This window comes from Halorientalis brevis (assembly GCF_042678165.1).
Taxonomy (GTDB): Archaea; Halobacteriota; Halobacteria; order Halobacteriales; family Haloarculaceae; genus Halorientalis; species Halorientalis brevis.
This window is the reverse complement of record NZ_JBHUDJ010000001.1, coordinates 293,749-376,225: the sequence shown is the minus strand read 5'-3', so window position 1 is coordinate 376,225 and position 82,477 is coordinate 293,749. Positions and strand designations below refer to the sequence as shown.

At 65.7% G+C, this 82,477-nt stretch carries 80 protein-coding genes (1 of these 80 cut by a window edge); 40 read left to right on the top strand and 40 right to left on the bottom strand.

The genetic code is table 11. The features are described 5' to 3' along the window. Positions 1-218: 218 nt before the first annotated feature. From ACFR9U_RS01990 to ACFR9U_RS01980, 3 genes are all read right to left on the bottom strand, one after another. Positions 219-656 carry a hypothetical protein gene (locus ACFR9U_RS01990; protein ID WP_247377211.1) on the bottom strand — a complete coding sequence of 146 codons (438 nt, stop codon included), beginning with the start codon at positions 654-656 and terminating at the stop codon, positions 219-221. A 247-nt stretch (positions 657-903) separates the two neighbouring features. After that, positions 904-1,332 (bottom strand): universal stress protein, encoded by a 429-nt coding sequence (locus ACFR9U_RS01985; protein ID WP_247377213.1) that lies wholly within the window; start codon positions 1,330-1,332, stop codon positions 904-906. A gap of 60 nt (positions 1,333-1,392) precedes the next feature. Beyond that, positions 1,393-3,252 (bottom strand): ATP-binding protein, encoded by a 1,860-nt coding sequence (locus tag ACFR9U_RS01980; protein WP_247377215.1) that lies wholly within the window; start codon positions 3,250-3,252, stop codon positions 1,393-1,395. A 359-nt stretch (positions 3,253-3,611) separates the two neighbouring features. On the opposite strand from ACFR9U_RS01980, the gene ACFR9U_RS01975 reads away from it, so the two are divergent. Both ACFR9U_RS01975 and ACFR9U_RS01970 read left to right on the top strand, forming a co-directional pair. Further along, complete coding sequence (locus ACFR9U_RS01975; RefSeq protein WP_247377217.1) at positions 3,612-3,953, top strand: YfdX family protein; 342 nt, start codon at positions 3,612-3,614, stop codon at positions 3,951-3,953. Between the two features lie 58 nt (positions 3,954-4,011). Then, positions 4,012-4,335 carry a hypothetical protein gene (locus ACFR9U_RS01970; RefSeq protein ID WP_247377219.1) on the top strand — a complete coding sequence of 108 codons (324 nt, stop codon included), beginning with the start codon at positions 4,012-4,014 and terminating at the stop codon, positions 4,333-4,335. Positions 4,336-4,337: 2 nt separating this feature from the next. Here ACFR9U_RS01970 and ACFR9U_RS01965 read toward each other — a convergent pair whose 3' ends face one another. Beyond that, positions 4,338-4,931 carry an alpha/beta hydrolase gene (locus tag ACFR9U_RS01965; protein ID WP_247377221.1) on the bottom strand — a complete coding sequence of 198 codons (594 nt, stop codon included), beginning with the start codon at positions 4,929-4,931 and terminating at the stop codon, positions 4,338-4,340. A 62-nt stretch (positions 4,932-4,993) separates the two neighbouring features. Here ACFR9U_RS01965 and ACFR9U_RS01960 point away from each other — a divergent pair, with 62 nt between their 5' ends. Together ACFR9U_RS01960 and ACFR9U_RS01955 are read left to right on the top strand one after the other, a co-directional pair. Next, a complete protein-coding gene (locus ACFR9U_RS01960; RefSeq protein WP_247377223.1) occupies positions 4,994-5,821 on the top strand; it encodes a PspA/IM30 family protein in 828 nt (275 codons plus the stop codon). A gap of 73 nt (positions 5,822-5,894) precedes the next feature. Beyond that, positions 5,895-6,926, top strand: a complete 1,032-nt coding sequence (locus tag ACFR9U_RS01955; RefSeq protein WP_247377225.1) for a DUF7972 family membrane protein — start codon at positions 5,895-5,897, stop codon at positions 6,924-6,926. Here the strand turns inward: ACFR9U_RS01955 and thrS are convergent. The 3 genes from thrS to ACFR9U_RS01940 all read right to left on the bottom strand — a co-directional run bounded on the left by thrS (position 6,923) and on the right by ACFR9U_RS01940 (position 10,536). Then, complete coding sequence (thrS, locus tag ACFR9U_RS01950; protein WP_247377227.1) at positions 6,923-8,845, bottom strand: threonine--tRNA ligase; 1,923 nt, start codon at positions 8,843-8,845, stop codon at positions 6,923-6,925. The two genes, ACFR9U_RS01955 and thrS, sit on opposite strands and share 4 nt — an antisense overlap. A gap of 146 nt (positions 8,846-8,991) precedes the next feature. Next, complete coding sequence (locus tag ACFR9U_RS01945) at positions 8,992-9,696, bottom strand: MinD/ParA family ATP-binding protein (RefSeq protein WP_247377229.1); 705 nt, start codon at positions 9,694-9,696, stop codon at positions 8,992-8,994. Positions 9,697-9,816: 120 nt separating this feature from the next. Beyond that, positions 9,817-10,536, bottom strand: a complete 720-nt coding sequence (locus ACFR9U_RS01940) for a MinD/ParA family ATP-binding protein (protein ID WP_247377231.1) — start codon at positions 10,534-10,536, stop codon at positions 9,817-9,819. A gap of 115 nt (positions 10,537-10,651) precedes the next feature. On the opposite strand from ACFR9U_RS01940, the gene ACFR9U_RS01935 reads away from it, so the two are divergent. Next, a complete protein-coding gene (locus tag ACFR9U_RS01935) occupies positions 10,652-12,172 on the top strand; it encodes a glutamate-cysteine ligase family protein (RefSeq protein WP_247377233.1) in 1,521 nt (506 codons plus the stop codon). Positions 12,173-12,186: 14 nt separating this feature from the next. Here ACFR9U_RS01935 and ACFR9U_RS01930 read toward each other — a convergent pair whose 3' ends face one another. From ACFR9U_RS01930 to ACFR9U_RS01915, 4 genes are read right to left on the bottom strand one after another with little or no spacing between them, the layout of a single operon-like run. After that, positions 12,187-12,678, bottom strand: a complete 492-nt coding sequence (locus ACFR9U_RS01930) for a metal-dependent hydrolase (RefSeq protein WP_247377235.1) — start codon at positions 12,676-12,678, stop codon at positions 12,187-12,189. Beyond that, positions 12,679-13,146, bottom strand: a complete 468-nt coding sequence (locus ACFR9U_RS01925; RefSeq protein ID WP_247377237.1) for a hypothetical protein — start codon at positions 13,144-13,146, stop codon at positions 12,679-12,681. Further along, the gene (locus ACFR9U_RS01920) at positions 13,143-14,192 is read right to left on the bottom strand and encodes a dipeptide epimerase (protein ID WP_247377239.1); all 1,050 of its coding nucleotides are present in this window, start codon (positions 14,190-14,192) and stop codon (positions 13,143-13,145) included. Before ACFR9U_RS01920 ends, ACFR9U_RS01925 begins: the two co-directional genes overlap by 4 nt. Continuing rightward, a complete protein-coding gene (locus tag ACFR9U_RS01915) occupies positions 14,189-15,208 on the bottom strand; it encodes a DUF1611 domain-containing protein (RefSeq protein ID WP_247377571.1) in 1,020 nt (339 codons plus the stop codon). Before ACFR9U_RS01915 ends, ACFR9U_RS01920 begins: the two co-directional genes overlap by 4 nt. 77 nt (positions 15,209-15,285) lie before the next feature. Between ACFR9U_RS01915 and ACFR9U_RS01910 the strand changes: the two genes are divergently transcribed. Further along, on the top strand, positions 15,286-16,527 hold the full coding sequence (locus ACFR9U_RS01910; protein ID WP_247377241.1) for a SecDF P1 head subdomain-containing protein: 1,242 nt from the start codon (positions 15,286-15,288) through the stop codon (positions 16,525-16,527). Positions 16,528-16,530: 3 nt separating this feature from the next. On the opposite strand, the gene ACFR9U_RS01905 is transcribed toward ACFR9U_RS01910, so the two are convergent. Both ACFR9U_RS01905 and ACFR9U_RS01900 read right to left on the bottom strand, forming a co-directional pair. Further along, positions 16,531-17,421, bottom strand: a complete 891-nt coding sequence (locus ACFR9U_RS01905) for a Vms1/Ankzf1 family peptidyl-tRNA hydrolase (RefSeq protein WP_247377243.1) — start codon at positions 17,419-17,421, stop codon at positions 16,531-16,533. Positions 17,422-17,446: 25 nt separating this feature from the next. Then, the gene (locus tag ACFR9U_RS01900; protein ID WP_247377246.1) at positions 17,447-17,848 is read right to left on the bottom strand and encodes a DUF5802 family protein; all 402 of its coding nucleotides are present in this window, start codon (positions 17,846-17,848) and stop codon (positions 17,447-17,449) included. A 129-nt stretch (positions 17,849-17,977) separates the two neighbouring features. Here ACFR9U_RS01900 and ACFR9U_RS01895 point away from each other — a divergent pair, with 129 nt between their 5' ends. The 3 genes from ACFR9U_RS01895 (at position 17,978) to ACFR9U_RS01885 (ending at position 20,689) form a co-directional block, all read left to right on the top strand. Continuing rightward, positions 17,978-18,622, top strand: coding sequence for a DUF1405 domain-containing protein (locus ACFR9U_RS01895; RefSeq protein WP_247377247.1), 645 nt, complete (start codon positions 17,978-17,980; stop codon positions 18,620-18,622). Between the two features lie 96 nt (positions 18,623-18,718). Then, positions 18,719-19,981, top strand: a complete 1,263-nt coding sequence (locus ACFR9U_RS01890; RefSeq protein WP_247377249.1) for a hypothetical protein — start codon at positions 18,719-18,721, stop codon at positions 19,979-19,981. 54 nt (positions 19,982-20,035) lie between these two features. Further along, positions 20,036-20,689 carry a metalloregulator ArsR/SmtB family transcription factor gene (locus tag ACFR9U_RS01885; RefSeq protein ID WP_247377251.1) on the top strand — a complete coding sequence of 218 codons (654 nt, stop codon included), beginning with the start codon at positions 20,036-20,038 and terminating at the stop codon, positions 20,687-20,689. On the opposite strand, the gene ACFR9U_RS01880 is transcribed toward ACFR9U_RS01885, so the two are convergent. Then, positions 20,686-21,234, bottom strand: coding sequence for a hypothetical protein (locus ACFR9U_RS01880; RefSeq protein ID WP_247377253.1), 549 nt, complete (start codon positions 21,232-21,234; stop codon positions 20,686-20,688). The genes ACFR9U_RS01885 and ACFR9U_RS01880 overlap by 4 nt on opposite strands. Positions 21,235-21,329: 95 nt before the next feature. On the opposite strand from ACFR9U_RS01880, the gene gatD reads away from it, so the two are divergent. Both gatD and ACFR9U_RS01870 read left to right on the top strand, forming a co-directional pair. Further along, positions 21,330-22,577 carry a Glu-tRNA(Gln) amidotransferase subunit GatD gene (gene gatD / locus ACFR9U_RS01875; protein WP_247377255.1) on the top strand — a complete coding sequence of 416 codons (1,248 nt, stop codon included), beginning with the start codon at positions 21,330-21,332 and terminating at the stop codon, positions 22,575-22,577. Between the two features lie 4 nt (positions 22,578-22,581). Further along, the gene (locus tag ACFR9U_RS01870; RefSeq protein WP_247377257.1) at positions 22,582-23,499 is read left to right on the top strand and encodes a GNAT family N-acetyltransferase; all 918 of its coding nucleotides are present in this window, start codon (positions 22,582-22,584) and stop codon (positions 23,497-23,499) included. Here ACFR9U_RS01870 and ACFR9U_RS01865 read toward each other — a convergent pair. From ACFR9U_RS01865 to ACFR9U_RS01855, 3 genes are read right to left on the bottom strand one after another with little or no spacing between them, the layout of a single operon-like run. Next, positions 23,496-23,774, bottom strand: a complete 279-nt coding sequence (locus ACFR9U_RS01865; RefSeq protein ID WP_247377259.1) for a ubiquitin-like small modifier protein 1 — start codon at positions 23,772-23,774, stop codon at positions 23,496-23,498. The genes ACFR9U_RS01870 and ACFR9U_RS01865 overlap by 4 nt on opposite strands. A gap of 44 nt (positions 23,775-23,818) precedes the next feature. After that, on the bottom strand, positions 23,819-25,033 hold the full coding sequence (locus tag ACFR9U_RS01860) for a TrkA C-terminal domain-containing protein (protein ID WP_247377261.1): 1,215 nt from the start codon (positions 25,031-25,033) through the stop codon (positions 23,819-23,821). A 2-nt stretch (positions 25,034-25,035) separates the two neighbouring features. Then, positions 25,036-26,277, bottom strand: coding sequence for a potassium channel family protein (locus ACFR9U_RS01855; RefSeq protein ID WP_247377264.1), 1,242 nt, complete (start codon positions 26,275-26,277; stop codon positions 25,036-25,038). 131 nt (positions 26,278-26,408) lie between these two features. Here ACFR9U_RS01855 and ACFR9U_RS01850 point away from each other — a divergent pair, with 131 nt between their 5' ends. After that, positions 26,409-27,557: an NAD-binding protein gene (locus ACFR9U_RS01850; RefSeq protein ID WP_247377266.1), complete on the top strand. Its 1,149-nt coding sequence runs from the start codon at positions 26,409-26,411 to the stop codon at positions 27,555-27,557. Between the two features lie 3 nt (positions 27,558-27,560). Here ACFR9U_RS01850 and ACFR9U_RS01845 read toward each other — a convergent pair whose 3' ends face one another. The 6 genes from ACFR9U_RS01845 to ACFR9U_RS01820 form a co-directional block, all read right to left on the bottom strand. Further along, complete coding sequence (locus tag ACFR9U_RS01845) at positions 27,561-29,159, bottom strand: HPP family protein (RefSeq protein ID WP_247377269.1); 1,599 nt, start codon at positions 29,157-29,159, stop codon at positions 27,561-27,563. Between the two features lie 41 nt (positions 29,160-29,200). Beyond that, the gene (locus ACFR9U_RS01840; RefSeq protein WP_247377271.1) at positions 29,201-31,366 is read right to left on the bottom strand and encodes a hybrid sensor histidine kinase/response regulator; all 2,166 of its coding nucleotides are present in this window, start codon (positions 31,364-31,366) and stop codon (positions 29,201-29,203) included. Positions 31,367-31,454: 88 nt separating this feature from the next. Next, on the bottom strand, positions 31,455-32,180 hold the full coding sequence (locus tag ACFR9U_RS01835; protein ID WP_247377273.1) for a nucleoside phosphorylase: 726 nt from the start codon (positions 32,178-32,180) through the stop codon (positions 31,455-31,457). A 41-nt stretch (positions 32,181-32,221) separates the two neighbouring features. After that, a complete protein-coding gene (locus ACFR9U_RS01830; RefSeq protein ID WP_247377275.1) occupies positions 32,222-32,725 on the bottom strand; it encodes a hypothetical protein in 504 nt (167 codons plus the stop codon). Continuing rightward, positions 32,722-33,375: a hypothetical protein gene (locus ACFR9U_RS01825; protein WP_247377276.1), complete on the bottom strand. Its 654-nt coding sequence runs from the start codon at positions 33,373-33,375 to the stop codon at positions 32,722-32,724. The genes ACFR9U_RS01830 and ACFR9U_RS01825 overlap by 4 nt, the downstream gene beginning before the upstream one ends. A gap of 509 nt (positions 33,376-33,884) precedes the next feature. Further along, positions 33,885-34,733: a DUF63 family protein gene (locus tag ACFR9U_RS01820; protein WP_247377278.1), complete on the bottom strand. Its 849-nt coding sequence runs from the start codon at positions 34,731-34,733 to the stop codon at positions 33,885-33,887. 80 nt (positions 34,734-34,813) lie between these two features. Here ACFR9U_RS01820 and deoC point away from each other — a divergent pair, with 80 nt between their 5' ends. After that, positions 34,814-35,458: a deoxyribose-phosphate aldolase gene (gene deoC / locus ACFR9U_RS01815; RefSeq protein WP_247377280.1), complete on the top strand. Its 645-nt coding sequence runs from the start codon at positions 34,814-34,816 to the stop codon at positions 35,456-35,458. Positions 35,459-35,479: 21 nt separating this feature from the next. Here the strand turns inward: deoC and ACFR9U_RS01810 are convergent, their stop codons facing one another. After that, positions 35,480-37,150: a spermidine synthase gene (locus tag ACFR9U_RS01810; RefSeq protein ID WP_247377281.1), complete on the bottom strand. Its 1,671-nt coding sequence runs from the start codon at positions 37,148-37,150 to the stop codon at positions 35,480-35,482. Between ACFR9U_RS01810 and ACFR9U_RS01805 the strand changes: the two genes are divergently transcribed. Continuing rightward, positions 37,149-38,408, top strand: coding sequence for a tRNA (N(6)-L-threonylcarbamoyladenosine(37)-C(2))-methylthiotransferase (locus ACFR9U_RS01805; protein WP_247377283.1), 1,260 nt, complete (start codon positions 37,149-37,151; stop codon positions 38,406-38,408). The two genes, ACFR9U_RS01810 and ACFR9U_RS01805, sit on opposite strands and share 2 nt — an antisense overlap. 30 nt (positions 38,409-38,438) lie before the next feature. On the opposite strand, the gene ACFR9U_RS01800 is transcribed toward ACFR9U_RS01805, so the two are convergent. The 3 genes from ACFR9U_RS01800 to ACFR9U_RS01790 form a co-directional block, all read right to left on the bottom strand. Next, entirely contained in the window at positions 38,439-39,029 is a 591-nt protein-coding gene (locus tag ACFR9U_RS01800; RefSeq protein ID WP_247377285.1) for a methyltransferase family protein, read from the bottom strand. A 63-nt stretch (positions 39,030-39,092) separates the two neighbouring features. Beyond that, positions 39,093-40,028: a cation diffusion facilitator family transporter gene (locus ACFR9U_RS01795; RefSeq protein WP_247377287.1), complete on the bottom strand. Its 936-nt coding sequence runs from the start codon at positions 40,026-40,028 to the stop codon at positions 39,093-39,095. A 64-nt stretch (positions 40,029-40,092) separates the two neighbouring features. Then, complete coding sequence (locus ACFR9U_RS01790; RefSeq protein ID WP_247377288.1) at positions 40,093-40,635, bottom strand: HIT family protein; 543 nt, start codon at positions 40,633-40,635, stop codon at positions 40,093-40,095. 338 nt (positions 40,636-40,973) lie between these two features. Here ACFR9U_RS01790 and ACFR9U_RS01785 point away from each other — a divergent pair, with 338 nt between their 5' ends. From ACFR9U_RS01785 to ACFR9U_RS01775, 3 genes are all read left to right on the top strand, one after another. Continuing rightward, entirely contained in the window at positions 40,974-41,174 is a 201-nt protein-coding gene (locus tag ACFR9U_RS01785; protein WP_247377290.1) for a DUF7835 family putative zinc beta-ribbon protein, read from the top strand. A 608-nt stretch (positions 41,175-41,782) separates the two neighbouring features. Further along, a complete protein-coding gene (locus tag ACFR9U_RS01780) occupies positions 41,783-42,892 on the top strand; it encodes a DUF2334 domain-containing protein (protein WP_247377292.1) in 1,110 nt (369 codons plus the stop codon). A 74-nt stretch (positions 42,893-42,966) separates the two neighbouring features. After that, positions 42,967-44,430: a glycosyltransferase family 2 protein gene (locus tag ACFR9U_RS01775; protein ID WP_247377294.1), complete on the top strand. Its 1,464-nt coding sequence runs from the start codon at positions 42,967-42,969 to the stop codon at positions 44,428-44,430. Between the two features lie 119 nt (positions 44,431-44,549). Here ACFR9U_RS01775 and map read toward each other — a convergent pair whose 3' ends face one another. After that, complete coding sequence (gene map, locus ACFR9U_RS01770) at positions 44,550-45,443, bottom strand: type II methionyl aminopeptidase (protein WP_247377296.1); 894 nt, start codon at positions 45,441-45,443, stop codon at positions 44,550-44,552. Between the two features lie 197 nt (positions 45,444-45,640). Here map and icd point away from each other — a divergent pair, with 197 nt between their 5' ends. Beyond that, positions 45,641-46,903 (top strand): isocitrate dehydrogenase (NADP(+)), encoded by a 1,263-nt coding sequence (icd, locus tag ACFR9U_RS01765; protein WP_247377298.1) that lies wholly within the window; start codon positions 45,641-45,643, stop codon positions 46,901-46,903. A 53-nt stretch (positions 46,904-46,956) separates the two neighbouring features. Here the strand turns inward: icd and ACFR9U_RS01760 are convergent, their stop codons facing one another. Next, complete coding sequence (locus tag ACFR9U_RS01760; RefSeq protein ID WP_247377300.1) at positions 46,957-47,295, bottom strand: cupin domain-containing protein; 339 nt, start codon at positions 47,293-47,295, stop codon at positions 46,957-46,959. 103 nt (positions 47,296-47,398) lie between these two features. On the opposite strand from ACFR9U_RS01760, the gene ACFR9U_RS01755 reads away from it, so the two are divergent. Next, entirely contained in the window at positions 47,399-47,923 is a 525-nt protein-coding gene (locus ACFR9U_RS01755) for a DUF5817 domain-containing protein (RefSeq protein WP_247377301.1), read from the top strand. A 150-nt stretch (positions 47,924-48,073) separates the two neighbouring features. Continuing rightward, positions 48,074-48,490, top strand: coding sequence for a hypothetical protein (locus ACFR9U_RS01750; RefSeq protein ID WP_247377303.1), 417 nt, complete (start codon positions 48,074-48,076; stop codon positions 48,488-48,490). Positions 48,491-48,501: 11 nt separating this feature from the next. Here ACFR9U_RS01750 and hmgA read toward each other — a convergent pair whose 3' ends face one another. After that, positions 48,502-49,713, bottom strand: coding sequence for a hydroxymethylglutaryl-CoA reductase (NADPH) (hmgA, locus tag ACFR9U_RS01745; RefSeq protein WP_247377305.1), 1,212 nt, complete (start codon positions 49,711-49,713; stop codon positions 48,502-48,504). Positions 49,714-49,962: 249 nt separating this feature from the next. Beyond that, positions 49,963-51,672 (bottom strand): alkaline phosphatase D family protein, encoded by a 1,710-nt coding sequence (locus ACFR9U_RS01740; RefSeq protein ID WP_247377307.1) that lies wholly within the window; start codon positions 51,670-51,672, stop codon positions 49,963-49,965. Positions 51,673-51,923: 251 nt separating this feature from the next. Between ACFR9U_RS01740 and ACFR9U_RS01735 the strand changes: the two genes are divergently transcribed. From ACFR9U_RS01735 to ACFR9U_RS01710, 6 genes are all read left to right on the top strand, one after another. Continuing rightward, complete coding sequence (locus ACFR9U_RS01735) at positions 51,924-53,474, top strand: amidohydrolase (RefSeq protein WP_247377308.1); 1,551 nt, start codon at positions 51,924-51,926, stop codon at positions 53,472-53,474. A gap of 170 nt (positions 53,475-53,644) precedes the next feature. Continuing rightward, on the top strand, positions 53,645-54,766 hold the full coding sequence (nadA, locus tag ACFR9U_RS01730) for a quinolinate synthase NadA (protein WP_247377310.1): 1,122 nt from the start codon (positions 53,645-53,647) through the stop codon (positions 54,764-54,766). Between the two features lie 3 nt (positions 54,767-54,769). Continuing rightward, positions 54,770-56,326, top strand: a complete 1,557-nt coding sequence (locus tag ACFR9U_RS01725) for an L-aspartate oxidase (protein ID WP_247377312.1) — start codon at positions 54,770-54,772, stop codon at positions 56,324-56,326. Continuing rightward, complete coding sequence (gene nadC / locus ACFR9U_RS01720; RefSeq protein WP_247377314.1) at positions 56,326-57,141, top strand: carboxylating nicotinate-nucleotide diphosphorylase; 816 nt, start codon at positions 56,326-56,328, stop codon at positions 57,139-57,141. Before ACFR9U_RS01725 ends, nadC begins: the two co-directional genes overlap by 1 nt. A gap of 107 nt (positions 57,142-57,248) precedes the next feature. Next, positions 57,249-57,461 carry a hypothetical protein gene (locus tag ACFR9U_RS01715; protein ID WP_247377316.1) on the top strand — a complete coding sequence of 71 codons (213 nt, stop codon included), beginning with the start codon at positions 57,249-57,251 and terminating at the stop codon, positions 57,459-57,461. Positions 57,462-57,609: 148 nt separating this feature from the next. Then, the gene (locus tag ACFR9U_RS01710; RefSeq protein ID WP_247377317.1) at positions 57,610-57,999 is read left to right on the top strand and encodes a DUF7475 family protein; all 390 of its coding nucleotides are present in this window, start codon (positions 57,610-57,612) and stop codon (positions 57,997-57,999) included. 33 nt (positions 58,000-58,032) lie between these two features. On the opposite strand, the gene ACFR9U_RS01705 is transcribed toward ACFR9U_RS01710, so the two are convergent. Together ACFR9U_RS01705 and gpmI are read right to left on the bottom strand one after the other, a co-directional pair. Further along, positions 58,033-59,454 carry an FAD-binding oxidoreductase gene (locus ACFR9U_RS01705; protein WP_247377320.1) on the bottom strand — a complete coding sequence of 474 codons (1,422 nt, stop codon included), beginning with the start codon at positions 59,452-59,454 and terminating at the stop codon, positions 58,033-58,035. A gap of 193 nt (positions 59,455-59,647) precedes the next feature. Next, the gene (gene gpmI, locus ACFR9U_RS01700; RefSeq protein ID WP_247377321.1) at positions 59,648-61,165 is read right to left on the bottom strand and encodes a 2,3-bisphosphoglycerate-independent phosphoglycerate mutase; all 1,518 of its coding nucleotides are present in this window, start codon (positions 61,163-61,165) and stop codon (positions 59,648-59,650) included. A 119-nt stretch (positions 61,166-61,284) separates the two neighbouring features. Here gpmI and ACFR9U_RS01695 point away from each other — a divergent pair, with 119 nt between their 5' ends. The 3 genes from ACFR9U_RS01695 to ACFR9U_RS01685 all read left to right on the top strand — a co-directional run bounded on the left by ACFR9U_RS01695 (position 61,285) and on the right by ACFR9U_RS01685 (position 64,261). Beyond that, on the top strand, positions 61,285-61,680 hold the full coding sequence (locus ACFR9U_RS01695) for a DUF7522 family protein (protein ID WP_247377323.1): 396 nt from the start codon (positions 61,285-61,287) through the stop codon (positions 61,678-61,680). A 94-nt stretch (positions 61,681-61,774) separates the two neighbouring features. Next, complete coding sequence (locus ACFR9U_RS01690; protein ID WP_247377325.1) at positions 61,775-63,022, top strand: DNA double-strand break repair nuclease NurA; 1,248 nt, start codon at positions 61,775-61,777, stop codon at positions 63,020-63,022. 21 nt (positions 63,023-63,043) lie between these two features. Then, a complete protein-coding gene (locus tag ACFR9U_RS01685; RefSeq protein WP_247377327.1) occupies positions 63,044-64,261 on the top strand; it encodes a hypothetical protein in 1,218 nt (405 codons plus the stop codon). Positions 64,262-64,282: 21 nt separating this feature from the next. Here ACFR9U_RS01685 and ACFR9U_RS01680 read toward each other — a convergent pair whose 3' ends face one another. Continuing rightward, on the bottom strand, positions 64,283-65,164 hold the full coding sequence (locus ACFR9U_RS01680; protein ID WP_247377329.1) for a PKD domain-containing protein: 882 nt from the start codon (positions 65,162-65,164) through the stop codon (positions 64,283-64,285). 198 nt (positions 65,165-65,362) lie between these two features. Here ACFR9U_RS01680 and ACFR9U_RS01675 point away from each other — a divergent pair, with 198 nt between their 5' ends. The 3 genes from ACFR9U_RS01675 (at position 65,363) to ACFR9U_RS01665 (ending at position 68,363) form a co-directional block, all read left to right on the top strand. Beyond that, positions 65,363-67,021, top strand: coding sequence for a CTP synthase (locus ACFR9U_RS01675; protein WP_247377331.1), 1,659 nt, complete (start codon positions 65,363-65,365; stop codon positions 67,019-67,021). Beyond that, positions 67,021-67,938, top strand: coding sequence for a glutamine-hydrolyzing GMP synthase (gene guaA / locus ACFR9U_RS01670; RefSeq protein ID WP_247377334.1), 918 nt, complete (start codon positions 67,021-67,023; stop codon positions 67,936-67,938). Before ACFR9U_RS01675 ends, guaA begins: the two co-directional genes overlap by 1 nt. Before the next feature lie 101 nt (positions 67,939-68,039). Further along, on the top strand, positions 68,040-68,363 hold the full coding sequence (locus tag ACFR9U_RS01665) for a DUF7126 family protein (protein ID WP_247377335.1): 324 nt from the start codon (positions 68,040-68,042) through the stop codon (positions 68,361-68,363). Positions 68,364-68,368: 5 nt separating this feature from the next. Here the strand turns inward: ACFR9U_RS01665 and ACFR9U_RS01660 are convergent, their stop codons facing one another. After that, on the bottom strand, positions 68,369-69,043 hold the full coding sequence (locus ACFR9U_RS01660; RefSeq protein WP_247377337.1) for an MBL fold metallo-hydrolase: 675 nt from the start codon (positions 69,041-69,043) through the stop codon (positions 68,369-68,371). 100 nt (positions 69,044-69,143) lie between these two features. On the opposite strand from ACFR9U_RS01660, the gene ACFR9U_RS01655 reads away from it, so the two are divergent. From ACFR9U_RS01655 to ACFR9U_RS01645, 3 genes are all read left to right on the top strand, one after another. Then, positions 69,144-69,461 (top strand): cupin domain-containing protein, encoded by a 318-nt coding sequence (locus ACFR9U_RS01655; protein ID WP_247377339.1) that lies wholly within the window; start codon positions 69,144-69,146, stop codon positions 69,459-69,461. Between the two features lie 392 nt (positions 69,462-69,853). Further along, positions 69,854-72,463: a PKD domain-containing protein gene (locus ACFR9U_RS01650; protein ID WP_247377341.1), complete on the top strand. Its 2,610-nt coding sequence runs from the start codon at positions 69,854-69,856 to the stop codon at positions 72,461-72,463. Between the two features lie 163 nt (positions 72,464-72,626). Further along, positions 72,627-73,763 (top strand): PKD domain-containing protein, encoded by a 1,137-nt coding sequence (locus ACFR9U_RS01645; protein ID WP_247377343.1) that lies wholly within the window; start codon positions 72,627-72,629, stop codon positions 73,761-73,763. Between the two features lie 27 nt (positions 73,764-73,790). Here the strand turns inward: ACFR9U_RS01645 and ACFR9U_RS01640 are convergent, their stop codons facing one another. Next, positions 73,791-74,426, bottom strand: a complete 636-nt coding sequence (locus ACFR9U_RS01640; RefSeq protein ID WP_247377345.1) for a MogA/MoaB family molybdenum cofactor biosynthesis protein — start codon at positions 74,424-74,426, stop codon at positions 73,791-73,793. A 166-nt stretch (positions 74,427-74,592) separates the two neighbouring features. Here ACFR9U_RS01640 and ACFR9U_RS01635 point away from each other — a divergent pair, with 166 nt between their 5' ends. From ACFR9U_RS01635 to ACFR9U_RS01620, 4 genes are all read left to right on the top strand, one after another. Next, positions 74,593-75,633 carry a zinc-binding dehydrogenase gene (locus ACFR9U_RS01635; protein WP_247377347.1) on the top strand — a complete coding sequence of 347 codons (1,041 nt, stop codon included), beginning with the start codon at positions 74,593-74,595 and terminating at the stop codon, positions 75,631-75,633. Between the two features lie 5 nt (positions 75,634-75,638). Then, complete coding sequence (locus ACFR9U_RS01630) at positions 75,639-75,986, top strand: hypothetical protein (RefSeq protein WP_247377349.1); 348 nt, start codon at positions 75,639-75,641, stop codon at positions 75,984-75,986. Positions 75,987-76,093: 107 nt separating this feature from the next. Beyond that, on the top strand, positions 76,094-77,878 hold the full coding sequence (locus ACFR9U_RS01625) for a histidine kinase N-terminal 7TM domain-containing protein (RefSeq protein ID WP_247377351.1): 1,785 nt from the start codon (positions 76,094-76,096) through the stop codon (positions 77,876-77,878). A gap of 87 nt (positions 77,879-77,965) precedes the next feature. After that, complete coding sequence (locus ACFR9U_RS01620) at positions 77,966-79,318, top strand: MmgE/PrpD family protein (protein WP_247377354.1); 1,353 nt, start codon at positions 77,966-77,968, stop codon at positions 79,316-79,318. Positions 79,319-79,473: 155 nt separating this feature from the next. On the opposite strand, the gene ACFR9U_RS01615 is transcribed toward ACFR9U_RS01620, so the two are convergent. Beyond that, on the bottom strand, positions 79,474-79,731 hold the full coding sequence (locus tag ACFR9U_RS01615) for a DUF5789 family protein (RefSeq protein ID WP_247377356.1): 258 nt from the start codon (positions 79,729-79,731) through the stop codon (positions 79,474-79,476). 291 nt (positions 79,732-80,022) lie between these two features. Beyond that, positions 80,023-80,799: a methionyl-tRNA formyltransferase gene (locus tag ACFR9U_RS01610; RefSeq protein WP_247377358.1), complete on the bottom strand. Its 777-nt coding sequence runs from the start codon at positions 80,797-80,799 to the stop codon at positions 80,023-80,025. A gap of 84 nt (positions 80,800-80,883) precedes the next feature. On the opposite strand from ACFR9U_RS01610, the gene ACFR9U_RS01605 reads away from it, so the two are divergent. Then, positions 80,884-81,504: a hypothetical protein gene (locus ACFR9U_RS01605; RefSeq protein WP_247377360.1), complete on the top strand. Its 621-nt coding sequence runs from the start codon at positions 80,884-80,886 to the stop codon at positions 81,502-81,504. Here ACFR9U_RS01605 and ACFR9U_RS01600 read toward each other — a convergent pair. After that, a complete protein-coding gene (locus ACFR9U_RS01600) occupies positions 81,494-81,721 on the bottom strand; it encodes a hypothetical protein (RefSeq protein WP_247377362.1) in 228 nt (75 codons plus the stop codon). The genes ACFR9U_RS01605 and ACFR9U_RS01600 overlap by 11 nt on opposite strands. A gap of 86 nt (positions 81,722-81,807) precedes the next feature. Beyond that, positions 81,808-82,477, bottom strand: the 3' portion of a protein-coding gene (locus tag ACFR9U_RS01595; protein ID WP_247377364.1) for an SDR family NAD(P)-dependent oxidoreductase. It continues 29 nt past the right edge of the window; only the last 670 of its 699 coding nucleotides appear in the window; its start codon lies off the right edge, out of view — the gene reads right to left on this strand; it ends in the stop codon at positions 81,808-81,810.

The window sequence follows — 82,477 nt, the reverse complement described above, 5'->3', positions numbered from 1 at the left end:
GCTCCGCGCCGTCTGCCAGCGGGACCTCCGGTTCCTCCCTGCTCGCGGATGCTGGTGGGCAGTACAGGGCGCATAGTCAGCACGGTGCCACAGTAGTTAGAGGGCAGAATTATTGGCCTAAAATATCGTTGAGGAGTCGGTAGGTCGATAGTCAAGGACGTACGCTGAAAGTCTACAGACGGACTTATCGCACATTCCTGTGGGAACGGTGTATTGACTTACGCATTGAGGTCTTCGGTCACAGGACGGTATTCACCAGCACCGACAAAATAGCCGATACTACCAGTAATCGTACTGAGCGTGCAGATCACTCCCGCGGTGTGAAGACTTACCGAGCCAACTGTACTTTGAGGAAATGTGTTAGCTGTCGGTAAGTACCACAAGTAGAATCCACTAACGAAAATTGCAGTGCCAATGAACCCCGTTCCCAAACCGTATCTTCCCCAGCCAGCGATGACACCGACAACAATGCTGATCAGGATGACTGCCTCTGGATGAAACTGGAACCATGCGGCTGGCAGCACGATGCGTCCGAATATCATGACGACCACTGTGAGACAGACCGCCCCCACGAGGAACGCAGTACGTGAACGGGTTGGCTTTCCAACAAAGAGGTGCCATAGATACCGTCCAGCTAGTATCCACTGATTGGGCATACCTAATCAACAGAGTGTCATGGAGTATGAACGGATTGGTGACATCACGACTCCTAACCAGGATGTAGTCTCAATCCAATCAATAAGATCATCTATTGAGCAGACAAGCATCCGCGAGCAGGGAGGGACCGAAGGTCCCGCTGGCAGCCGGACGTAGTCCGGCGACGAAGCGAGCCGGCAGCAGTTTTTAGTCCAGGTTTTTGCGATGGGGGTCGCTGGGAGCGACCCCCCGACGTAAAAAAGTGGTTTACCGTGCAACGGTCACGGGAATCGTCGAACTGCGGACGACGTTCTCGGCGACGCTGCCCAACAGGATGCGCGTGACGCCCGAGCGGCCGTGGCTCCCCATGACGATCTGGTCGACGTCGTGTTCCTCGGCGTACTGCACGATCGCACGCGAGGGCTTGCCGACGACGGTGTCCTCGGTCACGACGACGTCGCGGCCGTTCGCCCGGTCTCGTGCGCGCTCGAACAGATGCTCGGCCTCGGACTGGGCGTGCTCGTACCACTCCTCCGAGAAACTCGGGATGGACGCCTGCGCGCTGTAGCCCGCCTCGGCGGGATTGATGACGTTGAGCAAGACGAGTTCGTCGTCCGGAAATTCGTCGATGGCGAACTCGAAGGCTTCCCAGGCCTGCGACGACCCGTCCAGCGGAACCAAGATTCGCTTGCTCATGGTATTCCATAACATCTACCACGATTAAATAGTTCGTGCTCGACGGGGACCGTCGGGTGCTCAGTCGCGGCCGTGTTTGGTGACACACACCGGGAGGCCGATGAGTTCCACCGGTTCGGAGTTGTCCGGCGAGTAGACGACCATCTGGCCTTTCTCCATGTAGGGGACCTTGGCTTCGAGGTTCGACGGGATGTTCACCGCGGAGATCGCGTCGTCGTCGCCGAGATTGAGGACGACGGTCGTGTTGATCTGCTTGAACACCGGCTCGGCGATGTCCTGGGGGTCCTGGGTGATGAGGAAGAGGCCGAGCCGTTCCTTGCGGCCCTGTTTCGCCGCCTCGGTGAACTTCCCGATGACCTTCCGGGCCTGGACGCTGTCGGCGTCGGTCAGGAAGTTGTGGGCCTCGTCCATCCCGACGACGAGGGGCGTCTCTTTGATCCGGTCGAAGTGCGGATCGTTCGAGAGCTTCTCGTCTACCAGGAGACTCGACAGCGCCAGGACGATCGTTTCGGTGGTCCGGCTCTCGTTGATGTGGTAGGTCGGCACGACCGTGAGACCACCGGGACGGACGAACTCGTGGATCAGCTCGGTGATCGGCCGGGCGTCCTGGTCGAACACGTCGCCGAAGCCCCGCGCACGCCGGCGCACGGCGTCGAACGTCGCCTCGTGGACGCGCCCGCTCTCGTCGAGTTCCTCCTTGAGCGCGGGGTCGTCGAGAAACGAGATGAACTGCTCGTAGCTCCCGTTCGAGCCGTAGTTGTCGAAAAAGCGCTTCAGGAGGTAGCGCAACGCGGAGTACTGGTTGTCGTTGAGGCCGCCGCCGGAGACGAGCCAGGGGTTGCCCCGGACCATCGAGAACGGGATGGTGAACTCGACCTGCTCGGCGCGGTGGTGGTCGGCGGCGTAGGAACTGCCGCCGACTTTCGGGACGAACGCGACGGTGTCGTCGTGGCCGCCGTAGGCGACGCCTTCCCGTTCGAGTCGTCGCCGGTCCTCGTCGGTCATGTCGGGGTTGTCGTCGTGCATCTGGGCGTACTCGTCCTGGGGGTCGAACTGCACGACGGCGGTCTGCACTTCCCGGTCGCTCCCCGAGGCGACCGGATAGCTGCGGTCCTCGTCGAGGTATTGCCGGAGGATGTTCTTCGAGCCGTGGGTTTTCCCGGAGCCAGTCCCCCCGGCGACGAGGGTGTGGCGGAACACGAGCGGGTCGCCCGCGTCGTAGTCGTCTTTGAGCCGGTAGTCGATGGTCGGCGGTTCGGCGGCGGTCTGGACGCGCTCGCCGCCCACTGCGAGGTGCCCGAGGAAGACGCCGTCCTCGGGGATCTTCAGGCCGGTCTTGATCTCGCTCTTGTCTGTCGCGGCCCGGACCACTGTTTCGGGCTTGGGAACCCGGTCGGTCATCCGGCGCTTGAGTTCCCCGTCTTCTTCGAAGAGTACCGCCACTGGCTCCAGCGTGGCGATGAACTTGAAGTCCTGTTCGTCGATGCCCCGGGAGCGCATCGCGCGCCGCGCGTGAATCTCGGTCGCGTCGTCGGTCCGGAACTCCTGGGCGTACTCCAGCGCCGTGATCCGACAGAACAACCGCTCGTCGTCGGGATACGGGACGAGCAGGTACTTGCCGATGCGGACCTGCGAGCGGTTCTGGACCGTCACGTACGCGCGCAGGGCCGTGTCGTCCGGGTCCTCGCTGATCGTCAGTCCTTCGGAGGCCGAGAGGACGCCGATGCCACGGTCGCTGCCCGCCGGCGAGACGTCGACCGTCTCGAACTCCGGCGTCTCCGCGTCGGCGTCCGTCGCGTCGGTGGTCGTCGGCTCAGTCGGCGACGCGTCGTCTGCAACCGTCTCCTCGCTCGGCGCGTCGTCGTCCTCGTCACCCCCGTCGTCTGCGTCGAAATCCGTAAAGTCACCCAGATCTGACATACTGGCTCCATCGGACCCCCGGGTCAAACGCGTTTCCCCTGTCGCCGCTCGGCGATACGTTCGCTCGACTGAGACGGGCACCGCGAAACCGATCGTCCGTCTCCACGCAGGAGCCCGCCACGACGGTCAAACGGGTCGCCGTGGTACCCTTACCTGCCATGTCCGACGACAGGCAACACGCGAGCGGGGGCGTCGACCAGTCCGACGCGAAATGCTATGACGTCGACCGACAGGCCGATCTGGTCCTGCCCTGCGTCGCCAAGCCGAACGCTGATCTCCGTCTCCGGGCCTGCCAGGAAGAAGGGTGCTCGACCACCCCCACAGGTGACTTTTTCCCTGCTCGTCACGTACGTGTGGGTATGTTACTCATTAGCGGCCACGCCGGCGGCACTGACCTGACCGGCACGCTGTACGAGCGCGGCGAGCGCTCCCCGTCGTTCAAGGGCGCGCCCGACGAGGACGCCCCTTACATCTGGGTCTGTGACTCCTTCTACGAGGTCGAAAGCGGCGGACAACAGACCGAGATCGACGGTCGGCAACTGAACGTCGCGTTCGAGTCGCCGATGCCCCACGGGTTCGAGACCCGCGAGCAGGCCATCGACGCCGCCGAGGAGCACATCCGCACCCAGTTCGCCCGCGTCGGCCTCGACCCTGCCGAGGTCGACATCGACGTCGTCCAGGCCGAATCCGAAGCGAACTGACGCCCCGGCTCTCGTCGAAATAGGTACATTCTTAATCACGTCAGTCTAGTCCTGTGGTATGGCGACTCATGCCCCGAGGGACGCTGACACGGACACAGTCGATCTGCCGCCTGCTGTGCCGTCTGCCCTCTCGGCTCTGACTCGCTTGAGTTGGGAACTGGGTGCTCGAATCGTCGAGGACGGGGAATCGACGCTCCACAGCGAGTGGACGCACACGGAAACGCCGCGGCGACTCTCGTTCTACGCGGCGACGAGCAACACCGTCATCGTCCGCGTCCGGACGCCCGTCGGTCGGAAACGGTTCTACGGTGCGACGCAGACCGACCTCGAAGCGGCGCTCCCGGAACTCGACGCCGACCCGCAGTGGCGCCGTCGCTCCTGAGCTTACAGCGCCTCGGCGAAAAAGTCGGCCACGCGCGCGGCGATCTGCTCCGTCTGTCCGACGAAGAAGTGATCGGCGGGGTAGGAATCGACGGCACAGCCACGCTCGCGAGCCCGCTCGACCACCGGCTCCCAGTCGACGGTCTCGTCGCGCTCACCGTACAGTACCTGGACTGGACAGTCGATGCCGTCGAGGGCAGCGACGGTCTCGAACTCGTGGCCGGCGGCCGCTGGCGGTGACAACACGCCGAGGGCCGCCGGCTGGGGGTCGCTGTCGGCCGCGGCGAGCAGCGCGACGGCCGCGCCGAAGCTGTAGCCGAAGAGCCCGACCGGCTCGTAGCGGTCCCGGGCGTACGCGAGGGCGTTCCGCGCGTCCAGTCGTTCTCCCTTCCCCTCGTCCCACGGCCCGTAGTCCAGGCGGAGGCAGGCGATGCCGTGGTCGGCGAGCGCGTCACCGACGCCCCGGAGTCGCGGATCGGTCCGGGAGCCGCCCATCTGCGGGTGCGGCGGGCAGGCGACGACTGCAGCGTCGGCGTCGGGCGTATCGACCGTCGCGCGGACGTCTCGGGCGCCCGCGATGCGGATCTCGTCGCTCATATTTGTTTCTCGACCTCGATGCGTGTAAGTGTTTTAAGGTCGACGGTGCCCAACGGGCCGACATGGGTATCCTCTCGCGCGCCTCCTACGTCATCCGGTCGAAGATCAATTCCGTCTTGAACCGGGCGGAGGACCCAGCCGAGACGCTGGACTACTCCTACGAGCAGCTCCGCGACGAACTCCAGGAGGTAAAGCAGGGCATCGCCGACCTCACGACCCAGAAAAAGCGCCTGGAGATTCAGCAGCGCCGCCTCGAAGAGAACGTCGACAAACACAACGAGCAGGCCCGGGAAGCAGTGCGACAGGATCGCGAAGACCTCGCTCGCCGCGCACTGGAGAAGAAAAAGCAGAAGATGAACCAGATCGAGGATCTGGAGTCCCAGATTCAGCAGCTCCAGCGCCAACAGGATCAGCTCATCGAGAAGAAAGATCAGCTCCAGAGCCGCATCGAGCAGTTCCGCACCAAGAAAGAGACGATGAAAGCCCGGTACAAGGCCGCCGAGGCCTCCAACCGCGTCTCCGAAGCCATGACTGGGGCCGGCGAGGAGATGGAAGACGTCGGGCGGGCGATCGAACGCGCCGAGGAACGCACCGACGAGATGGAAGCCCGCGCGGCCGCGATGGACGAACTCCAGGAGAGCGGCGCCTTCGAGGACGCCCTCTCGGACAAGGACCAACTGGACCGGGAACTCGAAGAGATGCGCACCGAAGGCGAGGTCGACGCCGAACTCGACACGCTCAAAGAGGAGATGGGCAAAGGCGACGGGGAGGTAGCGGACGACGTCGAGACCGACGTGGAGACGACGGACACCGAGACCGGCGACAGCGAGGTCAGCGACGAGGAACTCGACGCGGAACTCGAAGAACTCAGAGAAGAAGAGAAGAGCTGACGACACTGGACCGGTGGCCCGGCCGGCGATTGCCCGGGCGTACTGATTTCCGGCTGTGGGGCGACCTTTTCGCATGGCCTCGAACGCGGATCAGGACAACGGCGCCGACACGATGCGGAGTCGCGTCCCGGGCAGTCGGCTGAAACTGTGGCTCCTGCTGGAGGCCAATCGATGGGTACTCGCCGGCGTGGTGCTCGCCGGGCTGTTTCTCACGTTCGTCGTGCTCGGGCATTTCGATCCCGTTTCGCTCGGCTCGGCGCTCACGTCCACGGACCCGATCGATACGCTCTTCCAGGCGCTCACCACGGCGATCATCACCGGCGTCACGCTCGTCGTCACGATCAACCAGCTCGTGCTCTCGCAGGAACTCGGCCCGCTGGGCGACCAGCGCGACCGCATGGAGGGGGCGCTCTCGTTCCGCCAGGACCTGGCGTCGACGCTGTCGGTGGGCGTCGTGCCTGCCGAACCCAGTGCATTCCTGGGGGCACTCGTCGACGCGGCGGCGGCCAGGAGCGAGACGCTCGCGGCGGCCGCGACCGAGAGCAGCGACCCGCAGGCACGCGAGGAGATTCAGTCGCTCACGGCGGAGATCCGTCAAAACGCCGATGGAGTCAGTCAGCAACTCGACGGCGCGCAGTTCGGGACGTTCGCGGTGGTGTCTGCCGCACTGAACTTCAACTACTCGGTGAAGATCTACGAGGCCCGTCGCATCCGTGCCGAGCACGGCGACGCACTCCCGGACGACGTGACGAACGCTCTCGACGAACTACTGGAACTCCTCGAGCTGTTCGGTCCCGCACGCGAGCACGTCAAGACGCTGTACTTCCAGTGGGAACTCATCGACCTCTCGCGCGTGCTCCTGTACACGGCGCTCCCCGCCCTTGCCGTCTCCGTCGCGATGATCGTCTACGTCGACGACGGCGCGTCGGTCGCCTGGACCGTCCTGGGCGTCGACGGCATCGTCTGGCTGACGAGCGCGGCGACGGTCGTCGCACTGACGCCGTTCGTCCTGCTGGTCGCGTACATCCTGCGCATCGCGACCGTCGCGAAGCGGACGCTCGCCATCGGGCCGTTCGTGCTGCGAGAAATGGATTCGAACGCCTAGTCCAGGAAGTCCGGGTCCGGCCGCTGCTCGCCGACTTCGCTCTCTAGGTGCTCGCGGAACGCGTCGATCTCGACGTCTTTCGTCTCGCGCTCTTTGCGGTCGCGAACGGAGAGCGTCTTCGCTTCCTCTTCGTCGTCACCGAGGATCAGCATGTAGGGGACCCGATCCTCGTGGGCCTGGCGGATCTTCTTTTTGACCGTCCAGGAGCGGTCCTCGATGGTCACGCGGTAGTCGCCCAGGCGGTGCTTGACTTCCTTGGCGTAGGGGATGTTGTCGTCGCTGATCGGTAATATCCGTACTTGCTCGGGGGCCAGCCAGGTCGGGAACTTCCCGTTGTAGTGCTCGGTGAGCACCATGAAGAACCGCTCGTAACTGCCGTACAGCGCGCGGTGGATCATCACCGGCCGGTGTTCCTCGTTGTCCTCGCCCGTGTAGGTCAGATCGAACCGCTCGGGCATGTTGAAGTCCAGCTGGACCGTCGGGCCGTCCCAGTGGCGACCGAGGGCGTCCTCGAACGCGAAGTCGATCTTCGGGCCGTAGAACGCGCCGTCGCCCTCCTCGACGACGTAGTCCATGTCCGCGTCCTCCAGGACGGATTCGAGCTGGGCTTCGGCTCTCTCCCAGATCTCGTCGCTGCCCACGGATTTCTCCGGGCGGGTCGCGAACTGCACCGTGTAGGTGAGGTTGAACGTGTCGAGGATGTCGAGGATGATGTCCATGATCGCCTCGACCTCGCTTTCGATCTGGTCCGGGCGGACGAACAGGTGGCCGTCGTCGATGGTGAACGCCCAGACGCGCGAGAGCCCCGAGAGTTCACCCCGCTGCTCTTTCCGGTAGACCTTCCCGTCCTCGAAGTACCGGACGGGGAGGTCGCGGTAGCTCCACTGGCCCTGGTCGAAGATGGTGGCGTGGCCTGGGCAGTTCATCGGCTTCAGGCCGTACTCCTCGTCGTTGACGTCCAGCAGGAACATGTCGTCCCGGTAGTTCTCGTAGTGGCCGGACTTCTTCCAGAGTTCCGTCCGGAACACGTGGGGCGTCTCAACCTCGCGGTAGTCCGCGTCGCGGTTGAGCCCGGCGACGTAGTCCGACAGCTCGTTCAGGATCGTCTTCCCGTTGGGGTGATAGAGTGGGAGCCCCGGCCCGGTCGTCTCGTCGATGGAGAACAGGTCCATCTCCTGGCCGATCTTCCGGTGGTCGCGCTCCTCGGCCTTGCGGCGCTGTTCGAGGAACTCCTGGAGCCCCTCTTCGGTGGGGAAGGCGGTCCCGTACACGCGGGTGAGCGTGTCGTTCTCCTCCTCGCCGCGCCAGTAGGCCGCCGAAATCTCCAGCAGCTCGAACCCGCCGATCTCGCCGGTCGAGTCGACGTGCGGTCCCTGACAGAGGTCGTAGAAATCGTCCTGCTGGTAGAAGGAGACGGGGTCCTCGCCGGCGGCTTCCGTCTCGAGGACGTCCTGTTTGTAGGGGTTGTCCTCGTAGCGCTCGAACGCTTCCTCGCGGTCGACGAGCTCGCGCTCGATGTCGTAGTCGGCCTCGATGATCCGTTCGGCTTCCGCCTGGATGTCTTCGAGATCGTCCTCGTCGATGTCGACGCCGGTGACGTCGTAGTAGAACCCGTCGTCCGTCCAGGGGCCGATCGTGAGTTTCGCGTCGGGGAACTCCCGCTGGAGCGCTTGGGCGAAGACGTGGGCCGCGGAGTGACGTAGCACGTCGAGGTACTCGTCGGCGGACTCCGTGACGATCTCGATCTCGACGTCCTCGGTGAGTGGCGCGTGCTTGTCGACGAGTTCGCCGTCGACGACGCCCGCGATAGTGTCACTCCCCAATCCCGGTCCGATCTCGTAGGCGACGTCCTCGACGGTGGACCCCTCCGCGACGGAGAGGGTCGAACCGTCTGGTAGCGTGACCGTGACCTCGCTCATACCCGTGGCAAGCCGACCGTATGGGATAAGTGTATTGAGAGCCGGGCGACACGGCGGCTCGGCTCAGACGGTTTGCCGTCACTGGGTACCGCGGCGATCACCCGATGGTGGGTGGTCCATGCGTCACTGCCTTCCAGCAGACCGTCTCAGTCCGACGCGCGGGCCGTAACGAAGTTCCCGACCTTCTGGGCGAGCGTCCGGTAGGCCTGCGTCGCGAGGTGGTCCGGATAGTTGACGACGACCGGTTCGTCGCTGGCTGCGTCGCGGTCTTTCGGGACCGCCGCCAGGACCGTCACGCCGAGTTCGTCGGCGATCTCCGGGATCGTCGTGTCCGGCTCGGCCTGCACGACGACGGCCCCGAGCAGTCCCGTGTCGACCGAATCGGCCAGGTCGGCCATCTTCCGCGTGTCCTCCATGGCGACCTCTTCTGGCGTGGTCACGAGCAGCGCCGAATCGGCCACTCGCATCGGGACGACGGTCTCCTGGCAGAGCCCGGAGCCGGTGTCGACGATGACGGCGTCGAACGACGAGCGCAGTTCGTCGATCAGCGGTCGCAGGTTCTCCGGACTGGCGTCGACGAACGCCTCCAGTCGGTCGGCCCCCGGCAGCACGGTCACGCCGGCCGGTCCCTCGACGAGCGCCTCACTGAGCGGTGCGCGACCGGACAGCACGTCGTGGATCGTCGGCGTGTGCTCGATGCCGAGCATCCCTCCCAGGTTCGTCATGCCGAGGTCGGCGTCGACGATGACGACGTCGTGTCCCTCCTGTTCGAGCGCGATACCGGTGTTGATGGTGGCCGTCGTCTTCCCGACACCACCTTTTCCCCCGGCGATGGCGTACACTTCCCCCATTGCGTACCCGATATATCTACTCACAGGGAAAAATACCTTGCGTGTAATTATTTAGGACGTTTCTGATCGCTTTCAGGAGCGGGTGAAGAGGCCGGCGCCGCTGTGCGACCGGCGTGCGTCCTATGACTCCGCGGTCTGTTTGACGGGCGTCCCGACGTAGTCCGTGAGCTTCATCGCGAGCCGGCGGTACGCCTGTGCGGCGTAGCTTTCGCTGGCGGTCACGACGAGCGGTTCCTCGGCCGCGGCCACGTCGTCCTGGGGCACCACCGACAGGATCTCCTCGTCGAGTTCGTCGGCGACGGCCGACACTGCCGTGTCCTTGTCGGCTTTGGTGACGACGGCCCCGACGACGTCCGTTTCGACGCGCTCGGCGAGTTCGGACATCTTCCGGGCGTCCACGATCGACACCGATTTCGGCGTCGTGACCAGGAGCACGCCGTCCGAGGCGTCCATCGGAATCATCGTCTCCTGTGAGACGCCCGCGCCGGTGTCGACGAGGACGACGTCGTAGTTCCTGGCCAGCGAGTGCAACACCGGCCGGAGGTTCGACGGATCGCCGTGGGCGAACGCTTCGAGGCTCTCGTGGCCGGCCAGAATCGACAGTCCCTCCGGCCCGTCGGTGATCGCCTCGCTCATCTCGGCTTCCCCTGCCAGCACGTGATGCAGTCGCGGCTGGTGATCCAAGTCGAGAATCTTCCCCAGGTTCGTCATGCCGAGATCGGCGTCGACGACGACGGTTTCGTGGCCCGCTTCCTGGAGCGCGACGCCCGCGTTGATCGCCGTCGTCGTTTTCCCGATACCGCCTTTCCCCCCGGCGACCGTGACTATGTCCCCCACCATTCGTACCACTGAATTCTCGCCACTCCATCAAAAAAATATCGTGACGATGTTCCGGGAATTTAAACGGTGAGAACAATCGACAGGCTAAACCGACCGCTCTCGTAGGTTGTGAGCAATGACCGATCGCGTGGAACTGGTGGAGCGGTCGCTGTCGGCCGACACCTACCCGACGTTCGGGGCTCGCGTCGAGGAGCAGGCGGCGTTCCTGCGGGAGGAACTCGCCCGTGGCGCCCTCGACACCGACGGGTTCGCCGTCGGGCTGGAACTGGAAGTGTACGCCGTCGACGACGGCGCGCTGACCCGGATTCCCGACGACGTCTTCGACGCCTGCAACAAGGAACTCGGCCTGCACAACGCGGAACTGAACACCGACCCGGACCCGTTCACGACTGCCGGGATCGAAGCCCAGGCCGACGCGCTCCGGACGCAGTGGGCGGCGGCACAGAACGCGGCTCGCGACGCGGGGTGCGACCTCGTTCTCGACGCCATGTGGACGCTCCCACCGGACGAGGGGAGCTACCAGTACCTCGCCGCCACCGAGCAACGCGACGGGGTGACCGTCCCCTCGAACATGCGTGCGATCTCGCGCTACTGGGGCATCGACCGCGACTGCGTCCGGAAGGCCGGCGGCGAGATCGAGTTCGACGTCCCGGGCGCGTCGATCAGTTTCCCGACGATCCTGTTCGAATCGCTCGCGACCTCTATCCAACCGCACGTCCAGATCCCCTCGACGGACGCGTTCCCCCGATACTACAACGCGGCCATCCGGACGCTCGGTCCGGTGCTGGCGCTGGCGACGAACTCGCCGTTCCTGCCCGGTGACCTGTACGACGAGGACGTCGACCCCGAGCGCCTCCTGACCGAGACCCACCACGAACTCCGGATCGCCGCCTTCGAGCAGTCGGTCAACCAGACGGGAGAACGGAAAGTCCGGGTGCCCGACGACGTCGAGACGGCGACCGACGTGGTGGACTACCTGGTCGCGGACCCGGTCGTCTCCCCGTTCCTCTCGGAGTGGCTCGCGGGCGAGGGGGAGGGCGACGTGTACGCGGACAACTTCTGGGAACTCGATCACAAGCGCGGGACGTACTGGCGGTGGCTCCGGACTGTCATCGGCGGCGACCCCGTCGACGGACTGAGCGACGAGCGCTCGCTCCGCATCGAGTACCGTCCCCTCCCGACGCAACCGTCGATCCGCGACATCGTCGGGTTCCAGTGTCTCGTCGGCGGGCTCGTCAACGGCCTCGTCGTCGACGACCACCCACTTACGGACCTGGACTGGGACGCCGCCGAGGCCTGTTTCTACTCGGTCGTCGAGAACGGGCTGGACGCCGAGTTCGCGTGGATCACCGCGGACGGCGAGCGGACCGACGATCCCGAGACCGTCTTCGCCGAGGTGTTCGAGTACGCCCGTCGCGGCCTCGACGACCTCGGCGTGGCCGAGTCGACGGTCGAGACGTACCTCGGCCCCCTCGAAACCCGCTGGGAGGCGCGGACGACGCCGAGTCAGTGGAAGATCGAGCGCGTGCGCGAGGCGCTGGCCGACGGTGCCGACCTCCAGGCCGCCCTGGCGACGATGCAAACAGAGTACGTCCGGCGCTCGAACGAGCACGACACGTTCGCCGAGTGGCTGTAAGGGCCGGCCCGTTCTCACTCCCGCCGCCGCGTCACGCCGAACACGACCAGTGCTACCGCCCCCGTCGCGATCGACGGCCAGTAATCGCTGGACAGGTACAGGTCCAGATCGAAGATCGGCGCTCGCCAGTGCGTCAGTGGGTACAGGAGGTCGTACGTGTACGGCACCGGGCGGAGGAGGAACGCGTCGAGCAGGAGATGCGAGAGGAGGCCCCCGACCAGCAGCAGGAACACGACGCGCCGCTCGGACCGCTCGACGAAGAGACTCAGAATCGCCGCCGTCAGCAGGGCACCACCGAGCCGGTGGAGCGGCTCCCACGAGAACGCCACGCCGAGGGCGGATTCGACCTGATAGGACGGAACGAGCAGCTTGACCTTCACCAGGTCGGGGACGAGCGCGCCGGCCATCCCGGTCACGATCCGCGGTCGCGTGAGCCAGTCGACGCGCCACGCGCTCACCTGGAGCGCGACGTACGCGACGAGAACGTGCGTCATGAAGTCCGGCATCTACTCGTCCCTCCGCTTTCGGAACACGAGGGCCCGGGCGTCGAACCGCCAGTCCCGCAGCCCGAGGCCGACGACGAACACGAGCGCGACGAAACTGATGCCGTACATGTACATTCTGTTCGCCGTCTGCTGTGCCACGCCGCTTTTGACCTGCACGGTGTGGTCGGCGTGCAAGGTCCCGAAGACGTCGACGGCCGTGCCTCGCTCGACGGACCGATCGAACCCGTGCAACGTCAGTTCGAGCCGGTCGCTCGTCCCGTCGACGGCGACGACTGTGGGGTCCGTCGCGACGACGGTACCGTCGAACTGCACTGTCCGGCCGACGTACGTCCCGTAGTCGTCGGCGAAGTCCTCGGCGGTCGGTCGGCGTTCGACGTACCGTCCGTAATCGAACAGCATCCCCACCTGCAGGGCGACGAGCAGCAGGACGAGCGCCGCCCGTCGGCCCCGCTCGTCGCCGACCCTCATCGCTCCGAGACTCCCGTGCCCGGCCCGACGCTGGCTGTGAGGTCGATGCGTCCGCCCGGCATCGGCACGCCGTCGAAGGGATCGTCCGCCAGCAGGAGCGCGCCGTCGAGGTCGGCGTACTCGACCAGCGGCGTGAGGTGGGCGGCGGCCGCGATGGAGGCGTTGCTCTCGGTCATACAGCCCAGCATGACGTCGAGGTCGTGCGCGTGAGCGGTGTGGATCTGTCGGCGCGCCGCCTGGAGCCCGCCGCACTTCGCGAGCTTGACGACCACGACGTCGACGCTGTCGGCTACTGCCGGCACGTCCCGGGCCGTGACGCAACTCTCGTCGGCTGCGACGGGGAGCGCGCCCTCCTCGCGGACGCGAGCCAGCCCCTCCGGATCGGCTGCTGGGACCGGCTGTTCGACGAACTCGACGCCGTGGTCGGCCAGGAACTCCGTCATGGCGACGGCCTCATCGGGGTCCCACGCCTCGTTGGCGTCCACGCGGACGGTCGCCTCGGGCGCGGCCGCGCGGACGGCCCTGACGACCTCCCTGTCGCGGTCGGTCCCGAGCTTCACTTTCAGGACCGAGTAGCCGGCGTCGACGGTCTCGGCGGCGCGGTCGGCCATCGCTTCGGTGTCGGCCAGGCCGATGGTGAACGACGACGTGACGGGCCGGTCCGGATCGAGGCCCCAGTAGCGATACAGCGGCACGTCGAGTCGCTTACAGACGAGGTCGTGGAGGGCGACGCTGACGGCGCTGCGGGCCGCGGGGTCACTGGTCGCGTCGCCGACCACGTCTCGCAGCCGTCGCTCGATGCGCTGGAGCTGGAAGGGGTCGTCCACGTCCTCGACCACCGAGAGCAAGTCCGGCAGCACGCTTTCGACGCTCTCGCGGCTCTCGCCGTAGTACTCCACCGGTGCGCCGCCGCCGATTCCCACGGTGCCGTCCTCGTCGGTGACGCGGACGACGACGTTGCCGGACCGCTCGGTCGTCCCCCGGGAGATACCGAAGGGAACGTCGAGCGGCAGGTCGTGCCAGGTGAAGTCCGTGGTGAGGGTCATAGCACGGCGTCGAGGATCTCGTCGGTCCCGAACCGGATGGGGTCCGTCGCTGGCGCGTCCAGCGTCGTGGCGTACTCCACGATCGCTTCGTTCGCGTCACCGTCGTCGAGGTGCGAGGTGTTCAGCGAGCCGGCGACGACGTCCGCCGCCGACACCGGTGCGGCGAGGTCCTCGTACAGCGAGACCACCTGGGGAAGCGGCGGGATCGGGAACGATTCATAGCCGTGGATCGCTTCCCGGCCGGCCTCGTGACAGAGGACGAGTCGATCGGGCATCGCGCCGTGGAGGATGCCGCAGGTCACCGCCGAGTAGGCCGGGTGCGTGATCGAGCCCTGGCCCTCGACGACGAGCAGGTCGTGGTCGGCGCCGCGCTCGCGGACCATGCGCTCGACCGCGCCCGCGGTGAAGTCGCTCACCGTGCGGTCGACGGGGATGCCCCAGTCCTCGACGATGATGCCGGTCTGGCCCGTCGGAATCAGGGCCGCGTCCACGCCGCGCTCCCGGGCGGCCTCGACGAGTTCGACGCTGGTGGTCATTTTCCCCGTCGAGCAGTCGGTCCCGACCGTCAGGACGACGTCGGCGTCCACGTCGGCCGCCCGCCCGGCCGAGACGGTGAGGTCGTCGGGCGGGTTGCGGACGTCCCAGATGTCGCAGTCGTGCTCTGCAGCGAGGGTTCGGAACTCCTCGTCGGATTCGAGGAAGTAGTGCAGGCCGGAGACGACGTCGCAGCCGCGTCCGAGCGCGCCGCGGACGTCGGCCCGCCAGGACTCCTCGAAGCCGCCACCGATCGGTGCGATGCCGATGACGAGCGCGTCGAGCGGTCCCTCGACGCCGTCGATTCCGGCGACGATGGGGGCGTCCTGGACGCGCTCGTCGGCGAGGTGGTCGGCGACGCGGTCGCCCGCAGTCTCCCGGTCGAGGACCGCGGCCACGTCGTAGTCCGCGTAGCGGAGGATGCCCACGGCAGTCTTGGCCCGGTCGGGGAACTGCTCGTGGGCGAGGATCGCGACGTTCATGGCCGGGGTGTCGGCGTCCCCGGACATAAACACCGCCACCGCCTCCTTTTTGTGTTAGATGAGCGTCATCTACGGTCATGCGCCGCCCTGCAGTCCTCTTGGCGTTCGCCGCGCTGGCCGTCGCGATGACGGTCGGCTCGGCGGCCGGAGCAGCGACCGTCCCGAACGGGAACGAGACCGTCCTGACGGCCGAGATCGAAGGGACGACAGCGACGAACGTCACGATTTCGCCGGACGCAGACGTGGACGACATCCGCGCGACTGTCGCCGCCGAACTCGACGTGGACGAACAAACGGTCCGCGTCGCGCCCGAAGAGACCGCGGTCGAAGTGCGCGAGGGCAACGTCTCGACGACGGCCCTGCGCGATGCGCTCCGAACCGCCGGCCTGAACGCGTCGGCCGCGACCGTTCACGACGGCGTGAGCGCACATACCCAGACCGAGACGGTCAGGATCATCGACGAGCGCCTCGCTGGCGCAGATATCGACGCGACGGTTGCGTCGGTGACGACCGACGGCGGTGCTCGTGGTGTCCGCATCAGGGCGACCGATACAGACCCCGCCGTGATCGTGGAGAATCTCACCTTCCAGGGACGCGTCGAGATGGTCGCTCACTTCCCGGTCCAGCGCGACGGCGACACCGTCCATCGGGACGTGACGCTGCTGACGAACGAAGACTTCGAGACCGTCGGCTCGGCACGGTCGGGGCGGCCGGGTACCACCCCTCTCGTTCCGGTCACGCTGACGGACGAGGCCGCCCAAAACTACTCCAACGCGATGCAGAACTTCGGGTTCACGAGCGACGAGGGTATCGCGGACTGCCAGACCGACACTGCGAAGGAAGACCCCGACAACGCCTCGGGCCACTGTCTGTACACGGTGTACGACGGCGAGGTCGTCTCCGCGGCCCAGATGAGTGCTGGACTCGCCCAGACGTTCGAGACGGGTGACTTCGTGAACGATCCCGAGTTCGTCATCACGGCAGCGAACATGTCCGAAGCGCGGGACCTCTCGCTCGCACTTCGTGCCGGTGCGCTCCCGGCACCGCTGGACTTCGACGAACTGCCCGAGTCACCGCGTCAGAACAACACCGCTGGGAGCAACACCGAGTCGACAGAGACGCAGACTGCGACCGAGAGGAGCGACGCCGACTCGACCGAGACTGTGACTGCGACCGAAAGGAGCGACGCAGAGTCGTCCGAGACTGTGACTGCGACCGAGACGACCTCCAGCGGCGACGGTCCCGGATTCACTGCGATCGCCGCACTCGCGGCGCTCCTGGGACTGGTTGTCGTGGGTCGTCGCGTCGAGTCGCGCTGACGGTCAGAGCCCGCGCAGTTTGACCGTCCAGAAGTCGTGGAACGCGTCCGCCAGCGCGTCCTCGGGATCGCCGGTCGCGTCGACCGTCGCCGTGGCGTCGGCCACGTCGGAGAACTCGCCCAGAACCGTCCGTTCGCCCACGACGTACAGCCGCTCGGTCTCGCGCTCGTCGAGCGCTTCCAGACAGCGGTCGACGTGGGTGTCGATCTGCTCGTTGCGGAGCCGCTCGAAGCGCGCCTGGGAGAACCCGCCCTTGGAGTGTTGGCTCTTCAGCTCGGAGTCGAACCCGTGGAAGGCGGTCCGCTCGCGGCCGTCGTACTCCCCCATGGCGAACAGGTCCGATCGGACCAGCGCGAGCGTGAACTCGCCGGTCGGTTCGAGCCACGATCGCTCGAACGAAAAGCCGGCGCTCCACTCGGCGAACGGGGCCGGCGGTGCGGGCACGGAAAGCGCCGTGCTGACGAGCCCCGCGTCGTCGACGCAGACGAGACAGGGGGCGGCCCGCGAGACGAGCGCCGCCCGTTCACCGAGTGCGTCCCGCACGCGGTCGGGGACGTCTGCGTCGACGTAGGCCGTCAGCGCGCCTTCGCGTTCCGTCTCGACGGAGTCGAGTCTGTCCAGGACTTCGGTCAGCCGCTCGCCGCGGAGCCGTTCGGTGCGACGAAAGTCGAGGTGGCCGCCGTCGTCGCCTTCGAGTCGGTCGACGGTGCCCTCGAGTTCGGCGATGCGGTCTTCGAGCCGGTTGACGCGCTTTTCGGCTTCTTGGCGGGCGCTCGCCGCGTCCGCGCGGCGTTCCTGCTCGGCGTCGAGCTGTCGTTCCAGGTGTTCCTTCTCGTCTTCGAGGTCCGCAATGCGCGCTTTCAGTTCGGCGCGCCCGAGCAGCTGGTCCAGCATCACCGGAGAGGGAATCGCTGAGGGCTTAAAATGCCTGGCCGCCGAAATTCCCGCCGAAACCGCTGCCGTCGCTTTCCTCGTCGAACTCGAACTGGCCCGTCAGTTCGAGGAGCTGTTTGGCCCGATCGGCCTTTGCGAGCAGGACCTCTCGGAGCGCGGGCGGGTTCCGAATTCGACTGTCTTCGAGCACGGTTTCGGGGACTGCGAGCGTATTTGGCGGGAGCCCATCGTCGCCCGTCACCGGAAAGTGACTCGCGTCGAGTTTCATCACGAGCGGGTTGTCGAGGCGCTGGATGCCCTCGCCGTCTGTATACAGTTGTTCGTTGACTCGCTCGTGTTGCTCGCGACACATGGCTGCCGTTTCCCGCTCGTCCGGCTCGACGTACAACCGGCCGAGGTAGTATCCGCTCGAAAACCGTTCGAACATGCTATACGATAACGCCTACCAACCGATCGGATAAAAGCCTTGGCCAGTGGACTTATGCCGTCGTGCAAACAGCGGGTTCGGGCGGTCGGAGGCGACACGGCTTTGGGGACGGGCGGGCAGGATGGGGTAATGTGGCGACGTGAGGGGCGGGTCATCCCCGCGCGGTGGGCACAGTACTATCTCGGAAACGCGCCGAGCCTCGTCTGGCTGCTCGTGGCGAACGTGTTCGCGGTGCTGGTCGGCATCCAATACTACGTCGCGACGATGCCCGGGGTCTCGACGTTCCTCTGGCCGTTCTACGTCGACTCGCCGGTCGCAGTGTTCCTGATGGCGCTGTCGATCGCCACGTTGCTTCCGTTCATCGGCCGGCCGCTCGACGCCGTGCCTCGGACGCGGGTCCTGGCGTACCTCCACACGCTCGCGTTCGTGTGGCTCGTGAAGATGGGACTGTGGACGTTCGTCGCCCTCAATCTCGGCTTTACGGCGTACTTTCCAGCGGTGTGGGCGTACTTCGGTATCATCCTCACGCACCTCGGTTTCGTCGCTGAAGCGTACCTAATCCCCCATTATGGAGCGACTACTCGGGGCGCGCTGGCGGCCGCACTCGTCCTGTCGGTGGGAAACGATATCCTCGACTACGGGTTCGGCCTGCATCCGCCGTTGCGGTACGAACCGACGCTCGTACTGGTCGTTTCGACGGTTATACTCTCCCTGCTCTCAGTCGCGCTCGCCGGTCTCGCGCTCGATAGATTACCGGGTCAGAACGGAAAGTAAACGCTATTAGACGATGTGAGTCCGCGAACGTGGTCGGTTGAACGGTACGAACGGATGTTCGCTTTTTTGTGTCTTTCTGGATAAGGGGTGAGTAACATGAGCGTCCGTCAGGCTACGTTGGTTGTACTACTGGTCGCTGTGGGGACTGCGCTCGCGGTGGCCCCGGCTGCTGGCTCGACGGCCAGTGACGGGGCCACGGGCCCGGCGGCAGCGCTCGCGGCAAACGAGACGAACGGATCGAGTAGCGGTGGCGTGAGCCTGGGGACGCAGATCTCCTCGTTTATGCAGGCGAGCTCGGCCGAGGTCAACGGGTCCATCGACGCGGGCATGTGGCGGGCGGAGTTCAACGCGTCGAACGGCTCCCAACGGGACCGCGTCGTCGAGAACCGAATCCGGACGCTCGACCGTCGACTGGACCGTCTCGAAGCGCGGATGGGCGACCTGGAGGCCAGACACGAGAACGGCACGCTTCCGGAGGTCGCCTACGTGGCGCAGGCGACTCATCTCACGAAACAGATCGACTCGCTCCAGCAATCTATCAACGACACCGAGACCGCGGCGACGAGCGCCGGTGTGAACGACACGCGACTCGACCGACTGCGAACCGAAGCCGCAAACGTGAGCGGCCGCGAGGTCGCACAGACCGCCAGGCGGCTCCCCGTCGTGAACCCGCCTGGACGCGACGAGCGTGGGCCGCCGGACCGTGCTGACCAACCGGAAGAAGCCGGCCCACCGGAGAACGCTGGTCGACCCGATGACACTGGGAAGCCAGCCGAACCTGGTCGACCGGCGGACGTCGGTCCAGCCAACGAGACGAACGGGCCCGATGCTCCTGGGAAACCGGCGAAGGCCGGCCCGAACGCGAATGAGACCGGGGCCGACGAGACGGGGCCGTCAGAGTCGGCGCCCGGACGGGCCGACGACGCGTCAGAAGGCCCTGGGAACAACGGGTCCGACAGCGGGACTCCAAACGCGGGCGAGTCCAGGCGGTCAGGTGACTCCGAAAACGCAGCTAACGGGGCAGCGAACGCTCCTGACGACGATACTGGCGTCGCTTCCGAGGATAGCGAGAGCGCGGGCAGTGGTTCGGGAAACCCGAAGAGCGGTGACGGTCAGGGCGCCGGGAGCCCGAGTGCCGACGAGAACCCGTCCAGTGGAAGCGCTGGCGATGAACCCAACGAGAACGCCGACCGTGGCAACTCCCAGAAGGCCGGTGACGGAGACTCTCAGAAGGCCGGCGGTGGAGGCTCCCAACCGGGCGGCAATGGGGGCTCCCAACCGGGCGGCAATGGGGGCTCCCAACCGGGCGGCAATGGGGGCTCCCAACCGGGCGGCAACGGCAACCCACGTGGTCGGTGACGCGCCGGCGGCTTGCAGTTAACCTTTTCACTACCCTTCGCTTACGTCCGGTAAATGGACTCCGCCGAGTTACTCAACCTCCTGGGTAACGAGAATCGCAGGCGTATCCTCCGGCTGCTCGCACGGAAGCCCTGCTACGTGACGGAGATCAGCGAGTACCTCGGTGTGAGCCCCAAGGCAGTCATCGACCACCTCCGGAAGTTAGAGGAGGCGGGCCTCATCGAGAGTCGCGTCGACGACCAGCGCCGGAAGTACTACTTCATCTCTCAGAACCTCCGCCTGGAGGTGAGCGTCTCCCCTTACGGGTTCGGCATGAAAAGCGCCTACCCGGCCAGCCAGAGTCTCGACGTGGGATCGACCTGCCGCCATCTCAAGATCGAGTTCAACACGGACGACGCGAGCGAACTCGCCGACCTCGCCGCGGAGCTGAACACGCTCGAACAGCTCGAGAACGAGCTGTCGATGGCCCAGCGGTGGGTTCAGGGCAGACTCGCCGACGTGATGGAGCGACTCAGCGACGAACTCGGGACCGACGACACGCGACTGTACGCTGACCTCCTGGGGACGCTCGCCGATGGCCCGAAGACCGTCGACGAGCTCACCCGGCGCACCGAAGCCCCGAACCCGGTCGTCAGGGAGGCCCTGTCGGAACTCGCCGAGCGTGGCATCGTCGGCAAAGACGGCGGTCAGTGGCGGCTCCGCGACTAGAGGTCTCTCGTGAGGCCGTCGCGCAGGTCGCGACCGAAGTAGTGGCCGACGAGTCCGGCGAGGCTCCCGGCACCGACGCCGAGCACGACCAGCGGCAGTCCCAGCCCGAACGCAGCGAGGATCAGGTGGTCGAGTAGCGTGCCGAGGCCGGCGGCGATCGCCCCGGCGAGCAGCAACTCCAGGTACCGAGGTCTGGCGTCGGCGAGTCCGACGCCGAACCCGACCGTCGCGATCCCGACGAACCCGGCGAGGCCGCCGAGGAACGGGATCGGGACGACGGACCCCGCGGCGACCATCGCGACCAGCACGAGTCCGAGAACGAACAGGAACACCCGCACGGAGAACAGGCCGCTGAACGGCGACGCCAGGCTTTCTCGGAGCCGGCTGGTGATCGTCGCCTCGCTGGCGGCTGCTGCCGGCTCGTCCGGCCCCGGTCCGCGGTCGACGTCCGGGCCCGGATCGACGTCCGCTCTGACGCCGGCGTCGTCGAGCAGGTCTGCGGAGTCGTCGACCGACCGATCTCGCTGGTCGGTTCGTTCAGCCATCGTGTGTGAGAATTCGACCTGTGCGGACGTGAGTCTTTTCCCGGCGCGGTGCGCGAAAAGATGGTTTCAAGTCCGGGCGTGCGGTACGCGAGCGTATGAACCCAGGGGACCGGGTCCGCGTCGACCGCGCGGACCAGACGTACGAGGGCGTCCTCTTGCCCTCCACGACGACGGAGAACCTCGTCGTGAAGCTCGATAGCGGGTACAACGTCGGCGTCGACCGCGACGCGGCGGACGTGGAAGTACTCGAATCTGACGTGTACGCCGTCGAGGATGCACAGGACACCGACGGCGAGTCCGAAATCGAGTTCGACGAGGACCTGCCGACCATCTCGCTCATCTCGACCGGCGGGACCATCGCCTCGACCGTCGACTACCGCACCGGCGCAGTGACCGCTCAGTTCGACGCCGAGGACGTGCTGCGAGCCGTCCCGGACCTGGCCGGCCGTGCGAACTACCGGGGTCGCGTCGTCGCGAACATCCTCTCGGAGAACATGACGCCCGACGTCTGGCAGGACCTCGCCCACGCAGTGAAAGAAGAGATCGAAGCCGGTGCGGACGGCGTCGTCGTCATGCACGGGACCGACACGATGCAGTTCACCGCCTCGGCGCTCGCCTTCATGCTCGACACGCCGGTTCCCATCGTGTTCACCGGGAGCCAGCGCTCGGCCGACCGGCCGTCCTCGGACAACGTCATGAACGCCGTCTGCGCGGTCGAGGCCGCCAAGGACGACTGCGCGGAGGTGCTGGTCTGCATGCACGAAAGCGAGTCCGACGACGTCTGCGCGCTCCACCGCGGGACGCGCGTTCGGAAGAACCACACCTCTCGGCGCGACGCCTTCGAGACCGTCGGCTCGGAACCGCTCGGGCAGGTCGATTACGACGCCGAGGAGGTCACCTTCAACCGAGACCACGTCGAGCGCGGCGAGCGCGAGTTGGCGCTGGCCGACGACCTCGAAACCGACGTGGACCTCGTGAAGTTCACGCCCGGCACCAGCCCCGCGCTGCTCGAAGCCGCGGCCGACGGCGCCGCGGGCGTCGTCATCGAGGGCACCGGTCTCGGCCACGTCAACACCGACTGGATCGAGACGATCGACGAACTGACCGACGCCGGCACCGCCGTCGTGATGACGAGCCAGTGTCTCGACGGGCGCGTCTGCGATCGCGTCTACGACACCGGCCGGGATCTGCTCGACGCCGGCGTCGTCGAAGGCGAGGACATGCTCCCCGGCACGGCCAAAGTCAAGCTGATGTGGGCGCTCGCAAACGCCGAGGACGTCGCCGAGACGATGCAGGAACCGCTCGCTGGCGAGATCACCGACCGCTCCGTTCCCTGGACCTGAGACGATGGCGCCCACCGTCCGCCAGGCCGCGGCCGACGACTACGAGGCGGTCGCGGCGTTCACCGAGGACACCTGGGCCGACCGCGACGTCGGCGACTACATCGCCGACGTGTTCCGCGAGTGGGTAGCGTCCGACGGTCCGAGCCAGCGGACGCTCGTCGCCGAAGTCGACGGTGACGTGGTCGGGCTCTGCCAGGGCGTCCTGCTCAGCGACCACGAGGCCTGGGCACAGGGGATGCGCGTCGACCCCGACTTCCGAGGTGAAGGCGTCGCCGTCGCGCTCACCGAGGCCGTGTTCGAGTGGGCGCGCGACCGGGGCGCGACGGTGTGTCGCAACCTCGTTTTCTCGTGGAACGACGCCGGCCTCGGGCAGTCGCGAGCGGTGGGCTTCGAACCAGCGACCCAGTTTCGCTTCGCGCATCCGGAGCCTGACGCCGACGCCGAAGCGCCGGCCGAGACCTCGGGGGAGCTGTCGGTCACCGACGACGCCGCGGCCGCCTGGAGTTGCTGGCAGCGCTCCGCGGTGACGGCGGAGCTTCGCGGCCTGATGCTCGATCCGACGGAGACGTGGGCCGTCTCGGAACTGTCTCGCCAGCAGCTGTTGGACGTAGCCGACGACGAGCGCGTGTTCGCGGTGCAGGGCGAGAACGGGACGCGCGCGGCGGCCGTGCGCGTGCGTGACTACGAGAGTACGGACGGTGAGACGCGGTACGCCGAGTACGGCTTCGCGACCTGGACGGACGTTCCGGCCGCGCAGACGGTGTTCGCGGCCATCGAACGCGACGCCGCGGCGCTCGGCGTGGACGAGACGCGGGTCGTCATCCCCGAAACTGCGCGCCACGTCTCAGACGCGGCGTACGCGCGGGCGAACGTCGGCGAGGCACCCGAGTTCGTGCTGGAGAAAGACCTGAGTGAGAGTTAGCCACCGCTGACCGGCGGGAACAGCGCCAGTTCGTCGCCCTCTGCCAATTCCGTCTCGTACCCGTCCTTCTCGACGAACGGGTTGTCCCCGTTGTGGAGGACGCGGATGTGGTCCTCGATCTCGCCGTTCTCGTCGAGCACTTCCTCGCGGAGTTCCGGGTGGGCGTCCACGAGCGCGTCCAGCGCGTCGCCGAACGTCGCGCCGGGATCGACGTCCACCGAGACTTCCTTGGTACCGACAGTCTCCGCGAGATTGGCGAAGAGCTTCCACTGCATACCAGAAGAGGCGGCCGCGGCGACAAAGAGGATTCCGGGTCCGCTCAGTCCCCTTCGGCGGGCGGCTCGGTCGGCTCGCTCTCGGGAGTGTCGCCGCGAGCGGCAGCCGCCGCGTCGAGCTTGCGGAGTTCCTCCGGGCGAGCGATGGCGTAGAGCGCGTCGCCTGGATCGACGAGACGACTGCGTTTCGGGAGGGTTTCGACGTCGCCGTCGGCGACCCGAACGGCGATGATGGTAACGGCGAGCGAGCCGAGGGGCTGGCCGGCGAGCGGGCTCCCGTCGCGAACGGTGACGATGCTCATCGTCTCGTCTGCAGCCCGGAGCAGCGACGTGAACTCGCGGTCGGCGCGTGGCTCGACGGGGAGCGTCACCAGCCGGTACCGGGTGGTCTGATCGAGTCCGTCCGCGTCGGCGGCGTCGATCGCCAGGGTCACCACGTCGTCGGCGATGCCGCGGATCTCGCCCGTCGTCACGTGCTCGATCGGGTCGGTCGTCCAGACCTGAACGACGTCGCCGGCGCTGGCCGCGAACGCGGGGTCGGCGTTGATCGCGACGGCGGCCGTTTCCGGCGGGAGCGTCGGGCCGATCCCGGCGGCGCGCGCGCCCAGCGCGAGGTACTCGACGCTGCCGTCGGCTGCGACGTCGACGTCCACGTGGCCGACGTCGTAGTCGGCTTTGAGCCGGGTTCGCAGTCGCTGTTCGAGCTCGCCGACGGTCAATCGCTTCGGAAAGAGGAACGTGTGGCCGGCGAGCTGAGCTTTCGTCTCCGCCGGGACGGGATCGTAGCCGACGATGTCGTCGATCTCCTCGGGGAGTTCGACGGCGATGACCCGGCCGACGGCCTCGACGACGCGGCTCACCTCGCCGTTGACCTTTCGACCGCCGGCCGCGACGAACACGTCTTTGCCGAGGCGGTCTCCGACGGCGATCGCGCCGTACGCGGCGACGCCGGCGACGAGGAACGCGCTGACGTTGAACAGCGCCGTCGTCGTCGAAAGCGGGTCCGGTCCCGTCCCGGTGATGACGTGTCCGAGGGCGCGGCGGGTGTTGAGATACGCAGCGACCCCGCTGAGGCCGACGAGAACCGGGAGGCCGGGCTGGACGCGTTCGTTGGCGTACCACCGGAACACCAGCGCGACGGTGCCGGAGAGCGATCCCGAGAGGAGCGCCATCCCCACCAGTCGGGTGACGGCGATCACCGGGTTGTCGATCACCGAGACGTCCTGGAGCGCGAGTCCCGCCGCCGTCTCGATCGACATCGCTACGCGACTGCCTCCGCGAAGCGGTCGAGCGCGTCGCGGCTGCCGACGGCGAACACGTCGTCGCTCTCCGTGAACTCGAAGGTTCCCGTCGGCACGAGCGTCCAGCCGGACTGCCGTCTGACCGCCAGCACCGCGACGCCGTAGGCTTCCCGGACGGTTGCCGTCCCGAGCGTCGCGCCCTCGATCGGACTGCCCGACGTGACCGTGAACCGCTGGAACAGCTTGCCGTTTCGCCGGAGGAGCGAGACGAGTTCGTACTCCAGACGGCTCCCCTGGGCCTCGACGACGACCTGGACGGCGTCTGCCTCGACCAGTTCTCCCGCGTCCCGGTGTGGGACGGCGACGGTGAGCCGACCGCGACCGCCGGTCGTCGTCGGCGCTCGGACCGGCGACGAGACGGGTTCCTCGTCGTCTTCAGTCGGGTTGGCCGCGTCGCGTGTCGACGCTGCCGGCTGCTCCCGGCCGGACGCGTTCTCGTCCGACTGCGCGCTGACGACGGTTCCGACGAGTCGCCCGCCGTCCGTGACGAGTCGGACCTCGTCGCCGCGCGCGAGTCCCGTCGGAACGAGCGTCTCGACGGAGACTGCGCGTTCTCCCATGGAGACGCGTTTCGAGAGTCCCGAGAACGGCGGGGCGGCGACGACCGACGCCTGGCCGCGCTCGTCGATGCTGACGGCCACGTCGCCGAGGTCGAACTCGGTCCGGAGTCGTTCGGCGAATCGCGTTTCGAGCGCCGAGATCCGGAGGTCCGCCGGGAACGTGTACTCGGCGTCGCGGATCTCTGCCCGCAGGTCGGCGGGTAACGGTGGAAACCCCTCCATGTCCGCCACGTCGCCGGTGACGCGAATCCTGACTTCGTCGAGGCCGCCGATGAGTTCGACGACGTCACGCGAGAGCGTCCGCTCGCGGAGCGTCGACAGCGAGAGCCGCTTTGGCACGGTCTCGCCCATCTGATCGCCCTTCGCGTGTGCGTACAGCGAGAGCGCGGCCACGACGAGGATGCCGGTGACGAGCGTGGGCGCATTCGCCGATTCGGTCACTGCCGGATTCGCCAGCGCGAGGAGGCCGCCGCTGACTCCGGCGAGCGCGACTGCCAGGACCAACACGCCCAGGGGCGGGATGGTCACGCCGGTGAAGTACTTAAACCCGAATCCCAGCGCCCACGACACGAGCGCCGGGATGATGCCGGTGAGGATTCCGAGATAGATGCCGAGGAGGATCTCGACTGGTGCCGACGCCATACGCCGGAGCATGCCACCTGCTCACTAACCAGTACTGGCGACACCGTTTCCGGTTACAAACTCGCCCGGCGACCGCCGGCGATGTTCGCCTGTCCCGCGAACTTATCCGGCCGCCCCTCCGAACGGTGGACATGGCACCCCGGGGGACGCTGCTCCGCACCCGCGCGGCCGTCGTCACGACGACGATCGTCGCGCTGCTCTCGTTCGGGACTGGCATCCTGAAAATCGGTGCCACCGACGTCCAGGGGCCACTGGCGCCCCACGTCCCGACGGCCGTCGCCCAGACCGCCGGGTTCACCGGCGCACTCACCGGCTTTCTGATGCTGGGGAGCGCCCTCGGCCTCCGCAGGGGACTGCGCGTGGCCTGGTATTCGACCGTCCTGCTGTTGCCGATGACGGCGCTCCAGGGGCTCGCGCAGTCGAACGTCGCGTCGTACCCGCTCGTGGTGCTGTCGCTGCTCTCACTGCCGGCCGTCCTCATCAACTACCGGCGGTTCGACCGACACCTCGACCTCTCGACGGCGCAACTGGCCGCGGGTGCCGCCCTCGCGGGGACCCTCGTTTACGGAACGGTCGGAGCCTACGCGCTGCGCGCGGAGTTCGACGGCGTCAACACGCTCACCGACGCGATCTACTACACCATCGTCACGGCGAGCACGGTCGGTTACGGGGACGTCGTCCCCTCGCTGTCCGCGCGGGCGCGACTGTTCTCCATGTCGGTCGTCCTGCTCGGGACGGTCAGTTTCGCGCTGGCACTCGGCTCGCTGCTCGGTCCGGCCATCGAGGCCAGACTCGCACATGCACTCGGAACCATGACTGACAGACAGCTCGAACTGCTCGAGGACCACGTCGTCGTCCTCGGCTACGGCGACCTGACGGAACCGATCATCGAGGAGCTCCAGGGCGCGACGCCGTTCGTCGTCGTGACCACCGACACGGCCGCGGCCGCGGACCTCCGCAACCGCGACGTCGACGTACTCACGGCCGACCCCAGCGACGAGGACCCGCTCCACCAGGTCGGCATCGCGGACGCTCGCGCGGTCGTCGCGGCGACGAACAACGACGCCGACGACGCGCTGGCGATCCTCACCGCCAAATCACTCAATGCCGATATTCGCATCGTCGCGGCCGCGACCGAACGCGAGAACGTCGACAAACTGCGCCGTGCGGGGGCGGACGCGGTCATCAGTCCGGCGCTGATCGGCGGCCACCTGCTCGTCGAGTCGGCGCTCGGCGACGCGGACGTCGAGTCGCTCGCCGACCGACTCCTCGAAGAGTGAGAATCACTGGCGGAACTTGCGGTCGACGATGGCCACGTCGCAGTCGAGGTCCTGGATTCGCTCGAAGGTCGGCGGCGAGATGAGCCGCGAGGCGGCGCTGCGGTCCATGCTCGCGCCCATGAACACGAGGTCGTACTCGGCGGCGTGATGATCGAGGAACTCGGCGATGGGGTCGGGGGAGACGAGCGTCTCCAGTGGCCCGTCGAACGGGTCGACCAGGTCCGAGAGCATCTCCTGGGCGCGCCGCATCTTCCGTCCCTGCTCGACGCAGTTACAGACGCTGACCTGTCCGGTCTGTCCCGTCAGTCGGATCGCGAAGTCGATCATCGCGTGGGCGACGTCTCCTGCCCGGCGGACGGGGACCATCACGCGCCGCCACCGGGTTCGCCCGCTCTGTGAGCGGTGAACGAGCACGTCCACGTTCCCCCGAAACAACGAGCGGACGAACGGCGAGAGGCTCCCGTACTGTTCCTCGTAGGGCGTGGCGATGAGGTCGCAGTTCGCCTGCCGCGCCGTCTCGAGGACGAGCGAGGCGGTGTTCCCGGTGTCGACGGCGACGACGACCTCGCAGGGGACGCCGACTTGTGTTTCGATCTCGGCCGCCCGCTCTTCGAGCCGCGTCGCTGCCGCCGCGACCGCTCTGTCGGCGGCGATCTTGTCCATGAGGTCGGCGGGAGAGAGACCAGGTGATCGCGGCTCCGAGTCGGTCGCGCCCTCCGAGACCGTCTCCTCGGAGTTTGGACTGCCGCCGTCTGCGCCGACGTTCGGGGAGAGCCGGGCGGCGTCACGGCTGAGGAGTTCCCGCTGGGCGGCCGCGACCGCTTCACTGTCCACGATGTCGAGCAAGACGACCTTCCCGGCGTCGTGGGCCGCGGCGAGTCGGGCGCCGAGCATCGCCGTCTGGTCCGCGGACTCGGTTCGCATCGGGACCAGCACGTGGTCGTCCCCCTTCGTCGATTCGTAGAGGTACTGGGCACGCTGTTCGTAGAACTGGCGGTACCAGACGACGAACGCGCCTGCGACGAGCGTCGAGGAGACGAACACGCTGGCGACGTACGTGAGTTGCGGCGTGACGGTGACCGTCACGCCCGACACGAGCACGACCGAGATGTCGGCGACGTTTCCCACGTCGATGATGTGGACCAGGAGCGCACTGGAGTACGCGGACGCTTCCTCGACGTTCAGGAGCCACGTCACCAGCCCGGTCAGGAAGATACTGACCGCTGCGGCGGTCGGCGAGACGGTAAAGCCGCCGGACTGTGTGCTTCCCGTCAGGAGTTCGTAGGAGAACCAGCCACACAACGCACCGATCGTGAGGCCGCCGATGAACCGGCTGGGGGAGGCGTACTCGCTTTCGGGCTCGGCAAAGAGCGTGTACGTCCCTGACGCCAGCGGCGGAAAGAGGAGATACGGCAAAATCCCGACTGCGTTGGACAGCCAGGTCACGAGCGCGATGAGCAGCGGCACGAAAATCACGATCGAGAGGTGAACGAGGTTGCGCGTATTCTCGAGCCAGCGACGGATCTCGTAGCTCTCGCGGCGCTCGAACCGCCTGATTCGCGTCAGTGCGGCGTGGTAGCGCTCACGCAACCGGTCGCGCATGGGGTGGCCTATGCTGACCAGCGTATAAAAACGATCCGCCGCTACCTCGTCTCGACCGAGGAGAACTCGAATCGCGCGCCACCCGACGCGCTTTCGGTGGCGGTGACGTCCCAGCCGTGGGCGCCAGCGATCTCGGCGACGATCGCGAGTCCGTAGCCGGTCCCGTCTGGCGAACGGGAGTACCCGGACTCGAAGATCCGATCCCGTTCCGCTGGGGGAATCCCCGGCCCGTCGTCGGCGACGTAGAACCCGTCGTCGGTGACGCCGACCGTCACGGTGACGTTCGAGTCGCCGTGTTCGACCGCGTTCCGAAAGAGGTTCTCCAGCAGGCGCGTGAGTCGGTTCGGGTCGGCCCGGATCGCCCCCGCGTCGGGAACGCGGAGCGTCGCCTCTCGCGTCTCGACGTGGAGCCAGGCGTCTTCGGCGACCGTCGTCAGGGCGACGCGGTCGCTGTCAGCGACGGTTTCTCCCTGTCTGGCCAGCGTGAGGACGTCGTCGATGATGTCGTCGATGCGGTCGTGCGCGCGATCGACGTGGTCGAGGTGGGTCGTGAGCGTTCCTTCGCCGGGGGCCGATCGGTCGGCCAGTTCCCTGCGGAGGAGCTCGGCGCGTCCCATCGCGACTCCGAGGGGATTTCGCAGGTCGTGGGAGAGCACGTCGGCGAACGCGTCGAGGCGTTCGTTCTGTCGTTGGAGCTGTCGTTCGCGTTCTTTGCGCTCGGTGATGTCACGAACGATCCCCGTCGTGCCCCGGTACGCGTCCTCGTAGGGGAGGAGGGCGAGTCGGTTCTCGAAGATCCGCTCCTCGCCGTCGTCCTGATAGGCGACGAACTCGAACACGGCCTCGTCAGCGTCGCTGTCGGCAGAGAGGAGGTCACGGAGAGCATCGACGTGTTTCTCGAGGGCCGACTCCGCGACGACGCCGTCCGTGACCAGTTCCGGGATCGACGTGCCGAGGAGCTCGGATTTCGGTCGGCCGATCATCTCGGCGCCGGTCTCGTTGATCTCGATGATAGTCCCACCCGCGTCGATGGCGAGCGCCACGTCGGGAATGGTCTCTACGATCGTCTGGTACATGGCCAGGTCCCGCTCGCGCTCTTTGCGCTCGGTCACGTCCCGCAGGATCCCGACGGACCCGACGTATTCGTCGTCTTCGTCGGTCAGGATGGCGACGTTGTCCTCGAAGATACGGCGGTCCTCGCGCAGGTCGGTCTCGAACTCGAAGCGGCCGCGGTCTCGGCCATCGCTTTCGAGGAGCTCCTGGATGAGCGTCGTCCCCTTCCTGACTGCCTCCTCGCTCATGTACTCCGAGACGTGAGCACCTTCGAGTTGGCTCCGCGGAACGCCCGCGTGGTCAGTGAACCCCTCGTTGACCATGGTGATCCGGCCCTCCGTGTCGAGGACGTACATCGGGTCACCGACGGTCTCGACGAGCGTCCGGTACTGTTCGAGTTCGCGCTCGCGGCTCGTGCGCTCTGAGACGTCCCGACAGATGGCCATCACTGCTGGCTCGCCGTCGTAGGTGATCCGCGAGGACGTCAGTTCGATGGGCACGCGCTCGCCGTCTGGCCGGAGGGCAGTGAACTCGTAGCGGTTCGGAACGTCGCCGCCGTCTTCGCGTCGCACGTACCGGTCGGCAAGGATTTCCCGGTCCTCCGGGACGACGAAGGAGGGCATGGACGCCCCCTGAACCTCGTCGACTGTCGTGCCCAGGATCGTCGCCGCCGTCTCGTTTGCGAACGTGAACGTTCCGTTCTGGACGATGAGGACGCCGTCGTTCGCCTCTTCGACCAGCGTCGAGTACTTCTGTTCGCTCTCTTCGAGGGCCGCCTGTGTGCGTCGCCGCTCCACCGCGTTCCGGATGCGGTTGACGAGCACCTCGTACTGCTCGGTGCCGCTCTGTTTCTGGAGGTAGTCGGTGACGCCGGCGGAGATCGCTTCGCTGGCGATCTCTTCGCTCCCTTTCCCCGTAAAGAGGATGAACGGGAGGTTCGGGTGGGATTCTCGAACCCGCTCCAGAAACGTCAGGCCGTCGGCGCCCGGCATCTCGTAGTCACTGACGATGCAGTCGACGGACGTCGACCGCAACGTCGCGAGCGCTGCGTCGGCGTCCCGTTTCGCGATGATCTCGATGTCCTCGGTGTGCGCTCCCATCCACGCGGACACCAGCTTCCGCAGTTCCTCGTCGTCGTCGACGTGCAGTACCATAACGTGATCTCGAATCCTACCACCCCGGCAAGTATTTCTCCGTTTCCGGTGATCAAATAAAATAATTCCGACGAGACAGTGCCCGGATTCAGAGCGTCGTCGTCGCAGCCAGTGCGATTCGGATGGCGCGCTCGACGTTGTTCTTCGCTTTGGTCGGCAGCTCCTCGTCGTCGGTTTCGCCCTTCTGCGTGCCCTCGACGAGGTTGCCGTCGACCGTACAGATAGCGCCTGCTCGCATTCCCTTTCGCCGAGCCAGCGAGAACACGGCTGCGGCCTCCATCTCGACGGCCAACATCCCCGCGGCTTCCCAGTCGTCGACGTACGCCTCGGTTTCGGCGTAGAAGGCGTCGTCAGTGGCGATCGGGCCGACGTGGACGTCCTCGCCGTTTGCCTCCGCAGCGTCGACCAGCGCGGACAGCACGTCGTAGTCGGGGACGGCGGGGAGCGTCTCGCTCTCGTAGCGCTTCGAGGTCCCCTCGTCTTTGGCTGCCCCGGTCGCGACGACCATGTCGCCGATCTCGATGCCGGCCTGGAGCGCCCCGGTGGTCCCGACGCGGATGACCGTCTCGACGCCGACCGCGTGGAGTTCTTCGACGGCGATCGCTGCCGACGGACAGCCGATGCCGGTCGAACAGATCGTCAGGTCTCGTCCCTCGAAGGTGGCGTTGACGACCTTGTACTCGCGGTTCTCGGCGACGACGGTCGAGTCGTCACAGAGCGACGCGATCCGGTCGACGCGACCGGGGTCACCGGGAATCAGTGCGACGTCGGCCAGGTCCCCTTCGCTCACCAGGAGATGTGGTTGCTTGGACATGCGACTCCCTTGGGAGGGCCACTACAAAACCACGGGGGACTTCATCGGACTGCGGTCGCCGCCAGCGGCACGACGATCCCCAGCGACGCACCGAACACCGCCGTCGACGCGAGCCAGTGCCGCCGGACGGCTCCGGCCCGGTCGCGGGCAGCACCCCCGTATTGTGGGAGAATGTTGTACGCGAACACCCCGAAGCTGAACGCGGTGACGAGCGCGACGGCGACGGCGTGTGCGCCGAGAGAGAGACCCGCCACGCGGGAGACCGGGGGGAAGACGCCGTCCAGGGCGATCCCACAGACAGCGTACGCGGCGCCTGCGAGCGGGCCGAACGCGTGGTGAACGGCCACGGCAGCACGGCTGGACACCTGCGAGGGAACGGTCTGTTGGATCACCGACGTGGTGACGACTGCCGGCGTGTACCCCTCCGGGAGGCCCAGCATCGGGACGTTCATGAAGATCGCTGCGGCCAAGCCGGAGAGGATCGCGACGGCTACCCAGAGCGGTGCCGGCAAGGGTGTCACGTGCGTTGCGTGTGCGACGATCACGTTCCAGAATCCTCACCGCCACTCGATATCGGACCGAGGAACTGCGACAGCGAGAGGTCCGTCGACTCGACGTACTGCTTCGTCCGGTACGTGACGTACGACGGGAAGCCGATGAGGAAGAACACGAACGCCGTCAGGAACAGCCGGCCCACGGAGACGGGCAGTAACTGCTGAGTCGGCGTCGACGTCTCGGTAATCAACAGTCCCAGCAGGAAAATCCCCGCGAAAATCGAGTGCCGGCCGAGGCTCCCGATGAAGGCCCACTTCGGGCTCTCCTCGATCTCCGAAGCCTGTGGTGGCCGGCTCATCGGCTCTGTCACCGGTGCACCCGGGGGCGGTGAAACCTCGGCTGGTTCGTCGGCTGGCACGTCGACTTCAGCGGCCTCACTCTCGGGTTCTTCGGGTTCGGCAGGTGTTGCACGCCACCACACACGTCCGACGCCAACGTCCTTCGAGTCGATCTCCTCCCGATCGACCAGGTCTTCCAATCGGTTGAGCGTCGCACGCTTGCCGATGGGTAGCTCCTCGGCGACCTCCGACGTCGTCAGTACCGGGTCGTCGGTCGCCTCGAAGACTCCGAGAATGTTCTCGTCACGAGCCTTCTGGGCGGGTGCCCGAGGATACTCGTCTGAGTCGGAGTCTGAGGACATATACATCCATATTTCGTGCATACGCATTAACCTTGGGATTCTAACCATTACTGCTCAGAGGCTCTAACTCCAAATTTCGCCCTTACGAAGTAAGGTTCACGAGCAGTAACCTTTATGATTCACCGAGCGTATTGAACGGATAGGGACGCGGAGACGTGGACGGTTCCGTTCGGTGTCCGTCTTCGTCTGCCGCGTCCACACCCCCTCACCCCACAAACACCGAACCTCACTCTCGTACCCCCAACCCAACACCACGGGGCGGTCACTTCCGCCCCCATTTCGTACCCCCCAACACGTTCTCTCACTCGCCGGCCTGATAGCCACTGGCCTCCGTCTGAGACCTGGCGTTCGTAACGCCGACGTTAGCTTCCCCTATGGATCGCCGGGCAGCGATCCCCTCTTCGAGTCGCTGACGCAGTCGCTACGGTGAGTGGTGGGTCAGAATTCTCATGGTCCACCGGAACGGGCGGAAGCGACACGCACGACGGTCGGGGTGATCGAACGGCTACCTATATCGGTGCGGCAGCGAACAGCAAGAGGTTGTGCGCTCCTGGTCCGAGGCCGACAGCGGCGACGACGCCGAGACCGACGTTTCCCTGAACGGGGTCTTCTTCGACGAAATCGGCGAACAGGGCGAGCACTGCCACGGCGACGCCGACCTTCACGAGGACGAACAACCAGCCGGTCCCGACGACCGATGCTGTCGGAAGTGACCCGGCGACGTCCATGATCGCGCGGGGAATCGGGCTCCGCTCTGCCGTTCCGAACAGATCGACACCGATCGCCGTCGAGACGCCGTCGAGAACGTGCCCGAACACGACGAGCGCACCGAGACTGCCGGTCGCCGTCGTGATCGACGGTCGAACCGACCGGACGAGTACGTACACGACGGCCGTGAAGACGATCGAGAGGAGCAGACCGAGTACCGGGAACTGCAGTGAGAGGCTGCCGCTGGCTGCCCCGGCCGCCAGCACGACTGCACTGGCGAGGATGGCCGTGACGAAACCGACGCCACCCAGTAGCGTGGGCACAGTGAGGCCTTCGATGGCGACGAGCGTCGTCCAGACCCCGCCAGCGACGAGGAAGGTCGTGGCGTACACCGTCGGGGCACTCAGGAGCGGTGCCACGACGGCCGGTGCGCTTTCGAGCTGGTAGAGAACGTGTAACGCCGCCCCGGTGACCATCCACGGCCCGAAGGCGACGACTACTCTCCGTGTAACGGCCGGTCGTTGGCGGAAGAGGCTGCCACCGACGACGGCGAGCCCCACCACAATCCCAGCCAGATACGGGAGTGGTGGAACGACGAGACCCTCGGGGAGCACCTGCAACGGAACCGGTGTGAGGCCACGCGGGAGCATATCGGAGGGGGCGGGCCGGCCGCCGAAAGCCTTCCGGTACTCCCGGCCACCTTTTTAACCAGGCGACTGTATGGGCGCGCATGGACGTGCCGGGACGGATCGACCACACGGTTCTCGGGCCGACGACGACGGACGAGGACGTGTTACGAGTGCTCGACGAGGCCATCCAACACGGGATGAACGCCTGTCTCCCACCGTGTTACGCGGAACTGGCCGCGAGCTACGCGCCCGAGACGACGATCGCGACGGTCGTGGGGTTCCCGCAGGGGCAGCACACGTCCCGCGTCAAAGCGACCGAGGCCGAACGGGCGTGGGACGCCGGCGTCGACGAGATCGATCTGGTCGCCAACGCCGGCCGACTGAAAGCCGGCGACGAGGACGCGTATCGCGACGACGTCGCCGAGGTCGTCGCAGCCGTGCCGATCCCGGTGAAAGTCATCGTCGAGGCGCCGTTGTTGACCGACGAGGAGATCGACCGCGCGTGTGCGCTCGCCGCCGAGGCGGACGCCGACATGGTGAAGACGGCGACCGGCTTCGCCGACGGCGGTGCGACGGTGGCCGACGTCGAACGCATGAGCGAGCACCTCCCGGTCAAAGCCAGCGGCGGCATCGGCTCGTGGGCGGACGCCGAGGCGATGCTCGACGCCGGCGCCGAGCGCATCGGTGCCAGTAGCGGCGTCACCATCGTCGAGGAGTGGCGAGCGGCGGCCGAGCAAGAGGGGTGAGTCGCTGTGGAACTGACCGGATCAGTCCGTAGTGTCGTTCGCCCGCTCGACCACGTATCGCTCCCCGGCCTGGGAGCGGAGTAACCGGTCGACGGGTGCGTAGTCGTCGCGGAGGATCGGTGCGTCTCCGACCGGCACGTTCGACCGATACTGCGAGACGGGTTCGGCGAGCTCGATTCCGACGTCGCGTTCGCGTTGCCGCCGCTCGAGTTCCGCACGCGTCACCCGAGTCGCGGTCTGCGTCGCGATCAACTCGATGTTCTGCCGTGAATTCCGGTCGGCGGTCGGGAAACTGTAGACCGTCGGGAACACCTGGTTCATGGTGCGGTACTCGGCGCGGTAGAACGCGGACCCCACGCCCGACCGCGCGGAGATGACGTTCGCGAGCACGACGCCGTCGTCTGTCAGGTGTGTCCTGGCCAGGCGCATGAACTCGACCGTGGTGAGGTGGTGTGGCGCTCGATCGGATCGGTAGGCGTCGACCACGATCAGATCGTACGTCCTGTTGGTCTGGTCGAGATACACCCGGCCGTCCATCGTGTGGACCCGGAGGCGATCGCTCTCCTCGACGTCGAAGTACTCTTTCGCGACTCGAACGACTTCCGGGTCGATCTCGACGACGTCGACGGTGGCGTTGTACTCCTCGACGAACCGTTTCGGCCCCGAGAACCCGCCGCCACCGATGAACAGGACGCGGTCGACCTCGGGGTCGTCTCGCAGAAGCAGTGGCAGGTGGAAATAGCGCGAATACTCGAAGACGTACCTGTCGGGCCGGTCCTTGTCCAGGGCGCCGTGTGGTGAGCCGTCGAGATACAGCGTCCGAATCCCGTTGTCGTCGGCGACGCGAAGGTCCTGATAGGCGGTCTGGGTCTGGTAGACCGTCGAGTCGCCGACCGTGGTCCCGACGGTCGCGAGGGTGAACGCACCGACCAGAAGCGCGAGGACCAGCACCGCGCCGCCCCAGTTTCTGGTGTCCGATCTCGGGGTGACCGTCGCAGCCGCACCGACCAGCATGAGACCGAACGCGAGTCCGATCGTGGTCACGTCGACCGAGGGGATCAACACGAACGTCGTTCCGAACGCACCGACGATGCTGCCGACGGTTCCCAGGGCGTAGACGCGTCCCGAGGCGGTACCGGTGCTTTCGGCTCTGTCGAGTTCGGCCGCGTACGGGCTGACGAACCCGATCAACACCGTCGGCGGACCGAAGAGGGCGGTGATCGGAATCACCGGCGCGTACCGCTGGGGGACGGGGAGCCCCGCCATCGCATCGAGAAACGGCTCGCCGAGGACGATCACCACCGCGACGCCCATCGCTGCGCCGAGCAGAACTGACGCCATCGCACTTCGGGACGCCTCGACGGCGGCGCGGACGCCGCCGATCCAGTACCCCAGGCTGAGGGCGGCCAGGAAGACGCCGATGATCGAGCCCCAGACGTAGATGCCGCTGCCGAACGTCGGTGCCAGGAGCCGACCGGCGAGGATTTCGAGCCCCATGCTCGCGACGCCGGCGATGAACACCGCGATTCCGGTCCGTGAAATCGTCGGCGCCGAATCGGCTGCCTGACGGTCCTGCGTCACGCGCGGTCGTACCGGGACCAGCGGGAAAACGATGCCGAGTTCGACCCGGATTCGGGAGTGCAATCCGTCGCGCTTTTGCTCGCCCAGCCGCGAGTAGCAGACGAGTCGCATGGCCCGCTATCACATCGAGACGTACGGGTGTACCTCCAACCGCGGGGAGACCCAGCAGATCGAGCAGGCGCTCCGCGAGGGGGGCCACCACCCGGCGGACGCCCCCGACGAGGCCGACGTGGCGATCCTCAACACCTGTACCGTCCTTGAGAAGACGGAGCAGAACATGCTCCGGCGGGCCAAAGAACTGGACGCCGAGACGCCGGGCGATCTCGTCGTCACGGGCTGTATGGCGCTCGCGCAGGGCGAGCTGTTCCGCGAGGAGGAGATCGACGCGGAGGTACTCCACTGGGACGACGTTCCACAGCACGTTCTCAACGGCGAGTGCCCGACGGTCACGCCGGACACCGAACCGGTGCTCTCCGGGGTCGTCGGCATCCTCCCGATCGCTCGCGGTTGCATGAGCGACTGTTCGTACTGCATCACCAAGCAGGCGACCGGCCGCATCGAGAGCCCGTCCGTCGAGGAGAACGTCGAGAAGGCGCGCTCGCTCGTGCACGCGGGCGCAAAGGAGATCCGAATCACGGGCCAGGACACCGGCGTCTACGGCTGGGACACCAACCAGGGAACGAGTCTCCTCCCGGAACTGCTGGACCGCATCTGTGACATCGACGGCGAGTTCCGCGTTCGCGTCGGGATGGCCAACCCGAAGGGCGTTCACGGCGTTCGCGAGGAACTGGCCCGAGTGTTCGCCGAGAACGAGAAGCTGTACAACTTCCTGCACGCGCCGGTCCAGTCCGGCAGCGACGACGTGCTCGCCGACATGCGCCGCCAGCACCACGTCGACGAGTACGTTGAGGTCGTCGAGACGTTCGACGAGTCGCTGGACTACTGGACGCTCTCGACTGACTTCATCGCGGGCTTCCCGACCGAAGAACCCGCCGATCACGAACAGAGCATAGCGCTGATGCGTGAAACCCGCCCCGAGAAGATCAACGTCACGCGGTTCTCGAAGCGGCCGGGCACCGACGCCGCGAACATGAAGGGCCTCGGCGGCCAGGTCAAGAAGGACCGCTCGAAGGAGCTGAGCGAACTGAAGATGGACCTCGTCGGCGAGGCGTACGAGGAGATGGTCGGTACCGAGCAGTCGGTACTGTTGATCGAGGACGGCACCGACGAGTCGCTGGTGGGCTACGACGAGGCCTACCGGCAGGTCGTCATCGCCGACGGCGAGGAGCGCGGACTCGAACTCGGCGACGTCGTCGACGTCGAGATCACGAGCCACAACACCGTCTACGCGTTCGGGGTGCCGAGCTAGCGATTCGGTCGTATTCCGGAGTCGACGGCGTCACCAGAGTCCCGGCACCAGCCGGTAGGGCGTTCGCTCGGCGTACTCCTCGTACGCGTCGCCCAGTTCCGCGCGCAATAGCTCCTCCTCGACGGTGATACGGTACCAGTACCCGACCGCGAGGGAGACGGCAACGACCGCGAGACTCAGCCAGTTCGCGAAGACGACGCCGATTCCGAGATAAGACAGCGTGCTCCCGAGGTAGCTCGGGTGGCGGACCCAGTGGTACGGGCCGTCTTCGATCACGGACTGGTCGTCCTCGACACCGAGGTCGACCGTGAAGTACCGTCCGAGTTTCTGAACGGCGCACTCCCTGAGTACGCCGCCGGCGATCAGAAACACGATGCCGAACCAGAAGGCCGGTCGCGGAGCTCTCATCGCTGCCCACGGTGCGACGTAGTGAAAGGCGACAGCTGCCACGATGCCTGCACTGGTGAGAGTGCCGAGTACGAGTTTCGAGTGGCGGCGTTCGCGCCGGACCGCACCCGTTCGTTCCCGGCCCAGCAGTCGTGCGTTCAGCAAGACCCATCCAAGGAACACGGCGTAGAACACGTACGTGTATGGAGGGGTGTCGATCAGCGACGGGGACATAGTCTGGTGTTAGTCGGGCACTCTGGTAAGTGTTGGTGGCGCAACTCGAACGCACTGGGGCGCTCACGAGTCGCCGTCTGCTTCCGGTTTCCGGCCGACGAGACGGTCGATCTCGGCGTCTTCTTTCCACTCGCCGAGTTCCTTGGGGTCGACGTGGACGAACACGTCGTCGACTTCCGGGAGCGCCCGGATCGACTCGATGATGGCCGTCTCGATGTCGTGGGCTTCTAGTAACGTCCGGTCGCCCTCGACTTCGATGTGGAGCGAGACGTCGATCTCCGGACCGACGTAGTGGGCGATGACGTCGTGGGCGCCTTCGACTTCTGGGTGAGCGAGCGCCCGACGGACGATTTCGGCGCGGAGGTCTTCCGGCGGCGCGGCACCGACGAGGTAATCGAGATTGTCGCGGACCACGTCGACGCCGGTCGCGAGGATGCCGATCCCGACGAGGGTCGCAGCCAGCGGGTCGAGCAGTGGGAAACCGGCGGCAGCACCGGCCACGCCGACGAGCGCGGCCCCGGCGGTGAGGATGTCGAGTCGGTTGTCCTTCGCCGTCGCGATGACGGCCGGCGAGTGGTGCTCGCGGCCGATCTTGAGACAGAACCGGTAGAGTACGTACTTTGCGGCTGCCGCCCCCGCTAGGACGCCGATCGCGATCGGGTTCCGGGTGACGGTCACGTTCCCCGTCAGGAGTGCAGTCCCCGACTGCCAGATGACGGCCGCGCCGGCGGCGAAGATCCCGAGCGCGATGAACAGGCCGACGAACGGTTCGATGCGCTCGTGGCCGTGAGGGTGCTCGAAGTCCGGCGGCTGCGTCGTCAGGTAGATCCCCGCGAGGATGACGACGCTGTAGACGGAGTCTGCGAGGCTGTTGACGGCTTCGGACCCGACGGCGAGACTGCCGGTGACGTACCACGTCGCACCTTTCGCCAGCGCCAACAAGAGGTTGACACCGAGGACGACGACGGCGACTCGTCGAAGGGCCGAAGACCGTGCCATTACCCACCCTTTCGAAACGTGGCACTAAAAGTCGCCCGTGGCTGTCTGCGCGTGCGCAGTGATCTCACTCGACGATCACTGCCTGGTCCTCGCCGGGGACTGTGACGCCGTCCTGCTCGCCAAAGGCTCCGTGCAGTCGTTCCCAGGTGTCTGCGACGGCCTCGACGATCACCTTCGTGTCGCTGATGACGGGCATGAAGTTGGTGTCGCCGTCCCAGCGAGGGACGACGTGGGTGTGGAGGTGATCGTCGATGGACCCGCCGGCCGGCCCGCCGCCGAGGTTGAGGCCCGCGTTGAACGCGTCCGGTTGCAGTGCCGTCTCCATCGCCTCGATCGTTCGCTGTTTGAGTCTGGCGTGATCGAGCAGGACCGCCTCGTCCAGGTCCCGGTAGTCGCCGGTGTGCTGGTGGGGAATGACCATCGCGTGCCCCGGGTTGTACGGGTAGTTGTTCAGCAGGACGAACGCGTGCTCGCTCCGGGCGACGAGCCGGTTTTCGCGATCGTCCTCCCAGTCGGGGAGTTCGCAGAAGACGCACTCCTCGACGTCCGCGTTCTCGTCCGACCGCTCGATCCAGTCGATTCGCCAGGGGGCGAACACCTGCTCCATAGGGGTCCTGTGACCCCGACTCGCATAACGGCCACGGACACTCCGTCTCGGAGATAGTATTGCTCCTGAGAATCGGATACCCCGAGTATTGGCGCCGAAACCCGACCAGAATCAAAGTCTGAAAACAATCGACCGGTTCTGGGCGAATGCGACTTATAAATCGTTCGGCCGTTTTCATCGCTGGGAGTCAGATGGGGGCCTTAGAACGGTCCTTGAACAGTTTCGACGACTCTCAACGTCTCAGGGACAAAACCGCAAGAAGGCGGCCGAAAAACGGTATGAACGGAGCCGAACGAAATGGGGTTTTTATGCTCCCATCGTCGGTACGCCACGGTGTGATGTCAGCCACCGACGGCACGTTCGATGGGATGACCGAACACTGTGAACACTGTGGACGTGAGACACCACACGACGTCTCCGTTCAGATCATGACGGAGAGTTCGAATCCCGAGAACGCAGAGTACTCGCGTGAACCGTACCGTGTGAGCGAGTGCCGTATCTGTGGCGCCCAAACCGCGCTTCGCATGAACAACGCGTGAGCTGACATCCGGTTCATCCCGCTAACTTCCTCCCCTTGCACACTTCTGGAATGGATGAATGTGGTAATGTCTGACGCTTACCGGGATTACAGGTGACGAGTTGTGTCCGGACTGTTACCATTTTTTTAACAATTCCCGAACTGGGAAGTGTATGCTGAGTGACACTTCCTTCAACTACTTTGTGACTTCCGGGCCCGTCTCGGTGATTGGAATCGGACGTCGACGCTGGGGTAAAGACTGTCTGTCCGGAGTCGTCTGCTGTATAGACAACCGCTTCTACACTTCACTCGCCAACGTGATTTCTGCTGTGAGTGATTGTAGGTTGTACATGGAGTAAATTACAACGACAATGTATGTAGTACAAACACCCCTCAATGTCGGAACCCGGTGGCATCCGCTCGTGTCGAGACTGCGGGGCGGAACTCGTTCGGATCACGGCAGTCGAACACTCCGTCTGCGGGTGTATCAAACCAGAATCGGCCTTTCAGGCCGCGGCTGCGTGCCCTGAATGCAGCGACGACTACACTGCTGCCACTGACGCGTTTGTCGAGGTCGCCACATATTTCGTCTGCTCGAAGTGTGACGAGCGGTTCGGAGTTGCAGAGATCGTGACTCAATCCCCGAACGAGACGAATGACGACGTGGTCGAAGCCGTCGGAGAGTATTCTCCGGAGGCCACTGGCGACGCGTCACTACCCGACGGGGAACCCCGCGACCACGGACGTGGTGGATATCTTCCGCTCTCTCCTGACGCGTCCGTCAGTCTCCGGCGCCGTCTCCTTACTGGTGTCGTGCTCGTCGTCATCCTCACGATCTCGATAACAGGGACGCTCGTGGCTGGACCGTACGTGAACGCTCCCGCCGATGCCAGTCCGCCGACGCACCGGGTTCAGACGATCGTTATCTTCCGGAACGACGACATACAACCGTACTATCGGACGGAGACGATGCGCGCAGTGGACCGGATCTTTGTGGAGGAATCCGTTCCCGTGACGCAGGGTATCATTCCGATGACCGGTGACCGTCCTATCGACGAAACAGACGATACCTGCACGTATCTGCGACGACGACACCGACGCCACCCTGAACTGTTCGAGTTCGCTCTTCACGGCTACACGCACGAGAAATTGACAGCGTTCTACAGCGGTAGTGAGTTCGGCGGGCTCTCGCCCCGAAACCAACTCGAGCGCATCCAAAAGGGGACGAAAATCGTCAAGCAGTGTGTTGGCGAGCGACCAGAGACGTTCGTCCCGCCAATGAACACCTACGATAATACGACGGCGAAGAAAGTCGCTCAGGTCGGCTATCAAACGATCTCTGGTGGTAGCTGGTTCACCCGCGAGTACTACGGGAAGACGTCGCCGTTCCGGGCACACGGAGTGTCCCACGTCCCGAACTCGGCGTCGTTCGTCGCAGACTGGTCGACCAATCGATTTCGGAACGACACCGAACTCACTGACGACTTCGACCGCGCGTATCGCAACGGGACTGTCTATGTACAGATGATCCACTATCCGACGTTCGACACTCCGGCCAAGCGGGAGCGACTGCGCCAGTTTATCGACTACATGCAGTCGAAAGAGGGCGTCGCGTTCATGACGGTCGATCAGTATACAGACGGCATTCAGCGTGGGACGATCCGTCGCGTCGACGATGGGTGGATCGTTCCGTGCACCGCAGACTGTGACCGTACTGTGAGGTCCGGGGCTGCGGGGTGATCCGGATGGAGAGCTCTCTCGCCTCACTTCGGACCTGGAGAGACCGCATCGACTGGGCCTCACTGGTGGTGAGCGTGCCGTTAATCATACTCGGCTGGCTCCTGCTGGCAGAGACGGACCGTCGCGTCGTCTTCGCACTCGCCGTGTTCACTGGACTGTTAATCGGGTACCTGATCTGGTCGTATGTGGTCGTCCGCTACACTCGACGACTACAGGGTCTGTTCACGTTCCCGCATCTCGTCGTCGCGCTCGTCGGGTGTGGCATCACCACTGCCTGGCTCGGGTGGCTTCCGACAACTGCTGCCGGCCTCGTTCACTTCCTGGCGCTGTTTCTCGTCCTGACGTCACTCTGGTTCATGTTCCCACTGGCGACGATCCACACCACCACCAGCCACACCGCGTTCGACGCCGACGAGCAACTGCCGACGATTAGCGTCATCGTTCCGGCGTACAACGAAGTCGGGTACATCAGACGAACCGTGTCGGCAATCCTCAACGCCTCTTATCCGGCCGAAAAAGTCGAGGTCGTCGTCGTCGACGACGGGAGCACCGACGACACACTCTCGGAGGCCCTTTCAATCAGTGACGAACGAGTCCAAACCGTTCACAAGGAGAACGGCGGGAAGTATTCAGCACTCAACTACGGACTGTTGTTCGCATCGGGCGACGTCGTCGTCTGTGTCGATGCCGACAGCGTCATCGCCGACTCGGCGCTCAAAGCTGCGGTCTCGCCGTTACTGGCTGATCAGTCGATCGGTGCCGTCGCCGGGAGGGTCAAGATCGAAAACGGCGGATCGCTGATCCTCGCTCTGCAGCGGTTGGAGTACATCGTCGGCCTGAACGTCTACCGGCGCGTTCTCGATTCGTTCGGGACTGTCCCGATCGTTCCCGGTTGTCTCGGTGCCTTTCGCCGGGAGGCGATCGAAGACGTCGCTGGCTACGACCCCGAGACGCTCACTGAGGACTTCGATCTCACCGTGAAATTGCTGCGCGCTGGCTGGTCGGTTCGAACGAGCGAGGCGACCGTGTATACTGAAGCACCGGATACCTGGTACGACCTGTATCTCCAGCGGATGCGCTGGTACCGGGGAAACGTCATGACGCTCTTGAAACACTGGCGTGTTGCACTCGACCACCGATACGGCTACCTTCACCGAATCTCGTACCCGATGCAGGTCGTCGAAATGTTCGTGTTGCCGCTGGCGAGTTGGATTATCCTCGGCGTTCTCGTTCAACGTCTCCTCGCCGGCGACGTGGTCAGAACAGTGGCGATGTTCGCGGTCTACACCAGCGTGGTCCTGGCCATCTCCGTCTTCGCAGTCAGCGTCGAGCGGGACGACCTGTCGCTGTCAGCGCTCTCACCGCTGTTCGTTATCGGCTACAAACATTTCCACGACCTGCTCGTCTTCAAGAGCATCCTCGAGGTCTGCCTTCGCAGGGACCTCGATTGGACGGGGCCGAGACGGATTCTCAACCGAGAGCAAACCGACAGTGTCCCGGAAGAACACTCGTCAGCCGAAACGCGATCGGTAGATTGAGGTCGCCGATTACCGTGTCTCCCTGTTGCGATTTCGTTACGCAACTACCGTCCTCATCGAAATCGTTGACTCACCGTGTGACTCGATAGCGGACGGTCCGTGGCTGCTCGTCAGCCGCATTATAACTCCGTCGTCACTTCACAGCCGTCCTCGGTGACGATGATCGTGTGTTCTTTCTGGCTCACCAGACAGCCGTCCTCTTCTTTGAGAACGGGGTAGCCGTGGAGGATGTTCTGCTGTTTCAGGCGGCGGACGGCCATCTCCGCGCGCGAGGTGTCGAGCCAGCGGGTCGCGAACGGGAGCGTCCGGAACTCGTCGGTGATCTGCTTGAGCGCTTGGCGCGCCTGGCGGTTGCGGACCGAGCCGTCGTTTTCGAGGGCGAAGATTTCCTCGTCGCTCCCCTCGCGGACCTTCCCGGCGCCGTCGGTGGCGAACGGCTCGATGGCGACGACGTCACCGACCTCGAACTCGATGCCCTGATCGACCGCGCGGTTCGGGATGTTCGGTGGCGTGTGCTGCTCCCAGTGGCCGAGGCCGTGGCCAGTCAGATTCACCACGGGGTTGTAGCCGTAGCCCTCGATGACGTCCTCGATGACCGCGCCGACCTCGCCGGTTTCGACGCCGGGTGCGACCGTATCGAGGGCGGCCTCGAGCGCCTCCTCGCTGGCCTCTGCGAGTTCGGGGTTCCCGGAGAGGTCGACGGTGACGGCGGTGTCGGCCAGCCAGCCGTCGACGTGGACCCCGATGTCCAGGTTGACCATGTCCTCGCCGAACGTGCTGGTGTCGTCGATGCTCGGCGTGGCGTGGGCGGCTTCCTCGTCGATGCTGATGTTGACCGGGAACGCCGGCTCGCCGCCGAGTTCGCGGATGCGGTCCTCGGCCCACTCGGCCACCTCCAGGTGGCTGGCACCGACTTCGACCTTCTCAACGGCTTCGTTGCGTACCTGCGCGAGGATCTCACCGGCCTCCCGGTTTTTCTCGTACTGCTCGGCGTCGAGGTCCACGTCTGTCATACACGCTCGTTCGGCGAAGGGCGGCAAAGGACTTGTGTTCGGCGCGGTTCCGGCCGGCAGCGACGGGTCGGTGCCCACGCGGAAACTGGTCGGATGCGCCGCGTCGTCGGTCGCATTGCAAATAATCTTCCCGAAAGTTGTCGAGAGTTTCCCTAGAAGCGGTAGGCCTTTTAGCCCGACGTGTGAAGTTCGGCCATATGTCCTACGAGAAGGTCGATGTGCCCGCGGACGGCCAGAAAATCGAGGTCGTAGACCCGGACAACGACGAACTCGACGTGCCGGAGAACCCGATCATCCCCATCATTTACGGTGACGGCATCGGTGTGGACGTCGGACCGGCAGCACAGCAGGTGCTGGAAGCCGCTGCGGAGGCGACCGGACGCGAGATCAACTGGATGCGCGTGTACGCGGGCGAGAGTGCACGCGAGAAGTACGACGAGAACCTCCCGAACGACACCACCGAGGCGATCCGGGAGTTCAACGTCGCGATCAAGGGGCCGCTGACGACGCCCGTCGGCGCAGGCTTCCGGTCGCTGAACGTCGCGCTCCGGAAGAAGCTCGACCTGTACACCAACGTGCGCCCGACGTATCACATCGAGGGCGTCCCGTCTCCGGTCAAGCGCCCGGACCAGATGGACATGGTCACGTTCCGGGAGAACACCGAAGACGTCTACGCCGGCATCGAGTGGGAAGCCGGCACCGAGGGCGCCGAGAAAGTCCGTGACTTCGTCGAAGACGAGATGGGCTTCGACAGCACCATCCACGACGGTCCGGTCGGCATCGGCATCAAGCCGATCACCGAGTTCGGGACCAAGCGCCTCGTCCGGAAAGCGATCGACTACGCGCTCGAGAACGGCCGCGACTCGGTGACGCTCGTCCACAAGGGGAACATCATGAAGTTCACCGAGGGCGCGTTCCGCGACTGGGGCTACGAGGTCGCCGAAGAGGAGTACGGCGAGGAAGTCATCACCGAGGACACGCTCTGGGAGGAGCGCGACGGCGAACAGCCCGAGGACGCGGTCGTCGTCAACGACCGCATCGCCGACAACATGCTCCAGCAGATCCTCACGCGCACGGAGAACTACGACGTGCTCGCCCTGCCGAACCTGAACGGCGACTACCTCTCCGACGCCTGTGGCGCCCAGATCGGTGGTCTGGGCATCGCACCCGGTGCGAACTTCGGTGACGGCCGCTGTCTGGCCGAACCCGTCCACGGCTCCGCACCCAAGTACGCGGGCCAGGACAAGGTGAACCCGACCGCGATGATCCTCTCCGGGAAGCTCATGCTCGAGTACATGGGCTGGAAGGACGCCGGCCAACTCGTCGTCGACGCCGTCGAGGAGACGATCAAGTCCAAGCACGTCACCTACGACATCGAGCGCCAGATCCAGAACGGCACCAAGCTCGCCTGCAGCGAGTACGCCGAGCGCGTTGCCGACAACATCCGCGACCTCGCCTAAACCGACCGGATCACGCCCCGATTTTTTGCCGCGGTCCCACCGACCACCAGCCGTTACTGTGCCCAGTCGGGGTCGGGCCGCGCCGGCGCGAACACGTCGAGCCCGCGAACCGGGTCGTCGCCCCGGTTGACGGCCGCATGTGGCTCCTCGCTCGGAATGGCGTACGACTCGTTCGCCCCGATGACGAACTCCTCCCCTGCGACCTCGAAGACGAGCGTGCCGTCGTACACGTAGCCCAGTTGTTCGTGTTCGTGGCTGTGTTCGGGGACCGTCGCGCCGGGTTCGACGTGGAAGTGCTGGATGCTCATTCGGTCGCCCGCCACGAGCTGCGTGAGGTGGACGCCCTCGACCACTTCGACCGTGTTCCCCGCGGACAGCGTCTGTGTATCCATGGAGCGCCACATCGAACGGCGACCACCTAAGCCTTCCGCGGGAGCTGCGACCCCCCGACCTCTCGTCGGAGGATTCAATGGGCGTCACCTCCCAGCCCCTGCCATGTACGCCGTGGTCGGGTGCAGCGAATGCAGCGCGCTCTGGGTCGTCGAGGGACGGCCCGAGCGCAGCGAGTGTCCCCAGTGCGGGACGACTCGCCAGTACGCCAAACGCAAGCAGTTCGTCACCACCGAGGACCCGGACCACGCCCGCGAGGTCCGCGCGGCGATGCTCGCCAAGCGACAGGGCCACGAGGACGCCTTCGCCGAACTGGATTCGTTCGCCGAGATGGACACGTACGTCGACGAGGTCGGCGTCGACGACGAAGAGTACCTCGAAGGCTCGGGGATCGACGCCGACGAGGTCGCCGCCGCCGGGAAGCGCGTCGAACAGGGGAGCGGCGGCGGGCAGAGCCGGAAAGATCTCGTCGTGCGTGCGCTGCGGGACCTCGACCAGCCGACCGAGGACGACGTGGTCGGATACGCCACCGACCGCGGCGTCCCCGCCGACTACGTCCGAGACGCCCTCGACAAACTCGCCCGCCGCGGCGAGGTGACTCGGAGCGACGGCACGTATCGGCTGCTCTGATCGGCTGTCGTTCCGCGGTCGGCCCGTGGCAGTCGCTTCACTCTCTGGTTCGCTGACGCGTTCAGCCGAATCGCAGCGACATGATTGTCCGATAGAAAATTTCACTGGCCAGACTGCGACATTTATCGGTGAAACTGTGGACCAGTAGTCATGGACGAGCAGACGGGATCGACCGTGAGCGTATCGATCTACGGACTGTGGGGGCTGCTGGTGCTGGGGACGCTGGCGGTCCTGACGGACGTGTCCCTGTCCCGGCCGACGGTGCTCGGCCTCCGATTCCACCGCGTCGGGCAGCTGTTCTTTTTCCTGGCGTTCGTGATCGGCGCGGTCGGCTTCTCGCAACTCGGCTACCGTCGGTACACGTTCGGGTTCGCGTTCCTGGCGGCTGGGTGGGGACTGCTGTTCGCCGACCGACTGCTCGGTGCGGAACTCGGCGACCTGTTCATCCCGGGGCTCGTCGTCCTGTTCGTCATCGGGATGGCGCTGCTGCTCGTGGGAATCGTCTCCGACGAACAGGCGCAGGAGGTACTGGTGCCGACCGCGGAACCGCTCGACGACGTCGGGTGAATCCAGGCCCGCTATCGTCCGAGTTCTTCGTGGGCCGAGGAGAGGTGACTCGACGCCAGTGCCCCGAGCAGGGAGAGTTCGCCCGCGAGTGCGCCCGTGGCGATGACCTCCGCGAGCGCGTCGGCGTTGCTGCCGGAGGGGTCGCCGCCCCCGCGGACCCCGACGACGTCCAGGGCTTCGGCCTGCGTCGGGAGCTTCGTCCCGCCGCCGACCGTTCCCACTTCGAGGCTCGCGATCGTGACGCTGGCGTACAGCCCCTCCTCGCGGGCTTCGACCGTCGTGATGGCGTTGGAGCCTTCGACGACCTGGGCGATGTCCTGCCCCAGCGCGAGGAACGCCGCGGCGACGACGTTGGCCGCGTGGGCGTTGAATCCCAGACTGCCCGCTTTGGCCGACCCCACCAGGTTCTTTCGGGTGTTGGCCTCGGCGATGGCGTCCGCGGTCGTTTTGAGTTTCGCCTCGACCTGGTCGTGCGGGATGAGCACGTCGGCTGCGACCGTGCGACCGCGCCCTTCGACGGCGTTGATGGCTGCTGGCTTCTTGTCGGTACAGAGGTTGCCCGAGAGCGCGACGAGCGAGGCCGGCGTCTCGTCCTCGACGAGGTCGCAGGCCTCCTGGGTGGCGATGGTGGCCATGTTCATCCCCATGGCGTCTTTCGTGTCGTAGACGAACCGGAGGAAGACGGAGTCGCCGACGACGTACGGCGTCACGTCGGTGAGCTCGCCGTGGCTCGTGGTTGACTCTGCGGCCTCGGCCAGGCGGTCGACGTTCTCGCGGGTCCAGGCGGCGACCGTCGCTGCCTCGCCCACGTCGGCGACGCTGAACACCGGGGCGCGGGTCATCCCGTTTTTCAGGACGCGAGCGGTCGCGCCGCCCGCTTCTCGGATGGCCGAGCAGCCGCGGTTGACGCTGGCGAGCAGCGCGCCCTCCGACGTGGCGAGCGGGAGGTAGTGTTCCTCGTCGGCGGCTTCGCCGTCGACGGGGACGGGGCCGACGACGCCCATCGGGACCTGCGCGCCGCCGATCATGTTCTCGATGTTCGGTTCGGCGGCCTCGGCGTCGAAGGCGTACTCGCCGACCGTCGAGAGGTCGGCGCCGGTCTCGGCTTCGAGCAGTTCCCGCCGGGCGGCGGCTGCCGTCTCGTGGTCTGCGTGGGCCTCCAGTTCGTGGAGCCGGAGCTCACCGTCGCGGACGCGGTCGGCGAGGGCACTCGGGTCTGTCATTGGACGTGGTGTCACACCCAGCCCTCCTAACAATTGCCGATTCGTCGAAACTGGTGGTGTGGGACGAACCCACACCGGATGCGTCGAGTGAGAACTGCGGGTTGGCGTGGCGGTACGGCTTTGCTGTGACCGGAGCGTGCAAGACGACGACGGGTGTGGCACGTCGCTCCGTCGCCGTACCAGTACGGAGCGGCGCTGTCGGCTTGAGGGCTTGCGGTTCGTGCGACTCGGTGGCACAACCGCGGTCGGCTAGCTGCGATTCAGCCGGACTTCTCCTTCGGGGACGCTGAAGGCTGCGAGTTTGTGCTTGCTGGCGCTGGTGGAGTCGACGGTCTTGTCCACGGCGTAGGCGGTGTACTCGCAGGCGTCGGGCGTGAACTCGACGACCGCGTAGCCGTGATGGAAGCTATCGAAAAACTGCAGGTGCGGGTTGTTCCGGAGGATGGCACTCCGGGCGAGATCCTGGGCGAACGGGTTGTCCGAGATGTCGCCGGCCTCTGCGAGATTCATGCTCGTGAGCGCCGGCGTCATCAACTCGACGCCGACGCGGGCGTCGGGGTCGGGCGCCTCGTCGTAGTCCGTGCGCATGTAGCCCGCCAGGGCAGTGTGGAGGTCGCCCGTCAGCGCGACGAAGTTGTCGACGTCCTGGCGGTCGAGATAGCGCATGATGAGCCGGCGCTCGGTCTCGTAGCCGTCCCAGGCGTCGCCGTTGTCGAACTGCTTTTTCCCGTTGTACTCGGTGTCGAGGTGCATGTTCAACACCTCGTTGGCCCAGGCCGTCCAGGTCGTCGCGTCGTCGGTGACGGCGTCGGCGAACCACTCGCGCTGGGCGGCGCCCAGCATGGTGTGGTCGAGGTCGACGCTCCCCGGTGCTGACAGGGCGGCGTCGGAGACATCGACCCGTGGGTCCTCGTCGGACTGGGAGCGGAACAGTCGCTCGTCGGTCACGACCAGGTCGAGCAGGTCGCCGAAGCGAAACGACCGCCAGAGACGCAGGCGGTCGTGTAAGTGCGCCGCGTCGGGGTCGTACTGGACGCGGACCGGCATGTACTCCCACCACGCCTGGATGCCGTCGGCGAACAACTGGCGCATGAACGCGGCGTCGTCGTTTCGCGGATGTGCGCCCTTTCCCGCCTTCGGTCGCCCCGCCTCGTAGTCCCAGTAGCGGTTGTTCACGATTTCGTGATCGTCCCAGGTGGCGATCATCGCGTAGCGCGCGAGCGCCTGCTGGAGGAACCGATCGGAGCGGTAGGTCCGATAGAGGTGTCTGAAGTCGGCCAGGTTCCACGCGAGCCCGTGCCCGCTCGGGAGCGTGATCGACCGTCCGTCGTGCGTCGAGTCGCCCGCCCACTCGTAGATGAAATCGCCCAGGTGGAGCAGGTAGTCAAGGTCTTCGGCGGCGAGGTGGTTGAAGGCGCCGTAGTAGCCCTTCCGGTAGTTCTGGCAGGTGACGACGCCGAACCGGACGCTCTCGGGCGACGATCCGGCCCGCGGGAGCGTGCGACAGCGGCCGATCGGCCCGTACACGTCGTCGTAGACGAACTGGTAGTGGTACTCCCGATCCGGTTCGAGGTGGCCGGCGAGATCGACCTTGACGGTGTAATCCCTGTCCGGGAGACTGTCCGTCTCGATCGACCACAGCGGCCCGAACGCGTGGAAACCACTGGCGGCGGTCATCTGCAGGGTCAGCTGACCACCGCTACTGTAGGCGTCCGGGGCGATGCGGGTCCAGAGGACGACGCCGTCGCTCATCGGATCGCCGGATGCGACGCCTTGCGGGAACACCCGGTCGGCGTCAGGGTCGGGTTCGACCGGCTCCGGTTCCCCCGACAGCGACTCCGTGGGCAGTGACCGGCCCGACGGGTCATTGCCGAGTGCGTCGACGAGCGCGGCGCCGGTGGGGACGCCACCCAGGGACCGCAGCACGTCACGCCGATCAGCCGTCGGTTCCTCCGTCACGGGTTCACCTCAGCGGGATGGCGAGAGCCGGCACTCATCGGTCCGTGGTCCGACCCTGGTTCCCTGCGCTGGACGGTGCACGACGGCGGCGAGCGAAGCACGTCCATCGACTGGTAGTGTACGGCTACGATCCAAAAATAGACTGTGGTGGGTACGGCAGCTGACAGTCCCGCCGTCGTCGATCGCGGCCGCGTTCGGTAAACGCCGTTTACCCCCCAACGGTTAGGTCGCTGCCGACCGCTGTCGTGGACATGACCGGGGCAGCCGATCGCGTCTTCACGAACGGCCGGGTTCACACGCTGACCGACTCCCCATCGCGCGCGGAGGCCGTCGCCGTCCGCGACGGCGCGATCGTTCGCGTCGGCAGCGCCTACGAGACTGCCTTTCTGGAGGGCGTCGACACCGACGTGGTCGATCTCGAGGATCGCGTCCTCCTGCCGGGATTCGTGGACGCTCACACCCACCTCGCGCTCGTCGGTCACTACCTGGTGGACGCCGACCTCTCGCCGGCCGCGACGCCAGCCGAGTGTGTCGATCGGCTTCGCGCGGTCGGCGACGCCCGCGAGGAGTGGATCTTAGGCTTCGGCTACGACGAGAGTGCCTGGGACGACCGCCGGTACCTCACCAGTCGGGACCTCGACGCCGTGAGTGACGAGCGACCGGTCGCGGCGTTCCGCGAGGACCTCCACCTGGTTTCCCTCAACTCCGTCGCCTTCGAACGGGTCCGGGAGGCGGTCCGCGACGAGAACGTCCACACTCGAAACGGGGGGCCGACGGGCGTCGTGACCGAGGCAGGGACCGACGCCGTCTGGGAGGCGGTGGGGCTGACGCGGTCGGCGGCCCGGGACCTGCTCCGGGCGGCCCAGGCGCGAGCCCACGAGGTCGGCGTGACGACCGTCCACGACATGGTCCGCCGACGGCCGATTCCGCGGGCCTACCACGACCTCGCCCGTGCTGGCGACCTCACGCTCCGCGTTCGACTGAACTACTGGGACGACTACCTCGACGCCGTCGAGGCGACCGGACTGGCACCCAATCACGGGAGCGACCGATTGCGCGTGGGCGCGATCAAAACCTACTGCGACGGGTCCATCGGGAGTCGCACGGCGAAACTCTCGGCTCCGTACGCCGATGCCGAGGAGAGCGACGCTGGCGAGGGGGACGCGGCCGGCCAGTGGCTCCGGGACCCCGACGCTCTCCGGGCGTTTGCCGACCGCGTCGACGACGCCGGGTTGCAGGCGGCCGTCCACGCCATCGGCGACGAGGCCATCGGGGCCACGCTGGACGGGTTCGTCGAGACCGATGGGACGGCTCGGCATCGCATCGAACACGCGGAGGTGCTCACGGACCCCCTCGTCGAACGGCTCGGTGCGTCGGACCTGGTCGTGTCCGCCCAACCGAACTTCCTGAAGTGGGCGCGCGACGACGGGCTTTACGACAGACGACTCGGACGAGACCGCCGGCAGGCCACGAACCGCTTTCGCGACCTCCTAGACGCGGGCGCGGACCTGGCGTTCGGCAGCGACTGCATGCCCCTCGATCCGCTGTTCGGGATCCAGCAGGCCGTCACTGCGCCCGGTACTGGCCAGCAACTCTCGGTAACCGAGGCCGTGCGGGCGTACACTCGCGGCGGAGCATACGCGGGATTCGACGAGGATCGCCTGGGTACCGTCGACGTCGGACAACGGGCTGACTTCACCGTCCTGGAGCGCTCCCCGTGGGCGGTGACCGACGCGGAGATCGGCGAAATCAACGTGGCGATGACCGTCATCGACGGCGAGATCGTCTACGACGGGCGCTGACGCCATCGAAGACAGGAATCCACTTTCGACTCTCCATGGGTGATTAAATCTCGATTACTGCGGCAACATCTGCCAGATCAGCCACCATAGCCGAATATTGAAGGCAAAATCTTTTCAATATGTGCGTTCGTTCATTCCAATACTCAACAAGGTGGCCGACCGTGCCGGAAATGGAAACAGCCCAATTCGAGACTGACCTCAGTCTCTTCAAGTACGACAACTTAGAACAGCTCCCACCGGCGTACCGGGACTTGGACGAGGACGAACGCACAGAACGCATCGAGGCCGCGCTGGACGAACTCGGCGACGACGTGGTCATCCTCGGCCACAACTATCAGCGCCGCGAGATCGTCGAGCACGCCGACTTCATCGGCGACTCCTACCAGCTCTCGAAGGAGGCTGCCAACGCCGACGCCGAGTACGTCGTCTTCGGCGGCGTCACGTTCATGGCCGAATCGGCGGACATCATCACCGACGACGACCAGAAGGTGATCCTCCCGAGCATGGAGGCGTCCTGTCCGATGGCCGGGATGGCCGAAGCGCTGCAGGTCGACGCCGCCTGGGCCGAGATCACGGCCGAGACGGACGACGACATCATCCCGATCACCTACATGAACTCCTACGCGGACCTCAAGGCCTTCTGTGCGGAACAGGGCGGCCTGGTCTGTACTTCCTCGAACGCCCACAAGGCCTTCGAGTACGCCTTCGACAAGGGCGACAAGGTCCTGTTCCTCCCCGACAAGCACCTGGGAGAGAACACGGCCCACAGGCTCGGCATGGAAGACGAGATCGTCGAGTGGGACCCGTGGGATCCAGAAAGCAAGGACGCCGCCGCTGCCGCCGAGAACGACATCATCCTCTGGGACGGCTACTGCCAGGTCCACGAACGGTTCCGCGAGAGCCATATCGAGGACGTCCGCGAAGAACACCCCGACGTGAACGTCGTCGTTCACCCCGAGTGTCGCCGCGAGGTCGTCGAAGCCGCAGACGTCGTCGGCTCGACGTCGACGATCACCGAGACCGTCGCCGACGCCGACCCCGGCGAGCAGTGGGCGATCGGGACCGAGATTCACCTGACGAACCACCTCAGCCGCTGGCATCCCGAGGTCGACGTCATGCCGCTGTGCGGTGACGCCTGCATGGACTGCAACGCGATGCGCCAGATCGATCCCAACTACCTGGCGTGGGTCCTCGAAGAGCTCGTCGAGGGCCGCGAACGGAACGTCATCCGGGTCGCGCCCGAGGAGAAAGAACTCGCACAGGTCGCACTCGACCGGATGCTGGAGATCTAACCCATGAGCGAGAAGACTACTGACGTCCTCGTCGTCGGGTCCGGCATCGCGGGGCTCGCGGCAGCACTCTCCGCCGCTCGCGAGGGTGCCGACGTGACCGTCGCGACGAAGGCGAAACGCCCGGAGGGTGCCTCCTCGTGGTGGGCACAGGGCGGCATCGCCATCGCGCGGGACGACCCCGAGCAGTTCAAGGCCGACATCGTCGAGGCCTCCAGCGACACGGCCGATCCCGAGGCCGTCGACGTGCTGGTCGAACACGCGAACGAGGCAGTCCGTGACGTCCTGCTGGAGACGCTGGACGTCGACTTCGATGAAGCAGACGGCGACGCGGAGTTCGACTTCGGCCGCGAGGCCGCACACTCGGAGAACCGAATCCTGCACGTCGACGCCTCGACGGGCAAGCACGTCCACGTCCCGTTCCTGAACTACCTCGACGAGCAGGACAACGTCGAGATCAGAGACGACACCGCCGCGCTCGAACTCGTCCGCCACGAGGGGCGCGTCTACGGCGCCGTCCTCGAATCCGAGGGCGAGTTCGAGCCGTACTACGCCGGCGCGACGATCCTGGCCACCGGTGGCATCGGCGACCTCTACCCGCGCTCGACCAATCCCGACGGCGCTACGGGCGACGGGATCGCCATGGCCGCGCTGGCCGGGGCGGACGTGACGGACATGGAGTACATCCAGTTCCACCCGACCGTCTGCGTCGATAGCGAGGTGCGAAGCACCTCGAAGCGGAGCGGTGGAACCGCGGAGCGCGACAGCCCCTTCCTCGTCAGCGAGGCTGTTCGCGGCGAGGGGGCCGTCCTCCAGAACGGGGATGGCGAGCGGTTCATGCCCGACTACCACGAGGACGCCGAACTCGCGCCCCGCGACGTGGTCGCGCGCGCAGTCAAGACCGAACGCGACGAGACGGGCGAGGTGGTGCTGGACGTCTCTCCGCTCGACTTCGAGGGTGAGTTCCCGGACCTCGCAGCCAAGTGTGAGGACCACGGCGTCGACTGGGAAGACGGCATCCCCGTCGCACCCGCCGAACACTTCCTCTGTGGTGGCATCGAGGTGGACGACCGCGGGCAGTCGTCGCTGGATCGCCTCTACGCGGTCGGCGAGTGTGCCCGGACGGGCGTCCACGGTGCCAACCGCCTCGCCTCCACGTCGCTTCTCGAAGGACTCGTCTGGGGACTCCGCGCTGGCGAGGACGCCGCCGGCACCCCCGTCGAGACGATCGAAGCGCCGGACCTGCTCCAGCGCGACCCGGAACTGCCAGAGCAGTTCGCCCGCGAGAAGTTCCACCGCCTCCGTCGCGTGATGGACGAGTACATCGGCCTCGAACGCGAACCCGAGGACCTCACCCGCGCGATGGCCGTCCTGCGTCGACTCAAGGGTGAGGTCGACGCCTACACCCGGACGCGGACCTCGCGGTCGCTGTACGAACTCCGCTCGGCTGCGGTCACCTCGCTGCTGATCGCGCGGCAGGCCGCCGAGAACGACGAATCCGTCGGCTGTCACCACCTGGTCGAACCGGATCAGGAGACGGCCGAACCACACGCCGACGACTGATGATTCCCGACTCGAAGATCGAAGACTGGCTGCGGGAAGACCTGGGCCACCACGACGTGACGAACCTCGTCCCCGGTGAGACGACTGGCCGGCTCGTCGCCAAGGACGACGGCGTCGCCGCCGGTCTCGACGCCGCTGTCGCCGTGTTCGAGTATCTGGGCGTCACCGCCCAGCAGCAGGTCGAATCCGGTGACCGAATCCGGGCCGGCGACACCCTACTCACGGCAGACGGTCCTGCACAGGACGTCCTGCGCGGCGAGCGGGTGGCGGTCAACGTCGCGGGTCACGCTTCCGGCATCGCAACGCGGACGCGACGGGCCGTCGACGCCGCACATGGTGTGAGCGACGACGTGTCGATCGCAGGCACTCGCAAGACGACGCCCGGCCTTCGGGGGATCGAGAAGCGAGCCGTCGTCGCGGGCGGCGGCGACACCCACCGGCTCGACCTCTCGCACATGGTGATGGTCAAGGACAACCACGTCGCCGAGATGGGCATGGAGGCGGCCATCGCCCACTTTCGAGAACGGGCCTCCTTTGCGACGAAGGTCGAAGTCGAGGTCGAACAGCCCGCGGACGCACCGCGAGCCGTCGAGGCTGGCGCGGACGTCGTCCTCCTGGACAACATGACGCCGGCCGAGACCGAGGCGGCGGTCGAACTGCTCCGAGACGCCGATTCGTCGGTGCTCGCCGAAGCCTCGGGTGGGATCACCATCGCCGACGTCCCCGACTACGCGGGCACGGGCGTGGACGTGATTTCCATGGGGTCGCTGACGCACTCGGCTGACGCGCTGGACTACTCGTTCCGGACTGGCTGACGTTCCGTCCCGTCTGTAGCCTGGTTTCGGTTGCCGTTCCCACGACCCGGGAATGTAGCCCCTCCTTCATGTTGGCTGGCGACGTAGTTACACCTGAGGTGACGACGATGACGACAATCAAAGAGACGGTGACGGGCGTGGCGCTCCTGGCGATCGGGACGATACTCGCGGCGCTCGTCCTCGTTCAGGGGCTGTTCGCCCAGCCGCCGATCGCACTTCCCGTGGCGATCCTGGCGATCGGTGCCGGCATTGCCACCCTCGACGTGCCCGAACACGCCGACCGGCCCGCCCCCGTCGGAACGGGACGGCGGCCGGCGTGACACTTCGGCAGACCATATCCTGGCTATACGTATTCTTCCGTGACTACCGAACTATTTTACCATTCTCCGGAGATAAGCCGACGAACGTACGATAATTCGACAATTGGGAAGCAACCGTCAATTACGGTGGCGGGCAACTCGAACCTGTATGTCACATCAGATGTTGGAGCGACCGATCACGCTCACGTCCAATCCGGGACTGTTGGGTGGGGCTGTCCTCCTCGCAGCGATTTCGGGTGGAATTCATCTCTTGCTCGCCCTCGAGGAGTGGGGCGAACCCGGGGAGGCAGTGCCGTTCCTGCTCGCGGGAATCGGCTTTTTCCTCGGCATCGCCCTGCTGCTGTTCACCGAGAAGCGACGGCGCCTCCTCTCTCTCCTGGGGGCCGGATTCACCGCTGTGCAGGTCCCGCTGTGGGTGCTGGGCGGGATGGACGAGTTCACGATCGGCGTCGCCGACAAAGTCGTGCAAGTGCTGCTCGTCGCAGTCCTGCTGTACGCGTTCGTGCAGAGTTCGAGACCGACGGAGCGCCCGCGGTAGTCTCGCGCTACCTGACGGTATTTTCACGCAGCGTTACTGGTTTGGCGTGATGTTCTGATTGCGTCGGAACAGGTTGTCGGGGTCGTACAGTGCTTTGAGTGCGGATAGCCTGGCGTAGTTGTCGCCGAAGAGGATCTGGGCGGGGTCTTCGTTGAACCCCGGGAAGTTGCCGTACTGACCGCCGGCGACTGCCAGGTCTCGTGCCGTCTCGATTCCCTCGCGAACCCAGGCGACGTTCTCGTCGTCGTCGGCCGGGTCCTCCCAGTTGGCCTCGTAATTGAGCAGGTAGGGCTTGTCGCGGTGCCAGAACGCCGTCTCGTCCTGGTCCGGATCGGCGATCGCGCCACCGAGATGCCAGACGTCGACCGTCGAGAGCTTCGACGGACTCGCCAGTCCGTGGTCGATCATCTGGTCGATGACCGCGTCGGTGAGGTCAGTGAGGAAGACCGACTTCCAGTAGTAGCGCAGCCCGTCGGGGTAGTCTTCGTCGAGCATCGTCTGTAACTCGGTGTAGTCCATCGCCCCGCTCAGGTCGGCGATCGGCTCGGCGAGGCTCCGGAGCGGCTCGAACGTCTCCGTCGCCTCGTCCTCGCTCCCGTCGTAACAGCCGAGGAAGACGACGGCTGGCTCACCCCAGGCAGCTTCTGGGAACTCCTCAATGTCGGGCACGTGGGCGGTGAACGGCAGGACGCTGGCTTCCCTGGGTGCGTCGGCGGCCCACTCGCGGAAGCCGTGGAGCGCGTCGCGCCCGTCGTCGCCGTGGTACCAGACGAACAGTGCGAACACGTCGGGACTGATGGGATGGAGGTCGTACTCCAGCGAGGTGACGACGCCGAAGTTCCCGCCGCCCCCTTTCAGCGCCCAGAGGAGGTCGCTGTCGGCCTCCTCGCTGGCCGTCCGCACTTCGCCGTCGGCGGTCACGACCTCTGCGGACCGGAGGTTGTCACTGGCCAGGCCGTACTCGCGTCGCAGGTGCCCCATGCCACCGCTCAGGGTCAGCCCCCCGATTCCGGTCTGTGAGACCACGCCGAGCGGCGTCGCGAGCCCGTGCAGCTGGGTTTCGCGATCGACGTCGCCGAGCGTCGCGCCACCCTCGGCGCGAACCGTCTGCTCGCGGCGATCGACGTGCACGCCGTCCATCTCCGAGAGGTCGATGACGAGCCCGCCGTTACAGGTCGCGTTGCCCGAGACGTTGTGGCCGCCGCCCCGGACCGCAGGCAGGAGGTCGTGGTCGCGGGCGAACTCGACGGCTGCGACCACGTCGGCCGTCCCGGTACAGCGCGCGATGGCGGCGGGAAACTTGTCGATCATCCCGTTCCACACCTGCCGCGCCTCGTCGTACGCCTCGTCCTCCGGTGTGACGAGAGTCCCCGCAAGCGAGGCACGGAGCGTCTGTTCGTCACCTTCCGGGAGGTGTTCGATCTGCTCGGTCTCTGGCTCTCCTGTCGACTTCATCCCCGCGGATAGGAGCTCAGAGCGCTTAGTTAGCAACGCGCTGTCTGACGAAAGAACGCCTTGCCAGCCGCTCAGCGTGCGTTACTCCTGCCGGACGGCTGTTCGGTGACGGCCGTCGAAACGACGTGGCGCCCGGTCGAGTGATCGGCCAGCGAAGCCCGGACTCGGCGCGTCTCTCCTGATGGGTCTCGAACTACTCGAGTAAGGACTCGCCAGTCATCGCAGCCGGCTGATCGATGTCCATCAGTGCGAGGATCGTCGGCGCGACGTCCGCCAGCGTTCCGCCGTCTCTGACAGTTCGCCCGCCACTGGTCCCGTCGCGGTCGAGATAGACGAACGGGACTGGGTTGAGCGTGTGGGCAGTGTGGGGGTTCTCCTCGGTCCCCATGTCGTCGGCGTTGCCGTGGTCGGCGGTGATGATGGTGTGTGCGCCGGCGGCTTCGAGTGCGTCGACGAGTCGACCGAGTTGGTCGTCGACGGCTTCGACGGCCGCGGTCGCCGCGTCCAGGTCGCCGGTGTGCCCGACCATGTCCGGGTTCGCGAAGTTGAGGACCATCGCGTCCGGGTCGTCGGTTTGAATGACGTCCTTGGCCGTGTCGGCGACCTCGGGCGCGCTCATCTCCGGTTGCAGGTCGTAGGTCGGCACGTCGGGACTCTCGACGATCTCCCTGATCTCGCCGGGGAACTCCACCTCTCGGCCGCCGTTGAGGAAGTAGGTGACGTGGGCGTACTTCTCGGTCTCGGCGATCCGGAGCTGCGTGTGGTCGGTGTCCGCGAGCACCTCGCCGAGGACGTCCGCGGGTTGGTTCGGCGGGTAGGCGACCGGGACCTCGAACGTGCTGTCGTATTCGGTCATCGTGACCACTCGCGTCTCCGGTGGGTTCGTCTCGAACTCCCACTCGGGGCGGATGTCGGCCAGCATCCGGGTCAACTGGCGCGCCCGGTCCGAGCGGAAGTTGAAGAAGACGACGGCGTCGCCGTCCTGGAGGGCGGGACCGCCCTCGATCAGCGTCGGCTCGACGAACTCGTCGGTGTCGCCCCGTTCGTAGGACTCGGTTGTCGCGCCGACCGCCGTCGCTGCCGTGTGGTCGGCCTCACGGTTCACGATGCCGTCGTAGGCGCGCTTCGTGCGCTCCCAGTTCTGGTCGCGGTCCATCGCGTAGTAGCGGCCGGTGACGGTCGCGACGTGGCCCGTCCCCTGCTCGTCGGCGTGGGCCTGGAGGTCCGCGAGGTAGGACTCGCCGCCCGTGGGCGAGGTGTCGCGTCCGTCCGTGAACGCGTGGGTGACGGCGTCGACGCCCTGGTCGGCGGCGATCTCGATGAGCGCGTGGAGGTGCGCCTGGTATGAGTGGACGCCGCCGTCGCTGACCAGTCCCATGAAGTGGACGCGCCCGTCGTTGGCTTGGGCGTGCCCGAACGCGGAGACGATGGCGTCGTTCTCCGCGAGGGTGCCCTCGGCGATGTCGTCGCTGATGCGGGTCGCTTCCTGCTTGACGACGCGGCCGGCACCGATGTTGAGGTGGCCGACCTCGCTGTTGCCCATCTGGCCTTCGGGGAGACCCACGCGGCGGCCGTGGGTTTCGAGCGTCCCGAACGCGCCCTGTTCGCGGTAGCGGTCGAAGTTCGGCGTCTCCGCGGCGCGGACGGCGTCGCGAGCGTCCGCGTCGGGATTGAGTCCCCAGCCGTCGAGGATGATCAGGCCCACCTGCATATCCCAGGGGACGACACAGGGGCCTAAAGAGCCGTCGGACTCCCTGCAGCCGTCGTCGGCCCCGGCAGCAGGTGCCGGAGACCACCGGTGTTATATATAGGGGAAGCCAGTGTGAAGCCATGGTGACCTCAATCGTGGACGAGGACTTCGCGGACAAACTCGTTACCACCGCACGGACGGCGGCCGGTGACAGCCTGCGCTCGCTCACGTACTTCACGCGCTCGAACTTCGAGCAACTGTACCTCCGTGAGGACCTCGAACGGGACGCCGACCTCGATAGCTTCATCGGCCACGAGTGGCGCGGCTTCAAGAACACGACCGACGCCTACCGCGGCACCGAACTCGGCGAGTACAAGTACACCATCCGCGTGTTCGAGAACGGCTTCCTCCTCCGCGTGACCAGCGACCGCGACGGCGTGTTCATGACGACCGACGGCGCGACCATCCGGGACTTCAACTCCTATCAGAAAGCCATCACGGAAGTCTTAAACGAGAAGACCGGCCGCGACGACTGATTCGCCCGTTTTCTTTCGATAGCGTCCGCACCCGATAGCGTCGCCGTCGCCCTGCCTCCCGGAAGTTTTTGATGACCCCCTTCGATGGCAGGATATGACCCTCGACCCGGTGCACTTCGACGGCATCGCCCAACTCGCTGGCCGCATCGAGAGCGGCGTCGACGCCAGCGATCACCGGGACTTCGCCAACACCGTCTGGGAAGAGTTCCTCGACCCCCTCTACGAGGACGGAACGCCCGTCCTCGAACCGCTCGGCGAGCAGCGCCGCCGTCTCGTCGACGTCGAGGACGCCGCGCTCATGGAACCCCGCTTTCCCACCCAGCACGGCCTCGACTCGGGCACGATCAATCCCACGACGTTCAAGAACGGGCTCGTCATCGACGTGGCCCAGGCCGCGATGGCTTCGGTCCCCTCCGAGCTGGAACTCCATCGCGCGCGCTCGGTCGTGAGTACCGTCCACTCAAACGACGCCACGGTCGCCGTCGGCGAAGACGACTGGACGATGTTCGACCGCGGGTTCAGCCGCGGCCGCATCATGCAAGCGCCCCGCGTCGACCGCTTCGAGCAGACCGTCGTCCACGCGCTCGCGCTCTACCTCGCCGAGAGTCACCACGCCGAACTCCAGGCCGAGGTGGTCGACGACCTGCTGATCCTCGACGGCCCCATCTACCCCACCGGCCTCCTGAAGTGGACGAACCAGGACCCTACACTGGCGGAAGTCCTCGTCGAGGACGAGCGTCCCAAGGACGTCGTCCAGAACTACGTCGACCTCGTCGAGACGTTCGTCGCCCGCGAGATTCCCCTCGTCGGCTTCGTCAAGAGCACGGCCTCGAAGGCGATCACCCGCGCGGTCCGCCGCAAGCACAACGCGCCCTGGGTGAACGACGCGGCCTTCTTCGAGCAACTGCTCCGCCGGACCGACGACGACGGCGAGACGAAGACGGACGCGCTGACGTTCACCAACTGGTTCGTCTCCCGCTGCGGGGCCAACCGCGCGCTCTCGACCGCTGGCGACCTCGATCTGGACCTCGACAAGGAACTGGACCCCGACGCCTACGAAGTCACCTTCTTCGTCATCTACGACCCCCGCGAGGAGTTGATCTATCGCGTCGAAGCCCCCTACGCGTTCACCCGCGACGAGGACCTCCGCGAGGACCTGACGATGCAGATTCTCACGGACGTCGCCGCTCGGACCGGCCCACCGCTGGCGGTCGAAAAGGCCGACGAACTCGCGCGGATCAGTCGCCAGGAGAAACAGGCACTCCAGCAACAACTCGAAGAGACGTTCGCCAGCGGCCAACAACGTGAGTACAACGACGTGCGCTGGGACACCGTGGAGTAACGTCGGACCGGTCCGCCGTCTGTGGAGTCGCTGGGAGCGATCCTTCGCTTCACGCTCTTCGTTTCCGAAACAATATGTGGGAGAAAAGATGTATCCCAGCGTGATGACGACGTTCACTCTCTCGAACACGATGGCGGACCGCAACCGGTCACGGGGGAAGGGTCGATGAATCGAACTGTACTCGCCGTTCTGGCCGTGTTTCTGGCCGCTGCGGCCGGTGGCGCTGGGTTGTACGTGCTCACCGGTGAGCAGACGCCCGCGAACAATTCGACTGGGACGGCGACGCCGACCACGGCGACGCCGACGACGCTAGTTCCCAATACGACGGCAACGCCGACACCCACGCCGGACGAGAACGAGTCGGAGCCGCAGCGTCCCCCGAGCAACAATTCGAGTGACGATCAGCCGAAATACGTGGCGATGCTGAGTCGGATTCTCCGCTCGAACTCGACTCGGATGGCCTCGCTCGACACCCCACTGCCCGACAACAACACGCTCCACTCGGGGATGGTCGAGATCAAATCGATCGAGATCGAGGAATACGGCTCCGGAACAGCGAACGATACGCGGCTTCGCGTGGAATACTATAACACCAGTAAAGGGTTAAATGAAATTAGAGTCATATCTATTGTCTACAATCATGTTTCAAACCAATCAATAATGTCTCCTGACAATATTTCATTTGATGAAATAAAAGCAGTCGAATATGAAAACCATAGCTCTGAGCGGCCAAGTGGTCTTTTAGTCATTGACGAAGCATGGTCACTCTATTACACTTCTAGGGATTGGGATGATTCGACTATCATAAAAGCAATAACTGCAACAGCGGACTCATATGAAGATATTAGTTCTGCTCGAAATGTGGAGCCATTCGAAGATATAAGAAACCAAAAACTACCGCAAAATGTCTCCCTTCTCCGAGCGGAAATATATGGTTCGGTCCTCTTCGTCGACTACTCTACTTCAACCTCACCACAATTAAATCAAACACGTGCTATTGAGATGTATAAAGTAATAGATAGTATCGGGAGCGAGCTCACCCGTGATAAATATTCCAGAGTAACAGATGTGTTTTTAGAAGAAAGATATCGCTCCAGCCCGAGAACCTATGATATTCGAACTTGGCATATGTACAATGATACCGATGTTGAAAGAATCTCGTCTAAAGACCCATCATCAGAGATATTTGATATCATTCGGAAAGAAATTGCCTATGAAGCTGATCAAATTGGCAAATAATTCTATCTGGTAGTAAACATATCAAAAGAGGCTGATGCCTGTATTACTGTTGTCTCCACTATTGTATCCGCCGTTACTGTGGCCGCCATCAGTACCCGAATTATCTGATCCGTCATCGACATGAGAACCGAAACTATCGCCTGGGCCACCGGACGAGCAACATACCACTGTTCCCACGCTCTCGCCAGTGAATGGGCTCACGGCCGTGCTCGATCCCTCCGATTCTAAGTACGTTCCACCGTCCAAATTTGGTTGGTAATATCCCTGTGGCGCATTTCCGCCACCATTCCCACCACGACTCGCGGTCCGGGGATCAACTGTCATCGAGGCGTTCGCTTGCTGACCGGCCACGTCGACGACGATCGCGGTCACGTTGGTCTCTCCCTGCTCGCTAAACGAGAAGCCGTGATCGACGGTCTGTTGCTCGCCGCTGAGGCTCTGGTTGACGGCCGTACTCCCGTTTCGCTGCCACTCGATGCGGTCCAACGGCACGTTGCCGGCTGTGCTGTCCGCTGTATAGGTCGTGTTGGCGCCGACAATTGGGTTTTCAGGTCCAGATACGTCGACCGTCGGACCACGTCCCGGCTCGGCGGTGAGATGTAACGTGTCTGCGTGGGTGTGGCCCTCGTCGTCGGTGACCGTGACGGTCACGTTGTACTGGCCGATGCGGTACGGCCGGAACGAGGTCCGACCGCAGGAGCGGCACGCTGGCGTGACCGTCGAGCCGTTCGGCGTCTCGATCGTCCAGTTGTACGCGGCGATCGTCCCGTCGGGGTCGCGCGACCCGGTGGCGTCCAACTGCACCGTGGCACCCACCGGCGTCTGCTGGTCCAGCCCCGCGTCCGCGAGCGGCAACTCGCTGTCGACGTCCGCGGCAGATACCCCCGTAAGCGGTGCAACCAAGACTATAATCCCCACCAGAACCGATTTCATACCCGTGTGAACTGGTGTTCCCGCGGTTTCGTACTTAAACCTGGCTAGTTTGTTGGCGCGTTGTCAGAAACTCTCGTGCACTCGCGAACGGGGGTGAGGCGGCTGCCAGCGAGTGCCACGGGGGGACTGCTCCGAAATCGTTTTGACTGGCGCGCGCGCACCGTCGGTATGCCGACGGAACCAGAGCGGAACTACGACCCCTCGAAGGGCCGGAAGTTCATTTTTGTAACCGGCGGGGTCATGTCAGGGCTTGGGAAAGGCATCACAGCCGCGAGTACGGGACGGCTGCTGTCTAACGCCGGGTTCGACGTGACCGCCGTCAAGATCGATCCGTATCTCAACGTGGACGCAGGGACGATGAACCCCTACCAGCACGGGGAAGTCTACGTATTGAAAGACGGTGGCGAGGTCGATCTCGACCTGGGGAACTACGAGCGGTTCCTCGACATCGACATGACCTTCGACCACAACGTCACCACGGGGAAGGTCTACCAGCACGTCATCGAGAAAGAGCGTGCCGGTGACTACCTCGGGAAGACCGTCCAGATCATCCCGCACATCACCGACGACATCAAGCGCCGCATCCGAGAGGCGGCCGAGGGCCACGACGTCTGTATCGTCGAGGTCGGCGGCACCATCGGAGACATCGAGGGCATGCCGTTCCTCGAAGCGCTCCGGCAGTTCGCCCACGAACAGGACGAGGACGACATCCTCTTCACGCACGTCACGCTCGTCCCCTACTCGAAAAACGGCGAGCAGAAGACCAAACCGACCCAGCACTCCGTGAAGGAACTGCGCTCGATCGGGCTCCAACCGGACATCCTGGTCGGTCGGTGTGAAGACAAACTCCACCCCGACGTCAAGGAGAAGATCGCGCTGTTCTGCGACGTGCCGACGGACGCCGTCTTCTCGAACCCGGACGTCGACGACATCTACCACGTCCCGCTGATGGTCGAGGAGGAAGGCCTCGACGAGTACGTCATGGAACGGCTCGACCTGGCCGACGAAGCGCTCCCCGCGGACGAACGGGACAACCGCTGGCGCGAACTCGTGACCCGGGAGACGACGGGCGAGATCGACATCGCACTCGTCGGGAAGTACGGACTCGAAGACGCCTACATCTCGATCCACGAGTCGCTGAAACACGCCGGCCTGGAGGCCGGCGTGGACGTGAACCCGATCTGGGTTCACTCCGAGGAACTCGCCGACGGCTACGACGGCGAACTCGACGACGTCGACGGCGTCGTCGTCCCTGGCGGCTTCGGCTCCCGCGGCATCGAAGGAAAGATCGAAGCGGTCCGCTACGCGCGTGAAAACGACGTGCCGTACCTGGGCCTCTGTCTCGGCTTCCAGATGGCCGTCGTCGAGTTCGCCCGGAACGTCCTGGGACTCGAAGACGCACACTCCGCAGAGATCGAACCCGACACGTCCCATCCCATCATCGACCTGCTGCCAGAGCAGTACGACCTCGAAGACATGGGCGGCACGATGCGCCTCGGTGCCCACGAGACGGACATCGACGCCGGGACCGTCGCCCACGAGATCTACGGTGACACCTCCTGTACGGAGCGCCACCGCCACCGCTACGAGGTCAACCCCGAATACATCGACGACCTCGAAGAGGCAGGCTTAGTCTTCTCCGGTCACACCAATAACCGCATGGAAATTCTCGAACTCCCCGACCACCCGTACTTCCTGGGGACGCAGTTCCACCCAGAGTTCCGCTCGCGACCCGGCCGGGCATCACCGCCGTTCGTCGGTCTGCTGGAGGCGATTCTCGACGGTGACGAGGCGCGCGGTCGCACTGAAGAGGAGGTGGAGGCCTGATGGTCGACGTCGATTCCTTCATCGAAGAGAAGAAAGACGAAATCGCAGCGGCAGTCGGCGATGGACACGCTATCATCGCGCTGTCCGGGGGTGTCGACTCCTCGACGGCGGCCGCACTGGCGTACGAGTCGATCGGCGACCAACTCACGCCCGTCTACGTCGACACGGGACTGATGCGAAAGGGCGAGACCGACGAGATCCGCGAGACGTTCGACTACATGGACTCGCTGCGCATCGTCGAGGCTCAGGACCGGTTCCTCGACGCGCTCGAAGGCGAGACCGACCCCGAAGAGAAGCGGCACATCATCGGCGAGCAGTTCATCCGCGAGTTCGAGACGGTCGCCAAGGAGGTCGACGCGGACTACCTCGTCCAGGGGACCATCTATCCCGACCGCATCGAGAGCGAGGGGACCATCAAGTCCCACCACAACGTCGGCGGCCTGCCCGACGTCATCGACTTCGAGGGCATCGTCGAACCGATGCGAGACCTCTACAAGGACGAGGTCCGCGAGGTCGCACGCGAACTCGATCTGGAGGAGATCATCTCCGAGCGCATGCCGTTCCCCGGCCCCGGTCTCGCAGTCCGGATCATCGGCGAGGTCACCGAGGAGAAACTCGAGGTCGCGCGCGAGGCCAACCACGTCGTCGAGGAGGAACTCGAAGAGTACGAGCCGTGGCAGGCGCTCGCGGCAGTCATCGGGAAGGCCACGGGCGTCAAGGGCGACAACCGCGTCCACGGCTGGGTCGTCGCGGTTCGCTCGGTCGAATCCCGCGACGGCATGACCGCTCGCGCCCAGGAGATCGACTGGCAGACGCTCCAGCGCATCCAGTCGCGCATCACCGGCGAGAACGACAACGTCGCGCGCGTCCTCTACGACGTGACCCACAAGCCGCCGGCGACGATCGAGTACGAGTAAGCGCTCCGCCGTTTCTTTTCGTCGGCGCGGGTGGTTTTCGACGCGCCGAGGACGGCCCCGGACCGTGAGAGCCAAACCCCAGGGGCGTCAGGGAGTGATATATGAACGCAGTCATCGCCGGTCCCGACGAGCACGACCTGGGAGCGGCACTGGACGAAGCGGGTATCGACGTTACCCGAGCCGCGGGAACAGCGAACCGCCCCGCGCTCGAAGAGGCCGGAATCGTCGACGCGGAACTGCTCGTGCTCACCGACACGGGACTGGCGACGTCGATCCCCGTCGCCAAGGACTTAAACGACGACCTGCACGTCGTCGTCTACGCCACTGACTCGCTCCCGGAGTTCGCCAAGGGCCAGGCCGACATGCTCCTCGATCCCGAACTGTTCAGCGCCGACGCCGTCGCCGAGGAACTGGCTGCCGAGTGACCGTCTCAGAGCGCCTTCGCGAGCACGTCTAGTCGCTCGCTTCCCCCGTGTCGGAACGGGACGCCGTGTCCCATGCCAACGATCTCGACTCGCGGCATTTGACCGACGAGCTCGCGGATACTCTCCTCGACCTCGTCGGCGTCGTAACTCAGTAGCCACGGCGACGTCTGCAGCGCTCCGTTGGACTCGACGACGAGATCGCCCAGAAACGCCACCGAGAGGGCCTCGCTGACGTAGACGACGTGTCCCGGGGTGTGCCCGGGCGTGTGGTAGGCGGTGAACGAACCGATCTCGTCGCCGTCGGCGACTGTCTCGACGGGGAGTTCCGGGGCTTTGAGAACGGGGCCGAGCACGCGCTGGAGGAGTCCTTTGTGGTTGCGCAGTGGGGGCGTCCGCTCGCCAGTCACGAACGGCGCGTCACCCTGGCCGACGTAGACGGTCGCGTCCAGGCCGGGGAGACGGCCGAGAGCCCCGACGTGATCGAAGTCGTAGTGGGTGAGGAGGATTCGATCGAGGTCTTGCAGCGCGTAGCCGGCGTCCTCGATGCCGAGCATCAGAGTGCGCCCGTCCCAGGGATTGCCCGCGTCGACGAGGGTGAGCGTCCCGCCGTCGTCGACGAGATAGGCGTTCACCCCGCGCAGGTCGTACCACCAGACGTCGTCCCCGAGTGCAGAGACCATGTGGCCGCTCGGGACTGGAACCGCTAAAACCCACGTGTGGCGGCAGGTCGTCGCGACCGCCGCCCGAACCGATAAGGCCGAGTCGGCCGGACATGTGGGCATGACGCTCGATCGACTTCCCGACCTCGACCCCGCCGAGGGAGAGGTCATCGACGACGAACTGGCGGTGACCGACGACGTGCTGGTGAAGGTGTTCGCGCTCGGTCCCGGCGCCGAACTCGCGCCCCACGAACACGCCGACGCGACCAACGTGTTTCACGTCCTGGCTGGGACGGTCACAGTCGTCCGGGACGACGAGGAAGCGACGATTGCGGCGCCCGGCGTCGTTCTCAACGAACGCGGGGCGACCCACGGGGCGCGAAACGAGACCGACGAGGTCGCTGTGCTGACTGCGAGCCTCTGTCCGCTGCCGGGGTAAGTCGGCGGCTACTCCTCGAAATACCGCACCAACCACTCGTTTTGTTCCGGCGGGAGACGGAATCACACCGCTGACCCGCCGGTAAACACCGTTTTCTCAGCGTCGCGAGTTTCGCCCGCATAGCTGGCCACAAGCCTAATAACGGACGCATAATCGTTCCCGTAGTCGAGCCTTTCCGCAACCAATCGAACGCGACCCGCAGACTGTCTATAACAATGGGACAGAACGTGGACGCTCTGACCGAACTACATGACTGGATTACCTGCTCGTAATCCGATGGTCAGCGTGAGATCACATCGATGGCCCGAGGGGGTGGCCACGCCGGGACGGGTCCGCCCGTCTTCGGGTCGCGTGCGAGTGACTCAATCGACCGGGACTGGGGGCGAACTCGCATGAGCGGGACGCGCCACCGCGTCCGGAGTCTCGCACTGGTCGTGCTCGTGGTGGGGTCGCTCGTCGCCATGGCCGGCCCTGTCAGTGCGAGCTCGTCGGCCACTGCCCAGGCGACCGCGCTGCAGCACGACGGCAACGGGTCGCACGAAACGTTCGCCGTCAGGCAGGGTGACCAGTGTTACGAGGTCACGCCGCTCGGGGACGGGACCGAAACCGTGGATGACTATTTCAACTACCAGGGACGGGAAACTGATTACAGCTCGATCAACACCACTGCGGTACAGGAAAATCAGGAGAGTTCCCTCTTCATTTACCACGGCACGAACGATCGCTACAGTCTCGGTCTCGTTCACGACGAACACGGCGTGGCGCCGTACGGGAGCACGATCACCATGAACTTCTCCGGCCTGCCCAGCGGCGGGGACTGGGTGGTGCAGGACGACTACTACGGCGAGAACACCGACGACGACTGGAATACTGGCGGGACCACCGCGCACGTCGATTGGAAGTGGAAACGAGACCGAACCGATGGCGGCGCGTTCCGCGGGCTCACGACCACTGACGACCTGCAACTCACGATCGATCCCGAGTTCAACGAGGAGGCGAACCACTGGGGAGACTGGAATTGGTCCGGTGGTCAGAACAGAACCGAAGCCTGGCGGCTGTACACCGCCGACGGCGAGAACCGGACGTTGCAGATGGATCAGGACGTCACCATCACGCGCGGACCCTGTGGTGGGACCGCGCCGACCGCATCGCTCTCGGCGTCGCCATCGAACCCAGCAGTGAACGAATCGGTCAGCTTCGACGCGAGCGGAAGCAGCGACGACGCCAGCATCACCGAGTACGCCTGGGACTTCGACGGCGACGGCAGCACCGACCGGACGACTCAGGACTCGAACGTCGAGTACACCTACGGCGCGGCCGGCGAGTACACGGCGGAAGTGACGGTCACCGACGCCGACGGCAACACTGACACGGCGACCGCGTCCGTGTCCGTGACCGAGGACGTGAGTGAGCCGCCGTCGGCCTCGCTCACGGCGTCGCCGTCGAACGCGGCGCCCGGTCAATCGGTGTCCTTCAACGCGAGCGGCAGCCAGGACGACGAGGGCATCACCGAGTACGCCTGGGACTTCGACGACGACGGTACTATCGACGAAACCACACAGAGTTCGACCGTCACGCACGCCTACGAGACCGCGGGCGACTACACTGCGACCGTGACGGTCACCGACGCAGACGGACAGACCGCCACGGCGAGCGCAGCAGTGACCGTGACCAACGAATCGGACGAGAACGACCCGCCGACGGCCTCGCTCACGGCGTCGCCGTCGGACGCGGCGGTCAACGAGGCGGTCAGCTTCGACGCGGGCGGGAGCGAGGACGACAGCGGCATCGACACCTACGCGTGGGACTTCGACGGTGACGGCTACGTCGACGACAGGACGAACGATCCGACCGTCACGCACGCGTACGAAGCTGCCGGCGAGTACACGGCGGAAGTGACGGTCACCGACGCCGACGGACAGACCGACGCGGCGACTGCGACCGTGTCGGTGACAGGCGAATCGGACGGTGGCAACGGCTCGGACGGCGCTGACACGGAGCCGCCGACTGCGACCATCGTGGTGCCCGACCCAGTGGTCGTCGACGAGTCAATCACCGTTCGTGCGACGAACATCTCGGACGAAAGCGAGATCGAACACGTCTGCTGGTACGTCGACGGCGTGGAAGGCCCCGACGGCCGGTCGTTCGAAGAGACCTTCACGACCACCGGCACGCACAGCGTCACGTTGGACATCAGGGACAGCGCTGGCAACGCCAACGAACTGACAAAGACGTTCCAGGTCGTCGCGAAGGACGGCAACGACGGCGACGACGGCAACGACGGGAACGATGGCAACGATGGCGACGACGGCGACGACGGGAACGATGGCAACGACGGCGACGACGGCAACGACGGCTCTGACGATTCTGATGGGTCGGACGTCAATTACGGAGACTCGGACGGTGGGCCGATGGCCGGAATCACCCAGTCCTCGGTGAACTTCTACGAGGAGACGGAGACGCGCCCCACGCCGCTGCTCGTCCAGATGAACACGACCTCGGTGACGACGGGCGATCCCGTCTCGGCGACCGTCTGGCTCTCAGACACCGACGAGCTCCCCGACGGGTACAGCCTCAACCTGACTGTCGTCAGGACTGGCGAAGACGGTGTCAACGCGACTGTCGTCAACGAGACCGAGATTCCCGTCGCCAGCGGCCAGGGGTCGGTCACGTCGTCGGCACTGGTGTTCGAGGACCCCGGACAGTACCGTGCGCTCATCGGCAACCAGAGTAAATCGTTCGTCGTCCGCGACGACGAAGTCATCACGAGCCCCGATCCGGGCGAGGACTCGTCCGACAGCGACTCGGACGGACAGACGACGACCGCGCAGACGTCGCCGGAACCGACTCCCTCAGAGCCGGCCGACGACGACGGGGCGTCCGCGAACACGGCCACTGTCACTGAGGCGTCCACGACGAGTTCCGACGGGCCAGGATTCGGTGTTCTCGGTGGCCTGGTCGCGCTGGTGCTCTCCGTGGCGGCGCTGACCCGTCAGCGCTGAGGACTGCCCGCGACGCGTCTCTTTTTTCGATCGGCGACGCCGACTGGAAGCGGCTGCTTACCGCCAAAACGCTCGGATAACAATGACCCACTCCGTCGAACAGAGGGGTGAGTAGCATGCTGGGCACTCCGCACAGTGACACGCCCGTGGATGGTGTCGCGTGATGGGCCGCTTCGGCCTCGCGCTCGAACTCCGCACTCTCGCCCTGACGGCGGTGGTGGTTGCGGCAGTCACGACTGCCGGGGTCGTCCCTGTTCCCGTCAGGGGGATAGAGAGTTCGCCAACTCATGGTGACGTCGCATCACCGGCGGCCGACGGGATCTACGCGGTCTCACAGAACGGGACCTGTTACGAGGTGACGGCGCTGGGCGACGGGTCACAGACGGTCTCGCAGTTCTACGACTACAGCCCGAACTTCAGCTTCAGCTCTGCGGGGACGCGACGTATTCAGCAAAACCAGGAGAGCCGACTGTTCGTCTACGACGGTGCGAACGGCGACAGCCTGGTGATCCTCCACGACCAGTACGACGAATCCGGCGGCGGTGCCGTCTCGTTTACGATCACCGGGCTGCCCGCCGCTGGGACGTGGGCCGTCGAGGACGACCACTACACCGGCCGTGACGACAACTTCGCCCACCGTGGCTCGCGGAGCACGATCGACTGGGTCTGGCAGGACGAGCGGACCGACGGTGCAGCGTTCCGCGGACTCGGCGCCGCCGGGCAGTCGGGCATCACCATCAAGCCGTCGTTCAACGAGGAGGCCGCGCTGTGGGGAACGTGGCAGCCCAGGAGCGAGGGGGGACGGATCGACTCCTGGCAGCTGCTCTCGGGCGGTGGGTGGCCGGTCGCTACGCTCGCTCTGGACGAACCCGTCACGATTCGGCCCGGTGGCTGCGACCGGACGCCGCCGACGGCCTCCATCTCGACGAACCGCTCGACTATCGGCGTCTCCCAGCGAGTGACGCTGTCGGCGGCCAATGCCACTGACGACACTGGCGTCGTCTCGTACCAGTGGGACGTCGACGGCGACGGCGTCACCGAGCGCAACACGACGACGCCGACGATCACGACCACGTACGAGAGAGCCCGGACCTACACGCCGCGGGTGACCGTGACCGACGCTGCTGGCAACGCCGACTCGACCACGACGACTGTCACCGTGAACGAGGGCTCGTCACTCATGATACAACGGGCGGCTGCGGGCGGACTCCGGACGACGCTCACTCACGTCCCGGGGAGCGGGTGTGGGTTCAGCCACCAGCGCTCGCTCGGGGAGTGCGTCACTGGTGCTCCCGGCTGATGAGACAGCCCCCGGCAAGAGAGCCGCTCACTCGCGGGTCGCGAGGCCGACGAGGTGACCTGCTTCGGGGACGACGATCTTCTCGATGCCGAGTTTGGCGGCGTTCTCGCTCCCCGGGAGACAGAACACGGGGACGCCGTCGGCGATGCCGGCGGTCGCACGGGTGCAGATGGCTTTCGTGCCGACCGTCTCGTAGGAGAGCAGTCGCAACAGCTCGCCGAAGCCCGGGAGGCCCTTGTCGAACAGCGGCTCCGCGGCTTCGACGGTCACGTCGTCGGGGGTGACGCCGGTACCGCCGCTCGTGACGACGAGGTCGACGTCACTGCGGCCGACCAGCGCGTCCAGTGCGTTCTGGATGCCGTCGTAGTTGTCGCGAACGACGTCCCGTACCGCCACCTCGTGGCCTGCGTCCTCGATGGCTGCCTGGATCACGTCGCCTGCAGGGTCGTCGTCTCGCGTTCGCGTCGACGAGATCGTCACGATGCCGACGCCCAGGGTCTCCACGTCGTGTGCGTGATGCTCGTGGTCCGTGTGGTCGTGGCCGTGGTCGTGGCTGAGGTCGGTGGATTCGGGCGTCTCGTCGTCTGTTTGCTCCTCCGGTTCGTCCGCGCCGCCATCGTCGTCGTCGCTAAATCGGGTGTCGCGTGACTGGAAGTCGACCATGCGGTGACTTACGCTGCCGTGCTTGTAAACCGTCCCCCGGCGCGGGTCGCTCGAACTGCACTCCGTCCAGGCGTCCCCGTACGCGGCCTCCTATTTTCCGCCACGGCTGCGGACGCAACCCACGAGATTCGCCAGCGTTTTGCACGCGCGCGCGAACACCCCTGGTATGCAGGCAGTCCAATTCTCGGAACACGGCGACACCGACGTCTTAGAGTACGGCGAGTTCCCGGACCCAGATCCGGCCGAGGATGAGGTCCTCGTAGACGTGAAGGCGGCTGCGTTGAACCACCTCGACGTCTGGACTCGGCGCGGACTGCCTGGGATCAACCTGGAGATGCCACACATCCCGGGGAGTGACGCCGCCGGCGTCGTCACGGAAGTCGGCGACGAGGTCCAGCGGTTCGAACCGGGCGACCACGTGGCCGTCTCCGCCGGCGTCTCGTGTGGCCACTGCGAGTTCTGCCGCGACGGCGACCCGACGCTGTGTGTCAACTACCACATCCTCGGCGAGCACGTCCGTGGCGTCCACGCCGAACAGGCAGCCGTGCCCGCGGACAATCTCGTCCCCGTCCCCGATCACGTCGACTGGCAGGTCGCAGGCTCGTCGTCGCTGGTCTTCCAGACCGCCTGGCGGATGCTGATGACGCGAGCAGAGCTCCAGCCCGGCGAGACCGTGCTCGTGCTCGGTGCCAGCGGAGGCGTCGGCCACGCCGCACTCCAGATCGCGAAGTACGCCGGCGCCGAGGTGTACGCGACCGCCAGCAGCGAGGAGAAGCTCGACTACGCGCGCGAACTCGGTGCCGACGAGGTCATCAACTACGAGACGGACGACTTCGCCGACGAGGTCAGCGACATCACGGGCAAGCGCGGCGTCGACGTCGTCGTCGACCACGTCGGGGCCGCGACCTGGCAGCAGTCGCTGGCGAGCCTCGCGAAGGGCGGCCGCGTCGTCACCTGCGGCGCGACGACCGGCCCGAACCCCGAGACCGACATCAACCGCATCTTCTGGAACCAGCTCGACGTGCTCGGCTCGACGATGGGCACGCCCGGCGAGGTCGACGACGTGCTCGAACTCGTCTGGGAGGGCCACATGGAACCCCGCGTCCGCGACGTGCTGCCGATGAGCGAGATCGATCGCGCACACGAGATGCTCGAAAACCGCGAGGGCTTCGGCAAAGTTGTCGTCGTCCCCGACAGCGAACTCTGACGACCGTGACCGACGATACATACGTCCACGAACCGGGTGCCGGTCGGACGGCCGCCGACTCGTCCGACGCCGACAGCGACGACGATGGACCCGACCGACGCGACGAATACCCGCGGAACACCCCGGCGGAGACCGACGCGGAGTTCGACTGGCGCGGCTGGCTGCTCGTCGGAGCCGTCGTGCTGGCGTTCCTCGTCGTTCCCGGGATGCTGTACGTGCTCCCCACGGTCCAGGAGGCCGTCGCCAGCCTCGGCCTCGGCCTGCAACACACGTATCTCGTCTTGCCACTGGTCCCCGCGTTCCTGCTCGGAACCATCGCAGTCTGGTCCGCCGTGCGTTCTCGCGCTCGATAACTGCTGGCCTGACTGCTGGACACGTTCGGGCTTTCCGTTCTCAGGCTCGGGATTCCGGCCCGAATCCTTATTCGTGACAGCTCGTTATGGTTTACTACGGACAGTAGATGGCCCTCCAGTACACCCCGTACACGGCGCCGGTGTTTCTCTCCGCAGTCGTGGGTCTCGGGGTCGCGCTGTTCGCCTTCTTCCACCGTGACCGGACCGGTGCGCGTCCGCTGGCGCTGTTCATGATCAGCGCGAGCGTCTGGTCGTTCGCCGAGGGCATGAACCTCGCTCACGCCGATCTGGCGGGGATGGTGTTCTGGACGAAGATGGAGCTCGCGATCTCCGGGCTCGTTCCGCTTTCCTTTCTGTTGCTGGTGCTCGAATACACCGGCAACGAGGAGTGGTTGCGGTCGTGGTCGCTCGGCGCGTTGCTCGTCGAGCCGGCGATGAACGCGGCCGCCGTCTGGCTCGTTCCCGACCTCGTCCGAAGAGGACTCGGCGTGACGACGATCAACGGGTTCCGGGTAATCACCGAGACCTTCGGGCCCGCGTACTACGTCCACATCATTTACTCCTACGTGACGATACTCGTCGCCGGTGCGCTCCTGTTGCGCGTCATTCTCCTCGCCGAAGGGCTGTACCGAGCACAGGCGACGGCGCTGCTCGTCGCTGGCTCCGTCCCCGTGCTCGGGAACGTCCTCTACACGTTCGGTCTGTTCCCCGCCGGGCTCGATCCGACGAACGTCGGCTTCCTGCTCACTGGGTTCCTCATCGCGGCGACGATCCTCCGGCGACAGTTACTGGAGATCGTCCCCGTCGCACGCGACGTGGCCCGCGACGAGATTCTGGAGAACATGGACGACCGGGTCATCGTCACGGACGAGAACGATCGGATCGCCGATCTGAACCCGGCGGCCGCGGAGCTACTCGACCGTCCGGAAGACGAGGCGATCGGCCAGCCGATCGACGACGTGCTGCCGGCGGTCGCGACACTGCTCGACTCGGCGACGGAAGGGCGAACGCAGACGGAACTGTCCCTCGAAAGCGGTGACGGCGTCCGGTACTACGACGTGCGCGTCTCCCCGCTCAACCGAGCGCGAGGGATGGTTGCCGGGCGACTGGTGAGCCTCCGGGACGTTACGGAGCAACGGCAACAACGCCAGCGACTGGACGTTCTCAACCGACTACTCAGACACAACCTCCGCAACGAGATGAACGTCATCGCCGGCAACGCCGAACTCCTCGAGCACGAACTCACCGACAGCGACCTCCTCGAGCGGATCGACCAGATCGAATCGACTGCCACCCAGATCACGGCGCGAAGCGACAAGGTCGGCCAGGCCGCGCGGCTGCTCGACGACCCCGAACGGGTGGAACTGAATCTCGAAGCGACGGTCGTCGAGCAGGTCGAACAGATCCGCGAGACGTACCCCCAGGCCAGCGTCACGGTCGACGTCCCGTCGGACCTCGACGTCAGCGTTGGCCTGGCCGTCGCGGTGGCGATCCACGAACTCCTGGTCAACGCCATCGAACACAACGACGGCCAGCCGGTCGTCTCCGTCGTCGGCTACCCGGGCGATCAGTTCGCCGTCCTCGAGATCAGCGACGACGGTCCCGGCATCGAAGACCACGAGCTGGAAGTGCTTACGGAGGGCAAAGAGACGGCGCTTCGACACGGGAGCGGCGTCGGCCTCTGGGTCGTCAACTGGGTCGCCGAACAGTTCGGCGGCCGTCTGGCCTTCGAGAACGACGACGACGGCACTACCGTCAGGTTGCAACTCCCGCGCGTCTCCGACGACGCCGGGTCCGGGCCGTCGGACGCGGCCGATGCGTCCGAGTCAGCAACGGTCGACGGAATCGTGAACTCGCAATCGGCGACGCCCGATCACCGGCCGACCGACTGAAAACCCCGCGAACCCGGCGCTGCACGCCGAGTACCGGCTGACCAACCTGCAAGGAGCCTTTTGGGACGCTTCGTAGTATGGGGGTGCATGACAACGACGGCAGAACTGGCCGATTTCGTGGCGTCGGTCACGTACGACGACTTCAGCGACGAGGCAGTGACCGAACTGGAGAAACGCGTCCTCGATTCGGTCGGGATCGCCATCGGGGCGCTCGGTGCGGACCCGGTCGACGTCGTCGCCGAGACGGTGCTCGACCTCGACGAAGACGGGCCGTGTCGGCTCTGGGGTCGAAGCGGAACTGCCTCACCGCCGCAGGCAGCCATGCACAACACGGCGCTCACCCGCTATCTCGATTACATGGACTCGTTTCTCGCGCCCGGGGAGACGCCACACCCCAGCGACAACGTCGCCAGCGTCGTCGCCTGTGGCGAGGTCGTCGACGCCTCGGGCCAGGACCTTCTGGAGGGGATCGGCGTGGCCTACGAGGTCCAGGGCGAACTCGCCTGGAACGCCCCCGTCCGTGACAGAGGGTTCGACCACGTCACCCACACCGTCGTCTCGGCCGCCTGTGGCGCGGGGAAGGTGCTCGGCCTCGACCGCGACCAACTCCGCAACGCCATCGGGATCGCCGGCACGGCCCACAACGCGCTCCGGGTCACCAGGACCGGCGGTATCAACGAGTGGAAAGGAATCGCCAGCGCCAACGCCGCCCGCAACGCCGTCTACGCCTGTCTGCTCGCCCGCAACGGCATGGAGGGGCCGACCAACCTCTTCGAGGGCCAGAAAGGCTGGAAACAGGTCGTCGCCGGCGACTTCGAGGTGAACCTCGATCCCGGCTGTGGCCACGTGTTCGACACCATGACCAAGCGGTACGTCGCCGAGACGTACGCCCAATCTGCCGTCGAAGGCATCATCGAGATCGCCGTGGAGACCGACCTCGACCCCGACGACGTCGAGGCGATCCACCTCGAAACCTTCCACGGCGCGAAACTCATCATCGGCGGCGGCGAGGGAAGCCGCTACGAGGTCGAGACCAAAGCCCAGGCGGACCACTCGCTGCCCTACATGCTCGCAGCCGCGCTCGTCGACCGCGAGATGACCAGCAGGCAGTACGACCGCGACCGCATCCAGCGAGCGGACGTCCAGCGCCTCCTCCGAGTCGTCGACGTCGAGGAAAACGGGGAACTCACCGAGCGGTTCGAGAACGGCGAGATGCCGGCCGTCCTCCAGGTCGTCCTCGACGACGGGACGACCGTCGAGATCGAGAAGGACGCCTTCCAGGGCCATCCGACCCAGCCGATGGACTGGGGACAGATCGAGACGAAATACGAACGGCTGGCTGCCACGCGGTACAACGACGAGCGCGTTCAGGACGTCGAAGACGTCGTCGAGCGGCTCCACGACCACGACGTCGGTGACCTGGTGTCGCTGCTGGACTGAGTCACTCGCTGCGGGTCGCGCGTCCGCGGTCGCGATCCACCTGACTCGGCTTGACTGCGTAGGTCCCCGTGCCGTCACGCGCCTCGACGAGGGCCCGATCGCCCCCGACGGCTTTCACAGATTGTACAGTGCCAGGCGCTCTCGTGGGGCATCGGCTATCCTTCGCCCTCGGACTGGTAGGGTTCGCCCACGGCGCGTCGAGGCAGCAGGTTCCGAACCTCCGTCTCCAGTTCTTCGGCGGTCTCGAAGGCGTCGGCGTTCGAGTCCGCGATGACCGCGCCGAGGTTCTTGGTCCCGTCGGCCAACTGGAGCGTCACGTCGTCGACCGCCTCGCTCGCGGTCTCACAGTCGAGCGGGTAGTGGAGCTCGGCCACCAGGCTACGCAGCTCGTTGAGTTTGGTAGTGCGTCCCATGGCGTGAGTACGTCGGCATCGCTCTTGACCCCTCGATTCTCGGGACCAAACCACGCTGTCTGGAGACCGACTGGTACGTAGACGCGAGACGATCCGTCAAGTCACCACGACGCCTGACGGCTGGCAGTCGTCTTGTAGCCCGTTACCCGCGTTCAGTTCCCAGTTCATCCCGACGTGTGTTGCTGTGGAATCGAACGCTACGTGAGCGAGCGCCGAACTGGAGTGTATGCGGTCGGGTCTCTGCGGCAAACAGACCAGTTGGGGGCAGCGTACGTCCAACTCGGTCGGGGATTAGAGGAACTCGTTGCCGCGGTCGCGGAACTCGCGGCGCTCCGCCGGTCCGGGCAGACCGTGGTAGTCGGCGGCCCTCGTCTCGTTCGGCGTCTCCGGGGGCAAGTCGGGATATCGGTCGAGCAGGTCGACGGCGAGGGTCGCTCCGGCCGAGGCGAGTTTCCGGTAGATGGAGTCGACGGTGTCCGTCGGCTCGATCGGAACGGGTCGCCGCGTGAGGATCGGCCCCGCGTCGAACTGTTCGGTCATCCGGTGGGCCGTCACTCCGGTCTGGTCGTCGCCGTAGTACAGCGGCCAGAACGCCGTCGCCCGGCCGCGATAGGCGGGGAGTAGCGACCCGTGCAGGTTGACCGCGTCGGTCGCACAGTCGAGCAGTTCCGCCGACAGGCGCTGCCCGGCGACGATCGAGAGCAACAGATCGGGGTCCAGCCTCGCCACCCGCTCGACGAACTCCGGGTCGGTCACGTCGGACGCGCGCTCGAACGGAACGTCGTACCGCCGCGCCACTGCCTCGACCGAGTGGGGCCGACCCGCCAGCTGCCAGCCCAGTCGCCCGGGGAGTGCGTCCAACAGCGTCCCACGGAGGTAACGCATGGCCAGCCGCGTGCCTGCGCGGAATCCGTACATTCCGAGTTGGTCGCGAAGCTGCTCGGTGGTGGGTGTATCGAACGGCGCAACGACCACTTCCTCGATGACATCGGCGTGGCTCGCGAGGATGGGTCTCAGATACCGCGGGAGATACAGTGGTTCCTCGCTCGTGAACAGAACGGCCCGCACGACCGCTGGTGTGGAATCGACCGATATATGCTTTCTGTACGTGTCAACACAAGACCTATTCCGGCTACCGTTCGATGCCGTGTCATGTCCAGACGAAAACGAGACGTGAAACGGCGCGGCTATCGTGCCGTCGGACGCGAGACGGTCCGCACGGTCGCCACGCTCGTGGTCGGTTCGGTCGTCATCGCCGTCTTCTCGATCTGGCACCGACTCCTGGGTGTCCTGCGGTCGTCTCCCGGACCAGGCTCCCAGCAGCGCGACGGGAGTCAAGGCCCCGAACTCGTCGAGTACGAACTCGGCTGGTACCGCTATCTGAAAGCCTTCGACGCCCATCACGGACCTACCGGGAGCCCGGACCGAGACCCCGCGTCTGGGTCGTTCCTGCGCGGCCTGCGGACCTGGCTCGCGACCCGTTGCCTTCGAGGGTACACGCTCGGTGACGAGGTGTACGTGTGTCCGAACGCGCCGCGAGTCCTCCGCGTCCACCAGGCTGGCCACGCGCCCTCGTTCGGGAGCGAGTTCCCGACGCTCGTCCGGTCCAGACGCGACAGCGGAGGCCTCGACGACGCGCCGCTCTCGACGCTCGACGTGATGCTGCCGGGCGATTTCCCCCACACGCTGTTGCGGCTGCGAGACACGCGGGGATTGACGGACACCTACGAGGAGTGGCTCGACACCGGTCGCATCGAACGCGTCAATCGGTAGTCTCCTCGTCGGGTCCGAATTCGAGCACGACAGTGAGAACGCCCGCTATGAGGCCCGTCGTCGCGACTCCGGCGGCGATCGCTCCCGGGGTGACTGCTCCACCGGCCATCGCGACGGCGACGAATCCGACCATCCCGACGCCGGGCGGGATCGACAGCACGGCGAGCCAGACGAGTGCTTCCCGTCGGCTGGTGCCCCGTCCCCGACCCTCACTCATTGCTCGGCAAGTCTTGACCGACCGGTATAGTGCTGTGGGTGGTTCCCCCGAAAAACCGATTTGCGGACGGACGATCGGAGCCACAGTTACCAGTCGATGACCTGCTGGTCGCGCCAGAACTCACCGCTCGGGCTCTGTGGCTTGAACCGCGCGAGCCAGACCGGCGTTTCCGCGCCTTCTTCGGGACTCCGTTCGGCGTATGGGCCGCCCATGTCGGTGCGGGTCCAGCCGGGACAGACCGCGTTGGCGATGAGTCCCTGATCGCGGTACTCGCCGTCGAGATACACGGTCAGCCCGTTGAGGCCGGTCTTGGAGACGCGGTAGGCTGCCATGCCGCGCCCCATCTCGCCGGTCAGCGACGCCAACCCCGAGGAGACGTTGACGACGCGGCTCCCGTCGCGCAGGAGCAACAGCGGCAGTGCGTACTTGGTGAGGAGGACGGGACCGCGCAGATTCGTCGAGAACGTCCGGTCGATGACGCCGGTGGGCATCTCCTCCAGGGCGACGCGGGTGTCCATGACGCCGGCGTTGTTGACGAGGATGTCGAGTCGCCCTTTCTCGTCGTCGATGACGTTGATCGCCTCGACGACGTCGTCCTCGGACGTGACGTCGAGTTCGAGCGGCCGCTGGTCGTCACAGGAGAGCTCATCGGTGTCTTCGGCACCAGCGTACACGGTCGCGCCCAGTCCGGAGAGCTTCGCGGCGATGGCCTCCCCGATTCCGCGGGACGCTCCCGTGACCAGCGCGACCTGGCCG

What these genes read in the sequence shown, in the direction of transcription:
- ACFR9U_RS01990 (WP_247377211.1), bottom strand. Translation starts at nt 656, where the DNA reads ATGCCCAATCAGTGGATACTAGCTGGACGGTATCTATGGCACCTCTTT.
- ACFR9U_RS01985 (WP_247377213.1), bottom strand. Translation starts at nt 1,332, where the DNA reads ATGAGCAAGCGAATCTTGGTTCCGCTGGACGGGTCGTCGCAGGCCTGG.
- ACFR9U_RS01980 (WP_247377215.1), bottom strand. Translation starts at nt 3,252, where the DNA reads ATGTCAGATCTGGGTGACTTTACGGATTTCGACGCAGACGACGGGGGT.
- ACFR9U_RS01975 (WP_247377217.1), top strand. Translation starts at nt 3,612, where the DNA reads ATGTTACTCATTAGCGGCCACGCCGGCGGCACTGACCTGACCGGCACG.
- ACFR9U_RS01970 (WP_247377219.1), top strand. Translation starts at nt 4,012, where the DNA reads ATGGCGACTCATGCCCCGAGGGACGCTGACACGGACACAGTCGATCTG.
- ACFR9U_RS01965 (WP_247377221.1), bottom strand. Translation starts at nt 4,931, where the DNA reads ATGAGCGACGAGATCCGCATCGCGGGCGCCCGAGACGTCCGCGCGACG.
- ACFR9U_RS01960 (WP_247377223.1), top strand. Translation starts at nt 4,994, where the DNA reads ATGGGTATCCTCTCGCGCGCCTCCTACGTCATCCGGTCGAAGATCAAT.
- ACFR9U_RS01955 (WP_247377225.1), top strand. Translation starts at nt 5,895, where the DNA reads ATGGCCTCGAACGCGGATCAGGACAACGGCGCCGACACGATGCGGAGT.
- thrS (WP_247377227.1), bottom strand. Translation starts at nt 8,845, where the DNA reads ATGAGCGAGGTCACGGTCACGCTACCAGACGGTTCGACCCTCTCCGTC.
- ACFR9U_RS01945 (WP_247377229.1), bottom strand. Translation starts at nt 9,696, where the DNA reads ATGGGGGAAGTGTACGCCATCGCCGGGGGAAAAGGTGGTGTCGGGAAG.
- ACFR9U_RS01940 (WP_247377231.1), bottom strand. Translation starts at nt 10,536, where the DNA reads ATGGTGGGGGACATAGTCACGGTCGCCGGGGGGAAAGGCGGTATCGGG.
- ACFR9U_RS01935 (WP_247377233.1), top strand. Translation starts at nt 10,652, where the DNA reads ATGACCGATCGCGTGGAACTGGTGGAGCGGTCGCTGTCGGCCGACACC.
- ACFR9U_RS01930 (WP_247377235.1), bottom strand. Translation starts at nt 12,678, where the DNA reads ATGCCGGACTTCATGACGCACGTTCTCGTCGCGTACGTCGCGCTCCAG.
- ACFR9U_RS01925 (WP_247377237.1), bottom strand. Translation starts at nt 13,146, where the DNA reads ATGAGGGTCGGCGACGAGCGGGGCCGACGGGCGGCGCTCGTCCTGCTG.
- ACFR9U_RS01920 (WP_247377239.1), bottom strand. Translation starts at nt 14,192, where the DNA reads ATGACCCTCACCACGGACTTCACCTGGCACGACCTGCCGCTCGACGTT.
- ACFR9U_RS01915 (WP_247377571.1), bottom strand. Translation starts at nt 15,208, where the DNA reads ATGAACGTCGCGATCCTCGCCCACGAGCAGTTCCCCGACCGGGCCAAG.
- ACFR9U_RS01910 (WP_247377241.1), top strand. Translation starts at nt 15,286, where the DNA reads ATGCGCCGCCCTGCAGTCCTCTTGGCGTTCGCCGCGCTGGCCGTCGCG.
- ACFR9U_RS01905 (WP_247377243.1), bottom strand. Translation starts at nt 17,421, where the DNA reads ATGCTGGACCAGCTGCTCGGGCGCGCCGAACTGAAAGCGCGCATTGCG.
- ACFR9U_RS01900 (WP_247377246.1), bottom strand. Translation starts at nt 17,848, where the DNA reads ATGTTCGAACGGTTTTCGAGCGGATACTACCTCGGCCGGTTGTACGTC.
- ACFR9U_RS01895 (WP_247377247.1), top strand. Translation starts at nt 17,978, where the DNA reads ATGTGGCGACGTGAGGGGCGGGTCATCCCCGCGCGGTGGGCACAGTAC.
- ACFR9U_RS01890 (WP_247377249.1), top strand. Translation starts at nt 18,719, where the DNA reads ATGAGCGTCCGTCAGGCTACGTTGGTTGTACTACTGGTCGCTGTGGGG.
- ACFR9U_RS01885 (WP_247377251.1), top strand. Translation starts at nt 20,036, where the DNA reads ATGGACTCCGCCGAGTTACTCAACCTCCTGGGTAACGAGAATCGCAGG.
- ACFR9U_RS01880 (WP_247377253.1), bottom strand. Translation starts at nt 21,234, where the DNA reads ATGGCTGAACGAACCGACCAGCGAGATCGGTCGGTCGACGACTCCGCA.
- gatD (WP_247377255.1), top strand. Translation starts at nt 21,330, where the DNA reads ATGAACCCAGGGGACCGGGTCCGCGTCGACCGCGCGGACCAGACGTAC.
- ACFR9U_RS01870 (WP_247377257.1), top strand. Translation starts at nt 22,582, where the DNA reads ATGGCGCCCACCGTCCGCCAGGCCGCGGCCGACGACTACGAGGCGGTC.
- ACFR9U_RS01865 (WP_247377259.1), bottom strand. Translation starts at nt 23,774, where the DNA reads ATGCAGTGGAAGCTCTTCGCCAATCTCGCGGAGACTGTCGGTACCAAG.
- ACFR9U_RS01860 (WP_247377261.1), bottom strand. Translation starts at nt 25,033, where the DNA reads ATGTCGATCGAGACGGCGGCGGGACTCGCGCTCCAGGACGTCTCGGTG.
- ACFR9U_RS01855 (WP_247377264.1), bottom strand. Translation starts at nt 26,277, where the DNA reads ATGGCGTCGGCACCAGTCGAGATCCTCCTCGGCATCTATCTCGGAATC.
- ACFR9U_RS01850 (WP_247377266.1), top strand. Translation starts at nt 26,409, where the DNA reads ATGGCACCCCGGGGGACGCTGCTCCGCACCCGCGCGGCCGTCGTCACG.
- ACFR9U_RS01845 (WP_247377269.1), bottom strand. Translation starts at nt 29,159, where the DNA reads ATGCGCGACCGGTTGCGTGAGCGCTACCACGCCGCACTGACGCGAATC.
- ACFR9U_RS01840 (WP_247377271.1), bottom strand. Translation starts at nt 31,366, where the DNA reads ATGGTACTGCACGTCGACGACGACGAGGAACTGCGGAAGCTGGTGTCC.
- ACFR9U_RS01835 (WP_247377273.1), bottom strand. Translation starts at nt 32,180, where the DNA reads ATGTCCAAGCAACCACATCTCCTGGTGAGCGAAGGGGACCTGGCCGAC.
- ACFR9U_RS01825 (WP_247377276.1), bottom strand. Translation starts at nt 33,375, where the DNA reads ATGTCCTCAGACTCCGACTCAGACGAGTATCCTCGGGCACCCGCCCAG.
- ACFR9U_RS01820 (WP_247377278.1), bottom strand. Translation starts at nt 34,733, where the DNA reads ATGCTCCCGCGTGGCCTCACACCGGTTCCGTTGCAGGTGCTCCCCGAG.
- deoC (WP_247377280.1), top strand. Translation starts at nt 34,814, where the DNA reads ATGGACGTGCCGGGACGGATCGACCACACGGTTCTCGGGCCGACGACG.
- ACFR9U_RS01805 (WP_247377283.1), top strand. Translation starts at nt 37,149, where the DNA reads ATGGCCCGCTATCACATCGAGACGTACGGGTGTACCTCCAACCGCGGG.
- ACFR9U_RS01810 (WP_247377281.1), bottom strand. Translation starts at nt 37,150, where the DNA reads ATGCGACTCGTCTGCTACTCGCGGCTGGGCGAGCAAAAGCGCGACGGA.
- ACFR9U_RS01800 (WP_247377285.1), bottom strand. Translation starts at nt 39,029, where the DNA reads ATGTCCCCGTCGCTGATCGACACCCCTCCATACACGTACGTGTTCTAC.
- ACFR9U_RS01795 (WP_247377287.1), bottom strand. Translation starts at nt 40,028, where the DNA reads ATGGCACGGTCTTCGGCCCTTCGACGAGTCGCCGTCGTCGTCCTCGGT.
- ACFR9U_RS01790 (WP_247377288.1), bottom strand. Translation starts at nt 40,635, where the DNA reads ATGGAGCAGGTGTTCGCCCCCTGGCGAATCGACTGGATCGAGCGGTCG.
- ACFR9U_RS01785 (WP_247377290.1), top strand. Translation starts at nt 40,974, where the DNA reads ATGTCAGCCACCGACGGCACGTTCGATGGGATGACCGAACACTGTGAA.
- map (WP_247377296.1), bottom strand. Translation starts at nt 45,443, where the DNA reads ATGACAGACGTGGACCTCGACGCCGAGCAGTACGAGAAAAACCGGGAG.
- icd (WP_247377298.1), top strand. Translation starts at nt 45,641, where the DNA reads ATGTCCTACGAGAAGGTCGATGTGCCCGCGGACGGCCAGAAAATCGAG.
- ACFR9U_RS01760 (WP_247377300.1), bottom strand. Translation starts at nt 47,295, where the DNA reads ATGGATACACAGACGCTGTCCGCGGGGAACACGGTCGAAGTGGTCGAG.
- ACFR9U_RS01755 (WP_247377301.1), top strand. Translation starts at nt 47,399, where the DNA reads ATGTACGCCGTGGTCGGGTGCAGCGAATGCAGCGCGCTCTGGGTCGTC.
- ACFR9U_RS01750 (WP_247377303.1), top strand. Translation starts at nt 48,074, where the DNA reads ATGGACGAGCAGACGGGATCGACCGTGAGCGTATCGATCTACGGACTG.
- hmgA (WP_247377305.1), bottom strand. Translation starts at nt 49,713, where the DNA reads ATGACAGACCCGAGTGCCCTCGCCGACCGCGTCCGCGACGGTGAGCTC.
- ACFR9U_RS01735 (WP_247377308.1), top strand. Translation starts at nt 51,924, where the DNA reads ATGACCGGGGCAGCCGATCGCGTCTTCACGAACGGCCGGGTTCACACG.
- nadA (WP_247377310.1), top strand. Translation starts at nt 53,645, where the DNA reads ATGGAAACAGCCCAATTCGAGACTGACCTCAGTCTCTTCAAGTACGAC.
- ACFR9U_RS01725 (WP_247377312.1), top strand. Translation starts at nt 54,770, where the DNA reads ATGAGCGAGAAGACTACTGACGTCCTCGTCGTCGGGTCCGGCATCGCG.
- nadC (WP_247377314.1), top strand. Translation starts at nt 56,326, where the DNA reads ATGATTCCCGACTCGAAGATCGAAGACTGGCTGCGGGAAGACCTGGGC.
- ACFR9U_RS01715 (WP_247377316.1), top strand. Translation starts at nt 57,249, where the DNA reads ATGACGACAATCAAAGAGACGGTGACGGGCGTGGCGCTCCTGGCGATC.
- ACFR9U_RS01710 (WP_247377317.1), top strand. Translation starts at nt 57,610, where the DNA reads ATGTCACATCAGATGTTGGAGCGACCGATCACGCTCACGTCCAATCCG.
- ACFR9U_RS01705 (WP_247377320.1), bottom strand. Translation starts at nt 59,454, where the DNA reads ATGAAGTCGACAGGAGAGCCAGAGACCGAGCAGATCGAACACCTCCCG.
- gpmI (WP_247377321.1), bottom strand. Translation starts at nt 61,165, where the DNA reads ATGCAGGTGGGCCTGATCATCCTCGACGGCTGGGGACTCAATCCCGAC.
- ACFR9U_RS01695 (WP_247377323.1), top strand. Translation starts at nt 61,285, where the DNA reads ATGGTGACCTCAATCGTGGACGAGGACTTCGCGGACAAACTCGTTACC.
- ACFR9U_RS01690 (WP_247377325.1), top strand. Translation starts at nt 61,775, where the DNA reads ATGACCCTCGACCCGGTGCACTTCGACGGCATCGCCCAACTCGCTGGC.
- ACFR9U_RS01675 (WP_247377331.1), top strand. Translation starts at nt 65,363, where the DNA reads ATGCCGACGGAACCAGAGCGGAACTACGACCCCTCGAAGGGCCGGAAG.
- guaA (WP_247377334.1), top strand. Translation starts at nt 67,021, where the DNA reads ATGGTCGACGTCGATTCCTTCATCGAAGAGAAGAAAGACGAAATCGCA.
- ACFR9U_RS01665 (WP_247377335.1), top strand. Translation starts at nt 68,040, where the DNA reads ATGAACGCAGTCATCGCCGGTCCCGACGAGCACGACCTGGGAGCGGCA.
- ACFR9U_RS01660 (WP_247377337.1), bottom strand. Translation starts at nt 69,043, where the DNA reads ATGGTCTCTGCACTCGGGGACGACGTCTGGTGGTACGACCTGCGCGGG.
- ACFR9U_RS01655 (WP_247377339.1), top strand. Translation starts at nt 69,144, where the DNA reads ATGACGCTCGATCGACTTCCCGACCTCGACCCCGCCGAGGGAGAGGTC.
- ACFR9U_RS01650 (WP_247377341.1), top strand. Translation starts at nt 69,854, where the DNA reads ATGAGCGGGACGCGCCACCGCGTCCGGAGTCTCGCACTGGTCGTGCTC.
- ACFR9U_RS01645 (WP_247377343.1), top strand. Translation starts at nt 72,627, where the DNA reads ATGGGCCGCTTCGGCCTCGCGCTCGAACTCCGCACTCTCGCCCTGACG.
- ACFR9U_RS01640 (WP_247377345.1), bottom strand. Translation starts at nt 74,426, where the DNA reads ATGGTCGACTTCCAGTCACGCGACACCCGATTTAGCGACGACGACGAT.
- ACFR9U_RS01635 (WP_247377347.1), top strand. Translation starts at nt 74,593, where the DNA reads ATGCAGGCAGTCCAATTCTCGGAACACGGCGACACCGACGTCTTAGAG.
- ACFR9U_RS01625 (WP_247377351.1), top strand. Translation starts at nt 76,094, where the DNA reads ATGGCCCTCCAGTACACCCCGTACACGGCGCCGGTGTTTCTCTCCGCA.
- ACFR9U_RS01620 (WP_247377354.1), top strand. Translation starts at nt 77,966, where the DNA reads ATGACAACGACGGCAGAACTGGCCGATTTCGTGGCGTCGGTCACGTAC.
- ACFR9U_RS01615 (WP_247377356.1), bottom strand. Translation starts at nt 79,731, where the DNA reads ATGGGACGCACTACCAAACTCAACGAGCTGCGTAGCCTGGTGGCCGAG.
- ACFR9U_RS01605 (WP_247377360.1), top strand. Translation starts at nt 80,884, where the DNA reads ATGTCCAGACGAAAACGAGACGTGAAACGGCGCGGCTATCGTGCCGTC.
- ACFR9U_RS01600 (WP_247377362.1), bottom strand. Translation starts at nt 81,721, where the DNA reads ATGAGTGAGGGTCGGGGACGGGGCACCAGCCGACGGGAAGCACTCGTC.